Here is a 106,100-nt window from a genome sequence, read left to right on the forward strand (position 1 = left end):
CTCAACAAACGCTACAAGGTCCCGGGCGCAGGCATCAGGGTTACGGGCATCCCGCGCGACTGAATAGGCGTCAGTCGGCGCGGGTCATTTCATAATCGCCCGCGACGTCGACCATTGCCTGCCAGCCCGGATTGACGACGATCGTCGTGAAAGTTTCCTCCACGATGGCAGGCCCGGTCACGACATGCCCCGGCTGCAGATCGGTTCCCAGGAAGACCGGTGTGTCGGCAAATCCCTGACCGAGATTGGCGCGGCGGGATTTGGCCGGGGCAGGATTACTGATGCTCGCCGCAAGGCCCTGCGATACAGCGGGTGATGGCGTTCCGACATGCGTTGCGAGCCGCACGCCCGTCACTTCGGGCACCTCGTATTCGCGGATATGGTTGTATTCCGCCATGTGCCGCGCGTTGAACAGCGCGATCGCGCGCGCCCCCAGTTCGTCGTCGACAAAGGACAGATCGTGCAGCTTGCGGCCGGGCGCGATGTCGAAGGTGAGCGAGAAATTCTGCCCGGCATAGCGCATGTTGAGCTGATAGCTGGCGACAACTTCATCCGGACTGAAGCTGGAATCCGCGAAGAATTTTTCCGCTCGCGCAGCAAGCTCGGACCATAAGGACCTGAGCTTGTCCAGATCGAGAGCGTCCGCCCTGGCCAGGCATGACCGTTCCTCATCGACGCTCGGGTTTGCGACGAGCGTGCCGAGCGCGGAGAAGGTGGGTGACGCCTTGGGGATCAGCACTTTCGCGATGCTGAGCTCTTCCGCTTGCGTTGCGGCGAAGGCGGGGCCGTTGCCGCCATAGGCCAGCATCACCAGATCCTTGGGATCGATGCCTTTGCCCGCCGTGGTTCGCCGGACGCCTTGCGACATATTGGCATTGACGACGCGCCAGCAATCGAACGCTGCCTGCTCCGCACTTGTCCCCATGGCCGCGCCAAGCTGCGCAAAGGCCGGTTCGACGCCATCGCGCTTCAGCGTGAAGCTGCCCCCGGCAAAGCCCTCATCGGTCGACAGGATGCCGAGCATGACAAGCGCGTCGGTCACCGTCGGCTCGGTGCCACCACGGCCATAGGCAATCGGTCCCGGTTCCGATCCCGCCGAACGCGGGCCGACCTGGAGCGCGCCGCCATTAACTTGGCAGATCGACCCACCGCCCGCGCCCAGTGTCTCCACCTTCACCATCGGCACACCGATCAGGTAGCGGTGATGCATGTTCCATCCCGCCTCCGCCGGCGCGGCGCCGTTCAGGACCAGCGACATGTCGTAGGAAGTACCACCCATATCGACGCAGAGCAGGTTCGGATGGCCCTTGGCCGCGCCGACATGCGCCGAACCCACCACCCCGCCAGCGGGGCCGGACGCGAGGATGCGGATCGGCGAACCCTGGATATAGTCCACCGTCATCACGCCGCCCGAGGCCTGCATGACCATCAGCTGGTTTCTGTATCCGCCCCGGCTGAGCCGCATGACCAGTTGTTCGAGATAGGAGGTCACCCGCGGCGCGACATAGGCGTTGACCACGGTCGTGCTCGTCCGGTCATATTCAGGGGCGCGGGGCAGCACCTCATGGCTCAGAGAGACCTGAACGCCCGGAAGTTCCTCCCCGATGATCTCGCGTACGCGGCGCTCATGCGCCGAGTTGACGAAGGAGAACAGGAACGAGACCGCGACGGATTCAACATCCTGTTTCGCGAGTTTTCGGCACGCTTCGCGCACGGCGGCTTCGTCGAGCGGCTTGTGAACCGAAGCGTCATGCAGGACGCGTTCGGGTACGGTCAGACGGCGGCGACGCGGGGTGATTTGCTTGGGCGGGGCCAGTCGGACATCCCAGATGTCCTCCTTGAAGCCGCGCCGATATTCAATCTCGTCGCGAAACCCCTCGGTCGTGATGAGGCCGGTGACCGCGCCGTCCATCTCGATGAGGGTATTGTCCGCCACCGTCGTGCCATGAACGATGGCATCGCAGCGTGCGAGGAAATCGGTCAGCGACAGGCCTTCCTTTTGCGCAAGACTGCCAAGCCCTTCCATCACGCCGAGCGATCGGTCCTGCGGGGTCGAGAGGTTCTTGTGGACGATGACGTCCGCGCCTTTCAGCAGCGCGAAGTCGGTAAAGGTGCCACCAATGTCGATGCCGACGCGGTAATTCACTCTGCAGCCTCCAATGCGGGCTGGCTTTTGCCCATTTCCTTGCGCAACGCCTCGGTCGCCGCGTGATCGACCGCGAGATCGTACTCCTCGAGGCTACCCGTGAGCACGACGCCGTATTTCTCGCGCGCGGCCTTCAGGCTTACATATTCGTCGAGCACATCTCCCTTCACCGCCTCCGGATCGCGCAGCAGCGGCGAACCGAAGCCCGCGCCGCCGCCATGCTGGTAGGCGATGACCGCATCAGCGGGGAGTTGCGCCTGTGCGGTACGTTCGATCTTGTATTCGCCCGGCGTTCCGACCTCGAACCGGTTTGAATAGGGAATGGCATCCTCTCCGCCGCACATGCCGCGCAACGGGTGATCCGCCGATACCATCCACGCCATCGCCATGGTGGGCTCCAGAACCTGCTTCACGTTGAGGCTGCCGGGCGCACCGCGCCATTGGCCCGCGCCTCCTGCATCGGTCGTCATCTCGCGGCTGATGTTGAGGATGGGGAAGCGGCATTCGGCGTCCTCGGCCTCGGAAAGGATCAGGTTGCCGAGGCTGACGGGGCAGGAACCCCAGCCGTCGATGCCCTGCACGGCCGATACGTCCATCGAACGACAGTCGACGCCCTGATCCATCCACATCTGGCCATTGGCATCGAAGCCGATGACCGCATTGGGCATGCCGATCTTGTAGAGCTGCGGCGCGGACCTTTCGGGCACGACCTGCGACAGCGCCAGGCACACCGCCTCGGTGATTTCACATGCGGGGTGGAAGGAGCCGAGCGCCGCGGGTTTGTTGGGCGGAGGCTGCGCGATGCAACCCTCGGGAATGACGATCTCGACCGCGTTGAACATGCCCTCGTTCTTGACGATCGTGGGATCGACCGCCGCGCAGAGCTGCGTCATCACATAGGACCGGCTGTTGGCGAACGTGTTCCAGACGCCGACGAGGTTGGGTCGGTCATCGGTGCCGGTCAGGTCGACTGTCAGCTGATCGCCCTTCACCGTGCACGCGATATGGACCTTCACGTCCCTGGTTCCGACCGTGTCATGGTCGATCAGCACCGTTGCCTCATAGGTGCCATCGGGCCACCGCGCGACTTGTTCGCGCACAAGGCGTTCGGTGTGGTCGATCGAGCGGTTGATCGCTGCCTTCACCGTGTCGGCGCCCCATTTGCCGATCATGCCGTCCAGCATTTTCACCCCGCGCTGGACCGCGCCGATCATGGCGGCCAGATCGCCCGCAAAGGTCGCGAAGCGGTTGTTGCGCTCGATCATGTGGATCACGTCGCCGCGCTTCTCCCCGCGATGCACGAGCTTCACGCAGGGGAAGGACACGCCTTCGGTGAAGATGTCGGTGGCCTCGAGCGTGAAGCCGCCCGGGTCCTTGCCGCCGGTGTCCCCCTGGTGGGCCTGAAGCGTGAGGATGACGATCAGCTCGCCGGCCTCGTCAAACACGGGTGCATAGACGCAATAATCGGGAAGGTGGCCGCCGCCATGATCGGGATCATTGGAGAGAAACACGTCGCCCCGGCCCCAGTCATAGGCTTCGACATTCATCAGCCCCCAGCGCACCATCATCTGGTTGACGAAGGTCAGGTGCGGCGTGCCGATCGCGCCCATTGCCAGCCGGCCATTGGCGTCGACGATGGCGGCATTGCGTTCATTCGACTGGTTGATGATCGGCGAGGAGGCGGCGCGGCCCAGATGCGTCGCGGCCTCGAAGCAGACGGTTTCGAACGCGCCGCGGATGATGTCTGCGGTGACCGCGTCGATTGAGGCCGAAGTCGGCAGCGGATCGCGCCGCGCGGCAAGCTTGCGGTTCAGTTCGAACGACACGGGGGCCGGCTCCTATCCTGGCAGCCTCGCTTCACCCGGTTGATGGGGGCAAGGTCATGCCAGTCTGGATAGGGCCAGGTTCGGCCTCAATCTGAACATCTGACGCGCGGCGATGTGCGATTGGCGCAGGAGTGTCGGTCGGCGACCAGGTCCTCCCCAAGGCAAGCTTGGGGAGGATCCTTGATTACCACACCAGCGGCAGAGCCTTCGGGCCGACCACGCCGCCCGGATAATATTCGACCGTCGCGCCCGTTTTGACGCTGAAATCGGGGATGCGGCGCAGCCACTCCTGAAGTCCGACCTTGATCTCGAGCCGCGCCAGATGCGCCCCGATGCAGCTGTGGACGCCGCCCGCAAAGGCGAGGATGGGCTTGCGCTGGCGACCGAAGTCGATCGTCTTCGGATCCGGAAACACGTCGGGATCATAGTTGCACGCGGGCAGGATGCTCATGAACTTGTCGCCGGCCTTCATCTTCACGCCGCGCATCTCGAGGTCCTGCGTCAGCGTCCGTCCCGAAAAGGTGACCGAGAAGACGCGCAGCAGCTCTTCGACCTGCGCGTTGATATTGTCCGGATTGGCGATGATTTCCCGGCGCCGGTCGGGATTGTTCGCGAGCCACAGCCAGATGTTGTTGAGCGTGGCGAACACCGTGTCGAGCCCGGCGATGAACAGGAAGAACGTGAAGCCGAAGATCTCGCGCTCTGTCAGCGGTTCGCCATTCGGCCGCGCCTGAATGATGGTGCCGATCACGCCGTCATCGGGATTCTCGGTCTTTTCCGCGATGACCTTGGCCAGATAGGCCTCGATCCCGCGCATAGCCATGCCCGCGGTCATGCGGTCCTGCGAATGGAGCAGGTCCACCGCCCAGCCGACAAAGGTGTCGCGCATGTTCTGCGGCAGGCCCATCAGGTCGAGGAAGATGGAGACGGGAAGCGGGCGACCGAAATCGGTCGTGAACTCGCACGCGCCCTTGTCGATGAACTGATCGATCAGATCGTTCGTCAGCTTGCGCATATAGCCTTCCAGCTTCAGCACGCCCTGCGGAGAGAAAGTGGAATCGAGGATCGCGCGGTACTTGCGGTGGTGCGGCGGATCGATTTCCAGCGGGATGAAATAGAAGAAATTGTTGGGATCGCGCGGGAAGGGCGTGGCGTCCGCGGTCGAGAAATATTCGGGATGACGCAGCGCGAAAAAGGCATCCTCGTGCTTGATCGTGGCCCACGCATTACCCGTCATCGGATTGACGCTGTAGAAAAGCGGCGGATGCGTGTCGTGCAGCTTCGCCATGAAGTCGTGCGGCGCGGCGAGAAATTCGGGCCCGGTGGTGAGCCCGATTTCGCGGATCAGTTCGCGCGGGACGTGCGCGGGAATTTCGGCGGCGGGGGCAGTGGCCATGATCGCTCTCCTGGGACGCTTGTTTTTAGTATTGGGCTTCGGGCAGATGGATGACGATGCCGTCGAGCGCCGGCGCCATGATGATCTGGCAGCTCAGGCGGCTGGTCGGCCTGCGTTCCGAGGAAGCGCTTTCGAGCATGTCGAGCTCATCCTGTACGGCTCCGGGAAGCCTGTCGGCCCACGCATCGTCGACATAGCAATGGCAGGTCGCGCAGGCGAGGCCGCCACCGCATTCACCGACAATGCCTTCAATGCCATTGTCGAGCGCACCGCGCATCACATTCTCGCCCTCAGGCAGATCAACCACGTGCTGCGCGCCGTTCGCTTCGACATAGGTGACGGATGCCATCAACCTCTCCTTGTTCGATTTTCATGGATGAGAACGATGTTCTCTTGACTGGTACTATAGCGCGGAACTGCTAAAAGGGAAGAACATTGTTCTCATCGGGAAGGACCCGAATGCAAAGCGCAGCCAGGCAGGCGGTTGAAGTCGACGTCGATGCGGACACGAGCGATCGCACGCACCAGATCGTTGCTGCCGCCTATGAGCTTCTCGATGAAGCGGGGCTCGAGGGCATGACGATCCGGGCGGTGCTCAATCGCACCGGCCTTGCCCGTCGCGCGTTTTACGATCGGTTCGCAGGCAAGGACGACCTTGTACTCGCGGTCTTCGCCAATACGCTGCGCCTCGCAGCGACCTATTTCGGAGAGCAGGTCCGCGCGCTTCCAGATCCCATGGCGCGCCTCAAACATATCGTGACGGGCATCGTGCTCGGCCGGGTCTCGATCGATGACGCAACCGGGGCGTCCGGCGATCGCCGTGCCGCCGCACTCAGCCGGGAGCATCTCCGGCTTGCCGAGGCCCGCCCGGCCGAATTGCAAAAGGCGGTGAGCCCGCTGATTGATCTGATCGCCGGGCAGCTCTCGGACGGCATCGCGGCGGCGCAAGTGCGCGAGGCACCGGTGCAGTGGATGGCGATGCTCGTCTACAATCTCGTATCGACGACTGTGCACACCGAATTGCTGTCGGAAGAAGCGGGGCATTCCGATCCGCAGCGCCGGCAAAAGCTTGCCGACGAAATCTGGGAATTCTGCCGCCGGGCTATTGCCGCGTGAGTTAGAGCCCGAAGCGCTGGTGCTGGATACCGCGAAAGCGCTCGATCAATTGTGACATCCGTTCCTCGGGGGGCGTCCGCGCGCTGTTGGCGGGCAGAACATCCGAAAGTTCGGCGCTCTTGACGCATTGCGTGAAGACCGTTGGCCCGGAGGCGCTCATCAACGTCCGGATGGCGAGATTACCCTGCTCGAAACCGCAGGTGTCGAGCCAGTTGTGGAAGCCAGGATCCTTGCTGCAAAGGATCAGGCGGACGTTGCCGTCGTCGTCCATGCGCGTACGGGACGGCGTATAGCTCACGGGGCGATAGAGATAGTCGAGGCTGTTCATGAAGACCCCGCCGAGCGACGCCATCCAGAAGCTGTCGTCCGGTTGGAAGGTGACGATCAGCGCCTCGTCGGGCTGGAGCGCCCAGACCATGTTAGCGACCGCGCGGCCGCGCTTGCCGTCTCCGGAATCGTTCGAAGGCAGAGGCGGAAAACGGTTGATCATTTCCGGATCCACCGCGCCGCCGCTGTAGCGATACGGATGGTCGGGCCAGTCACGCATGAGGCCGGTGACGAACTCTCCGGCCCAGTCGAAAGCGCCAATCATCTCGTCCGGTGTCGCCACGGGGCGCGGGGCATCCATGCCGATCCGTTCTATGCGCAGCATCCACGGTGTTTCATTCCAGTCATCGAAGCCCTGACGGATGAAAAGCTTACGTGACCCGGGCGTGGTCGGGAGCCAGTTGGATGAACGTTCGACCCCGCCGACAAAGAGTTCGAAGCTGCCATCGGGCGCGCCTTCGATCTGGTGTCCGAAGAGATTGGCCTCGGGAATGTCGCCAAAGGGTTCGTGCAGGCTGGGCCAGCCCGTGCCTGATTGCGTTTCGGGGCGCGGTCCCTGCACGGTGATATTGAAGAAGCGCGCGGTGCCCTTCGTGCCCGAGATGCGATAGGCGCTCGTTCCGTCGATCCAGGCCTGCTGATAGCTGAAGTCTGCAGCGTCCGCGCCGAGCTTGCGAAAGGGCGTGCAGAAGGCATGGATGTGTGGATAGCGCGGATCTTTGGTTTCGAGCGCGAGGTCGAAGGCCTGTCCCAGGTTTTGCGTGAGGAAGCGGAAGGCGTCGGCGCGGTGGAGGCCAGACGAGGGATTGTGATCCTTGAACACCTGATCGCCGGCGGCGCGGAGACGATCACAGAATTGCGCCCATGCTGAGTGCAAGGCTTCGTCATCGGGGCCGTCGCCAAAGGCCATGATCAGGCTCCCAGTTTCGTGAGCATTCCGGACACGCGTTCCGCAGCGCGCGTCGCTGCTGCCACATTGCCCTCAGCTTCGATGCGCGGACCGATCAGCTCGATGTCGAACACGCCTTCATAGCCCGTGTGCAATATGTCGCCGAGTATCCGTTCCAGCGGAACCACGCCATCACCGGGAACTGCACGAGCAGGAAGCGCGCGGTCGCCCAGCACATAGTCGCTTACCTGCACCAGTTCCAAACGCGGCACCACGCGACGAAAATGCTCCTTGAGGCTCGCTTCCGCCCAGCACGCGAACAGGTCGATGCAGACGCCGGTGTCTGCGCGCTCGGCCAGCGCGATCGTGTCGGCAAGGCTATGGGCAATATGGATATCGGCATAGAGCGCCGAGGCGTTTTCGATCAGTACTGCAATGCCGCGCTGCCGAGCCGCCGCAACGCCCGGCGCAACAAGCGCCGCGAAGCGATCCGCGGCTTCCTCCCATGCCAGCGGCCCGCGCCCGCCCGTAAGCAAATAGATCGACCGCGCCCCCAGCGACTCGGCTGCGTCGATTACGTCCAGAAAAGTGGATGACGCCTGACCGGAATCGCTCGAAAGGTCCGGAAAGGTTGCAAAAACGTGATTCAGCGCTTCGATGCGCGGTTCGCCATGGGCCAGGATACTGCGAACACCTCCGAGCGCATCGGGCGCAAGCAGTTTGGGGCTGACCATCACCGCATTGCGGACCCCGATTTTCCGACAGATATCGATGAACGCCGTGTTGCTCTCACCGATGAAGCACACCTGATGCAGCGAAACGCGCGGGTGCATCCTTACCCCCGCTGCTCGATGTCGAGGCCGAAGCGTTCGCGATAGGGCGCGAATTCGGCGTGGAGCGCGTCAACATCGCCGTCGACCAGGTCGGTCGAATAGCGGAATTTGCCGTAGCGATCGCCGCGGTTGGTCGCGAGATAGTTGCGCATCGCAGCTTCCGCCTCCGCGGTCAGCTCATGGCCCGCAAAGTCGTAGAACTTGCGGATCACGCCCACCTGATCCGCCACGAAGTCCTGGTAGCGGACATGGTGGATGCGCGGATCGTCGATCATCGGGTTATCGAGGGTCGCCTTGAAACCAGCACGGCCGAGCCGGGTGTGAAGCTCGGCGATCGCTTTGATATCGACCGATCCGGTCAACCCTTCGGTCAAATCCGCCGCCATCTGGATGCGCGAGGCGATCGACTGCACGGGATCGCGGTGAATGTAGAGGATCCGCGCGTCCGGATACGCCTCGAAAAAGGCCGGAAAACGCGTCGCGTGGAATCCCTTCAGCACCCATTTCTTCCTGGGTCGTCCGTGTTGAATCGCCTGCAGCATCATCTTGTGGATGCGGTACTGCGCGGGCGGGTCCGAAGGGATACCACCCACGACCATCCCCATGGGGACGCGCCACCAGGCGGTGGGGGTGAGCACGCGGAAATCAAACGCCCATGTCCGCTCACATTCGGGTAGGCCATCGCCGAGCATGTCGTTATAGGGGTGGCTCTTGAGCCAATTGGGCAGGCGCGCGTTGATCTCGCGCCACTCGACATCGGATTGGGCGCGGCGGGGATCGTCGGACCCGGCAAGTCCCGGCGGTGGCGAGGGGTGCATGACTTCCCAGAAACGCAGCGCCCGCGCATCGGGATCGACCGAAAGCAGTGCGTGGAGCAGCGTCGTGCCCGATCGCGGCTCGCCGGTCACGAACATCGGCTGCTCGATCACTTCCCTGTCGAGCTCATGGCGCTTGTGATCGTCGAAGAAGCGGAGCCGGTCGGTTAGCAGCCACGTGCAATTGGCAGCCGCAATCGCCTCGCCTGCGTCGTCCATATTGGCGGATCGGATCAGGTCGACCGCCTGCGCGAACCGTTCGCGAAAGCTCGGATCGCCCCAGTCCGACAGACCGGTTTCCGCCTGAGCGACGGCGAGCAGCGCTTCGGCGTCCAGCGGTACTGCCATCGTCACACGCCCTCGCAAAGGCGCAGCAGTTCGTCCTCGGCTTCGCGAACCTTGGCCGGAGATTTTGCGCCATAGGCGAGCCCCGCCATGCCGCCATAGTCGAGGATCTTGGGCACGCGCAGCCCTGCGTCGCAGAAGCCTTTGACAACCCCGGCGACTTGCCTGGGTGTTCCATGGGGAATGAGATCGAGGATCATCTCTGGATAGACCTGCTCGCAAAAGGCCAGGAAGCGCTCGCGCGTCAGCACGGCGGGATCGATGTCCACAAAGCCGCGCCAGCTTTCGCCCAGCGGGTGCTCATGGCCTTTCTTGCGCAGTTCCGCCGCCGAGATCTGGAGGATGATCGCCTTCACGAGCGGCGCGGCCAGTATCTCGGCAAGTTCGGCATCATCCCCGATCAGGCAGGTCTGAATGAAGGCGGGGGTGATCGCCATGGGATCGCGACCCGCCTTTTCTGCGGACGCACGTATGACACCCAGTTTTTCGGCATAATCCTCCGGGCTCCACGCGCCCGCGGGCCACCAGCCATCCGCAAATCGTCCCGTGATTTCGAGCATGCGTGGACCGCCCGCGCCGATCCAGATTGGCGGGCAGCGGCCGTCGAAGAGTTCGGTGTCCATTCGGGCGTGACGGAGGTGGAAGAACTGGCCCTCGAAATCGACGGGTCCTTCGCTCTCCCACAACAGCTTGATGACCTTGAGCGCCTCCTCGAAACGGCCGACCGGCTTCGCAAAGTCGAAGCCATAGGGGACGGTATTCTCCATCTCGCCGCTGCCGAGGCCGAGTATGAACCGGCCCCTGGACAGGTGATCGAGCGTCAGCGCGGTTTGTGCGAGCATGGACGGATGGCGGCGGACCGTATCGACCACGCTCGTCGCGATCGGCACATTCTTCGTCAGCACGGCAGCGGCGCCCGCGACCGCCATCGCATCCAGATGGCGGTGGGGCGAGGGAGATACCGTAGCGAGATCGGTAAATTCGGGTGTCCAGATCGAGTCTGGCCAGAAACTCACCATATGATCGGGCAGCCAGATCGAATGATAGCGCCCGGTGTCGAGATCGCCGATCTGGTCGATGCCCAGCGGCAAGGTTGTCCTGAGGAACGCCGCTGGCTGAACCTTCATGCTGTCTCTCCGCTGCGCCGGCGCGGCCGTGCCGGTCTTTGGGGTGGATGCTATCGTCATTGGTCGGAAGGGGGCAATGTGTGGCGATAACATCGGCGGGCCGATGCATGGCCCGCCGATGTCCTCGCCCCGGATCTATTGTCCCAGCTTCAGATGTTTGCGGAAGAATCCGGTCATCACGTCAAAGGCCTCGCGCGATTCGGGCAATGCGGGATCGTAGAAGAAGGCGTGGCCCAGCCCGTCCCAGACATGCAGGTCGGCGGTTGCGCCGGCCTTCACCAGCTCGCGGTGCGTGTTGACCGCGGCGCTCATCTCGAATGCGCGCGTTGCCGTAATGATCAGGGTGGGCGGGAAGCGCTTGAGCGTCTCAGGCGACCGGATGGGGGACACCATCGCGTCCGAAAGGTCGGCCTTCTCGAAATAGGATCGCGGCCCCTCGCGCGGCGGCAGCGCCTGGAACGGCCGGCCAAAGGCGCTGCTGTCACCACCCCAGCGGGCGTCGGCCGAGGCGCAGAAGATGCCGGTTGCTGCGGGCAGCGGCAGCTTCTCCTTGATCAGTGCGGCCATTGTTTCAGCTGTCAACAGCCCGCCCGCAGAACAGCCGAAGATAGCGACATCCTGCGGCTTGTGGGTTTTGAGCAGCTCGCGATAGACCTTGACGACATCTTCGGTGGCGGCCGGATAGGTATGTTCCGGCCCCTGGCGATAAGTGATGCTGACGATCTCGACGCCGGCAAGTCCGGCCAATGGAATCGATTCAATCATCCCAGTGCCGCTGGCCACGCCCATCACGAAGCCTCCGCCGGGCAGATTGAGCAGGATCTTCCTGGCATTGGCCTTGGGCACGCCCGCGGCCGGGGTGGCATAGACCGCGGGAACGCCAGCGATCTCGGCGTCGCGCGTCGTGACCTTGTACATCTCCTTCAGCGTGGCGAGCCGGGGCGCCAAGATCTGCGGCATCTTCTGCCGCAAAGCGCCTGCCTGGCCCGCGGCCACCGCTCGCATCATCGGTTCTTCCTGGTCGAACGGCGCGCGTGGCAGCGCTTTCTTGGCCTCTTCACTCAGATAGGCGGAGGGCGGTAGCCGAAAGGAAGGGACGACGACCGTGCCGTCCGGTTCAATGGAGCCGCTGGTCGGCTTGTCCTGGGCAATGGCGATCTGACCCGGCAGGCCCGCGAGCGCAGAAGCTGCCATTGTGAGCGCAAGGCGGCGGATAAGTCGATTCCGGCTCTTCATGACATTCTCCCCAGTGCTGCGCGGCTACCCGTTCAATTATATATTATGGAACATAACATATCGGCTTGAGCTTGCCGTGCAAGGGGGGTAGGCGGCTGAAGGTGGACAAGCCTCGAGATATCAAGCCGTCGATGATCGACCCCCTGCACGCGATGCTGGGCTATCAGTTGCGCCGCACGTCGGTTGCGGTCATGTCGGCGCTGGCCGATGAGCTTGCCCCGCTTGAGATCAATCCCGGCGAGGCCTCGCTGCTGATGGTAATCGGCGCGAACCACGGCTGCACACAGAGCGATATCAGCCGCGCGCTCCGGGCGCGGCCGGCCAATCTCGTCCCGCTGATCAACAAGCTCGTCATGTCGGGGGCCCTTGAGCGCGCGCCGGGCAAGGGGCGCGCGATCGCGCTGTCGCTGTCGAAGGCCGGCGAAATTCTCTACGCAAAAGTGGAGCGGATTTTCGACGACCACGAGGCGCGCATCGGCCGTAGTGTCCCGGCGGACCGCCGCGCGGAGCTTGTCGAACTCCTGCGCCGCATCGGCGACGATGCCTGCATCGCCATGCACTGCGCCGCCCGGGACGCGTAGCGCCTGCGGTTATTCCGCGTCGGGCTCCACCCATTTCGTTGTCAGCGCGCGTGGCGACAGATATTTGGTCGACGTCCAGCCGCCGTCTACCACGATCGTCTGGCCGTTGATGAAGCCGGCGCCGGGCGAACAGAGAAAGGCGATGGTGCTCGCTATGTCGTCAACCTCGCCGAGGCGCGGGAAGGGCGTCGTCTCGACATTGACGCGCTTGAACATTTCGTCCTCGAAACGGTGGCGCACCATGTCGGTCATCGTCACTCCCGGTGCGACGCAGTTCGCGCGGATGCCCTTTGGCCCATAGTCGCAGGCGATATGTTGGGTAAGCGAGGTGAGCCCACCCTTTGCAGCCGAATAGGCGCCGCCGCGCCGGCCGCCGATGACGGCATAGGTCGAGGTGACGTTCACGATGCCGCAGCCTTCGCCCATATGGCCGATTGCCTCACGACACAGACGGAACGGCGCGCGCAGCATCAGGTCGAGGAACTGGTCGAGCGTCGCGTCATCGGTTTCGTGCAGCGGCTTCGGGCTGCCTGCGCCGGCGTTGTTGATGAGGAAGTCGATCCGGCCGAAGCGATCGAGCGCGAGCTGGACGATCTTCTTCGGCGCCTCATCCTCGGTCACGTCGATCGACAGCGTCGCGATACGACCGGGATCGTTGATCGCTGCTTCGAGCGCCACGAGCTTTGCCGGGTCGCGTCCGACGCCGACGACGGCCATGCCCATATCGTACAGCATCCTGGCCGTGCCGAAGCCGATGCCGCTTCCCGCACCCGTGATGATCGCAACCTGCATGGCCTGCCTTTCCGTAGCTGTTGTCTGTCGTCATATCCAAACATCGCCGAGCCGCGAACCTCGACCTGAAGAACGTCGCCGGTGCGATGCTTGGCCGCGCGCCCTTTGAACGGCTGTCGCGGACGGCTAAGTCGTCGGAAACGTGCTGAACGGATAGTCAGCGGCAAAGTGTGGAGAGGCGTGATGGGTGCGCTTTCGGGCAAGGTCGCGGTGGTGACGGGCGCCAGCCGCGGCATCGGCAAGGGCATCGCGCTTGCGCTCGCGGATGAGGGCGCAACGGTCTATGTCACCGGCCGCACGGTTACGCCCGGCAGCAACCCGCTCCCGGGAACGGTGGGCGAAACCGCGGCGGAGGTGAACAAGCGTGGCGGCAAGGGGATTGCCGTCGCCGTCGATCACGCCAATGACGAACAGGTCTCCGCATTGTTCGATCAGGTCCGCCGCGAACAGGGCCGGCTCGATATTCTCGTCAATAACGCCTTCGCGCTGCCGGAAGATCTGACGGAGCCGGGCAGCTTCTGGGAGAAGCCGCTCTCCAACTGGGAAATGGTCGATGTTGGCGTCCGCTCCAACTTCGTCGCGGCACGGCATGCGGCGCAGATCATGGTTCCGCAGAAGTCGGGACTGATCGTTGCGATCTCAGGCTATGTCGGGGTCACCTACACCTATGGCGTCGTGTTCGGCACCTGCAAGTCGGCGGTCGACCGGATGGCGCGGGACATGGCGATCGAGCTCAAGCCGCACAACGTCGCCTCGCTTTCACTGTGGCAGGGGCTTACCTTCACCGAGCGCGCCGAGCGCAATATCGCCCGTAATCCGGCGATGAAGGAACAGGTCGTCACCAATCCGCTGGTGGGCTGCTCGCCCGAATTTCCCGGCCGGGTGATCGCGGCGCTGGCTGCCGATCCCGAAGTCATGAAGCGCAGCGGCGGCACCTTCATCACCGCCGAGGTCGCGCAGGACTATGGCGTCACCGATGTTGACGGCAAGGTGATCCCGTCGCTTCGTGAGCAGCGCGGTTCCCCGATCTGGTCACCGGTTTGAGTATAAGGAAGTTTGCATGTCTGAATTGAGATTCGACGGCCGCGTTGCCGTGATCACCGGCGGCGGCCGCGGATTGGGGCGCGCCTATGCCGAGTTGCTCGGCCGCCAGGGCGCCAGGGTCGTGGTCAACGATCTCGGTGTCAGCATGGCCGGCGACGGCACCAGCGAAGACCCGGCGGGCGACGTCGTCGCGGCGATCAAGGCGACGGGCGGCGAGGCGATCGCGAACCGCGATACCGTTGCCACTGCCGAGGGCGGCAGGGCGATCATCGAGAGCGCGCTCGACACCTGGGGGCGCGTCGACATCCTGATCCACAATGCCGGAAACGTGCGCCGCGCGCCGCTGGCCGAGATGACCGCGGAGACCTTCCGCGCGGTGCTCGACGTCCATCTGGTGGGGGGCTTCAATGTCGCACAGCCGGCTTTCGCCGCGATGTGCAAGGCTGGCTATGGCCGGATAGTGATGACCACGTCGATCGGCGGACTTTATGGCAATTACGACGTGGCCGGCTACACCTCGGCCAAGGCCGGGCTGATCGGGCTTTCCTATTCGGCAGCGCTGGAAGGCGCTCCGCATGGGGTCAAGTCCAATTGCATCGTGCCGAGCGCGGTGACGCGGATGTCGGAAGGCGTCGACACCAGCCAGTTTCCCCCGCTCGGGCCCGAATTCGTCGCACCCGCAGTGGGCTGGCTCGCGCACGAGAATTGCAATCTTTCGGGCGAGTTGATGATCGCGCTCGGCGGCCGCATCGCCCGGGCCTATCTCAGCGAGACGAAGGGCGTGTGGCAGCCCGAATGGACTATGGCGGACGTGGACGCGCGGATGGCCGAGATTTCCGATCGTTCGGAGCCTTACTCTTTCCCGGTCGTGCCCACCGAAGCGGGCGGACCCCACGGCTTCATGAAGCATCTCGGCACGAGCTTCGAAATGGCACGGAAGGGAGGCTGACGATGGAGCCGGCAAAGCTCGCGCGCCTCGAGGAACTGCTTGATCGGCAAGACATTCTCGATTGTCTGACGCGTTTCAGCCGGGGGATGGATCGTTTCGACAGGGAGTTGTTCCTGTCGGCCTTCCATGCGGACGCGACGATCGCAGCGGGTGATTTCGTCGGCCAGCCCGACGCGCTCTACGATTGGGCGCAGGGCCTCCATGAACAAGGCCAGGTGGCGACCCACCACAATCTGCTCAACCATAGCTGCGAGATCGACGGGGATACGGCACACGCCGAAACCTATTATCTCTTCGTCGGCCGCAACCGCGACGATACCAACTGGGTAGCGGGCGGTCGCTATGTCGATCGGCTCGAGCGGCGCGACGGTACATGGCGGATCGCGCTGCGCTGCAATGCCATCGAATGGTCGGGCATGGTTCCGACCATGACGATCCCCTTCGCCGACGTGCCCGACATTCACGGCAACGGCGCGCCGACGCGCGACCGTAACGACATCTCCTATCGTCGTCCCCTCACCAACTTGCGGGAAACGCGCAGCTAATCACGTTGCGACCAGTTTCGCGCGGATCACCTGCTTGAGCACCTTGCCCGCATCATTCTTGGGCAGCGCCTCCCAAAGCGCCACCGCCTCCGGATATTTGAAGCGCGCGACGCCATAGTCCGCCAGGAACGCGCTGATCGAGGGCACGTCGGGCGCGGCGCCATCGCGCGGCACGATCACCGCGACCGCGCGCTCGCCCGTGCGTGGGTCGGGGATGCCTACGATCGCAACCTCGGCAATCCCCGGATGCGCGACCAGCAGGTCCTCGATCTCCTTGGGTGCGATGTTTTCGCCGTTGCGGATGATGATATCCTTGATCCGCCCCGTCACGACCAGATGGTCGCCGTCGACCCAGCGCCCCTGATCTCCCGTCCGGTAATAGCCTTCCTCGTCGAACGCGCTGGCCTCGTCCTCGACATGCACATAGCCCACCATCATCTGCGGGCCGCGCGCGCGGATCTCGCCATCGGACGCGATTTTCACGGTCGCGATGCCGGGGCGACCATCGGTCTCTGCGGCATGCTCGACATCGCCGCAACTGATGACGCCAACGGTGCTTACGGGCACTTCGGTAGATCCGTAGACGCGCGAGACGATCGCGTTATCGAAATAGTCCGATGCCTCGCGAATGAGCGCGGGCGGGACCGATGCGCCGCCGCAGATGAACAGCTTGAGCGCGGGCAGACGCGTTTCAGCCGCGCGCGCAGCCGCCAGCAACTGCTGGAGGAAGGGCGTGGCGCCTGCCATGTGCGTGCAACCTTCGTCGTCCATGATCCGGACGGCTTCGCCCGCGTCCCATTGATCCATCAGGATGGCGGTCGCGCCGAGCAGCAGCGGGGTTTCGAAGGCGTAGATAGAACCGCCGATATGGCTGATCGGCGAGGGCACAAGAAAGCGGTCGCCGGGCGCCACGAGCCAGTGCTTGCCGATCTGGCGGATCAGCGCATTGATCGAATTGTGCGTGTGGAGGACGCCCTTGGGCCTGCCGGTGGTCCCGCTGGTGTACATGACCATGCGTACTTCGTCGGCATCGAGCGACGGCAGTTCGGCCGCAGCGTCGCCACCCTCCAGCAACCGCAGATAGGGCGTGTGGACGCCGGCATCGCCGCGCACGACGACGGTCTCGGGCGGGTTGTCGATCTGCTCCGCGACGCGCGACAGCATCGCAGCATAGTCGTGCCCGCGGAACTCGGCGGGAACAAAGATCATGCGGCTGCCGACATCGGCGAGCATGAAGCGCAGGTCATGATCCCTGAGCGAAGGCAGGATGGGGTGCGCGACCATTCCGGCCAGCGTCGCCGCCATGTAGATCACCGCGGCCTCGTGCCAGTTGGGCAGCATGAACGAAACGACGCTGCCGGGCGCAAAGCGCAATAGCATCGTCTGCGCCATGCGCGCGGCATTGTCGTGGATCACGCCCGCGGACAGGCGCGCATCGCCCTCGATCACGAGGATGCGATCGGGGTCCTCCAGCGCGATACGGCGCAGCGCGTCGGCGCAGGTGTCCTGTCGCCACCAGCCCTCGGCATATGCCCGCTGTGACAGTTCCTCGTTCCAGCGTATCTGCCATCCGGCGGCTGTTTGTCGCCTTGCCTCGCCTGTGCCCATCATGATCGGGCCAATCCGGTTTCTTGCCACGCGGCGACCGCCGTAGCTCCATCGCGCGATGGCTGAATTGCACCCGGCGTGCGCGAGAAACGGGGGACGGGCGCAACCTGTACAAGTCCGTCATGCGTCACAAAGACGCCACGCTCGGCCATGTGCGGGTGCTCGGAGGCTTCATGAAGCGGAACAACCGGCGCGAAACATGCGTCGGTACCGTCGAACAGCGCGGTCCATTCGGCGGCGGTGCGGCTCTTGAATATCTCCGCAAGAACCACGCAATGCTCAGGCCAGCGCGCCGGATCAAGGCGTTCTTCGTGAAGTGCCGGCGGCGCGCCGATCAGCTTCAGGAGTTCGGCATAGAAATGCGGCTCCAGCGGCCCGATCGAGATTTCCCGGCCATCGGCGCAGATATAGCAACGATAATAGGGTGCTGAGCCCGCCAGCAGGTTGGATTCGCGTTCCATGGAAATCGCGCCCCTTGGCAGCAGGCCAGCGAACATGCTCATCAGCGACGAGGTGCCATCCACGATCGCCGCGTCTATGACCTGCCCCTTGCCCGAGCGTTCGCGCTCCCACAGCGCCGACATGATGCCAAAGGCCAGCAGCATCGATCCGCCGCCGAAATCGCCGACAAGATTAAGCGGGGGCTGCGCAGGTTCACCGGGACGTCCCATCGCAGCGAGCGCGCCGGTCAGCGCGATATAGTTGATATCGTGACCTGCCGATTTCGCCAGCGGACCGGTCTGTCCCCATCCCGTGATGCGGCCAAAGACGAGCCTCGGATTGCGTTCGAGCAGCACTTGGGGGCCAAGGCCGAGCCGCTCCATCACGCCCGGACGGAACCCCTCGATGACCACGTCGGCGCAATCGGTGACGCCCAGGCAATAGTCGCGCCCTGCTTCGGAACGGAGATCGACCGTGACAGTTGCGCGCCCGCGATCCACGATCGGGTTTTCCCAGCCATTGCCACCTTCGCGGTCGATGCGGACGACATCGGCACCCAGATCGGCCAGCAGCATGGCGCAATGGGGGCCGGGGCCGATGCCGACAAACTCCACGACGCGCAATCCGGCGAGCGGGCCACCCCCGCGCACGGATTGGTCATCATGCTGGTCCGTCGTCATAGCGCTGTCCTCCCGTCGCCTTCTGACCCGTTCACGCCATCTCGGGTTCGACGACGAGGTTGGAAAGACGGCCACGGATAATGGCCTCGGCATCGCGCACGATGCGTGCCACCAGTTCCTCACAGGTCGGAATATCGTGGATCAGACCCTGGATCTGGCCGGCCCAGATAAGCCCGGAATCGATGTCGCCCGTTTCGAGCGCGGTCCTGCCCTTGGCACCCGACACCAACGGTCGGACATCCTCGAATACTGCGCCCGGACGGCTTCCCAATTCCACCACCTGATCGGAAATCGAGTTCTTGGCAACGCGACCGGTATTGCGGAACGCGCGAAAGATCAGGTTGGTCGCGCGTTCGTCATTTTCGACGAGCAACTGCTTGATACGCTCGTGGATCGGCGCTTCAACGGTGGCGCAGAAGCGCGTGCCCATGTTGATGCCCTCGGCACCCAGCGCCAGCGCCGCCGCGAGACCGCGTCCATCGCCGAACCCGCCGCTCGCGATCATGGGGATCTTCACCTGATCGGCGGCCGCCGGAATCAGGATCAGCCCCGGAATGTCGTCCTCGCCCGGATGGCCCGCGCATTCGAAACCGTCGATCGAGATCGCGTCGACACCCATGCGCTCGGCGGAAAGTGCATGGCGGACGGCGGTGCATTTGTGAATGACCTTGATGCCATGTGCCTTGAAGTCGTCGACATGTTCCTGCGGCTTGTAGCCCGCGGTTTCGACGATCTTCACGCCGCTGTCGATGATCGCGCGGCGATACTCGGCATAGGGCGGGGGCGAGACCGAGGGCAGGATCGTCAGGTTTACGCCAAACGGCTTGTCGGTCATCGCCCGGCAGCGATCGATCTCGCGGCGCAGGTCGTCGGGCGTTGGCTGCGTGAGCGCGGTGACGATACCGAGACCGCCGGCGTTCGAGACTGCCGCGGCCAGCTCGGCGCGGCCGACCCACATCATGCCGCCCTGGACGATCGGATGTTCGATACCCGCCAATTCGGTGAAGCGCGTGCGGATCCCCATGTCAGCTGTCCTCAATCATGAATGTCGCCGCGAAAGCTCGCGCGGGCGGCGTTTCTTGAAGAGGCAGTGGGCGGAGCGGGCGCACCTTGTCAATGCGCCGGGACGCGGCAAGACGCCGTACAAGGCCATACATCGCCGCGTCGATGCCTGAGGGTATTGGAGCGCCATGCCCCAATGCTCATGAGCAAATGCCGGTCGCGTCACAGCATCGCAGAGTGGATGCTTTGCCCCCGATTGGGCCGTCACGATTGACGGTCCGAAATGAGCGGCGCAATACGCCGGCAGGTTAAACTTCGGCCAGTGGGTTTCATGCTTCTTTCCGACACGCAAATTGCCATCAGGGATGCCGTTCGCGACTTTGCGCAGGAGCGTATCCGTCCGCATGCCGCCGCGTTCGAGTCCCAAGGCGGCTATCCCCAGGCGCTATTCGAGGAGATTGCCGGGCTTGGCCTCATGGGCATGACCGCGCCCGAGGAGTTCGGTGGCGCGGGAGCCGATTACATCTCCTATGCGCTCGCGCTGATGGAAGTGGCGGCCGGTGACGGCGCGCTGTCGACGATCCTGTCGATCCAGAACAGCCTCATCGTGTCGGCGCTGCTGCGGCTGGGCACCGATGACCAGAAGAAGCGCTTCCTTTCCGATCTGATTTCCGGGCGGATGATCGGCGCCTTTGCGCTGACGGAGACCGATGCGGGATCCGACGCGGCAGCGATCCGCACGCGTGCGACGCGTGTCGAGGGCGGCTGGCAGCTCGACGGCGCCAAGCAATTCATCACCTCGGGGCGTATCGCGGGCCTTGCGATCGTGTTCGCGGTCACCGATCCCGCTGCAGGCAAGAAGGGAATATCGGCCTTTCTCGTACCCACCGACCGGCCCGGCTATTCGGTGGACAAGGTCGAGCACAAGCTCGGACAGGCGGCGTCGGACACCTGCGCTATCCGCTTCGACGAACTCTTCGTGGAGGACGCATTGATGCTGGGCGGCGAGGGTGAGGGCTATCGCATCGCGCTCTCGAACCTCGAGGCGGGCCGGATCGGTATCGCCGCGCAGTGCGTCGGCATGGCGCAAGCCGGCCTCGAGATCGCGGTCGCCTATGCCAAGGAACGCAAGAGCTTCGGCAAACCGATCATGGAGCATCAGGCCGTCGGATTTCGACTTGCCGATCTTGCGACGCGATTGGAAGCCGCGCGCCAGATGGTGCTCGCCGCCGCCGCGCTGAAGGATGCCGGCGAGCCCTGTCTGACCCAGGCGTCCATGGCCAAGCTCTTCGCTTCCGAAACCGCCGAGGCAGTGGTCTCGGGAGCGATCCAGACGCTGGGCGGCTATGGCTATCTGGAGGAGTTCGGCCTCGCCAAGATCTACCGCGATGTCCGCGTCTGCCAGATCTATGAGGGCACCTCGGACATTCAGCGCATGGTGATCGCAAGAGCGCTTTGATCGCGCGACCGAGGTCACTCGTCGGTGGCAGCAAGCCGCGGCAATGCAAAAAAACCATTCTCAAGGACCGCCCACGGATGAGCTCCATGACCATTTCCCTCTCCGATCCTGCGTTGCTCCGCGAACAGTGCCTTGTCGGCGGCCGCTGGACAGGCACTGCGACGATCGAAGTGACCGACCCGGCGACGGGACAGGTCCTTGCCTCGGTCCCGGAGCTTGGTGCGGACGAGACGCGCGCGGCGATCAAGGCAGCCGAAGCGGCGCTGCCCACATGGCGGGACCGCATAGCCGCTGATCGCGCGCGCATTCTGCGCCGCTGGTTCGATCTGGTGATGGCGAACCAGGAGGATCTGGCGATGATCCTGACGCGCGAGCAGGGCAAGCCACTGGCCGAAGCGCGCGGTGAGATCGCCTATGCTGCGTCCTTCATCGAGTGGTTCGCAGAGGAAGCGAAGCGCGTCTACGGTGAGGTCATACCAAGCCACCGCGCCGACAGCCGCATTGTCGTGATCCGCCAGCCCATCGGCGTCGTCGCCGCGATCACGCCGTGGAATTTTCCGGCTGCCATGATCACGCGCAAGGCCGCGCCCGCGCTCGCTGCGGGATGCACGATGGTGCTCAAGCCCGCGACACAGACGCCGCTGACAGCATTGGCACTTGCGGCCCTGGCCGAACGCGCCGGCGTGCCAGCGGGTGTCTTCAACGTCGTCACCGGATCGTCGCGCGTGATCGGGGCGGAACTCACCGGCAACCCGATTGTGCGCAAGCTCAGCTTCACCGGTTCGACCGAGGTGGGTAAGACGCTGATGGCGCAGTGCGCGCCGACGATGAAGAAGATTTCGATGGAGCTCGGCGGGAACGCGCCCTTCATCGTCTTTGCCGATGCGGACCTCGATGCAGCTGTCGAAGGGGCGATGGCCTCCAAATACCGCAACAGCGGCCAGACCTGCGTCTGCGTCAACCGCATCTTCATCCAGCGTGACGTCGCAGCCGCGTTCGAAGCAAAACTTGCCGCCGCTGTGCGCGCACTGAACGTTGGGCCGGGTGCTGAGCAGGGAAGCACGCAGGGCCCCCTGATCGACCAGGCAGCCGTAGCCAAGGTCGAGGAACACGTTGCCGATGCGCTTGCCAAGGGCGGCCGTGTCGTCGCGGGTGGCCAGCGTCATTCGCTTGGTCAAAGCTTCTTCGAGCCCACTGTGATCGCCGATTGCAACCCCGCGATGCTGCTGGCGCGCGAGGAAACCTTTGGGCCGCTGGCCGCGCTGTTCGTGTTCGACACCGAGGAAGATGCGATCGCGCTGGCCAACGACACCGAAGTCGGTCTGGCGGGCTATTTCTATACCCGCGATCTCGCGCGCGCCTGGCGCGTCGGCGAGGCGCTCGAGGTCGGCATGGTCGGGATCAACACGGGCCTGATCTCGACCGAAGTCGCGCCCTTTGGCGGGATCAAGGAATCGGGGGTCGGTCGCGAAGGGTCGCGCCACGGCATCGAGGACTATGTCGAGATGAAGTATCTTTGCATGTCGGGCATTTAAGCACCACATCGACGCGCGAATCGTAGAAAAAAGGGAGTAGCCATGACGGGAATAGTCGCAGTCACCGGCGCCGCGGGCGCTCTGGGTCGCAAGACCGTGGAAGTGCTCGGCCAGGCCGGCTGGAAGATCGTCGGCATCGATCTGGCCGACGTACCCGCAGATGCAGTCGCGCTCGCGCTTGGCGGGGTGGATCTCGGCGACGAACAGGCGATGCTTGACGCGGCCACGCGGATCGAGGCTGAGTTGGGCGGGCTCGACGGGCTGGTTAACATCGCCGGCGGCTTTCGCTGGGAAACCGTTGCCGATGGCGATGTCGCGACCTGGGACAAGCTCTATGCGATGAATGTCAGGACCGCGCTCATCGCCACGCGCGCGTTGATGCCGATGCTGCGCAAATCGGGGGGCGCTATCGTCAATATCGGCGCCGCGGCGTCCAGCAAGGCGGGGGCTGGGATGGGCGCCTATGCCGCATCGAAGGCAGGGGTCGCGCGGCTTACCGAAGCCCTCGCCGAAGAGCTGAAGGACGAGGGCGTCCGCGTCAACGCGCTGCTTCCCAGCATCATCGACACGCCCGCGAACCGTGCCGACATGCCCGACGCGGATTTTGATCGCTGGGTCACGCCCGAGCAGCTGGCAAATGTCGTCGGATTTCTGCTGTCGCCGGGTGCCTCGGCGGTCACTGGCGCACTTGTGCCCGTGACCGGCCGGGTCTGAGGCGAGAGGCAAGGGCGGCCGTATTGGCCGCCCCCTCGAACATCAGCTCATCGTTGGAATGACGAAGCTCTGGTCGAGCACGGCGCCGCCGCTCGGCCAGCGCTGCGTGACGGTCTTGGTCCGCGTGTAGAAGCGGATGCCGTCCATGCCATACTGGTTCAGGTCGCCGAAGCCCGAACGCTTCCAGCCGCCAAAGCTGTGATAGGCGACAGGCACCGGGATCGGCACATTGATGCCAACCATGCCCACCTCCACGCTGCTCGCGAATTTCCGCGCGAAATCGCCATTGCGCGTGAACAGGGCGACGCCATTTCCGTACTGGTGCTGCGTCGGATAAGCGACAGCTTCCTCGAAGGTCTTCGCACGCAGGATCTGAAGCACCGGGCCGAAGATCTCTTCCTGATAGCTCCGCATCTCGGGCGTCACGCGATCTAGCAGCGTGGGGCCCATGAAATAGCCGCCTTCATAGCCCTGGAGCGAAAGGCCGCGTCCGTCGACCACGAGCTCGGCGCCCTCATCCACCGCCATCTGGATATAGTTCTCGACCCGCGCCTTGTGCGTCGCGCTCACGACGGGGCCGTAATGCGCGTCGGGATCGGTCGGCACGCCAACGCGCAGATCGGCGATCGCCGAGATCAGCTTTTCGCGCAGCCGGTTCGCGGTCTCTTCGCCCACCGGCGTCACCACGGGCAACGCCATGCAGCGTTCGCCCGCCGAGCCATAGGCTGCGCCGACAATATCAGCCACCGCCTGGTCGAGGTCGGCGTCGGGCATCACGATCCCGTGATTCTTCGCCCCGCCCATGCACTGCATGCGCTTGCCCGCGGCGGCGCCGCGACCATAGACATATTGCGCAATGTCGGAGGAACCGACGAAGCTCACGGCCTTGATGTCCGGATGGTCGAGGATCGCGTCGACGACGACCTTGTCGCCGTGCACGACGTTGAGGATACCCTTGGGCATCCCTGCCTCGAGCGCCATTTCGGCCAGTCGCACGGGCACCGACGGGTCGCGCTCTGACGGCTTGAGGACGAAGGCATTGCCGCAGGCAATTGCCGGCGCGCACATCCAAAGCGGGATCATTGCCGGGAAGTTGAAGGGCGTGATGCCTGCCGCGATGCCGATCGGCTGCCGCATCGAATAGACGTCGATGCCCGGCCCCGCGCCCTCGGTATATTCGCCCTTGAGCAGATGCGGCACGCCACACACGAACTCGACCACCTCGAGCCCGCGCTGGATATCGCCCTTCGAGTCCGCGATCACCTTGCCATGCTCGCGCGAAAGCAGTTCGGCGAGTTCGTCCATGTGCTGCTCGATCAGTTCCTTGAAGCGGAACATCACACGCGCACGACGCTGCGGATTGAGCGCCGCCCAGCCTGGCTGCGCCGCCTTGGCATTCGCGACCGCGCGCTCCAGAAGCGCGGCGTCGCCGAGCGCCACTTGCGCTTGGACCTTGCCAAGCGCCGGATCGAACACGTCTCCGAGCCGCTGGGGGGCGTCGTTCAACGAAACGCCGTCTATGAAATGCTGGATCAATCGCATGGGCAGATTCCTTTTCCGTGTCCTGCGCGTCGATAGCCTTTGCAATTCAGGTCATATATGGGGGTAAAATGCGAAACAGCTGTGCGAATATGTAGATGCTCGATTGGGACGACCTCCGGCTCTTCCTGGCCGTCGCGCGGAGCGGGAGCTTTGTTGCGGGCGGTCAGCGGCTGGGATTGAACCACGCCACGCTCGCGCGGCGATTGTCGGCGCTGGAACAGTCGCTGGGCACGCGCCTGTTCGACCGTTCGCCTCGCGGTGTGCAACTGACACGGGCCGGGCTTGAACTTCTCGACCATGCGGAGCGTATTGAAGCCGAAGTGCTTGCCGTCGGCCGCACGCTTGCCGGCCAGGAGCAGCAGCTCTCGGGAACGGTCCGGCTGGCCACACCCGAGGCCTTCGGCACATTCTTTGTCGCGCCGCGCGTGCACCTGTTTGCGGCGCAACACCCCGGTATTGAACTCGAACTGGTCCCGGAATCGCGGACCGTGAACCTGTCGAAGCGGGAGGCCGACATTGCGATCGGCCTGCACCGTCCGGACCGTGGCCGGCTGCGTGCGATGCGGCTGGTCGACTATCGCATCGGGCTCTACGCCTCGCAGGACTTTCTCGCGCGCGCAGGCCCTGTCGAACGCATGACGGACCTGCGCGACAGGCCTTTCGTCTCGTACATCGAGGAAATGATCGACCTGCCCGAGTTGCGCTATCTCGACGAGTCACTGGGTGGCCAGTGCGTCTTTCGCTCAAGTTCGGTCGCGGCGCAGATGGGAGCTGTGGTTTCCGGGCTGGGTTTTGGCTTGCTTCACTGCTTCGCCGTCACGCCCGAGATGAGGCTCGTCCGCGTGCTGCCTTCCGAGATCGAAGTCATCCGCAGCTATTGGCTCATCTATCATGCGGACCTGGCGCGCTCGCCGCGGCTTCGCGCGGTCACCGATTTCCTGACAAGGGAAGTGAGGTCGCACGCAGCACAATTCTGACGGCCTCGGGATGACCCGAACGGCAGCCATGAAAATATCACGAGGACAGCGGTTTATAAGACAAAGCTCCGCCTTCGTGGGAAATGAGTATATTTCTACGAATTTGGAGTGGCTCCCCGGGCCTGATTCGAACAGGCGGCCGTCCGATTAACAGTCGGATGCTCTACCGCTGAGCTACCGGGGAATGTTCTCGCGCAATTCGGGATGGCTCCCCGGGCCTGATTCGAACAGGCGGCCGTCCGATTAACAGTCGGATGCTCTACCGCTGAGCTACCGGGGAATATCGCCAAAGCGAGGCGCGCCTATAGCAGCGGCTTTCGCGGCTTGGCAAGCACTCCGCTGTACATTTTTCGCCTCAGATGACGAACTGCTCCATCGCGATCCGGTCATCCAGCGCATGCTCGGGATCGAACATCAGGGTGAGCGTGCCCGAAGGATCGATTCCGATCTCGACGCGCGACACATCGCGGATTTCGCGCTGGTCCGCCACCGCGCTGACGGGGCGCTTTGCGGCGTCGAGCACCTTCAATGTAAAACGGGATTTTTCGGGCAGGATCGCACCACGCCAGCGGCGCGGACGAAACGGGCTGATCGGTGTCAGCGCGAGCATTGCCGAACCCAGCGGCAGAATCGGCCCCTGTGCAGAGAAATTATACGCGGTCGAGCCAGCAGGCGTCGAGACGAGCACGCCATCGCACACCAGTTCGGGTATCACGACATGCTTGTTGACCATCACCTCGATCTTGGCGGTCTGACGCGTTTCGCGCAGCAGGGAGACTTCGTTGATCGCGGGCAGCGAGAACCGCTCGCCTTCGATGGTCTCGGCATCCATGCGCAAGGGGGTGACCGCGAACGCCTTGGTGCGCGATATCCGGTCCTCGAGCAGGTCGGGGCGCCACTCATTCATCAGGAAGCCCACGGTGCCGAGATTCATCCCGAACACGGGCACGATCCGCCGACGCTCTAGCATCGCGTGAAGCGTCTGGAGCATGAAGCCATCCCCCCCAAGCACGACGATCATGTCCGCGCGCTCGGGCTCGACCCAATGGTACATCTCGCGCAGTTGCGCTGCGGCTTCCTGGGCGGCGGGCGTGGGGGAAGCTATCAGTCCCCGCGTCGGTTCCAGGCTCATCCGCCGGTCACGCTCATATGCCGTTCGACCGCTGGCGCGGCATCGCGCCTGTCGATGTGGAAGTCGTGACGCGCAGGCTTGAGGCGCAACGCCTCGTCGATCAGCGGATCAACGGCGTCGATCCCGCGCTCGCGCAGGGCCGTCTTGAGGTCGACGCGGTCATCATGACCAAGGCACATATAAAGCCGCCCCGATACGGTGAGCCGGATACGGTTGCATCCGTCGCAGAAATTGCGCGTCAGCGGCGATATCAGACCCATGCGAACGCCCAGTTCCTCGACCTGCCAGTAACGCGCGGGGCCGCCCGTGGTGAAGTCGAGCGGACGCAACGTGAAGCGCTCGCGCAAATCTTCCTGCACGCGCGTCAGGGGCAGGAAGCGATCCACCCGGTCCTCATCGATCGCGCCAAGCGGCATCGTTTCGATCAGGCTGAGGTCGAATCCCTCGTCGCTGCACCAGCGCAGCATGGGCTCGATCTCGTCGTCATTGAAATCCTTGAGCGCGACCATGTTGATCTTGATAGCGAATCCCGCCGCCCTCGCTGCCTTCAGTCCGGCAAACACCTTTTGGATATCACCGAAGCGCGTGATGTAGCGGAAGCGCTCGGGATCGCGGCTGTCGAGGCTGACATTGATCCGGCGCACGCCTGCATCGAACAGCGGGGCAGCCATCTCGTCGAGCCGTGTGCCGTTGGTGGTGAGCGTCAACTCATCAAGCGCGCCGGTTTCGATATGACGCCCGATCGATTTCGCCAGCCCTTCCAGGCCGCGACGCACCAGCGGCTCGCCGCCCGTCAGCCGAATCTTGCGGATGCCCCGTGCCACGAACCTGTCCGCCAGCAGCGCCATTTCCTCCAGCGACAGGATCGCCGCGCGGGGCATGAAGCTCATATGTTCAGCCATGCAATAGCGACACCTGAGATCGCAGCGGTCCGTGACCGACAGGCGCAAATAGGTGATACGACGGCCGAGGCCGTCGGTCAGTGCCGGCTGGGCGGGGTCGCGCACGCTCTCCATAGGCTTTAGCTAGGCGCAGCACGGGCGTGGAGCAAGACAAACCCGTTTGCGTGGGAGGTGCTTGGCGCTAGCATGCGCGCAAACGGGGGACTGTGTGGGCAAAGAAGGCGACGAGGCACTGGGCACACGTCAGGGGGCGCCGCTGTTCATGCTTTCGTTTCGACAACGTGACGAATTGGCCGCGGCGGCGGAGGCTGCGGGCTGGCGCACGATCGCCGCGCGCCGCGCCGAGGGTGTCGAGCGCCGCTTCATCGTCAGCGGTGCGGCGGTTGCGGTGGTCGACGCGCGCGGTGCTCTTGCCGAAGGGCTGGCGGCGATCAAGGCGCTGGCCGACCCGGTAGAGGCCAATGCGGGAGCGCTGCTGGTGCTGCTCTCACGTAACGACGTCTCGGCGCTCGACGCCATATTCGCGGCGGGCGCGACGCACTATCTCGCCAGTCCCTTTGGCGATGCGGAGTTCGCCCAGACGCTGCGGTTCGCCGAGCGGCTCGCGGACAGGCTGGCGGGTGGCGGGCAGGCCGGCGACGGCACGCGGCTTGGCCTCGATGACATGCTGGGCTGGCACTATCACCCCGTGGGTGGCCTCAGGATCGGAGCGCCTCTGCGCGAGCGCCTGGCGCTTCCACCCGAGCGCCCCATATCGCTGACTTACTTTTACCGCCTGCTCGGCGTGGAAGGCCGCGAGGCAGCGCGCGGCGCGGCCCGTCGATTGCGCGCCGGTTCGCGGGCCACCGCCTTCGCGCACGACATGCCCGAGCCGAGTGGTGAACGCGTTGCGCATCACCTGCACCTAGATCTGTCCGGCATCGGTGTAGCGGGCAGCATCGAAACGCTCGATACGCTGGGCGAACTCGACGAACGCCCCGAGAGGGGGCACCGCGATTCGCTGACCGGCCTGCGCGACGGCGTCGCGACACGCCGCTGGATCGAGGCACGCCTCAAGGCCGCCGGCCCGGTAACGCTGCTGCTGCTTTCGATCAGTCGCTTCGACATGATCAACGCTGCTTTCGGGCGGGCGACGGGCGACGCTTTGCTGCGCTCGGTCGCGCGCAGGATCGAGGCGCTGGCGAGTGCCTCGGCGGGACGTCGTGCGCTGGTAGCGCGAATCGCGGGCGCCGAGTTCGCAGTCGGCCTCGATCACGACGTGACGGAGGACAAGGCACGCTTCCTCGCCGAAGAACTGTCGCGATCGATCGCGCGCCCGTTCATATCGGGCGCACAAATGGTGCCGCTGGCCTGTCGCATCGGCATGGCGATCTCGGGTGCCGGAGAGGATGACGCCACCATCTTGTTGCGGCGTGCCAGCGCGGCGCTGGCTGAGGCACAGGCAACCGAATCGGGCGCGGTGCATGTGATCAGCGGCGCCAACCCCGGCGACGTCGCGTTGCACGGGCGGCTTCAGATCGACCTTCGCCGCGCGCTGAACCAGGGCGAGGTCGATATTGTCTTCCAGCCGCAGGTATCGGTGACCACGGGCGCGATCGTGGGCGTCGAAGCGCTCGCGCGCTGGAACCATCCCGATCTTGGCGAACTGGGCGCGGTGACGCTGTTCGCGGCGGCGGAACGGTCGGATTATGTCGCCCAGCTTTCGGAGCATGTGCAGCGCCGCGCAGTCGCGATCGCCGCATCATGGCCCGCCGCATTGTCCGAGTTGCGACTTTCGATCAACGTCACCGCCGCAGACATTGCAGTGCCCGGCTTTGTCGAGCGGCTGCTGACCATGGTCGACGATAGCGGTTTCCCGCGCGGTCGCCTGACCGTGGAGATTACCGAATCGGGATTGATCCGCGATCTTGGCGATGCCGCTGCGCTGCTTGCCGAACTCCGCGAGGCGGGGTGCCGCGTTGCGATCGACGATTTCGGCACGGGTTATTCGAGCCTAGCCTATCTGAAGGCGCTGCCGCTCGACTATCTGAAGATCGACAAGAAGCTTGCGGAGGACATCACAGGCTCGACGCGCGATCGTATCGTCGTGCGCGGCGTCATCGAAATGGCGCGTTCGCTGGGCCTGGCGGTGATCGCCGAGGGCGTGGAGAGCGAGGAGCAACTCGCCCTGCTCGCCCGCGAAGGCTGCAACTACTACCAGGGCTATCTGTGCTCGGAGCCGGTCGACAGCGAACGGCTGAGCAATCTCGTGATGCGGGCATAGCTCGCTTTACACAGCCGCCTTTGCCAGCCCCTTGGACAATTGCAGCACACCGTTGAGCCGCGACCTGGGATCTCCCCAGGCGCGGTTGATGACGAGCTTGCTGTCGGGCCTGAGTTTCGCCACGCCGTCAAGGCGCTGGACATAGGCCAACAGTCCAGGAAGATTGGGGAAATCGTCGTTGAAGAAGCTGACGAGCGCACCGCGCGGGCCGACGTCGATCTTGGCGATCGACGCCATTTTCGCATTCAACTTGATCTCGATGATCCGGAGAAGATTCTCGGTCGCGTCGGGCAGCTTGCCAAAGCGGTCGATTAGCTCGGCGGCGAACGCCTCGATCTGCTCGCGGTTCTCGAGTTCGTTCATGCGGCGATAGAGCCCCATGCGCAGGTCGAGATCGGGGACGTAATCGTCGGGGATCATGATCGGCGCGTCGACGGTGATCTGCGGCGAGAAGTCCTCGCGGCGTGGTTCAAGGCCGGCGCCGCCCGCGCGCGCCTCGATGATCGCATCCTCGAGCATCGACTGGTAGAGTTCGAAGCCAACCTCCTTGATGTGCCCCGACTGCTCATCGCCAAGCAGGTTGCCCGCGCCGCGAATGTCGAGGTCGTGGCTGGCGAGTTGGAAGCCCGCGCCGAGGCTGTCGAGGTCGGACAGCACCTTGAGCCGCTTTTCCGCCGCCTCGGTCATCAGCCGCTCGGACGCGGTGGTCATATAGGCATAGGCGCGCGTCTTGGAGCGTCCGACGCGGCCCCGCAGCTGATAGAGCTGCGCGAGCCCGAAACGATCGGCGCGATTGATGATGAGCGTGTTGGCACTCGGAATGTCGAGCCCGCTTTCGATGATGGTGGTCGAAACCAGCACTTCATAACGCTTGTCGTAAAAGGCCGACATGCGTTCCTCGACGAGCCCGGGCGCCATCTGGCCGTGCGCAACGACATAGCGGACTTCGGGGACTTCCTCGCTCAGGAACTTCTCGATCTCGGGCAGGTCGGAGATGCGGGGGGTGACGAGGAAGCTCTGCCCGCCGCGATAATGCTCGCGCAGCAGCGCCTCGCGCAGCACGACGGGGTCCCAGGGCATCACATAGGTGCGCACCGCAAGCCGGTCGACGGGCGGAGTCTGGATCACCGAAAGCTCGCGCAATCCCGACATCGCCATTTGCAGCGTGCGCGGGATGGGGGTGGCGGTCAGCGTGAGGACATGGACGTCGGTCCTGAGTGCCTTCAGCCGTTCCTTGTGCGTCACGCCGAAACGCTGTTCCTCGTCGACGATGACGAGGCCAAGTCGCTTGAAGTCAATCCCCTTGGCGAGGATCGCGTGCGTGCCGACGACGATGTCGATCGTGCCGTCAGCCAGCCCTTCCTTGACCGCCCTGGCCTCGCCCGCGGGAACGAGGCGCGAAAGGCGCCCGACGTTGAGCGGGAAGCCTTGAAAACGGTCGCGGAAATTCATGTGATGCTGGCGCGCGAGTAATGTGGTCGGGCACACCACCGCGACCTGCATTCCCGCCATCGCGGCGACGAAGGCGGCGCGCAGCGCGACCTCGGTCTTCCCGAAGCCGACATCGCCCACGACGAGCCTGTCCATCGGCTTGCCCGCGCCGAGATCGTCGATGACATCGGCGATCGCGCGGTCCTGATCGTCGGTTTCCTGATAGGGGAAGCGATCGACGAATGCAGGATAGCCGCCGCTGTCGGGCTCGGCGACCTGTGCACTACGCAGCGCCCGTTTGGCGGCGGTGGCGATGAGTTCGCCCGCGATTTCGCGGATGCGTTCCTTCATCCGCGCCTTGCGACGCTGCCAGGCTTCTCCGCCCAGCCTGTCGAGCGTGGCATTCTCGCCATCGGAGCCGTAGCGCGAGAGCACGTCGATATTCTCGACGGGCACGAACAGCTTGTCGCCGCCCGCGTAGGTCAGCCAGACGCAGTCATGCGGGCTCTGCCCAACCGGGATCGAGGTCAACCCTTCATAGCGGCCGATGCCATGATCGACATGGACGACGAGATCGCCCGGGCTGAGTGTCGCCAGTTCGGCGAGAAACGCGTCCGCACTCTTCTTGCGCTTCTGCCGCCGGACCAGACGATCGCCGAGCATGTCCTGCTCGGTCAGCAGTGCGACATCGGGTGCTGTAAAGCCGTGATCGAGGGGGAGCACGATCAGCGCGATTGCCGAGGCGGCGGTGCCGAGCGCTTCCTGCCAGGTGTCGGCGGCGCGGCCACCCTTCAACCCGTGATCGGCGAGGAGGCCTCCCAGGCGCTCGCGCGCACCCTCCGAATAGCTGGCAAGGACGAGTTTCTTGCCCTGCTTCCTGAGCGAAGCGGCGTGCGCGGCGACGGCTTCGTAGACATTGGCGTTCTGCGCACGCTCGGGCGCGAAATCGCGCGGCCCTTCGACCTCAAAGTCGAGAACGTTCGCGCTCTCGGGTTCGTGAAAAGGTGAGGTTAGGTGGATTGCGTGTTCTGCGATCGCCTTGGACCACTCGGCCGCATCAAGGTACAGCATCCCGGGGTCGATCGGGCGATAGCTGCCCGGATCGCTCGTCCGCGCGCGCTCGCGATTGGCGTGATAGTCGGCGATCGCCTCGAAGCGCCCCTCTGCCGCGCCCGTCGAGCCGCTGTCGCGCACGATCACGGCATCGTCACCAATATGATCGAACAGCGTCGTCATGCGCTCTTCGAGCAGCGGCAGCCAATGCTCCATGCCCGCGAGTCGACGCCCTTCAGAAATCGCCTGATAGAGCGGATCACCCGTCGCGGTAGCGCCGAAGATTTCCCTGTAGCGACTCCGGAAGCGTTTGATGCTCTCCTCATCGAGCAGCGCCTCGGACGCGGGGAGGAGCGTGAAGCCGTCGATGCGCCCGGTCGTGCGCTGATCGGCGGGATCGAAACGGCGAACGCTCTCGATCTCGTCGCCGAAGAAATCGAGGCGGAGCGCCTGTTCCTCGCCCGAGGGGAAGAGGTCGACGAGTCCGCCACGCACCGCGAACTCGCCCGCATCGGCGACCGTCTCGACGCGGACATAACCATTGGCCTGGAGCAGCGCCGCAAGTGCATCGCGCTCGATCCGTTCGCCCGGCGCGAGCCTGGCCACGAGCTGCCGGATGCGAAAGGGGGTAAGTGTGCGCTGGGTGATCGCATTGAGCGTCGTCACCAGCAATTGGGGCCGTGTCGCGTTGCGCTGCAGCGCGTGCAGCGTCGCCAGCCGTTCGGCGGTTACGCGCAACGAGGGTGAGGCGCGATCATAGGGAAGGCAGTCCCACGCCGGGTAGGACAGGATCTCTAGTTCGGGCGCGAAATAATGCGCGGTATCGACGAGCGAGCGCATCGCGACATCGTCGGAAGCGACGAACACCGCACGCCCCTTGGCGGCGCGGGCGAGATCGGCCATCAGCCAGGGCAGAAAGCCCGTTGGTGCGCCCGAGAGCGTGAGCGGGCCCGCGGCCTTCAGAATGCGCGTGAGATCGGTCAACGCGCCACCGGAATATAGTCGAGCTTCTTCATCGCGGTCATCATCGGGCCCTGATAGCGCTCGGGCACGTCGGCCATGTCCATCGCCCAGGCGAGGATGTCGACATCGGCTTCCTCGATAAGCACCTCGAACAGATCGACGTCTTCTTTCGTCCAGCTTTCCGAATATGTGTCGAAGAATCCTCCAACGAGCATGTCGGCTTCGCGCGTGCCGCGGTGCCAGGCGCGGAAGCGGAGACGTTTGAGACGGGTTTCGGCGTCCATGATTTTCCCAATAGAAATAAGCCGGCGGACGCTGGCGGCGACTGTCGGCTGAGCTATAAGCAGGGCCCAGATAGTCATGCGACCCGATATTCTCAATCCGCTCTTTGCCGAAATAACGGCGCTCAAAGGCATCGGGCCACAGCTCGCCAAGCCATTGGAACGGCTTGGCCTTGCGCGCGCCATCGACGTCGCGTTCCATTTGCCGACGGGATGGATAGACCGGATGCGCGTCGACGAACTGCGCATGGCCGATACCGGGCGCGTCATCACCATCGAGTTGACGCCCACCGACTATCGCAGCGGCGGTCCGCGCAGCCCGTTCCGCGTGGCTGCTGCCGACAAGCACGGCAACGTGGTCACGCTCGTCTATTTTGGCGGCAATCCGGGGTGGGCCAGGAAATTATTGCCGCTGGGCGAGCCGCGCGTGGTTTCGGGCAAGCTCGAAAATTACGGGCAGGAACTCCAGATCGTCCATCCCGACTATGTGCTGGCGCCCGGCGAAAGCGCGAGCCTGCCCGAGCGCGAGGCGGTCTATCCGCTTTCGGAAGGATTGACGGGCAAGCGCGTCGCCCAACTCGCCGAACAGGCGCTGGAGCGCGCGCCCGATCTGGCCGAATGGATCGAGCCGAGCCTGAAGGCGCAGCATGGCTGGCCCGACTGGCGTGATTCGCTTGTGCGCATCCACGCCAATCCCGCCGACAAGATGGCGCGCGACCGTCTCGCCTATGACGAGATCTTCGCTAACCAGCTCGCGCTGATGCTCGTGCGCGCCTCGACGCGAAAACGGCGGGGCAGGGCGCTCAAGGGCGATGGCCGGCTGCGCGATGCGTTGAAACTGCCCTATGCGCCTACCGGCGCGCAGCGACGCACGATCGCCGAGATCGAGGGCGACATGCAGCAGGAACAGCCGATGCTGCGGCTGCTCCAGGGCGATGTCGGATCGGGCAAGACACTGGTCGCGCTGATGGCGCTGCTGAGCGCGGTCGAGGCGGGCGCGCAGGGGGCATTGCTGGCGCCGACCGAAATCCTTGCACGCCAGCATTACGAGACGATCACGCGCGACCTTGCCGGCATGCCCGTAAACGTCGCGATCCTGACCGGGCGTGACAAGGGGCGCGTGCGCGAGGCGACGCTGATGGGGCTCGCCGATGGCTCGATCGACATATTGATTGGCACGCATGCGATCTTCCAGGATGCGGTGGCGTACAAGAATCTCGGGCTCGCGGTGGTCGATGAGCAACATCGCTTCGGCGTCGCGCAGCGCTTGATGCTGGCGCAGAAGGCCGAGCATCCGCCGCACCTTCTCGTGATGACCGCGACGCCTATCCCGCGCACGCTCACGCTCACCCATTATGGCGAGATGGACGTGAGCCGCCTCGACGAGATGCCGCCGGGACGCCAACCGGTGGAAACGCGCGTGATTTCCGACGAGCGCCTGCCCGAAGTGGTGGACGGGCTGGCACGACATTTGTCGGGCGGAGGGCAGGCTTATTGGGTGTGTCCGCTGGTCGAGGAAAGCGAGACGAGCGATCAGGCAGCCGCGGAGGAGCGCGCGGCCGCTCTCAAACGGCGCTTCGGAGATGACAGGGTAGGGCTGGTCCATGGCCGGATGAAGGGTGCCGAGAAGGACGCAGTCATGGACGCGTTCCAGCGCGGCGCCACGCAACTCCTTGTCGCGACCACCGTAATCGAGGTGGGCGTCAATGTCCCCAATGCAACGCTGATGATCGTCGAGGGCGCTGATCGTTTCGGGCTCGCGCAGCTCCACCAGCTACGCGGGCGCGTCGGGCGAGGCGAGGGGCGTTCGGTCTGCCTGCTCTTGCGCGGCAATGCGCTCAGCGAAACTTCACGCGCACGGCTGGCGCTGATGCGCGAAACCAATGACGGATTCCGCATTGCAGAAGAGGATCTGCGACTGCGCGGGGCGGGCGAAATCCTTGGCACGAAGCAATCGGGCGAAGCGCGCTTCCGGTTGGCCAGCCCGGAACATCTGCAACATTTTCTGCCCGTCGCCACCGATGACGCGCGCCTGCTGGTCGACCGCGACGGTGGACTGCAGGGCGTGCGCGGGCAGGCCGCGCGAACCGCGCTCTATCTGTTCGAAAGGGATTCGGGTGTGGAACTGCTGCGCTCGGGCTGAGCGGCTTCCTGGTGTCGCTCGATCGCGGCGATCACATTCTCGAATTGCATCTGCGGGATTGGTGCGAGGAACTCGGCTCCCACTTCCTCGCCCATTGACCAGACAGTGCGCGCCCTGACTTCGCCCAGCATCGGCAGTTCGACCGAAACCAGCGCGCCGTCGATGATCACCATGTCCGTCCGGACGAGGAAACCCAGGCGCGAGAGGTTTACGAGGGTCGCGGGTTCGGGACGCGTGATCGGCGGTGAGCGGCGACGGAACAGCGTCGGCACGCCGATCTCTTTCCGGTCGGCGCGGCGCTGGTCGATATCATTAATCTGCCGGGCGATCGGCCACGCCATTGCTGAACTCTTCCCCACACGTGTTCGCAAGCGCCGAATGGTGACGCTCCCGGTACAAGATGTGGCTAAAAGACAGGGTTAAGTCGGCGTTTACCGTCGTTTGAGCTTTACGACCGCGGTATCGAGCGCCGAGAGGAAGCGCGAGCGATCTGCCTTGCTGAAGGGCGGGGGACCGCCGCGCACCTCATCCATCGCACGCAGATCAGCCATCAGCGCTCGGGTCGCGACGGCTGAGCCGATCGAATGCGCGTCGAAGGGTCTGCCATTAGGGCCGAGAACTGCTGCGCCCGCCTTGATGCAGCGATCGGCGAGCAAGATGTCAGCGGTGATCACGATCGTATCGGCCGAGGCATGCTCTGCGATCCAGTCATCCGCGGCGTCGAAGCCCGATCCCACCAGAACCCGCTCGATCAGCGGTTCGGGCGGCACGCGGATAAAGCTGTTGGTGACGAGCTTGACCGGAACGTCGTAGCGGCGCGCAACCCGGTAGATTTCCTCCTTTACCGGGCAAGCGTCGCCATCGATCAGGATCACCCGCGACGGCCTGGGCCCGACCCCGCTCCGGGGCCGGACTTCTTGCCGCGATAAGGCTTCGGCGAATAACGCTTGGCTGCGGGCGGACCGTTGGGGCGACGACCACCACCGCCGCGCATCGGGGGCGGACCTTCGGCCGAATGTTCGATCCGGACGTCTTCGTCCTCGGTCGCGGTCTTCCGGACGGCCTGGGCGAAGCGATCGGCCATCGCGCGCGGAATCTGGAACATGGTCTCGCGATCGCCGATGCGGATCGCGCCGACCTCGTTCTTAGTGATGTGACCGCGGCGGCAGATCAGCGGCAGGATCCAGCGCGCATCGGCACGATCGTTGCGGCCAACGCTCATGCGGAACCAGACCACATCCTCGAAGCCGTCGCGCTTGCCGTCGGTGCGCTGCCCGCGATCGTCGGGACCGCTACCGAGCAGTTCCTCGGGCTCGGGCAGTTCGCGGCGATGCGCGCGGACGAGTGCTGCCGCGATTTCCTCGGCGCTGTGGCGCTCAAGCAGCGTGCGGCCGATCGCCAGATCATCCTCGGCGACCTCGCCCGGGACGATGGTTTCGAGAAGTCGCTCCTGATCGCGCGCACGGATATCCTCGGCGCTGGGTGCGTCGACCCACTGCGCCTTCACATTGGCGGCGCGCAGCAGCCCTTCGGCGCGGCGACGCCGCTGATAGGGGACGACCATGATGCAGGTGCCCTTGCGCCCCGCACGGCCCGTGCGCCCCGAACGGTGCTGGAGCGTCTCGGCGTCGATCGGCAGTTCGGCATGAACGACGAGACCGAGATTGGGCAGATCAATGCCGCGCGCGGCGACGTCGGTCGCCACGCAGACGCGCGCGCGGCGATCGCGCAGCGCCTGTAGTGCGTGATTGCGCTCGTTCTGGCTCAGTTCGCCCGACAGCGCGACCGCGGAAAAGCCACGCTCGGTGAGGCTGGCTGCGAGCCGGCGGACATTCTCGCGCGTCGCGCAGAACACCATCGCGCCATCGGCTTCATAGAAGCGCAGCACGTTGACCACCGCATTCTCGATCGCCGAGGGCGGCACGGCGATCGCGCGATAGTCGATATCGGCATGCGCCTGGCCCGAAGCCACGGTCTGGATGCGCAGTGCATCGCGCTGATAGGTCTTGGCGAGGTTGGCGATGGGGCGGGGGAGCGTTGCCGAGAAAAGCAGCGTGCGGCGTTCCGGGGGCGTGACGTCGAGGATTTCCTCGATCTCCTCGCGGAAACCCATGTCGAGCATCTCGTCGGCCTCGTCGAGCACGACAACCTTGATGCTGCCGGCGGCGAGGCTGCCGCGCTCGATATGGTCGCGCAGGCGGCCAGGCGTCCCCACGACGATATGCGCGCCGCTCTGGAGCGCGCGCTGTTCCTGACGGATATTCATGCCGCCGACGCAGGATGCGACGCGCGCCCCTGCCTTGGCATAAAGCCAGCTCAGTTCGCGCTGAACCTGCATTGCGAGCTCGCGCGTGGGCGCGACGATCAGCGCCAGCGGTTCGACCGCGTAGCCGAGTTTTTCCTGCCCGCCGAGCAGATCGGACGCCATGGCAAGCCCGAAGGCGACGGTCTTGCCCGAGCCGGTCTGCGCGGAGACGAGCAGATCGCGGCCCTCGGTTTCCTGAGTGATGATGGCGGCCTGAACATCGGTAGGCGCGGCATAACCGCGCTCGGCCAGCGCCTCGCCAATCGTGGCGGGCAGCGAAGAGAAGGGCATCTGAATTCCAAGTTCTGGGGCACGGGGTCGAAGCGACACCCGGCGAAGGCGCGGCCCTTAGCACGACTTAAGCACGAATACCACCGCAACGGTGGCGCTCGGTGCGCGCTAGCGCTTGCCCTTTTGCAGCTCGGACTTCGCGGCCGCGCGCCGCGCCTGCTCTTCGGTGATGAGCCGGTATGCGATATAATATTTGTAGATGTTGCCGACATAGGTGACGGTTTCGCGGCCGATCCGTTCGGATGCGATCCGCTCGACATTGCCGAACCACACATTGGGGTCCAGCCCGCGCTGCGCCGTCTCGCGACGAAGCTGGCGGATTCGACCGGGCCCGGCATTGTACGACGCAAAGGTGAACAGCCCCTTGTTGAGCGCGGTCATCGGCTCGCCTTCGAAATACTGGTTGCGCATGAAACGCATATATTTCACCCCGGCGTGGATATTGGGCTCCAGCTGCCGCACATCGCCGACTTTCTGCTCCTCGCCCGTTGCCGGCATCAATTGCATCACGCCGATCGCGCCGACATGGCTCTTTGCATCCTGGTCGAGCTTCGACTCCTGATAGGCCTGCGCCGCCATCAAAAGATAATCGAACTCATACTGCTGCCCATAGCGCTGGAAGAGGTCCCGCATCGCGAGAAATTTCTTCCTCTCGGCTTCCGACGTGGCATTCTGCACATATTTGGTACCCTGCAGATACCGTTTGGAAAGGACCCTGCCGATCACGCTGGTCAATCCATGGTCAGCGATGAACGCATTGAGCTCGGCCGCAAATTGCGGGCTGTTCTTGCGAAGTGCGACGGCAAGATTGCCACCGGTCCGCACCGCGAGATTGTTGTGTATAGTCAGGTCGGGGAATATCTGCTTCCAATAGTCGGCGAGAAAATTGTCGACGACGGTCGCGGGGATCAGCCCGGCGTTGACCATTTCGAGCAGGTCGTCATCCTCGAGGCTCTCGGAGGCTTCCTCTATGTCGATCGGGGCCTTGCCCTGTGTTTTCAGCTTCGCATTCTGCCCCACCAGGCTCGCATAATAGCTGGAACTCCTGCGAACAAAGACCTTCTTGCCTGACAGATCATCCAGGCTGTCGAGCGGCGGCGCGTCGGGGCCCGTCACGACAACTTCATTCACGCCCGTGCGCGTCGGATTGGTGAAGTCGACAAGCTTCTGCCGCTCCGGCGTGACGGTCAGCTGCGCGACGACCATGTCGAGCTTACCCGACTGAAGCGACGGCAACAGCATGTCGCGTGGCATGGGTAGCAGGACGACGTGGATCTTGAGGTTTCCGCTATTCAGCTTTTTGTTCAGCTGCTCCTCGAACAGCATCAGATACTCGTACGAAAGACCGCGCTGGACGCCCTGGTCGACGAAATAGAAGGTACGGTTGAACGGCACGCCGGCGCGGATGATCCTGCGCTGGACCATGGCGTCCAGATCCCCTGTGAAGCTCTTGTCGACGGCGGCGCGGAGATCTTCAGGGAGCGCCAGCTGGTATGCAAGCGGCGGCGGTGCGGCTTCGCTCGATTGGTTTTCGGCAGCCTGCTCATCTTTCTGGGCAGAACAGCTGACGGCGAAAATCGCCAGCAGCAGCACGAAGGGCTTTCCCGTCATCTTCATCGGATGCCACGCTCCGCATGAGAATACACGAACGCGACCGTTGGATGATTCTCGACGAAGTAATGGCGCGTTGTCAATGACAAGTCCCGGGCGGAATACGCGCGGTATGCCGCGATGCGCGTCGATCTGTGAAGCGACTAGATGAACGATTTGGCCTGTTTCAACACCATATCGCAGACCTGCGACTTCAGCTGCTTCGGCGCACTGTCGAGCGAGAAGCTCTGCCCCTTGCCCGTCAATACCTTGCCGGCCGATCCGACGCCATAGTCCTTGGACTTGGTCACATCAGGTTTTTTGGTCAGACTGCCGAGCACGGAACTGGCGTCGCTTCCGCCGAGAACCTTGTTTTTCACGCAATAGCTGAGCACGCCCGCCGCATTGCCCATGCCCATCGAGGACACGTCGGGCACGCCCATAGCCCCCGCACCACCGGGTATGCCGGGAATCTGGGCCTGTACCGAGCCGATTGCTCCGATCAGCGACAGCGATATGACGCCGAGAAATCCCCGCTTCATGGTCTGCTCTCCTTTGCGCGCGTGTAAGAATCTGCTGGAAAAACACGCAGCTTTCGCCGGCGTTCCCCCTGCGTAGTTTCCGCGACGCCCGGCGCTTGTCTCAGGCCTCAGATCGCTTGCCCCGCCGCGACCCCGCTCGCCCAGGCCCACTGGAAATTATATCCGCCGAGCCAGCCGGTGACGTCGACCGCTTCGCCAATAAAATAGAGGCCGGGCACCTTGCGCGCCTCCATCGTCTGCGAGGAGAGGCCGGCGGTGTCGACGCCACCCACCGTCACCTCGGCCTTGGCGAAGCCTTCGGAGCCGTTGGGGACGAAGCGCCAGCCATTGAGGCGTTCGCCCGCTGCGCGCAGGGCCTTGTCGGGGATGTTTGCGAGCTCGCCCTTGAGGCCGAGTGGCGCGCGGATCAGATCTGCGAGGCGGTCGGGGAGCAGTTCGCCCAGAACGGTGTGGATCTGGACTCTCGGCCGGGCGCGCTTGATGTCGAGGAGCAGCGCCGCAGCGTCGCGGTCGGGGAGGATGTCCATCACGATCGCGTCGCCATGGCGCCAGTAGGACGAGATCTGGAGAATGGCGGGGCCCGAGAGACCGCGATGCGTGAAGAGCGAGGCTTCGCGAAAACTCGCGCCGTTGCAGCGGGTGATCGAATCCACCGCGATTCCGGATAGCCCGCGAAAGACCATGTCGTCGCCGGCGAGCGTCAGCGGGACCAGCGCAGGGCGAGGCTCCACCACCTTCAGCCCGAACTGACGTGCGACATCATAGCCGAAGCCCGTAGCGCCCATCTTGGGAATCGACGGTCCCCCAGTCGCGATCACCAGCGACGGCGCGACAAAGATGCCTCGCTGGGTCGTGATTTGGAAATCGTCAATTTTTTCGATGGTTGCGACGCGATGTTCGCAGCGAATATCGACATCGCCCCGCGCACATTCGTCGACCAGCATGTCGACGATCTGGCGCGACGAGCCGTCACAGAAGAGCTGGCCCAGCGTCTTTTCGTGCCAGGCGATGCGGTGGCGCTCGACGAGATCGAGGAAATCCTGCGCGGTGTAGCGGCCTAGCGCCGATTTGGCGAAATGCCTGTTCGAAGAGAGGAAGCGGTCAGGCGCGCAGTGAATGTTGGTGAAGTTGCAGCGCCCCCCGCCCGAGATCAGGATCTTCTTGCCTGGCCGATCGGCATGATCGAGCAGGAGTACCCGCCGCCCGCGCTGGCCTGCGGTGAGTGCAGCCATGAGTCCCGCGGCGCCCGCGCCGAGGACGATGACGTCAAACCGCTCCATGCGCGCGCGCCGGGTGCGCGGTGGCGAGCGCGGCGAGTTCCTTGACCATCTTGGCGGCGACCACGGCGGTCATGCCGTTGATGTCGCGTGTGGGGTTGAGTTCGACGACATCGGCGCCGGCGATGGGGACTTCCAGGTTCAGAAGAATATCAGTCACATCGCGGACGCTGAGCCCGCCGGGCTCATGATGTGACACGCCCGGCGCAAAAGCGGGGTCAAAGCCGTCCAGATCAATGCTGATATAGAGCGGGCCCTGAAGCGCTGGCAGGCAGCCGGGTCTGAAGTGTCGCGCCTCGATCACCTCTATGCCGAAACGTTCGGCCTGTTCACGGCAATGGCGGTTCATCGTGCGGATGCCGACCTGGACAAGGCGTTTCGCGAGCCCATCCTCCATGATGCGTGCAAAGGGTGAAGCATGCGAGCGGCGATCGCCGCCAAGCTCGTCATAGGTGTCGGGGTGCGCGTCGAAGTGCAGGATCGTCACCGGGCCGTGCGCTGCCGCAATCGCCTTGAGGATCGGATAGCTGACCGCGTGATCGCCGCCGATAATGATCGGGATCGCGCCAGCGTCGAGCGAAGCGGCGACCGCACCGGTGATACGCTCGTCATCCTCGGGACCCTCGTCGAGCATGACATCGCCGCGGTCGACAAGATCGATTTCGACGCCAAGTTCGGTTCCGCGCTCGCTCGCGGGATTGCCATGATCGCTGGTGAGCGCCGCGCGGATCTGCGCAGGCGCCTTTGCGGGGCCGCGAAGGAACGAGGAATGGCAATCGGTCGGCAGGCCGATCAGATGGATGGGGACGGGCGTGGTCACACGTTTGCCCGTTTGAGGACGCCGTGATTCTTCTTGCCCGACGACACGCGCACGGGATCGGCGCCGACGGCCACCATCAACGCCTCATCGTCGACCTTCTCGCCGTCGACGCGTGCCCCGCCGCCCTTGATGAGGCGGCGCGCCTCACCCTTCGACGTCGCGAGGCCGAGCCCGATGAGCGCATCGACAATGGCGATCTCGTCGCCCAGCACTTCGAGCGTGGGCAAATCGTCACCCGCAGCGCCCTCCGCGAACGTCTTGCGCGCGGTCTCAGCGGCTGCAGCTGCGGCTTCGCCGCCGTGACACATCGCGGTCGCCTCGTTCGCCAGCCGCACCTTGACCTCGTTGATCGCAGCACCCTCGGCCTTTTCGAGCTCAGCGATCTCGTCAAGCGGTACGTCGGTGAAGAGGCGCAGGAAGCGCCCGACATCGGCATCCTGTGTGTTGCGCCAGAACTGCCAGTAATCATAGGGGCTCAGCATGTCGGCATTGAGCCAGACCGCGCCCGCCATCGTCTTGCCCATCTTGCCGCCATCGGCGGTGGTGATGAGCGGGGTGGTGACACCGTAGACCTGCGTACCATCCTTGCGGCGCGTCAGTTCGATGCCGTTGACGATATTGCCCCACTGGTCCGATCCGCCCATCTGCAGGCGGCAGGCGTAGCGCTCCGCCAACTCGCGGAAGTCATAGGCCTGCAGGATCATGTAATTGAATTCGAGGAAGGAGAGCGACTGTTCGCGATCGAGGCGCATCTTCACCGAGTCGAAGCTCAACATCCGGTTGACCGAGAAATGCTGGCCAATCTCCCGAAGGAATGGGATGTATTCGAGCTTGTCGAGCCACTCGGCATTGTCGAGCATGATCGCGTCGGTGGGACCGTCGCCAAAGGTCAGGAAATTCTCGAAGACGCGCTTGATCGACGCGACATTGCTGGCGATGACCTCGTCGGTCATCAGCTTGCGCGCCTCATCCTTGAAGCTCGGATCGCCGATCTTGCCGGTGCCGCCGCCCATCAGCACGATCGGCTTGTGGCCGGCCTGCTGGAGACGCCTGAGCATCATGATCTGCACCAGCGAGCCGACATGGAGCGAAGGCGCGGTCGGATCGAAGCCGATATAGCCGGGCACGATCTCCTTCACCGCAAGGGCATCAAGCCCCTCGGCATCGGTGGTCTGATGGATATAGCCACGCTCTTCGAGCAGCTTCAGTAGATCGGACTGGAATTGGGTCATAGCGCGCGGGCGCTTAGCATGGGGCGCGGCGGGTTTCCAGAAATCCGTTACCCGCCACGCCAAAGCGCCACTTATAGCGTGTCCATCGCACCGCCGTCGACGCGGAGCGCCGCGCCCGTCGTCGCCGAGGCGAGCGGGGAGGCGACATAGACGACGAGGTTGGCAACTTCCTCGACCGTCGCGGCGCGCTGGATGATCGAAGTCGAACGGTGTTGCCTCACGAAATCGTCGGCAACCTCCTGCGCAGGCCTTCCGGTCCGCGCAATCTCGTCCTTGAGCATGTCGGCAACGCCTTCGGAGAAGGTGGGGCCGGGGAGCACCGAGTTCACCGTGACGCCGGTGCCCGCCATCCGCTTGGCGAGGCCGCGCGCTACCGCGACGTCTGCGGTCTTGCTGACGCCATAGTGGATCATCTCGACCGGGATGTTGAACGCCGATTCCGAGGCAAGGAAGATGACGCGGCCCCAGCCTCGCTTTTCCATGCCCGGCAGATAGGCTCGTGAAACGCGCACGGCCGACATGACGTTCATCTGCCAGTGCGCCTCCCAGACATCGTCGCCGGCTTCGAAAAAGTCGACAGGGCGAAAGATGCCCGCATTGTTGATGAGGATATCGATGTCGGGCGCCGCTGCGACAAGCGCCGCACAACCTTCCGCGTTCGAGAGGTCGGCCGTGACGCCGCGCACGTCCACACCGGGATACTCCTCGCGAAGTCGCGCGGCGGCGGCCTCGATCTTCGTGGTCGTGCGGCCGTTGATGATGACCGCCGCGCCCGCGCCCGCGAGCCCTTGTGCGATCGCATAGCCGATGCCTTCGGTCGAGCCCGTGATGAGGGCGGTTTTTCCTGTAAGGTCTATGTTCACGTCGGTCTCCTGCTGGGGGTGTCGCAGAATTGGGCTGTGCGCGGGGACCATACTAGATAAGGGCGGGGCACAGCACCCTTTCCGTGCCGGAACAGATGGCTTCGCCTTGACGAAGGTGGTTGCAGCAATCAGGACGGGCGCATGCGTCTGGCGTTGCAGCTTCATCCCGAATCCCGTTGCCGGGCGATCACGCGGATCGAGGTAGATCTGGCGTGCGACGCGGACATGCTGACACTCGAATTCCAGGCAATCGGACGCATCGCCGATCTGCGCATCCCCAACTCCGCCACGCCTGTGCGTCGCGACGGGCTGTGGCAGCACAGCTGTTTCGAGGCCTTTGTTGCCGCGGGCGGCGTATATCACGAATTCAACTTCGCGCCGTCGGCCGAATGGGCGGCCTATGGCTTCAGCGGTTATCGCACCGGCATGCGCGACCTCGACATCGCCGCGCCCGCGATCCAGCTGCGCGCGGGCGACGAACTGCTCGCCCTGACCGTATCGTTGGCGCTCGCCGACCTGCCCGAGCGAAACAGTGCCCAATGGCAGCTAGGCCTGTCGGCAATCATCGAGGAATCCGACGGCAACAAATCATACTGGGCGCTGGCGCACGCGCCGGGCAAACCCGACTTCCATCACCCCGATTGCTTTGCACACCCACTCGCTGGACAGTGACCACCATGAAATTTGGCATTGATCGACTTCTCGCCGACCCGGCACTTCGCGCTCCTCTCAAGGGCAAGCGTGTGGCGCTCGTCGCGCACCCGGCTTCCGTCACGGCGGATCTGACGCATTCGCTCGATGCGCTCGCGTCGTGCGAGGACATCACGCTGTCGGCGGCCTTCGGGCCGCAGCACGGCCTGCGCGGCGACAAGCAGGACAATATGGTCGAGTCGCCCGATTTCAACGACCCGGTGCATGGCATCCCGGTTTTCAGCCTCTACGGTGAGGTCCGGCGCCCGACCGGGCAGTCGATGGGCACCTTTGACGTCGTGCTGATCGATCTTCAGGATCTGGGCTGCCGCATTTACACCTTCATCACGACCTTGCTCTACATGCTCGAGGCGGCCGCCGAGCATGGCAAGAGCGTGTGGATACTCGATCGCCCCAATCCCGCGGGCCGACCGATCGAAGGGCTGACCCTGCGCCCCGGCTGGGAGAGCTTCGTCGGTGCCGGGCCGATCCCGATGCGCCACGGACTGACGCTGGGCGAACTGGGGCGGTGGTTCGTCGATCACTTCAAGCTCGACGTCGACTACCGCGTGATCGAGATGGAGGGCTATGCGCCCGATGCCACGCCGGGCTTTGGCTGGCCGCTTGGCGAGCGCATCTGGATCAATCCGAGCCCCAATGCGCCCAATCTCAACATGGCACGCGCCTATGGCGGGACAGTGATGCTCGAGGGCACGACGCTGTCGGAGGGGCGGGGCACGACGCGGCCGCTCGAGCTGTTCGGCGCGCCCGATATCGATGCGCGCGCGGTGATCGCCGAGATGCGCACACTCGCACCACACTGGCTCGAGGGCTGCATCCTGCGCGATTGCTGGTTCGAGCCCACCTTCCACAAGCATGTCGGGCAACTCTGCAGCGGTGTGCAGATCCACGCCGAAGGGCCGGGCTATGATCACGCCGCCTTCCGGCCCTGGCGGCTCCAGGCGCTTGGCTTCAAGGCGATCCGTCGGCTCTACCCCGATTACCCGCTCTGGCGCGATTTTCCGTATGAATACGAACTCGGCAAGCTCGCCATCGACGTCATCAACGGCGGACCGGCGCTTCGCGAATGGGTGGACAATGTCGACGCGACGCCCGCCGATCTCGATGCGCTGACCGAGCCCGACGAGCGCGCGTGGGCGGTCGAACGGCAACCCTGTCTGCTTTACTGATCACCGGAAGGAAGAACATGCTCACCATCGGCCGCCGTGGTTTTCTTGGCATGACAGGTGCGGCTGCGATCGCAGCAAGCATGCAGGGACGCGCACTTGCAGCGCCGGCCCCGGTCGAAGGCCTGACCTCGCTAGCCGGCAAGGCCGTTCCGATCGGTGCCGAAGAACGCAAGGCGCGGATCGCAAAGGCGCAACAGCTGATGCGCGCGCAGGGTCTTTCGGCATTGCTGATCGAGCCCGGATCGAGCCTGATCTATTTCACCGGGGTCCACTGGCACCGCAGCGAGCGCCTGACGGCTGCCGTTTTGCCTGTTGAGGGCGATGTCCTGATCGTCACGCCCTTTTTCGAGGAGCCCTCAGTGCGTGAGACGCTCGCCGTGCCCGGGGATTTCAGGACGTGGAACGAGCATGAGGACCCGCTCAGACTGGTGGCGGACTGGCTGAAAGCGCGCAAGCTGGCCTCAGGCAAGATCGGCATGGAGGAGACAGTCCGCTATTTCGCCGTCGACGGACTGAAGCGTGAACTGCCCGACGCCCAGATCGTCTCGGGAGCTTCGGTTGTCCGTGGATGCCGCATGCACAAATCGGCCGCCGAGATCGCGCTGATGCAGGTTGCCGCGGACATCACGATCGCGGCCTATCGCTACACCGCGCCCCGGATCGAGCGCGGCATGACCCCGTCCGACATCGGCGCGATCATGAACGGCGCGACCCGCGCCTTGGGCGGCGAACCCGAGTTCTCGCTGATCCTGCTTGGCGAGGCGAGCGCCTATCCCCACGGATCGGGCAAGCCGCAGGCGGTGCGCGACGGCGAGGTCGTGCTGATGGACTGCGGCTGCAACGTGCAGGGGTACCAGTCGGACATTTCGCGCAGCTTCGTCTTCGGCGAAGCGACCAAGGCTCAGCGCGACGCCTGGCAGATCATGCGCAAGGGGCAGGATATCGCGTTCGAGGCAGCGAAACCTGGCGTGGCAGCGGGCAGCGTCGACGATGCGGTGCGCGCCTATTACACCAGACTGGGGTACGGTCCCGAGTACAAGCTGCCAGGACTTTCACACCGCACCGGGCACGGCATCGGACTTGACGGGCACGAGCCCGTCAATCTCGTGCATGGCGAGACGACGCGGCTTGCACCGGGAATGTGCTTCTCGAACGAGCCCGGAATCTACATCCCCGGCGATTTCGGTATCCGCCTGGAGGATTGCTTCCACATGACAGCGCAGGGGCCGCGCTGGTTCTCCAATCCCCCACCGTCCATCGACCATCCGTTCGACTAAAAAGGGCGCGCCGTCCGAAGACGACGCGCGCCATGGCGGTCGGGGGGACCGCGCTTATTGCGGCTTTGCCTTGGCTTCGAGTTCGGCCTTGGTGATTCCGATCGTCAGGCCTTTTTCGCCTGCCGCAAGCGCCGAAACAGGCACGCGAACCTTGGCGGCACCCGTCGAGATCACGGCCATGTCGTCCGCAACCGATTCCACGGTGCCGACTGGCGCGCCGCTGGTGTCGACGACGGTCGCGCCGACGCTGACGGCAGCGGCTTTTTCGCTGTCGGCGGCGGGCTGGTCCTGCGCAATTGCAGGCATCGCACCGCCCGTGAGCAGCATGCCGGCCAGGGCACCGGCAAATATTGTCTTACGCATAGCAACGTCCTCCTTCGCTAAACTCAGGAGGGTCAACACGGCGATCAGGATATGGATGCGCGCATTCAGCTGAAACGACGGATTTGCAGGACGTTACGCCCCCGTCGAAACGAGCCTAATGCTTGCGCGTCAGCTCGCGCATGGCCTCGTCGAGTCCTTCGAGCGTCAGCGGGTACATGCGATCGTTCATCAATTCGCGCAGGAGCTTGGTCGATTGCGAATAGCCCCAATGCTGCTCGGGCGTGGGGTTGAGCCAGACGGCAGCCGGATAGACATGCGTCATGCGCTGCATCCAGGCAGCGCCCGATTCCTCGTTGAAATGCTCGACCGACCCGCCGGGATGGCTGATCTCATAGGGGCTCATCGCGGCATCACCGACAAAGACCAGCTTGTAGTCGTGGCCATATTTGTGGAGCACATCCCAGGTCGGGGTACGCTCGGTGAAACGCCGGCGATTGTCCTTCCACACGCCCTCATAGACGCAGTTGTGGAAATAGAAGAATTCGAGGTTCTTGAACTCGGACGTGGCCGCGCTGAACAGTTCCTCGCACAGCTTGATATGCGGGTCCATCGACCCACCGACATCGAGAAAAAGCAACAGTTTGACGGCGTTGTGACGCTCGGGGCGCATGTGGATATCGAGCCAGCCCTGGCGCGCGGTGCCGTCGATCGTCGCATCGATGTCAAGTTCGTCGGCCGCGCCTTCGCGCGCGAAACGGCGCAGGCGGCGCAGCGCGATCTTGATGTTGCGCGTGCCCAGTTCCTTGGTGCTGTCGAGATTCCTGAACTCGCGCTTGTCCCACACCTTGATCGCGCGGCCGTGCCGACCTTCATTCTGGCCGATCCGGACGCCCTCGGGGTTATAGCCATGGGCGCCGAAGGGTGAGGTGCCCCCGGTCCCGATCCACTTGTTGCCCCCCTGATGGCGTTCCTTCTGCTCCTCGAGCCGCTTCTTGAGCGTCTCCATGATTTCTTCCCACGAACCGAGCTTCTCGATCTCGGCCATCTGTTCGGGCGTGAGATAGAGTTCGGCAACCTTGCGCAGCCATTCCTCGGGAATCTCCGCGGCACCGGTGTCGAAGCTCGTCTCGATGCCCTTGAAGACCTTGGCGAAGACCTGATCGAAACGGTCGAGCAGCCCCTCATCCTTCACGAAGGTGGCGCGCGCCAGATAATAGAATTCCTCGGGGCTCCGCTCGATCACCTCGCGGTCCAGCGCCTCGAGCAGGGTCAGATGCTCCTTGATCGAGGCCGGAATGCCCGCCGCGCGAAGCTCGTCGAGAAAGGAAAAGAACATGGTCGTGAGCCTAGCAGCTTGGACGTGGCCCGCAATCCTGTGCGTGGTTAACCGCACTTCAACCAATTGCCTCTAGCAGCGATCCTGGGTCGAAAGGGGGATTGCTCATGGCAACGCAAGCAATTGCGGCGGGACTGGGTGATAGCGGCGCGATTGATGACGTCGCGCGCAATTGCGGACAGGTTGCGGTCGGCTGCAGTGATGCGGCGGGCTATGTCGAAGGCGTTGCGACGCGAATCAAGCGCCAGCTCGAAATGCTGTCGGCGCTTGAAGAGGTCACGGCCGCGCTCGAGGCCGATCAGCGTCGCGTCGCGGACTCAACCGACGAAGCGCGGCTGCTCTCCGAACAGGCGCACGACAAGCTCGAGCGCGGCGCGCAGCTGATCGGCAGCGCCATCGCCGAGTTTGGCGGGCTGACCGACCTTGTAACGCGGCTGGGCGCACACATGACCAATTTTGCGGCGGCGATGGAACAGGTCCAGCGTGTCTCGGCGGGCATCGACGTGATCGCGCGCAAGACCAATATGCTCGCATTGAACGCAACGATCGAGGCCGAGCGTGCCGGCGATGCAGGCCGAACCTTCGCGGTCGTCGCCGACGAAGTGAAGAAGCTGGCGCAGGAAACGCGCGCCGCGACCGACGAAATCACGACGACGATGGCATCGTTGACCCGAGAAGCGGGCACGGTGATCTCGGAAATAAACCAGGGCGTGGAAAAGAGCCGCACCGCTCAGCGCGGCTTCTCGACGATCAATCAAACTGTCCGTGACGTGACGGAGATCGTCGAGCAGGTCGATCAGCAGAGCGAAGGTATCGCCAAATCGACCGCGCTGATCCACGACAGCGTCGCGCGTGTGCAGGAAGGGCTTACGCTGTTTGCCATCGACGCACGCGAAAATGGCGGACAGCTCATCACTGCACAGGAACGGCTGACCAGGCTCGAGATTCTGTCCAATGAAATGCTCGATCAGCTCGCGCACAGCGGCATCCGCATTGCCGACAGCCATTTCATCGATCTCTCGATCGACGCGATGAAGGAAGTGCGCGCGATCGTCGAGAATGCCCTCAACGAACATCTCGTGTCACCGCTCGACGTGTTCGACACCGATTATGTTCCCGTGCCGGGTTCGGATCCGGAACAATGGGACAATCGCTTCAACGCCTTTGCCGACGCGCACGTTCAGCCCGTGCTCGATCGTATCGCACGGCTCGACGAGGCACGTATCCTTGGCGTCGCCATCACCGACGTGAACGGCTATCTCCCCACGCACATGTCGTGGAAGTCGCATCCGCAGCGCCCGGGTGATCCCGGCTGGAATGCGCTCAACTGCCGCAACAAGCGCGTTTTCTTCGACGATTCGACCAAGCGCGCGGTGTCGTTCCAGGGCGACTTCATCCTGAACACTTATTGCCAGGATCTGGGGCAGGGGCGCTTCCGTGCGGTCAAGAGCGTTTTCGTGCCGCTGAGTTTCAACGGCCGCCGCTGGGGCAATTTCGAGATGGCCTTCATCGACTGAAGAACGCAACTGCGGGGCGGGGTTGCGCCTGCTCGCCGGCGCGGTTAATAGTTAACTCAATGGTTAGCTATTCGGAGTCGATGCCATGCTTACCTGCTACACCTTCGGTGCCGTTCCAGCTTTCGCGCAGGGTCTTGTCCGCGACCTCCGCGTGCGGTGGGCGATGGAGGAAGCCGGGCTTCCCTATGACGTGCGCCTTGTGGGCGAGGACATCGAGCGCGAAGACTATCGCCGCACACACCAGCCCTTCGGACAGGTTCCCGCGATCGAGGAGGATGGCTTTCAGCTCTTCGAGTCGGGCGCGATCGTGCTCTATATTGCCGAAAAGTCGGAAAAACTGGCGCCGCGCACGCCCGAAGCGCGTGCCAAGGTACAGCAATGGGCTTTCGTAGCGCTCAATTCGGTCGAGCCACATCTGGGTGAACTGGTCGATATCGACATTTTCTCAGCCGAAGAAGACTGGGCGAAGCAACGCCGTCCGGCTGCGGTCAAGCGCACAGAAGCACGCCTCGATCTTCTCGCGGCAAAGCTCGATGGCCGCGACTATGCGACGGGCGCCGAGTTCTCGGTGGCCGATATATTGCTGGCGACCGCGCTCAAGGAGCTAAGGCACACCGACCTGATCGATCGGCGCCCGGTGCTCATGGCGTACATGGAACGCTGCTTTGCGCGGCCCGCCTATCGCAAGGCGCTGGCCGATCACATGGCAGTCTTCGAGCGACAGCCTGAGCCGGCCTGAGAGATCACTTCAACTGGTCGCTGCTGACGTTTATCCGTGTCGAGCCATCCGGATCGAATTCGGTCCGCGAGCGTACCGCGCCGCCCTTGGAATCCGTGCCCGAGAGGATGTCGCGAAGCTGCTCGCCGCTGGGGATGCGGTCATAGCTGCCAAGCGTTTCGGTCTGGCCGATCTGATGGATCAACAACGTATGGCCTGTACCCAGAAGCCGGGGTGATGCGCGCAGGATCATGCCCGAATCGTTGATCACGGTGAACACCGATGTCGGGGCGACGCCTTCGTCGGTGGCCTGCATGACCTCAAAGGCGCTCGGGCCGATCGAGAAGCGCTCGCGAACGCAGACCTTGGTCAAGGGCTGGATCGGGGGCGCTTCGCCGCCTTCGATACCGGCCACCACCGCGGGCCCGGCCAAGGCACCAAAGAGCGCTGCATCGGCGCTGTCCTTGTCCTTGAGCGGTTTTGCCTTGCGCGGGTTCTGGATAGGGCATTCGCTGACCTCGAGCAGATGTGCCGGGGTCGGCTTCGCCCTGTCTTCGAAGCGCAAGGACGCGATCAGCGCGTCGAGCGTCGCGACGATATCCGTGTTGCGGCTCATCGGCCCGGAGACGCGGAGCTTGACGATCCATCCGCCCGCACGGAGAAAGGCCGCGGCCGTGGCGCGCGTGCCGCCATCGGCATTCTCATAGAGCTGGCGGATCGCCGCGGCCTTTTCACCGCCCGCGTCGATCAGGCTGGCTGAGAACAACCGTGTCTCGGGGCCGAAGCGCTGCATGATGATCTGGCTCGTGCGATAGGCAGTCAGCCCCGCATCGGGGAAGCTTGGAAAATAGACATAGACCGTGGCCGCAATCGCCTGATCAGGCGAAGCATATTGCGCGACATTATCGATCCCGCGCCCCTTGTTGCTGAACTCCTCGGTCTTGACGAGGCTGACCATACCCGCCTTGGCGGGCATCGAAATTCCCGAATTGACCAGCACATGCCGATCGTCGCGTACTGCCCAATTGTCAGAGGTCGAGATTTCCTCCGCGGTGGCGGGCGCCGCGGACAGCATGACGGCGAGCGCCAGCCAGGCGTTGCGCAAGCTCAGCGCCCCTGCTGCCGCTTCGCCATGAAGGCGAGACGCTCGAACAGCATGACGTCCTGTTCGTTCTTGAGCAGCGCGCCGTGGAGCGGCGGGATCGCCTTGGTCGGGTCGCGTGACTGGAGCACGTCCAAGGGCATGTCCTCGGCGAGGAGCAGCTTGAGCCAGTCGAGCAGCTCGCTGGTCGAGGGCTTCTTCTTGAGCCCGGGGACCTCGCGGACATCGTAGAAGATGTCCATCGCCTTCTGGACGAGGATCTTCTGGATCCCGGGGAAGTGGACGTCGATGATCGCCTGCATCGTGTCGCGCTCGGGGAATTTGATATAGTGGAAAAAGCAGCGGCGCAGGAATGCGTCGGGCAGCTCCTTCTCGTTATTCGAAGTGATGATCACGATCGGACGCTCGGCCGCCTTCACGGTCTCCTTGGTCTCGTAGACATGGAATTCCATGCGATCGAGCTCCTGAAGGAGATCGTTGGGGAATTCGATATCGGCCTTGTCGATCTCGTCGATCAGCAGAACGGGCAGGGTGGGCGAGGTGAACGCCTCCCAGAGCTTGCCCTTGCGGATATAGTTGGCGATGTCGTGGACGCGCTCGTCGCCGAGCTGACCGTCGCGCAAACGCGCCACCGCGTCATATTCGTAAAGGCCCTGCTGCGCCTTGGTGGTGGACTTGATGTTCCATTCGATCAGCGGCGCACCGAGCGAATCGGCGACTTCCTGCGCGAGCACGGTCTTGCCGGTGCCGGGCTCGCCCTTGACGAGAAGCGGGCGGCGGAGCGTGACCGCTGCATTGACCGCGACCTTCAGGTCGTCGGTTGCGACATAGCTGTCGGTTCCGCTGAAACGCATGCGCTGATCCTCTTCGCTTCCACCTTACGTTAAGGGAAGCGATAGGGGTGCACGCGAGGCGGCGCAAGGCCGGATTCGGTCGCCTGTCGTTCGGCAGGAACGTTGTCAGTAGTCGCCGCGCGCCGCGTTACGGGCTTCAAGCACGTCCCAAAGTCCGCGATGCTGCGCCAGAATCTGTTGCGCGCCAAAGCCGAGCGCGCGTTCGATGCTGGGCGTCTCAGCGATCGTCATCGCGACGGTGCGGGTCTCGCGCTCGTCGGGCAACCGGGCGGGCTGAACGGGAATCCCCAGTCGCTCGGCGGCGGTGTCGAGCACGCGGCGGATTGCCTTCCAGTCCATGATGAGAGCGATCGCGGCACCAAGTGCGCAGCCGACGCGATCGGACTGGGCGAGCATTTCAAGCGCGTGCCGCTGCCCCATCACCGCCGCTTCGCACTCGGCCTGGCCGGGCGTGCTCGGGATCGGGCCAGCCGCGACCGTGATTCGCGTGAGATATCCACGCTCACGCGAAAATCCGTCGGCAGCGTCGATGAGCCAGCCACGGGCTGCTGCGTGTACGGTCTTGGTCGCCGCCAGATCGATCACGCCAGGGTGGCGACCATGAAGCACGCACAGATAATGCGCGGCATCGGCAAGATTGCGCGTCGCATGGCGCCCTGACAGCAGATCGCCGGAGTGCGCATAGCCTTGCGCGCCCGATCCGTCCGCCTCGACCAGCGCGGCCAGCATGTCGGAAACGCCGCCGCTGCGCGCGGTCTGAATAGCTTGTATCGCCATCCGAAATCCCCAAAAATCGTGGTGCGCCCATAAGGGCGTTCAATCATCTGGGCGACCTTCTATATCAGTCGCGTAAAGAGGCGGTTTATTTCGCATTAGGGCGCTGGTCAGAATTGACCACATCCAAGCGGCCCTGCGCATCGTATCGCTTCAGAAACTGAAGCCGAGCGTCGCATTGACGGTCCGTCGAATACCGACAAAGCAATCGCCGCGACCGAGGCAGGTTGAGTAATATTTCTTGTCGAACAGGTTTGTCGCGCTGACCGTCAGGCTCCAGGGGCCCCGGTCAATGGCAATCAGTGCGTCGGCCAGCACATAATCGGGACTGATCACCTTCCCGCTGCCGCTCAGCGTTTCGGACACGCTTTCATCGACATAGCGCACGCCCGCGCCCAGCTGGAGCCCGACCTCCTCATTGAGACTGAGATATTTCGTACCCCAGAGTGACGCGAGATGCCGGGGGACGCTCTCCACCTGCAGGTTCCCGCGGGCGCGATCCTTCGCGCGTGTGTAGCTATATGTGGCAACGATATCGAAATTCCCGGGGAGCGATTTGGACGCCTCCAGCTCGATGCCCTGCGTGCTGATTTTGCCAGCCTGTACCGCATTGAGCGGATTGCCGGGATCGGCCAGCAAGCGGTTCTCGTCGTCGAGATCGAAGGCCGCGACCGTAAGCATCGCCGAGGAGTCGGGGCGCCATTTAAGACCAAGCTCATATTGCCGGCCGTGCTGTGGCAGATAGCGATTGCCGGATGCGTCGCGCCCATTGATCGGCAGGAAGGATTCCGAATAGTTCACATAGGGGAGAACGCCGCCTCCCAGATCCACCATCAGCCCTGCGCGCCCGGTGGTCGCCTTGTGGACGATCTCGCCCAGACTTGCGACATTGTCTTCGAACCGGTCACGACGAATGCCCAGTACCAGCAACACCTTGTCGAACGCGCGCGTCTGGCTCTGGAGATAGGCACCAAGCTGGGTCTGGACCTGGCGACCATCATCGATCAGCGGGTTGGCGATGATATTCCCGAATTCGGGGGCATAGGCGTCGATCGGCGTCGCCGAAGGCGCCAGCGAAAGCACGGGCAAGCCGTTGGTATCGAGCGCAGCAGCGCCCGAATAGCCCCCGGTCGAGCGCATCGTGCTGCTGTGGTGCACATAATCGATACCCGCCAGCAACTCGTGCGTCAGCGCGCCCGTCGAAAAATCGAACTGCAACTGGCTGTCGCTCGTGAAGACGCTGGATCGGAATAGCTCACCAAAGGCGAAGCGGTTGAGGATTCGATCCTGGCCGCGCGCTGCATAGTCGGGGAACCATACGTTCAGATACGCATCGGCGGGATCGAGAAAGGGATCGTCCGGATTGGTATAGACATCGGCGTAATGCAGGTACTGGTTCGACCTGAACCATTCCTGTCGCAGATTCTGGCGGAATTCGACCACATGCGAGAACTGATGCGAAAAGTTCGCGGCTATCCACTGGCTGTCGAGATCGACGCGGTCGGTCGAAGGCTCGCCGAGCTGGGTGCTCCATGAAAGTCGCCCGTTGGGGGCATCGCGTAACGTCCCCGCCAGCGGCAGAATCTGTCCGACCCAGCCGCTCTCGTCATTCTGCGCCTGGCCGAGAAGCGTCAGGCTGGTATCCTCGCCAATCTGCCAGGTCAGCGACGCGTTGAGCAGCCAGCGGCGATCGGTGGCGAAGTCGGTCTGCGACTCGCTGTCCCGCCACACACCGATCACGCGGCCCGCGAGTTGATCGGTCACAAGTGGCCCGGTGAGGTCGAAGCCAAGCTCCTTGCGGTCGAAGCTGCCATAGGACGCGAAAAGCGTACCCTGCGTCTCGAACTCGGGTCGTTTGGTGACGATGTTGAGCAGTCCGCCGACCGAGCCCTGACCATGAAGCATCGCGGACGCGCCGCGCAGTATCTCTATGCGCGAGAGCGTGAACAATTCGGGACGCGGGCCCTCGCGATAGCCGAAGGTACGACGCAAGCCGTCCTGATAGATCGGCGCTTCGATTCCCCGGATGAAGCCATAATCGCCACGCGCGTCGAGCCCGTAGGCGTCGGTGCGGACGCCGGTGGCATAGCGCAGGCTGTCGTGCAGGTTGAGCGCGCCCATCTCGTCAAACCTGTCGACCAAGATCACGCTGGCCGACTGGGGCGTCTGGATGAGCGGGATTTCGTCATCCGGCTGGCCGGTGTCTTGCGCCCGGTCGTCAGTGGTGGCCGCCGTCGGTTCGTCGGCGGGGAAGGGGTCGCCTTTCGCATCCTGCGCTTGCGCCGTCGCCGCGAAAATCACGGTCGAAGCAAGGAGCAGCGCCTTCAGCGTGCGGCTCTTGAGCATGGCGGTGATCATTCCCCCTGTGGCAACCGACCCCGGTCGCACGGCGGTGTTCGAAAATGCAGATGAACCTGCGATGTATGCGGGGCTCATGCGAGGAGATTGGGGCAGCTGTCGATTCAAAAAGGGCGGCACCGCATCGGCACCGCCCTTGATCCAGATTCGGAAAACTTACTGGTCGAGGAAGCTGCGCATCTTGCGGCTGCGCGAGGGGTGCTTCAGCTTCCGGAGCGCCTTTGCCTCGATCTGGCGAATGCGTTCGCGCGTCACCGAGAACTGCTGGCCGACTTCTTCCAGCGTGTGATCGGTGTTCATGCCGATCCCGAAGCGCATGCGCAGCACACGCTCCTCGCGCGGGGTGAGGCTGGCAAGGACGCGGGTGACTGTTTCCTTGAGGTTTGCCTGAATCGCCGCATCCACGGGGATGATCGCGTTCTTGTCCTCGATGAAATCGCCCAAGTGCGAATCTTCCTCGTCGCCGATTGGCGTTTCAAGGCTGATCGGCTCCTTGGCGATCTTCATCACCTTGCGGACCTTTTCGAGCGGCATCGACAGCCGTTCGGCCATTTCCTCGGGCGTAGGCTCGCGGCCCTGCTCGTGGAGGAACTGGCGGCTGGTACGCACGAGCTTGTTGATCGTCTCGATCATGTGCACCGGGATGCGGATCGTGCGCGCCTGATCGGCGATCGAGCGTGTGATCGCCTGGCGGATCCACCAGGTCGCATAGGTCGAGAACTTGTAGCCGCGGCGATATTCGAACTTATCGACGGCCTTCATCAGGCCGATATTGCCTTCCTGGATGAGGTCGAGGAACTGCAGGCCGCGATTGGTATATTTCTTTGCGATCGAGATCACGAGGCGGAGATTGGCCTCGACCATCTCCTTCTTCGCGATCCGCGCCTCGCGCTCGCCCTTCTGCACCATGTTGACGATACGGCGGAATTCATTGAGCGACATGCCCGTCGCCTGGGCGATTTCGCCGATCTCGGCGCGGATGCGATCGACGGCATCGGCCTCGATGTCTGCGAACGCGGCCCATTTCTTGTCGATCTTCGCGACGCGATCCATCCAGCCGTCTTCGAGCTCATGGTCGACATATTCGTCGAGAAATGCCTTGCGCGGCACCTTGTGGCGCTCGGCGAGGCGAAGCATCTGGCCGCCCAGCGCGGTCAGGCGCCGGTTGAACGAGTAAAGCTGGTCGACGAGATATTCGATCTTGGCGCCGTGAAACTGGACGCTCTCGACCTCGGCGGTCAGTTCCTCGCGGAGCTTCTGATATTTGGATTCGTCGCTTCCGGTGAACTCGTTACCGACCGCGAGAACATCGAGGCGCGCGGCCTGGATCTTCGAGAATTTCTTGTAGAGCGACGTGATGTTCGCGAACTTCTCGAGCGCCGCGGGTTTCAGCGTCTCTTCCATCTGCGCGAGGCTGAGCGTGTTGTCCTCTTCCTCGTCGTCCGACGGGCGCTTCGCGCGCCGTTCGGTCATCGAATCCTCGTCGTCGCCGTCGGCGGACTCTTCCTCGACCTCTTCCTCTTCCTTGAAGGAGGGGCCAGCGGTCTTCTCGGAAATCTCGCCGTCGCCTTCCTCTTCCTCGTCGGTGAGGCTTTCCGGCGCGGGATCCTTGGAGAGCATCGCATCGAGATCGAGGATCTCGCGCAGCTGCATCGTTCCTTCGTTGAGCGCGGTCGACCAGTCGATGATCGCGTTGAAGGTGATCGGGCTTTCACAAAGCCCGAGGATCATCGTGTCGCGGCCCGCCTCGATGCGCTTGGCGATCGCGATTTCGCCCTCGCGCGAAAGCAGTTCCACGGCGCCCATTTCGCGCAGGTACATGCGCACGGGATCGTCGGTACGATCGACCGTCTCGCGCTTCTTCTCGGCAACATTGCCCGACGAGCCATCGCCGGTGTCGACCGACTCGACCTCGTCGTCCTGATCCGGCTGCTCTTCGCCGTCCTCGCCAGCATCCTCGTTCTCGACGATGTTGACGCCCATTTCGTTGAGCGCGGCCATCACGTCCTCGAGCTGGTCCGAGGACATCTGGTCCTGCGGCAGCGCCTCGTTCAACTGGTCATAGGTGATGTAGCCGCGCTTTTTGGCGCGAGCGATCAGCTTTTTGAGCGAAGCCTCGTTGAGGTCGATGAGCGGCGCATCCCCGCCCTCATTGGCCTCGCTGTTCTCCGCCGCGTTCGTCTTTGCCATTTACTCGCCTTGTCCCAAGTCACCCACCGGCATCATCGTCGCCCTGCGTCAGCGCCGCGAGCCGCATTTCTGCCTCTTTGCGCGCCGCTTGCAAGCGGCGTTGTTCCTCATATGCCTCATCGTCCCACTCGCGCTCCAATCGCGCCGTTGCGGCAGCGATGGCTGCGTCGAGTTCCGGACGTGCAACAAGCGCATCTATAGCCATTATAAGATTGCGCTGCGCGGCCTCCGGTTCCGCATTGCTGCGCTTCGAGGAAAAGGCAAGCCTGTTTGTAGCCAGAAGGTCCGCAACCAGCCCGCCAAGGCCGGCCTCGGCCAATATGGTATGCAGCGAAGCGAGATCAAGGTGCGCGACAGTAAAGCTGGCTTCCAGCAAGGCCTTGCGCAATTCCTCGAGCGCGCCGTCGGTCAATTCGAGCGCCGAAATTGCTTCCGCGCAGGGCGCAATAACGCTCGGATTGTTCAGCAATCCCGCGAAAAGTGCGCGCGCCAGCATCGGTTCTATTCCGCTGCGACTGATGGAACGGGTCTTGTCGGATACCGGCCGTTCGGGCGGCTGCCAGCGTCCTCCCGAACGCGGCTGATATTGCGGTCGCGACTGGTATGGCTGTTGTGGTCGAAATTCGCGGCGCTGATTGTAGAGAGCATCGAAACGCTCGCGAAACTCCGCAAAATACTGCTCGCGAACGTCGCCATCGCCGATCGCCTTGGCGTGAATGTTGAGCCGACGACGCAGCCCGGCGCGCGCCTCGGGTGTGTCGAGAGGCTCGGCCGCCTGCTCGTGGCGCCAGAGTCGGTCGGCGAGTCCTTCGGGGCTCGCGGCCAGCGCTTCGAAGGCTTGCCGCCCGCCCGCCTTGACGAGATCGTCGGGATCCTGCCCCGCGGGAAGCGTGAGAAAGCGGAGCGAACGTCCGGGTTCGAGGTGCGGCAGCGCTCGCTCGGCGGCGCGGATCGAGGCCTTTTGCCCGGCATTGTCGCCGTCGAAGCACAGAATCGGCGTCTCCGTCATGCGCCACAATCGTTCGATCTGCATCTCGGTTAGTGCGGTGCCGAGTGGCGCGACCGCCTCCTCGATTCCCGCCTGGGCGAGCGCGATCACGTCCATATAGCCCTCGACCACGATCACACGCCCCGATTTACGCGCCGCGGGCGCGGCCCGATCGAGATTGTAGAGCGTGCGTCCCTTGTCGAAGAGCGGGGTATCTGGCGAATTGAGATATTTGGGCTCACCGGCCCCCAGAATCCGTCCACCGAAAGCGATCACGCGGCCTCGCTGGTCGCGGATCGGGATCATCAGGCGGCCGCGAAAGCGGTCATAGGGTTCGCGTTCACCCTCAGGCTCGATCAGAAGACCTGCCTCGATCAGTGTCGCCTCACCGAAATCCCTGAGCGCGGCTTTGAGGCGCCCACGCGAATCGGGAGCGAAGCCGAAGCCGAAGGTCTTGCGCGTCTTTTCGCTTATCCCGCGTTTCTTGAGGTAGGCGCGCGCCTCGGCGCCGTCGATTCCCGCCAGCTGTTCCTCGAACCAGATCTGCGCGCGCTCCATCGCAGCGTGCAAGCCCGTTGCGCGCTCAGCGCGTTCCTGCGCCTGCGGATCGGGGGCGGGGACGTCCATCCCCGCGGACTGCGCCAGTTCCTTCACCGCATCCATGAAGGGCAGCCCGCGCTGGTCGGTCATCCAGCGGATCGCGTCGCCATGCGCCGAACAGCCGAAGCAGTGGTAAAAGCCCTTCTCGTCGTTGATGTAGAAGCTGGGCGTCTTCTCGTTGTGGAACGGGCAGCACGCCTTGAACTCGCGTCCCGCGCGCTGGAGCTTCACGGTCTTGCCGATCAGCGCGGACAACAGCGTCCGCGCGCGAAGTTCGTCGAGGAATTGGGGGGAGAGGCTCATTCTCTCCCGATCAGGCGAGAGCCGCCTTCACCAGCCCGCTGGCCTTGCTCATGTCGAGCTGCGGGCCGTGCCGCTCTTTGAGCACCGCCATCACGCGGCCCATGTCCTTGACCGACGCGGCGCCGATCTCGGTCTTGATCGCCTCGATCGCCGCGCGTGTGTCGTCCTCGCTCATTTGTGCGGGAAGGAAGCGCTCGATCACGGACAGCTCGGCTTTCTCTGCCGCGGCCAGCTCGTCACGACCGCCCTTTTCGTAAAGCTCGATCGATTCGCGGCGCTGCTTCACCATCTTCTGGAGCACTTCTACGACCAGCGCATCGTCGTCGTCGGGTGCCTTGCCCGTACGTGCTTCGATATCGCGGTTCTTGAGTGCGGCCTGGATCAGGCGCACCGCGGCGGTGCTTTCCTTGTCGCCGGCCTTCATGGCGGCGATCTGCGCGGCTTTGATGTCGTCGCGAATCATGGGGTGCTTTCGGCTGAACTTTCGGAAACGATGAGCTTAGCCAAGGCTTGCGGATTTTAATAGATTGACCCGGCCGGGCGTGGCACCTAGTGACGCGGCCGTTTAACCGACAGCCCAGGAGCACATGTCATGGCCGACGCCAAATCCCTACGCGCGCCCGATGGAGCGACGGGGGTATTGGTTCTGGCTGATGGCGCCGTCCTGTGGGGACGCGGATTCGGCGCCAGCGGCGAGGCGGTGGGCGAAGTCTGCTTCAACACCGCGATGACGGGCTATCAGGAAGTGATGACCGATCCGTCCTATGCGGGGCAGATCATCAACTTCACCTTTCCGCACATTGGAAACGTCGGCACCAACCGCGACGATGTCGAGGCGACCAATCCGCACGCGCTTGGCCTGATCGTTCGCGAGGACGTGACCAACCCCAGCAATTTCCGCAACATCCAGCATTTCGACGAATGGCTGAAGGCCAATGGCCGGATCGGCCTCGCCGGAATCGACACGCGCGCACTCACCCGCCGCATCCGGCAGAAGGGCGCGCCCAACGGTGTGATTGCGCACAATGCATGGGGCGAATTCGATATCGACGCGCTGCTCAAGAAAGCGCGCGAATGGCCGGGTCTCGAGGGCATGGATCTCGCAAAGGAGGTCTCGACGCTGCAGAGCTATCAGTGGCGCGACGGGCTCTGGACGCTCAGGGACGGTTACCATCTCAACGAGGCGGGCGATGACCGCCCGCACGTCGTCGCGATCGATTATGGCCTCAAGCGCAATATCCTGCGGAACCTCGTCGCTGCTGGTGCGCGCGTGACGGTGGTGAAGGCGACCGCGACCGCCGAGGAGGTGCTGGCGCTCAACCCCGATGGCATATTCCTATCGAACGGCCCCGGAGACCCCGCCGCGACCGGGGAATATGCGGTGCCCGTGATCCGCGAACTGCTCGAAACGGCCAAGCCGATCTTCGGCATCTGCCTCGGCCACCAGCTTCTCGCGATCGCAGTGGGCGGCAAGACGATCAAGATGCATCAGGGGCATCGCGGCGCCAATCACCCGGTCAAGCGCCTCGACGACGGCCAGGTCGAGATCACCAGCATGAACCACGGCTTCGCGGTCGAGGTGGCGACGCTCCCCGCCAATGCGCGCGAAACGCATGTCTCGCTGTTCGATGGTTCGAATTGCGGCTTCGAACTGACCGACAAGCCCGTCTTCTCGGTGCAGTACCACCCCGAGGCGAGCCCCGGTCCGCAGGACAGCCATTATCTGTTCGAGAAGTTTGTCGGACGACTGGAGAAGGGCGCGTGAGGTTAGTCGCCGTCGCCGGTGTTTCTGCCGCGACCGTTTTGATTGGCTGTTACAGTGCCCCGAGCCTGCCTGCGTCGGCTTTGGATATTCTCCGCTCATGCGATGTACCGCAGAGATATGCGGGTTGGTGCGAGGAGTGCGGATATTTCAAGGTGGTCCTCCCGAGCGAGGATTCCTTCCGGTCGAAACGGACCTGCCTCGAAAACACGATTACTGAACGCAATGAACGCAATTTGGTCTTGTCCCAGGAAACGCTTCGCTGATGCCCAAACGCACTGACATTTCCTCCATCCTCATCATTGGCGCCGGCCCGATCGTCATCGGCCAGGCGTGCGAGTTCGACTATTCGGGGACGCAGGCGTGCAAGGCGCTGCGCGAGGAAGGCTATCGCATCATCCTCGTCAACTCGAACCCCGCGACGATCATGACCGATCCGGATCTGGCAGACGCGACCTATGTCGAACCGATCACGCCCGAGATCGTCGCCAAGATCATCGAGAAGGAGCGCCCCGACGCTCTGTTGCCGACGATGGGCGGGCAGACCGCGCTCAACACCGCGCTCGCGCTCTTCAATGACGGCACGCTCGAAAAATATGGCTGCCAGATGATCGGCGCCGATGCAGAGGCGATCGACAAGGCCGAGGACCGGCTGAAATTTCGCGACGCGATGAGCAAGATCGGGCTCGAAAGCGCGCGCTCGCGCATCGCGCACTCGATGGCCGACGCGATGGCCGCGCTCGAGTTCGTGGGCTTGCCCGCGATCATCCGCCCGAGCTTCACGCTCGGCGGAACGGGTGGCGGCGTCGCCTATAACAAGGACGAGTTCGTCCATATCGTGACAACGGGGCTCGAAGCCTCGCCTACCACCGAGGTTCTGATCGAGGAATCGCTCCTCGGCTGGAAAGAATATGAGATGGAGGTGGTGCGCGACCGCAAGGACAATTGCATCATCATCTGCTCGATCGAGAATGTCGATCCGATGGGCGTCCATACGGGCGACTCGATCACCGTCGCGCCCGCGCTGACGCTGACCGACAAGGAATATCAGATCATGCGCAATGCGAGCATCGCTTGCCTGCGTGAAATCGGCGTCGAAACAGGTGGTTCCAACGTTCAGTTCGCGGTCAATCCGAAGGATGGCCGCCTGATCGTGATCGAGATGAACCCGCGCGTCTCGCGCTCCTCGGCGCTGGCGTCCAAGGCCACGGGCTTCCCGATCGCCAAGGTCGCGGCCAAGCTGGCTGTCGGCTACACGCTCGACGAGATCGACAACGACATCACCGGCGCGACCCCCGCGAGCTTCGAGCCGACGATCGACTATGTCGTCACCAAGATCCCGCGCTTCGCCTTCGAGAAGTTCAAGGGCTCCGAGCCGCTGCTCTCCACCGCGATGAAGTCGGTGGGCGAGGTGATGGCGATCGGCCGCAATATCCATGAGTCGATGCAGAAAGCGCTGCGCGGCCTCGAAACCGGCCTTTCGGGCTTCAATACGGTGGATCACCTGATCGGCGCGTCGAAGGACGATATCGTGGCGGCACTGTCGCGCGCGACGCCCGATCGGCTGCTCATTGCCGCGCAGGCATTGCGCGAGGGGCTGAGCGTCGAGGAGGTCCACCAGATCGCGAAATATGATCCCTGGTTCCTCGAGCGCATTGCCGAGATCATCGCCGCCGAGCGCGAGGTGATCGAGAATGGTCTGCCACGTGACACCAGGGGCATGCGCCGGCTCAAGGCGATGGGCTTTTCGGACAAGCGCCTCGCCTGGCTCGCGCTGCAATCGGCGCATCTGGCGAAGGGCATGGACCGCGCCGTCGCGCGCGGCTCGGGCCTGATCCGCGAGGCGGTCGTCGCGATGACGGGCGGGGTGACCGAGCAGGAGGTGCGCAAGCTGCGCCACAAGCTCGGCGTGCGTCCGGTCTTCAAGCGCATCGACACCTGTGCCGCCGAGTTCGAGGCGAAGACGCCCTATATGTATTCGACCTATGAGGCGCCCGCCTTTGGCGAGCCCGAATGCGAATCGCAGCCGACTGATCGTAAAAAGGTTGTCATCCTTGGCGGTGGTCCCAACCGGATCGGGCAGGGGATCGAGTTCGACTATTGCTGCTGCCACGCGTGCTTCGCGCTCGATGAGGCTGGCTATGAGACGATCATGGTCAACTGCAACCCCGAGACGGTCTCGACCGACTATGACACGTCGGACCGGCTCTATTTCGAGCCGCTGACCGCCGAAGACGTGCTCGAGATCCTTCATGTCGAGCAGGAGAACGGTACGCTTGCGGGCGTGATCGTGCAGTTCGGCGGGCAGACGCCGCTCAAGCTGGCGCAGGCGCTCGAGGATGCAGGCATTCCGATCCTTGGAACATCGCCCGACGCGATCGACCTCGCCGAGGACCGCGAGCGCTTCGCGGCGCTCATCAACAAGCTCAAGCTGCTCCAGCCCGCAAACGGCATCGCGCGCAGCCGCGAGGAGGCGATCGCGGTCGCCGAGCGCATCGGCTATCCCGTGCTGATCCGCCCGAGCTACGTGCTCGGCGGCCGCGCGATGGAGATCGTCGACGGCCAGCAGCAGCTCGAAGACTATATCCAGACAGCGGTGCAAGTGTCTGGCGATTCACCCGTTCTGATCGACCAGTATCTGCGCGACGCGATCGAGGTGGATGTCGACGCGATCTGCGACGGCGAAGATGTCGTGGTCGCGGGCGTCCTCCAGCACATCGAGGAAGCGGGCGTCCATTCGGGCGACAGCGCATGCACCATCCCACCCTACAGCCTGCCGCAGGACATCATCACCGAGATCGAGCGCCAGACCGATCTGCTCGCGCGTGCGCTCGAGGTGAAGGGCCTGATGAACATCCAGTTCGCGGTGAAGGACGGCAAGGTCTATCTGATCGAGGTCAATCCGCGCGCAAGCCGGACCGTGCCCTTCGTTGCCAAGGCGATCGGCCAGCCCATCGCCAAGATCGCCGCGCGCGTGATGGCGGGCGAGAAGCTGAAGGATCTGCCGACGATCGACCGCCATGCGATCAACCATGTCGCAGTGAAGGAGGCGGTGTTCCCGTTCGCGCGCTTCCCCGGCGTAGATCCTGTGCTGTCACCCGAAATGAAATCCACAGGTGAAGTGATGGGAATCGACAAGGATTTCGCGATCGCATTCGCCAAGTCGCAGCTCGGACTGGGCGACGATCTGCCGCTCGAAGGCACTGTGTTTGTTTCGGTCAAGGATACCGACAAGCCTGTCGTGCTTCCCGGCGTCCGCCTGCTCTCCGAAATGGGCTTCACCATCATCGCGACGGGCGGCACCGCCGACTATATCGAGGAAGCGGGAATCGCGGTCCAGCGTGTCAACAAGGTGGCGCAGGGACGGCCCAATATCGTCGACCGGATCAAGGACGGCGGAGTGGACCTGATCTTCAACACGACCGAAGGCTGGCAGAGCCACAAGGACTCGCAGTCGATCCGCGTCTCCGCACTATTGGGCAAGGTTCCGTACTATACGACGGCGACCGCGAGTGTCGCTTCGGCGCGCGCCATTGAGGCGCTTCGGAACCAGTCCCTTGAAGTGCGGTCGTTGCAATCCTATTATTCAGCATCACACGCCTGATCCCGACAATTTAAGCGTGGCGGGCGGCTTTTCACTTCAGGGGTGAGGCCGCTTGGGGGAAGCTTTGACAAAGGACCGTTGGATGGCGACCGTCGAGAAATTGCCGATGCTGGCAGAAGGCTATGACAAGCTGACGGAGTCCCTCCGTCGCCTCAAGGCCGAGCGCCCGGAGATCGTCGACGCGATCGAGGAAGCGCGTGCGCATGGCGACCTTTCGGAAAATGCCGAATATCATGCCGCCAAGGAGCGGCAGGGCCAGATCGAGGCGTCGATCGCCGATATCGAGGATCGCCTCAGCCGTGCGCAGATCATCGACCCCACCTCGCTTTCGGGCGACAAGGTGATCTTCGGCGCGACCGTGACGTTGCTCGACGAGGATGAAAAGCCCGTGAAGTACCAGATCGTCGGCCAGACCGAGGCCGATGCCAAGGTCGGCCGCATCTCGTACAACTCGCCGCTGGGCCGCGCGCTGATCGGGCGCCAGGTCGAGGACGAGGTCGAGGTGTCGGTGCCCTCGGGCGACCGCTACTATCTGGTTTCCAAGATCGAATTCATCTGATCGCGGGATGCGTATCCCGCAGGGCAAGGTAACCAACGCGCTGGTGATCGCCACCAGCGCGATCTGGCTCGCACTGACGCTCGGCGGCTATGAAGATCTCGCCGCGGGCGCGGGCGGCTTCTTTTCCGCGCGCCTTTCTGGCGCACTCGTGCTTGAAGGCGCTTTGCCCGCATGGTTGACGCCGCTCTCGGCGGCGTTCCTCCACGCCGACATCTTTCACCTCGCCTTCAACATGCTGATGCTGTTCTATTGCGGGCGTTTTGTGGAAGCGGCGATCGGCCCCACCGGGCTGGGCGTGCTCTATGTCATCGGGGCCTATGCTTCAGCGGCTGCCGAGTATCTCTGGGATCCCGTCAATGTCGTGCCGATGATCGGCGCCAGTGGCGCGATCTCGGCGATTGTCGGCTGCTATGCGATGCTGTTCGGCCAGAACCGTATCCGACCGCTGGGACCGATCCCCGCGCGCATCATCCAGATCGTCTGGCTTGCTGCCGCATGGATCGTGATCCAGGGCCTGATCGGCATTGCGACCTGGGGTTCGATGACGCGCATCGCCATCGTCGCGCATATCGGCGGTTTCATTCCCGGCCTGCTGCTGGCGCGCCCGCTGCTACTCTGGCGCTACCGCAAGGCCTGAGCCTCAACGCGGCGTCATCGTCGCTGCAGCGGAAATGACGCCACGATCGATCGGTTCAGTCGCCCTTGTCCGCCGGCGCCACTATGTCGGGCTGAAGCAGCCGATGAAGGTGGACGACGACATATTTCATCTCGGCATCGTCGACCGTGCGCTGCGCCGCCGCGCGCCACGCCTTTTCAGCGCTGGCATAATCGGGAAAGACGCCGACGATGTCGATTGACTTGAGATCGTCGAAGTCGAGCGTCTGCGGGTCGCTTACGCGGCCGCCGAAGACGAGGTGCAATTTGCTCATGGGGTCACCAGATCTGTTGGGATTTGGCGGGCTCACTAGGCAGCATGCCGGGCGCCGTCAATGCGAACGCTCGGAAAATCAGCGCTTCTTCCCGGCACCACCGACGCTCTTGCCCGCCGCAGACCCGGCTTCCTCGACGGCGGTCACCACCGCGCTGACGAGCTGATTGAGTTGCGACTTTGCAGAATCGGCATTGATGCCAAGCGCGTCGAGCTTCTTCTGTCCCGCATTCTTGGCTGCCTTGGCTGCGGCCGATGCACCCTTGTTGAGCTTCTTGCCGGTGGCGCCCAGCGTCTTGGTCTCGCGCTCGGTGCGGGGCAGCAAAGAACCCACAAGCGCGCCAAGGGCAATGCCGCCGACCAGAAAGGCGAGGGGATTGTCCTGGACCTGCTCAGCGGTCTTGGCCTTTGCGGTCTTTGCGCCCTTCTGCGCGCCCGCATAGGCCTTGCGGGCCTTGACCTTGCTCGTCTCGAGCGCTTCAGCCGCCCTGGCCCTTCCGGTGGCATAAGCGGCCTCGGCGCGTTCGCGCGCGGCATGGGCTCCCTCCTTCACCTGCTCGCTCGCCGCGCCGATCTTTTCGCTCGCCATCGCCGAAACCTTGCGGGCATTATCGGTGATCGGATTGGTCATTTTTTATCCTCCATTTCGGCGGGCGCGGGGGCGCCTTTTGCCTGGCTGAAACTCCTGGGGCGCAGGATCGGTTGCCTTGCGCCGGGCGAGCGACTTCATCTTACCTAGCAAGCGATCGCGGAACAGATAGCCGATGCCGGCGACGACGATCGCCACGGCTGCAATCGGTCGATGCCGGACCAGTTCAGCGCCGTCGCGTGCCGCCTTGGTCGCCTTGTCGCGCACGATCGTCCGCGCCTCATTGGCAAGCGACGCCGGCGTCAGTCGGCTGCGCACGGCGCTGACCGTGCTTATGAATTGCTCGTGCGCCTCCTCCGCTTCCTGGCGCGCCTCAGCCACCCTTTGCGTGCTTCGGCTCATGATCGCCTCCCGTCACCTCTGGAAACCACGAGAAACAATATCACCGCCAGCGCGAGGAGCGCGGCCGCCACGATGAGTGCCGCGAGCGCCAATCCCGTGATGGGCGCCAACGCCGCGACTGCCGCAACGATCAGGAGGATGATTGCGAACAGCGCCAGCAGCGCGCCGGCAGCAGCCAGCGCGAGGTTCTTGCCATAGAAGGTGATGCGATCGAGCGCCTGCGCACGATAGAAGCTGATCTCGGCGCGTGCGAAGGACTTTGTGTCGTCGATCAACTGGCCGAACAGCTGCCCGATCGCCGGATCGCTTTCGCCAGGCGGCACCTCGTCGCTCACGCTCTTCTCCCCTTGCGTTTCGACAGGGCTCAGGCCTTGTCGTCGGATCCTGCCTTGATCAGACGGGCGAGCACGAAGCCGATCGCGGCGGCTGCGCCGATGGCGACTGCGGGGCTTTTCTTGACGAAATCGCCTGCGTCCTTGACCAGATCGTCGACATCCTTGCCCTTGAGCGTGCTGGCGAAGCTCGACACCGCCTCGGCGGCCTTGCGCGTGTAATCGCCATATTGCGCGCCGACGCGCTCATCGACGGTGCCGGCGGCGTCTCCGATCAACCTGGCGACGTTGTCGAGCGCGCCCGTCGCACGATCCTTGCCCTGTGCTGCAAGTTCATGCGCGCGTTCGCTCGCCTGCTTCGTCAGCACCTTGGCTTCCTTTTTCACCGCGGCGGTTGCCTCGGTCGCCTTGGCCTTGAGCGGCGAGGGCTTGGCTTTGACCTTGGGGCCAGCACGTGTCGCCGCCTTCTTCACCGGTTCCGCTTTCTTGGCGACGGGCTTGGGCGCCGCGCTCGCGGCAGCCCTGGCCGTCGCGGGTTTCCTCGCGGCGGGCTTCTTCGCCGGGGTCTTCTTCGGGGTCGTGCCTTCAGCCATGAACGTGTCTCCCATCTGCGGAATTCGATTCACTGCTACAACAATCGCGATTGCAAACCGGTTCCGCAAGGGCCGCCCCGACAATTGCCTTTCCGGGCCTTCCCCGATAACAGGCCGCCATCCTTCCAAACCGCGCAAGAAAGCGAGACACATGACCGCGATCATCGACGTTCACGCACGCCAGATCCTGGACAGCCGGGGCAACCCGACAGTGGAGGTGGATATCCATCTGGAAGACGGCAGCTTTGGCCGCGCCGCGGTGCCATCGGGCGCTTCGACGGGGGCGCATGAGGCGGTCGAAAAGCGCGACGGCGACAAGGACTATTATCTCGGCAAGGGCGTGACCCAGGCGATCGAGGCGGTCAACGGCGAGATCGCCGAGGCTATCCTGGGCCTCGATGCCGAGGACCAGAGCGAAGTCGATGCGGTGATGATCGATCTCGATGGCACGGAGAACAAGGGGCGCCTCGGCGCGAACGCGATCCTGGGCGTCAGCCTCGCGACCGCCAAGGCCGCAGCGGACTCGCGCGGGCTGCCGCTCTATCGCTATGTCGGTGGCGTTCAGGCGCACCTCCTGCCCGTACCGATGATGAACATCATCAACGGCGGCGAGCATGCCGATAATCCGATCGACTTCCAGGAGTTCATGGTGATGCCCGTGGGCGCTGACAGCCTTGCCGAGGCTGTGCGCTACGGCACCGAGATCTTCCACACGCTCAAGAAGGGCCTGTCGGAAAAGGGCCTGTCGACCGCGGTTGGCGACGAAGGCGGCTTCGCGCCCAATCTCGCTTCGACCACCGACGCGCTCGACTTCATCATGTCAAGCATCGAGAAGGCGGGCTACACGCCCGGCGACGACGTCGTCCTCGCGCTCGACTGCGCGTCCACCGAGTTCTTCAGGAAGGGCGCCTATCACATGGTGGGCGAGGGCAAGACATTCTCGCCCGCGGAGATGGCCGACTATCTCGCGGATCTCTGCGCGCGCTATCCGATCCTGTCGATCGAGGACGGCATGGCCGAGGACGATCTCGAGGGCTGGAAGATTCTGACCGAGAAGATCGGCGGCAAGGTCCAACTCGTCGGCGACGACCTGTTCGTGACCAATCCCGCGCGCCTCGCCATGGGCATCGATCAGGATCTCGCCAACTCGCTGCTCGTCAAGGTCAACCAGATCGGCACGCTTACCGAGACGCTGGAGGCGGTCAACATGGCGCACCGCGCGGGCTATACTGCAGTCATGTCGCATCGTTCGGGCGAGACCGAGGACTCGACGATCGCCGATCTCGCGGTCGCCACCAATTGCGGTCAGATCAAGACGGGCAGCCTCGCGCGCTCGGACCGGCTCGCAAAGTACAACCAGCTGATCCGCATCGAGGAAGAGCTTGGTTCGGTGGCGCGCTATGCGGGGCGGGCGATTTTCAGCTGAACGCGGCCGGAATCGAAGAAAACAGGCTTCCCAGGCGACCTTTTTGCCGCCGCGCGTCGCAAATGACGCGCGGCGAGGCAGAAACGGCTTGATTCCGCGAATCGCCTGTGATTCAAGGGATGACAATGACACGCGCTATTCCTTTCCTCGGTTTGCTTCGCTCGGCCGCACCGACCGCGATCATCATGCTCGTGATCGCGATCTTTGGCGGCTATGCGGTGGTGGGCAAGAATGGCGTGCTCGCCTGGGGCGATTACAGCCGCCAGCTCGATCAGCAGCGGGTCGAGCTCTCCAGGCTCGAGAAGCAGAAGGCGCTGCTCCAGAATCGCGTGGCGCTGCTCGATCCGAGGAAAGCAAACCCCGACATGGCGGATGAGCTGATCCGCCGCGAACTCGGTCTTGCGCACCCCGACGAAGTGATCGTTCCACTCAACTGAACGTGTCTGTGAAAGAAAATTTCTCCATGCCGTTGCGGAATCCGTAAGGGCGCGCTTATAGACCGCTCGTTCCTCTCCTCCCTACCAAGGTGAACGACTTGGCAAGAGCATCGACAGCGAAACCGTCCAAGAGCGCGCCGGCCCCGACATCCAATCGCGAGCGCCCCGGCGAGCCAGAACGCTACAAGGCGAGCAAGGAAGAACTGCTCCAGTTCTATCGCGAGATGCTGCTCATTCGTCGCTTCGAGGAAAAGGCCGGACAGCTTTACGGCCTCGGTCTCATCGGCGGTTTCTGCCATCTCTATATCGGCCAGGAAGCCGTCGCGGTCGGCCTTCAGTCGGCACTTAACGGGGATACAGACAGCGTTATCACAGGCTATCGCGACCATGGCCACATGCTCGCTTACGGCATCGATCCCAAGGTGATCATGGCCGAGCTGACGGGCCGCGAAGCTGGCATCAGCCGCGGCAAGGGCGGCTCGATGCACATGTTCTCGGTCGAGCACAAATTCTATGGTGGCCACGGCATCGTCGGCGCGCAGGTGTCACTGGGCACAGGTCTTGCCTTCAAGCACAAATATTCGAAGGACGGCGGCGTCGCGATGGCCTATTTCGGCGATGGCGCGGCCAACCAGGGCCAGGTCTATGAGAGCTTCAACATGGCCGAGCTCTGGAAGCTCCCGATCATCTTCGTGATCGAGAACAACCAGTACGCCATGGGAACCTCGGTCAATCGCGCCTCGGCCGAGGATCAACTCTACCGCCGCGGCGAGAGCTTCCGCATCCCCGGCCTTCAGGTCGACGGCATGGATGTGCTGGCGGTCCGCGGTGCCGCCGAAGAGGCGGTCGCCTGGGTCCGTTCGGGCAAGGGGCCGATCCTGCTCGAGCTCAAGACCTACCGTTATCGCGGCCACTCGATGTCCGACCCCGCCAAATATCGCTCGCGTGACGAGGTGCAGGCGGTGCGCGACAAGTCCGATCCGATCGAGCATGCCAAGCGCGAGCTCGAGGCGCTGGGCGTCAGCGAGGATGCGCTGAAGGACATCGACAAGGAAACCCGCAAGGTAGTGAGCGAGGCGGCCGATTTCGCCGAAACCTCGCCCGAGCCGGATGTTTCCGAACTCTATACCGACGTGCTGGTGGACGAATATTGATGGCTGTAGAACTCAAGATGCCCGCGCTTTCTCCCACGATGGAGGAGGGCACGCTCGCCAAATGGCTCGTCAAGGAAGGCGATGAGGTCAGATCCGGCGATATCCTCGCCGAGATCGAAACTGACAAGGCGACGATGGAGTTCGAGGCGGTCGATGAAGGCACCGTCTCCAAAATCCTCGTTCCCGCGGGCGCCGAAGGCGTCAAGGTCGGAACCGTGATCGCGCTGATCGATGGTGAGGGCGAAGCCGCCGCACCGAAGGCCGAACCCGAGGTGCAGAAGGCCGCCGCCGCGCCGGCAGCGCCGACGCTCCCCGAAGGCGAGGCGGGCAGCGCTAAAAAGGCGGAATCTGGCACGCAAAAGCTCGTGTCGGAGGCCAGGGCGCTGGTCGCGGACCCTGCGATCCCTGCGGGCACCGAGATGGTGAAGACCACCGTCCGCGAGGCTCTGCGCGACGCGATGGCCGAGGAAATGCGCGCCGACGACCGCGTCTTCGTGATGGGCGAGGAAGTCGCCGAATATCAGGGCGCGTACAAGGTGACGCAGGGGCTGCTCGAGGAGTTCGGAGCCGAGCGCGTCATCGACACCCCGATCACCGAATATGGCTTTGCGGGCGTCGGCACGGGCGCGGCGATGGCGGGCCTTCGCCCCGTCGTTGAGTTCATGACCTTCAACTTCGCGATGCAAGCGATCGACCACATCATCAATTCGGCCGCCAAGACCAACTATATGTCGGGCGGGCAGATGCGTTGCCCGATCGTGTTCCGCGGTCCCAACGGCGCGGCGAGCCGCGTCGGCGCACAGCACAGCCAGAACTATGGCCCCTGGTACGCCAGTGTTCCCGGCCTGATCGTGATGGCGCCCTATGATGCGGCCGATGCCAAGGGTCTCTTGAAGGCCGCGATCCGCTCGAACGACCCTGTCGTTTTCCTCGAAAACGAACTGCTCTACGGGCGCAGCTTCGAAGTGCCGAAACTGGACGACTATGTCCTGCCGATCGGCAAGGCCCGCATCATGCGCGAGGGCGGGGACGTTACGCTGGTCAGCTATTCGATCGGCGTCGGCATCGCGCTCGATGCCGCCGAGAAGCTTGCGGCCGAGGGCATCGAAGCCGAGGTGATCGACCTGCGCACGCTGCGCCCTCTCGACACCGCAACGGTGCTCAAGAGCCTCAAGAAGACCAACCGCATGGTCGTGGTCGAGGAAGGCTGGCCGACCTGCTCGATCTCAAGCGAGATCGTTGCGGTGGCGATGGAGCAGGGCTTCGACGATCTCGACGCGCCGGTGCTGCGCGTCACCAACGAGGACGTGCCGCTGCCCTATGCCGCGAACCTGGAGAAACTGGCGCTCATCGACGCCGACCGCGTGGTAGCGGCGGTGAAGAAAGTCACCTATCGCTGATCGGCAGCTTGCCGATCAGCTCGAATAGGTACTGCACGACGCCACGGGGGCCTCGTTGTTCGGATTGAAGATGCCATTGAGATCGCGTTCGTCGCGGACGAGGAACGTGGCCGTATAGCGAATCAGCGGCTCGCCAAACAGGTCTGCGCTCACGATCGGCTCATATTGATAGGTGACTTCGGCGAACATGGCGGCGTTGCCTTCAGGCGCTTTCACTTGCTTGCCAGTCGGGCCCATGCCCGGAAAGGACGTGCCGGTCGCGCCGTCGCCTTGCTTGCCATAGCTTGAATCATATTTGCGCTGGCCGAGGCAGCGTTGCCACTGGATCCATTGTCCTCCATCGGCATTGACGTTGAGGCTGGACAGGATGATCCGGCCGCGCTCGGTGAGCTTCATCGTACCTGCCTGAAGCTTGGCGCCCATGAATGTGTCGTTGACGTCGGATTCGCGAAACTGTGTGAGCGCCATGGCATTGTCCAGGCCGACCCGCGAACTGTTGTCGGCAATGGCGAGCGCAATCTGGCTGACCCGCATATGCGTCATCGCCAGGTTGGTCGCTTCAACGCCGTAAAGCCCCATCGCCAGCACCGGCGGGAGTGTATAGGCGAATTCGATATAGGCCACCGCCGAGCGGCAGCGCCAGAGCCGGGCGGTGAAGGCGCGCGCACGCGACCAGCCATGCTTCACGCTGGCGTTGGGCATATCTCTACTCCCGCTTCTTCGGCCTGCTCGCTATAGGGCTGGTTCCTGAGCGTGGTCCGGGCAACGACCGTGCCGGTGTTGGACCACCCCAGCATTCCCATCACGGGAAAAAGACGAGGATAGGTGGCAGTGGCGGTGAATACGACGATGTCGTCGGCGCCGCCCAGCCCAGACTTGCCGCGCTTGTTCCATGTCTTCGAATTGTTCACATCGAAAAAGCACTCGGTGCCGGCATCGAACTGCTTGTCACCGTCGAGATCTTTGAAATCCTCATAGGTGTTCACCTTGGTGAACGACGAAAAGGACTCGCTTGTGGTCGTGACCACTGCTTTTTTGGAGATTGTCTGCAGCATCGATCCGATCTTGCCCTCGATCAGCGCCTTGTTCGTCGGCGCATCCTCGAGCGTGAGATCGCGGGCGGCCTTGTTGGTGGCGCCGAGCAGCACGGACTGCGCATAGGCCTGGTAGCCGAGCTCCATCATGCCGAGCATCAGCGTCAGCATGATCGGCGCGATGATCGCGAACTCGACAGCTGTCGCGCCATGCGTGTCGTTCGCGATCATCGTCGCTGAGTGGCGCGCCGCTATCATTTCGCGATCCTGAGCTCGGCGATCTTCGACGCGATGAGCTGGAACTTCTTCTTCAGCTCGGCGTCGTTGGCGGCCGTGAACGACTTGCCCGGATCAGCGCAAGCCTGCAGCTGCGGTGTTACCGTCAGACCATAGGCGACCGCCCAGACCGTGATCCCCTTCGCCTTTGCAGCCGCGCAGATCGCGAGGAAGCGCGAATGGTGGCGGTTGGCGAGGTCGCTGTTGCTCGGCGTCCCGCCGCTGACTCGCTGGTCCAGGTACTCATAGCCGTACATCGAATAGGTGCTGTAGCTCGGCTCCATGATACCGTCGGTCATGAACACGATGTGCCGGTTGGTGTCGCGGCCATTCGGCGCCACCGTATGGTCGGGGCCGAAAACGCCCTCCAGCGACATCATCCGCGTGCCCCACAACATCCCGAGATCGTGATAAGTGCTGCCTGTCGGGCTCAGGCTGTCGACATAGGTCTGCACCTCGCTTTGCGTCATTGTCGCAAGCCGCCTTGCGGCGCGCGGGCAGGCCGTGCCTGGCTGGTTGTGGTCGTCGTCGTCGAACTCCTCGGTCGTCCCGGCGGCGCGCGTGAAAACCATTTCGCGCCATGCGGGGCCCCATTTCGTGTCGTTCGCGGAACCCGGCTTGGCATCGATCTCGAGATCGAGCAGGTCATCAGGTTTTGAGCCTGCCCCCTTTGGCTTGATGACGCCATTCCCGAACTCGAACTCGGGCTCGGGCAGGGTGCGCCGCTCTTCGACACAACCCGACCACTGAGCCGATGCCTTGTTGGAATAGTTGTTGCCAATGCGATATGTGACACCAGAAACAAACTGTTTGTACTGGTCAGTTTCTCTCTCGATTCTCGCGTATTTCCACGTATAGTCTGGCGTAAGTACGACGGTGACTGTACGCTCCTGCTCGGAACGCGTCGTCTGGACCTTGACGGTGCATTTTCCGCCGCTCCAGTTCGTGTCGTACTCCTTGCGGACGCGGGTCCGCGTTTCCTTGTATATGCTTGTCTTCACGTCATCGACGACGGTTTCGCCCGTCTTCGTAGAGGTCTGATTCTCGTAATTGGTCTCAATGTCGCCATCCATGTTCTGGCATGTCGACTTGCTGTTGATCTGATTGACCACATCTTCCCATCCCGAAGTGGTGGACGACGTGGTTTGCCAGCTTGTCGTTGTCGTATTTGGTTCGTTGTAGCTGCTGCCGTCCCACCAGCGATCACGGGTCTGATACGACCATTTGTCGGCCAGATAGGCAGGATTGAGGTCCAGCAGCAGCTTCCCGACGTTGACGCCCGACGAATAGGGGGTGAAACCGAAGCGCAGCCGCGAACTCTTGCTCGCAGCGCCGTCGAGTATCTTGTAGAAATCGATCACTGCGGCGCGCAGTCCGACGATCTTCTTGGCCGTTCCGCCCGGAAGAGTCTGATCCATCGAGCCTGTCACGTCGAGCACGAACATCACATCGGTGTTCGCCAGCTCAAGACGCGCATCACAGGCGGCGGCCATCGTCAGCGTGGGAACGTTGAAGACCTTCATCAGCGTCATCGGAACCGTGGCGCTTGCGCGCGCGGTCACCTGACCATCGTTCAGGCTGTTCGAATCCACGCTGCCCTTCGGCGTGAAGCTTATGTTGCCAACGCCGAAGGAGCCTTCGGGAAAATTGGCATGAAAAAATTTGTTTGCCTCTTGCTTGGCAACGGTATCGTCGTCGAAATCGGCGGCGGTCATCGCACGGCGGCCGGCCAGGGCGCCGGCGTCGCAGGCCTGCTGAAGACGCGACTTGACCATATAGGCGCGGCCCATATCGAAGGCCGATCCGGCCATGCCGATGATCGGAAGCATTGCGGCCGCCATCATCAGCATGGCGTTGCCGGTGGTGTCACAGGCGAGTCTCGCGAGTTGCCCGCGGCTCCAACCCTTTGCTTTCGGTCCCGTTTTCATGCTCTGGCCTTACCCCCAAGCGCTGCATAGATTGCGCGACAGCCTGCACCCTGCCACTGAGCGGCTAATGAGTGCTGACGGGCTTTGGTTAACCGCCCGTTTTCCATGAACGGGTTTGGTTTACGAGGAGCCGGCGTGACGCCTTCGATCGATCCGGAAATCGCGCTTTCAATTGCTTACGCGCGCGCTGACCGACGCGCCGCGCTGGAAACCATATGGGCGCTCGACGCTCAGCTGGGCGGCATAGTTCGTTCCACGAGCGAACCGATGATCGGCGCAATGCGGCTGACCTGGTGGCGTGATGCGATCGACGCACTCGGACACGGGCCGGTGCCCGCCGAGCCGCTTCTGCAGCGCCTCGCAACCGTGCCTGGCGCGCAGGAAGGCGCGGCCGGCAGGCTATCCGAAATGGCCGAGGGCTGGATATCCCTGCTCGATCCCTTTCCACTGGCCCGCGAAGGGCTTGAGGCATATGCGCGCCAGCGTGGCGGCGTGCTGTTCTCCGAACTCGCAAGGCAGCTGGGTGCTGCGGTCACGCCCGCGATACCCGGCGCTGGTGCCGGTTGGGTATTGGTGGACTTCGCCTTTCGGTGCAGCGATCGCGCCACCGCGGAGGCGGCGCTCGATCTGGCGGGTCCGATGTTGCTGAGCGCCATGGCCACGCGCTGGCCGCGTGAGGCGAGGCCGCTTGGCATGCTTGCATCGCTCGCTCTTCGCGACGCCCGGGCGGGACTTGGCGTTGCGCGCCAATCGGGTGCACCGCTCAGGCTGCTGCACATGCTCCGCCATCGCCTCACGGGGCGCTGACACTTGATATCGGACCCGAAACGAGCATAGCCTCGCCGTGACATTGGGCAGGAGGTCGCAATGGGACGTTTTCTGGCGGGCGTGGCATCGGCACTGTTGTTGGCCGGCGCAGGGATTTTCTGGTGGCAAAGCCGCGCCGAGAGCGAGCCCCGGCTGCCGCTGGCGCCTGCGGTGCAATCCGCTGGGCTGCCGCTGTCGGATGATCCCGTGCCCGACCCGCCCGAGGCGAGCGCGAAGACGCGCGAGGAAAAGCGCTTCGGGCGCTACGACAAGGACAGGAATGGCGGGATCAGCACCGAGGAATATTTCGCCAGCCGCCGCAAGGCCTTCGCGAAGCTCGACGCCAATCGTGATGGACGGCTGAGCTTCGACGAATGGGGAGCGAAGACGCGTGAGAAGTTCGCCAAGGCAGATACCGATCGCTCGCAGGTGCTCAACCGCGCCGAGTTTGCGACCACCGCACCGGTGCGCAAGTCCAGGCCCAAGCCCGATTGCCCGCCCGCCATTGCCGCCAGAGGCGAGGAGGACGACGGCTGATCAGGATCCCGGTGCGTACAGGCGCACGGGCGCTCCGATCTCTATCACAGGCACCTCCCATGGATGGCGCTCTGCGATCGTCTCGATAAGCTGTTCGAGGCGATCGTCGGGGAGGTCGGCATCGACCCAGGTCAGCAGGACGATGGTTGGCGATAGCGCGGGAATTCCGGCTTCGCCGAGCACCGGATTCGCGGCTTCGGTCGGCACGAAGCTTTCGGCGCCGAAGCCGATTTCGCAGACACCCTGATAGGCACCAAAGCCGCCAAGCGCATTGTCGCCGCGGATCAGGTCCAGAATGGACGCGATTTGCGGATCGCGCTCGATCGCGGCCAGATCGCCCCCAACCGCGGCAGCCAGCGCTTCCGCGGCCACCGGGCAATGGATCCTGATCGGCCGCGCGGCGCGCAGCGCCATCAGGCGGGCATCCACTCGGCGAACGCCTCACGCGCGCGGGCGGTGTAGAGCAGCTTGCGGTCGGCCTTTTTGGTGCGTCCCTCGATCGGCGGGAAGAGGCCGAAATTGACGTTCATCGGCTGATAGCTCTCGACCTCGGCGCCGCCGGTGATGTGGCCGAGCAGCGCGCCGAGCGCGGTTTCGACGGGTGGCGACGCGATCGGCTGGCCCAGCAGTTCGGCTGCGGCGAAGCGGCCTGCGAGCAGGCCGACTGCGGCGGACTCGACATAACCCTCGCACCCCGTGATCTGGCCCGCGAAACGAATATTGGGGCGCGACTTCAGGCGAAGCTCGCCGTCCAGGAGTTTGGGCGACTGGATGAAGGTGTTGCGGTGCAGCCCGCCCAGCCGTGCGAACTCGGCATTTTCGAGCCCGGGGATCATGCGGAAGACGCGGATCTGCTCGGCATATTTGAGCTTGGTCTGGAAGCCGACGATATTCCAGAGCGTGCCGAGCGCGTTGTCCTGGCGGAGCTGGACGACGGCATAAGGCCAGCGCCCGGTGCGCGGATCATCGAGCCCCACGGGCTTCATGGGACCATAGCGAAGCGTGTCGACGCCGCGCTCGGCCATAACCTCGACCGGCATGCAGCCCTCGAAATAGGGCGTGTCCTTCTCCCACTCCTTGAACTCGCCCTTTTCGCCGTCGAGCAGCGCCTGATGGAAGGCGAGATACTGATCCTTGTCCATCGGGCAGTTGATGTAGTCGTGGCCTTCGCCCTTGTTCCAGCGCGACTGGAACCAGCAAATGTCCATGTCGATGCTGTCGCGGTGGACGATCGGCGCGATCGCGTCGAAAAACGCGAGCGAGTCCTCGCCGGTCTGCGCACCAATCGCGTTGGCGAGGCTTTCGGCGGTGAGTGGCCCGGTTGCGATGATCGCGGGCCCATCGGGCAAGGCATCGACGCGTTCGCGCACGATCTCGATATTGGGGTGGGCGGCGAGCGCGGCGGTCACACCTTCGCTGAACCCGTCACGATCGACCGCAAGCGCCGAACCCGCAGGCACCTTGTGTTCATCGCCCTTGGCCATGATCAGCGAACCGAGCGCGCGCATCTCGGCATGGAGCAGCCCGACCGCGTTGCGCTCGGCATCGTCCGAGCGGAAGCTGTTCGAGCAGACGAGCTCGGCGAGGTGATCGGTCTGATGCGCGGGCGTCATCACGCCCGAGCCGCGCATCTCGGACAGGCGGACCTTCACGCCCGCATTGGCAAGCTGCCATGCCGCTTCCGAGCCGGCCAGACCGCCGCCGATGATGTGGATCTGATGTGTCACGACCTGCCTTAGCTTCCCTTGGATTCACAAACTTCTCACAAACGCGCATGCGGATCAGCCTCGCCCGAAGCCAGCGCATACGCCTTCGCGGCCAGAATAGCCGAAGGCGGCGCATGTAGGACAGCACGACCTTCTGCGCTAGGCTGGAGCGATGAGGATCTTCACCATCGGCTATCAGGGCGCGACGCAGGCCGAACTGATCACGGCGCTGAAGCGGGCCGGTGTCGAGCGGCTGATCGACGTTCGCGCGGTGCCGTTGTCGCGCAAGCCCGGCTTTTCGAAGAATGCGCTGGCCGCGGGGCTGAGAGAGGCGGGGATCGACTATGTCCACCTCCGCGCGCTCGGCACCCCGCCCGAAGGCCGCTATGCGGCGCGCAAGGGCGATCGTGCGACGATGGAGGCGGTCTATTCCGGGCAGCTCGAACTGCCCGAGGCGATCGCCGAGGCCGCGATGATGCGTGACCTTGCCGCCGAAAAGCCGAGCGCGCTGCTCTGCTTCGAGCGCGATCCCGCGATCTGCCATCGCACCGTGCTGCTGGAAAGGGTTGCGGCGGACGCGGAAGTCGTTGATCTCTACGCCTGAAACGGGAGATGCATATGCTCGATCATATCGGCTGTGCGGTATCGGATGAGGGGGAAGGATGGCTTTGGGGGGCGTTTCGCGCGGGCTGCTGATCGCAAGCCTGTTTTTCGGATTGAGTTATCCGCTGATCTGGAACCTCGGCTGGCCCGAGGCGGCGAGCACCGCGGGGAAGGGCGCGGGCGTGGCGCTGCTCGCGCTGGCCGCAGCCATCGAGGCGCGCGACGGCGACGGCTGGCGGCTCACCGCGGTCATGGGCTTTGGCGCGTTGGGAGACATATTGCTGGTGAGCAGCATGACGACGGGCGCGATCGCGTTCGTGATCGGCCATATCATCGCGATCTGGCTCTATCTGCGCAACCGCAGAGCGCGGCTCTCGCCGAGCCAGCGGGCGCTGGCGCTTGTCGTCATACCCGGCTCAGTGCTGATCGCCTGGCTTCTGCCGGCCGACAGGGCGCAGGCTCCCGGGGTCGCGATCTATGCGCTGTTCGTGGCCGCCATGGCGGCGGCGGCATGGATAAGCCGTTTCCCACGCTATCGTACGGGTATCGGTGCGATGATGTTCCTGGCGTCGGACCTGTTCATCTTCGCGCGCATGGGACCGCTGGAAGGCGCGGCATGGGCCGGGCTGGTGATCTGGCTGCTCTATTATGTCGGGCAGATGCTGATTGCGCTCGGCGTACTCGGCGAAAAATCGGGGTGGCGCGTGGACCAATCGGTGCCGGCGGAGTGAGTCAGGGTTTGCCCTGATGGTGACGTAACGCCTCCAGATATAGCCTTCCGTCGAGAATCAGGGAGGCTTACATGCCGCGTCAATTCCGTGGAAAGGTCGCGCTCGATGTCCGCAACTCGCAAGCCGACTGGCCGGCCTTCCTGGCCGACAAGGCGCCCGAGGGCGCGCCGAACGTGCTGGTCATCCTCTACGACGACACTGGCCAGGCGGCCTGGTCCCCCTATGGCGGGCGGATCGCGATGCCAACGATGGACCGGCTGGCGAGGAACGGCCTGACCTACAGCCAGTGGCACACGACGGCGGTGTGCTCGCCGACGCGATCGTGTTTCCTGACCGGGCGCAACCACCACGCCAACGGGTTCGGGACGATCTCCGAGGCCGCGACGGGCTTTCCGGGCTACAACGGGCACATCCCGCTCGAGAACGGCACGATCGCGCATATCCTGCGCAACGCCGGGTGGAGTACCTTCTGGATTGGCAAGAACCACAACGTGCCGGTCGACGCGTTCAGCATCGGCGCGAGCAAGAAGGCCTGGCCGCTCGGGCTCGGCTACGACCGGTTCTACGGTTTCATCGGCGGTGAGACCAACCAGTGGTATCCCGAACTCATCGAGGACAACCATTTCGTCGACCAGCCGTACCAGCCCGAGGAAGGCTACCACTTCTCGAAGGACATTGCCGACAAGGCGATCACCTTCATCCGCGACACGAAGCAGTCCGATCCGGAAAAGCCGTGGTACATGTGGTACTGCCCGGGTGCGAACCACGCGCCGCATCATGCGCCGCAGGATTATATCGACAAGTACAAGGGCAAGTTCGACGACGGCTACGAGGCCTATCGGACATGGGTGCTTGAGCGGATGATCGAGCGCGGGATCCTGCCGCAAGGGACCGCGCTGACCCCGATCAACCCGCTGCCCGAGGGCGTACTGCCCCAGGCGGACAGCGTCCGGCCGTGGGATACGCTCAACGATGACGAGAAGCGGCTGTTCAGCCGGATGGCCGAGGTCTACGCGGCGTTCTCCGAATACACCGACGTGCAGATCGGGCGGGTGATCGACTACCTGGAGGAGTCGGGCCAGCTCAACAACACGCTGATCTTCTACTGCGCCGACAACGGAGCCTCGGGCGAGGGAAGCCCCAACGGATCGGTCAACGAGAACCGCTTCTTCAACGGCTACCCCGACGACATGGAAAGCAATCTGGCGATGATCGACAAGCTCGGCTCGCCCGACACCTACAACCATTACCCGACCGGCTGGGCGGTCGCCTTCTCGAGCCCCTACAAGATGTTCAAGCGCTATGCCTCGTACAGCGGGGGGACCTGCGATCCGCTGGTGATCCACTGGCCAGCCGGGATCAAGGCGCGCGGCGAGGTGCGCCACCAGTACCACCACTGCAACGACATCGTGCCGACGATCCTGGAATGCTGCGGCGTGCCGATGCCCGAGGAGATCGATCGGGTGAAGCAGGCGCCGCTGGCGGGCGTGTCGATGAAGTACAGCTTCGACCAGGCCGACGCGCCAACCACCAAGCAGGTCCAGTATTACGAGATGGCCGGCACGCGCGGCATCTGGGCCGGGGGCTGGAAGGCCGCTGCCCAGCACGGCCCGCTCCCGTCGGACCAGGGCAATTTCGGCAAGGACGTGTGGGAGCTGTTCAACACCGAGGAGGATCGCGCCGAGGCGCACGATTTGGCCGCCGAGTATCCGGAGAAGCTGAAGGAGCTGCAGGAGCTGTGGCTTGACGAGGCCAGGAAGAACAACGTCCTGCCGCTGGTCGACCTGGGCCTCGCAGCGTACCACGCGGCCGAATTCCACGCCGAGCCGCTCAAGAGCGGGCGCTACACCTACTATCCCGGAACCACCGAGGTGCCCGAGGCCTCGGCCGCGCGCACGCTGGGCGCTTCGTTCAAGGCGCTCGCCGAGGTCGAGTTCAACGGTGAGACCGAGGGGGTGATCTTCGCGCAGGGCTCGCGCTTCGGCGGCTATTCGCTGTTCGTGAAGGATGGCAAGCTGGTGTTCGCCTACAACTTCCTCGGCATCCCGCCCGAGCAGCGGCTGACCTGCGACGCGCCGAAGGACGGGCGGCACATCGTCGGGGTCGAGTTCGCCAAGGAGCGGATCAGCGACAGGCTCGAGACCTTTGGGACGATGACGCTTTATGTCGACGACAAGGCGGTGGCCGAGGGCGAGTTCCGCACCCAGTCGGGCCACTACGCGCTGTGCGGCGAGGGATTGGCGATCGGCCGCGACGCGGGCGACGCCGTGAGCAGCGAGTACGGCTCGGCGTTCGACTTCAGGGGCGGGACGATCGAGAAGGTCGTCTTCGACGTGGCCGACGACCACTATTTCGACGCCGAGCGGCAGCTGAAGGCGGCGATGGCGCGGGATTGAGGCCGTACAGCAGATCGCTGCGCACGGCCGATCCCGAGGCGGATCCCGCTCGCCGGCTTCCGCTCGGGAATGCCGGCGACAAGGTCTGCGGCCGTCGCGCTGAGTCAGGCTGGATCTGCGGCAACGCTCGATAAACGATCGACAAACCATCAGCCGCTCGGCCGGTCGGCATCGGGCGCGCAGCGGCCTTCTTGGCTCAGGCGGCGGTGTCAGCCAGCACCGTAATGAATTTTCCTGAACGCTTTTTCGTGTCCTTGACGGACCTGACATGCGCCCCTTAAAGGCTAGTGCGACTCACTCGCATTATCATTTATGGGGCATTTATGGATCGCTATCGTCTTACCGCAATCATCGCGTGCGCACTGGCTGCACCTGCATGGGCGAGTGCGCCCGAAGCTGCGGACGCGGTCGATGCAGCAGGCGCGACGCGGGGGCGCGACATCACGGTGACCGCCACGCGGACGCCGCAGGAGGTGAAGGACGTTCCCGCGACCGTGACCGTGAAGGGCGAGGAAGAAATTGCTGACGAAATGATCTCGGACATCAAGGATCTCGTGCGCTTCGAGCCGGGCGTGAGCGTGCGGCAGCAGCCGAGCCGCTTCGGCGCGGCGCTGGGCGTGACAGGTCGCGACGGCGCGTCGAGCTTCAACATTCGCGGGCTCGACGGCAATCGCGTGCTCGTCCAGGTCGACGGCGTGCGCGTACCCGACGGCTTCACCTTCGGCGCGCAGGCCGCGGGGCGCGGCGACTATGTCGATCTCGGCCTCGTGAAGTCGGTCGAGATCCTGCGCGGTGCGGCATCCGCGCTTTATGGCAGCGACGGCCTGGCCGGAGCGGTGAGCTTCGCGACGAGCGATCCCGCGGACATGCTCGCCGAGGGCAAGGATTATGCGGCGCGCGTGCGCGCGGCCTATGATTCCGCGGATGAAGAGTTCACCGAGACCGCGATCCTCGCGGGTCGTACCGGTCGCTGGTCGGCGCTGATCGCCTACACGCGCCGCGATGGGCATGAACTCGACAACAAGGGCACCAATGACGCGCCCAATTCGACGCGCACCGCGCCCAATCCGCAGGACACCGAGTCCAACGCGCTGCTCGGCAAGCTGGTGTACGAGACCGGGGCCAACAGCCGGATCCGCCTGACCGGCGAATATCAGGATGCGACGGTCGACACGAATGTGCTGAGCGGCATCACGCCCGTGCCGCCTTCGGGCGTGCTGCCCGGAACCGCGGTGCTCGGCCTTCAGGCGCACGACAGCACCGAACGGACGCGCGTCGCGCTCGACTGGCGCCATGAGGGCGAGGGCGCGATCGATTTCGCGCAGGTTACCGCATACTGGCAGGATGGCGAGAGCCGCCAGTTCACCGCCGAGGATCGCAACACCGCGGCAGACCGGACACGCCTCAATACCTTTGAGAACCGCGTCTATGGCGCGGCGGCCGATTTCCGCAGCGATTTCGTGACCGGCACGCTGGGGCACCATGTCGCCTGGGGCGCGGACATCTCGGTCACGCGGCAGGAGGGGCTGCGCGACGGCACCGTGCCGCCCGCGGGCGAGACCTATCCGACGCGCGCCTTTCCGGTGACCGACTTCACGCGCGGCGGGGTCTATGTGTCCGACACGATCGAGATCGCCGACGGCGCTTTCACGCTCTATCCCGCGCTGCGCTTCGATTATTACGACCTGTCGCCCAAGGACGATCCGCTGCTCCCGACCTTCGCCTCGGCGAAGCAGGACGGATCGCGACTGTCGCCCAAGATCGGCGCGGTCGCCTGGCTCGCCGGAGACGTCAGCCTGTTCGCCAATTACGCGCAGGGCTTCAAGGCGCCCGAGCCGAGCCAGGTGAACCAGTTCTTCGAGAACCCGGCGTTCGGCTATCGCTCCGAACCCAATCCCGACCTCAAGCCCGAGACGAGCAAGACGATCGAGGGGGGCGTGCGCTTCTCGACCGATCATCTGTTCGCAAGCATCACCGGCTTCAGCGGCAAATATCGCAACTTCATCAGCCAGGAGGTCGTGGGCGGTGCAGGCACTGTCGCCGATCCGCTGATCTACCAGTTCATCAACCTAGCACGCGCGAAGATCGAGGGCATCGAGGGCAAGCTCGAGGCGAATACCGACTGGGGACTGACCGGACAGCTCGCCATTTCCTACGCAAAGGGTGATGTGACCGAAGGCAGCGAGCGCGCGCCGCTGGCGAGCGTGGATCCGCTCAAGCTCGTCGCGGGGCTAGGCTGGCGCGATCCGGGCGACCGCTATGGCGGGCAGATCATCATGACGCATTCGGCGCGCAAGGAACTTGGCCGCACGACTTACGTGAACGCGGCCGGCGCGCCTGCGAGCATCTGCACAACCGCGTGCTTCCGCCCCGATGCCTTCACGATCCTCGACGCCACGGCGTTCGTGCGGATCGCCGACGCGTTCACGCTGCGCGCGGGGCTCTTCAACATTCTCGACAAGAAATATGCCTGGTGGAGCGACGTGCGCGGGCTGAGCGCCAGCAGCACGATCACCGATGCGTTCACCCAGCCTGGACGCAATATCAGCCTTTCGCTGACCGCGCGCTTTTGATAATCATTTGCATCTACGAAAAGGGGTATTTGATGAAGAGGTTCACACAGGGCGTGATGCTCGCGACACTCGTCGCGCTGGGGAGCATGACCGCCATCCCCGCCGCCGTCGCGCGCACCGAGGCGACGCAGGACAAGTTCGAGGCCGACCGCAAGGCGATCCTCGGCATGGCGGGCACGTTCCACGTCAATTTCGACTTCCGCGAGACCGTGCCCTGGCGCGCCGAATATACGCCGATCGACCCCAAGGTCTCGGGCGGGTTCGAGGTCGTGCGCGTGATCGAGGATACCGGCCGCGTGATCAGGCTGCAGCACATCCTCGTCATCAGCCATGACGGCGAGGTGTTTCTCGTCAAGCACTGGCGCCAGGACTGGACCTATGAGCCTGAGACGGTACTCGAATATCGCGGCAAGGGGCATTGGGCACTCAAGCCCGTGCCCGAGGCGGAGCGCCGGGGCCTGTGGTCGCAAACGGTGTGGCAGACCGACGATTCACCGCGCTATGGCGGGGTGGGGCGCTGGACGCTCGACTATGGCGCGCCGCGCTGGACCAGTGCGGAGAGCTGGCGACCACTCGCGCGCCGCGACGCCGTCCGCAAGCCCGTCTATGACCGCTATCTGGGCGTCAATCGCCACGCACTGACGCCCGAGGGCTGGGTGCACACGCAGGACAACATGAAGTTGGCCTCTGCCGACGGCAAATTGTCCGCGGTGGTGCAGGAGACGGTGATCAACAGTTACGACACCGATACCGGCTTCCAGATCGCCAAAGCCGACGAATATTGGGCGAAGACCAAAGGCTATTGGGCCGCGGTCCGCAGCGCCTGGGATGAAGCGATTGCCAGGGGCAATGGCGTCACCGTCACAGAGGAGCCCGAAAACGGCTCGGTGACCGGCCCGAAGCTGATGGGGCTGGCCGACGATCTGGCCAAGGGCAAGAAGCGCGAGGCCGCCGCGATCGCCGAGGCACGCGCGGTCATCGCCGCCAATACGAAGTAGAAGGCTCAGCCCGCACCGTCATGCCCGTTTTACCGCGGGCATGGCGATGTTCTGGGAAGCACAAACCAGCCATCCGGCTCGCTGGCCTGCCAGGAATTGGGCTTATTCGGGCTTCGCCACGCACGTCTTGTCGCGAAACAGCGCCCATTCCTCGCACTGCCGCCCGTCAGGCAGATGGCAGATGCCCGTTTGACCGCCATCCGGCCCCGTGACGATCTCGACTTTGCCCCCGAGATCCGTGCAATGGACCGCCGCGGGATTGGGCATGCCAACCGATCCGGGTTCGGGTGCGGACGGCTGGGCCGCGCAGGCCGCGAGCAGGCTGGTGAGGGCCAGTATCCTGATCGCATCGCGCATGGTCATCCCCTCGATCGCGGCCACCACCGCAAGAGCACTGCCGCAAGCTATGCGTGAAAGGGGCGAATGTCGACTTCAGGGTGAAGCAGAAGATCTGCTTTGGCGTGGATTCCGGACCAGCGGCTCTTATCCGCGACAAGCGAAAAGCTCATATCCGTTCATTACTTTCACGCCGTGTCGTGAAGCGACGACTTTCCTGCCATCCAACTGGCAACCGCGATGAGAGGGAAGCGGACGGTTACGACCTGCCCAATATTGCGGACTTATGCCTTTGCCGCCATACCATCCTGATGGTTGGACCGGTTCGCGCTTTTGTCAGGTTACTTGATCGTTGGTCGAAGCAGCAGGAAACCGCGCTGCTTCAGATGATGAAGCGGAAAACAGCCGGGCAGCGAATTGCCGGCTTCTCAAAGTCGGAGCGCGCAGACGCGAAGTTCTTGCTTTTGGCTCTTGCCCCGTTCTCGGTTGTTGCAATTTCCGATCAACTCGGCTTGTCGCGTAGCACCCTATGGCATGCGTGGTTTTGGCTCAGTGCGATTTGGGCTGTATGCATCGTAACTGTTTGCTTCGCCGCTTATTGGCGAGCAATGCGCCGAGCATCGCGCAAGGATGAGGCGTAGGTGGCGGCTTCGAAAGGCAGCCTGCACACCTTCACGCCCTAATACCGGACTGTCCGGACACCACGACTTTTCGGTCATCGGCGGCGGCGATGACGAACACCAAGCCGGACTGGCCGGAAACGCCGGCTTCTCTGCCCCTCCCTTGCAGAGAGGGGAGCACGCTGTGCTTGATGACTGCTTCCCCCGACATCTCGGACGCTATCGCCCTCGAAACCGGATGATTGCGGCCTTTCCCAAAAGCTGCCGCCCCTTGCCTCTTCATCCGGGCGACCGTCAGCGACCAGCGTGGATCGTTGGGGCGATGAGCATTTGTATCCGGGGCGGACTCGTGGCCGATGCGCGGCGATATTGTTATACGCCGGGTCGGCTTTCAGCCGATTGTGAACCGTGAATATGCCGGCGGCGCGCCAAAGGAGAGAACATGAACGACACGCCCAACGAGTTTGAAGCGCATGATTTCTTCCGCAGCGACCGGTTCATCAACGATCCGTACGCCTATTTCGATTACCTGAGAGACCAGTCTCCGGTCGTTCGTGAGCCGCATCAGGGCATCGTCATGGTAACGGGCTACAACGAAGCGCTCGAGGTTTATAACGATCCCGCGCGCTTTTCCTCCTGCATGTCGACGACGGGACCGTTCGCGGGCTGCCCCATTCCGCTGGCGGGACGCGAAAACGACGATATTTCCGAGCTGATTGAAGAATATCGCGACCAGACGCCGTTCAGCGATCAGCTCCCGACCATGGATCCGCCGGAGCACACCGCCCACCGGGCGTTGCTGATGTCGCTCATCACCCCGAAGCGCCTCAAGGAAAATGAGGACTTCATGTGGAAGCTGGCCGACGAACAGATCGACACCTTCCTTTCGCGTGGCGCGTGCGAGTTCATGGACGCCTTCGCCCAGCCCTTCGCCGTACTCGTCGTATCCGACCTGCTGGGCGTGCCGCCCGAGGATCGGGTAGAGTTCCGCAAGCACCTCATACGCGTGGAGCAGGAGAGTGGCGGAGCCGTGGTCGGCGGCACGGACGGCGAAGTCACGCACGGGCCGCTGGTCTTTCTCTACGATAAATTCTCGGCCTATATCGAAGACCGCAGGCGCAATCCGAGAGAGGACGTCCTTACCGGACTCGCCAAAGCCACCTTCCCCGGCGGCGGGGTGCCGGAGCCGATCGAGGTCGCCCGGGTTGCCGCCAACCTGTTCTCCGCCGGACAGGAAACCACGGTGCGACTGCTGAGCTACGCCTTCAAGGTGATCGGCGAGCGCCCCGACATTCAGCAACGCCTTCGCGCGGATCGCAGCCTCATCCCCAATTTCGTCGAGGAATGCCTGCGGATCGAGGGACCGGTGAAGGGCGACTTCCGACTGGCGAAAAAGCCGACGAGCCTGGGTGGCGTCGATATTCCGGCGGGCACGTTCCTCTATATCTCCAACAGCGCCGCCAACCGGGATTCGCGCAAGTTCGAAAACCCCGGCGAGTTCGAGCTGGACCGGAAGAACGCGCGGCTGCATGTCGCATTCGGCGCGGGCCGCCATGCCTGTCCCGGCGCGCCGCTTGCGCGCGCCGAGACGGTCGTCGCGCTCAACCGCATGTTCGACCGGACCAGCGACATTCGCATCGACGAGAAGGTCCACGGGCCGGCTGGCGCGCGACGCTACAGCTATCTGCCGACCTTCATCCTGCGCGGATTGACGCACATCGCCATCGAGTTCGACCCGGTGGAGGCTGTCGCAAGATGAAAGTCCGCGTCGACACGGACCTGTGCGCCGGTTTCGGGATCTGCGTGGGGATCTGCCCCGAGGTGTTCGAACTGCACGACGACGGCTACGCCACCGTGCTGGTCAGCGAGGTGCCGCCGGAACTCGAGGAGCTGGTGCGCCGGGCGGCCGACCAGTGCCCGACGCAAGCGATTTCCCTCATTGACGACTCGTCCGCCTGACAGAAATCGGCGAGGACGGGCCTTTGTTTCTGAAACCTGCCGGTCGGCAAACGCCGGCTTCTTTGCCCCTCCCTGCAAGGGAGGGGTTAGGGGTGGGTATCGCCGTTAGGCGATCAAAACACGGGCTTTAGAGGGGCTCGCTCCGCTCGCTACCCACCCCCAGCCCCTCCCTTGCAGGGAGGGGAGCACGTTGCGCTCGACCTCCGCTCGCCAAGACTTTCCGGACATCACGGAGCAATATTCCGCCGATAGAAGCGGTGGATCCGGCGTCGCGATCAGGCAGGAACGTAGGTCAACCTGATCACGTCCTCGTCCATTCGATCGCTGGCCACGAGGCGGAGCCGCGGCCGCGGGGCGGCGAAGAATGGCTTGCCGTGGCCCAGCACGACCGGGTGGAGGTAAATTCGATACGCATCGATAAGGCCAAGGTCGGTCAGGCTTCGTGCCAGGTCCGGTCCGCCGACTTCAAACTCCCCGTCGAGTTCAGCCTTCAGCCCGCGTATCACCGCCTCGAAGTCATCTCCGACGAGGGTGGCGTTGGGACCGACTGACTTCAGCGAGCGCGACACGACCCATTTCGGCTGGTTCCGCCACGCCTCCGCGAAGTCGCGTTCGTCGGCACCCCACTCGGGATGATCATCGTCCCAATAGCGCATGACCTCGTACAAGCTGCGACCGTACACGCTGCCCGCCTGCTCGCGCGCCTGCTCGATGAAATGACGGAAGAGCGCGGGGCCTGGCGCAAACGCCATGTGATCGACATAGCCGTCCAGCGACTGGTTCATTCCAAAGACGAGCTTCGCCATGCTGCAAGGCCTCCACCCCGGGGGGGCTTCAGCATAGCTTGAGCCGATGTGGCACGCCACTTTGTCGGAGTGGTCCCTGCTCCGTCGCTTGCAGGGAGCGTCCCGGATCAGAGCGTCGGCATCTCCGCCGCCTCGACGATCGCGCTCATCGGCAGGTCGCCGTAGAGATGCGGAAACAATTGTCCGCCGCGCGAGAGTTCCCATTTCACGGCATCGCCAAGCCGGGTCAGGTCGACTTTCGCAAGGACCAGGCCGGACTGTCCTGCGAAATGCCTTGCCGCCGTCTCGGCGACCTGTTCGGCCGTCGACATGTGGATATAGCCGTCCGCCAGATCCACGGGCGCGCCCCTGAACACGTCTGCGGCCTGGAACTCGGTCCATTGATCCTCGGTCAGGATCTTGTAGGCGAAGTCGCTCATCATAATTCGCCGCTCAGCCTGAGGAGAGGCTGAGCCCGGCGAAGCCTCGTCTCGAAGGCACGTCGCGTTGTCCTTCGAGACACCGCTTCGGCTTCGCTCAGCGGTTCCTCAGGATGAGCGGATCCAGTGAGTTCATGCTTCACTGGCAGGTGCTTCGCCGAGCTCTGCGTCGACACCGTCCTCCGCCACGTCCTCCTCACCGCTGTCAGCGATCTTCGCGGCCGAGACGACATGCTCGTTGTCGGCGACGTTGAACAGGCGCACGCCCGCGCTGTTGCGCCCGATGACCCTGAGCGAATCCAGACCCATGCGGATCAGCTTGGCCTGATCGGTGACGAGCATCAGCTGGTCGCTGCGCTCGGCGGGGAAGCTCGCGACGACGAGGCCGTTGCGTGCGATATTGTCGATATTGGTGATGCCCTGACCACCGCGGCCCGTGCGGCGATACTCATAGGCCGACGACAGCTTGCCATAGCCGTTGGTGCAGACCGTGAGGATGAACTGCTCGCGCTCTGCCAGCTCGGCGAAGCGTTCGGCCGCCATCTGGGGAGCACCTTCCTTTTCGGCCTTCCAGGGTGCGAAGCGCAGATAATCCTCGCGCTCCTCCTGATCCTTCACGCCCGCGCGGTGCAGGATCGAGAGCGAGATCACCTCATCGCCCGCACCAAGCCTGATGCCGCGCACACCCGTCGAGTTGCGGCTCTGGAATTCGCGCACATCGTCGCCGGGGAAGCGGATCGCCTTGCCCTGTCGCGTCGCGAGGAGGACGTCGTCATTCTCCTCGAGCAGCGCGACGCCTATCAGGCGGTCATCCTCGTCTTCGCCCTCGAACTTCATGGCGATCTTGCCGTTCGAGGGGATGTTGGTGAACGCGTCCATCGAGTTGCGGCGCACCGAACCCTTGGCGGTCGCGAACATGACGTGGAGCTTGCCCCATTCGTCCTCGTCCTCGGGCAGCGGGAGCACGGTCGAGATCGTCTCACCCTCGGCGAGCGGCAACAGGTTGATGAGCGGACGCCCGCGCGTCGCGGGCCCGCCTTCGGGCAGGCGCCACACCTTCATGCGGTAGACCTTGCCGTGCGTCGAGAAGAACAGCACCGGCGTGTGCGTGCTGGTGACGAACAGGTTGGTGACGACGTCCTCTTCCTTGGTCGCCATGCCTGCGCGGCCCTTGCCGCCACGCGCCTGAGCGCGGAACGTATCGAGCGTGGTGCGCTTGATATAGCCCTGCATGGTCACGGTGACGACCATCTCCTCGCGCTCGATCAGGTCCTCGTCGTCGATGCCGTCGGCAGCGGGGGCGATGATGGTCTTGCGCGGGGTCGCGAATTCGTCGCGCACCGCCTCGAGCTCCTCGCGCATCACCGCATAGAGCTTCACGCGGTCGGCGAGGATCGCGAGCAGTTCGGCGATGCTCGAGGCGAGCGTCTGGAGTTCGCCGCCGATCTCGTCGCGGCCGAGTGCGGTCAGGCGGTGGAGGCGCAGGTCGAGAATCGCGCGGACCTGCAGGTCGGAGAGCTGATAGGTATCGCCCTCGACCTCATGCTCGACGGCCTCGACGAGCTTGATATAGGGCGCGATCTCGGCGACGGGCCACTCGCGCGCGAGCAGCGCGGCGCGCGCCTCGGCAGGGCTCGACGATCCGCGGATGATGCGGACGACTTCATCGAGATTGGTGACCGCGATGACGAGGCCGAGCAAGATATGCGCGCGCTCGCGTGCCTTTTTCAGCTCGAACTTCGAACGGCGAGTGATCACCTCCTCGCGGAACTTCACGAAGGATTCGATGATGTCCCTCAGCGCCAGCGTCTCGGGGCGGCCGCCGCGGATCGCGAGCATGTTCGCGGGAAAGCTCGACTGCGCAGGCGTGTGGCGCCAGAGCTGGTTGAGCACGACCTCGGGGGTCGCGTCGCGCTTCAGGTCGATGACGATGCGCACGCCCAGACGGTTCGATTCGTCGCGGATGTCGCTGATGCCCTCGATCCGCTTGTCCTTGGCGGCCTCGGCGATCTTTTCGACGAGCCCGGACTTGCCGGTCTGATAGGGGATCTCGGTCAGCACGATCGAGCGACGATCGCCGCGGCCTTCCTCGACATCATATTTGGAGCGCACGATGATCGAGCCACGGCCGGTATGATAGGCGCTGCGCGCACCCGCCTGGCCGAGGATCGTGGCGCCCGTCGGGAAGTCGGGGCCGGGGATGATCCCGATCAGTTCCTCGGTCGTGATCGCCGGATTTTCCATCATCGCAAGGCAGCCCGCGATGACTTCGCCGAGATTGTGCGGCGGAATGTTGGTCGCCATGCCGACCGCGATGCCGCCCGCGCCATTGACGAGCAGGTTGGGGAAGCGCGCGGGGAGCACCTGCGGCTCGCTTTCCGACGCGTCATAGTTGGGCGTGAAGTCGACGGTGTCCTTGTCGAGATCGTCGAGCAGGCTGTTGGCGACCTTGGCGAGACGCGCCTCGGTGTAACGCATCGCGGCGGGCTCGTCGGGGTCCATCGAGCCGAAATTGCCTTGGCCGTCCATGAGCATGACGCGCATCGACCAGTCCTGCGCGAGACGCGCCAGAGCCATGTAGATCGCGCTGTCGCCGTGCGGGTGATATTTACCCATGACGTCGCCGACGATGCGGCTGCACTTGCGATAGGGCCGCCCCGCGACATAGCCCGCCTCGTGGCACGCATAGAGGATGCGGCGATGCACGGGCTTGAGGCCATCGCGCACGTCGGGAAGCGCGCGGCTGACGATCACCGACATGGCGTAGTCGAGATAGCTCGACTTCATCTCATCGACGATGTTGATGGGCGTAATGTCCGAAGGATCGGCGAGCAGTGTCTCGTCGGTGCTCAAAGTGCTGCTTTCAGAAAGTGAATCCGTTGATCGACCATCTCTAGAGCATGGGCGAAATCATTTCCAGCCCTCGCGCACGCGCATGCGCGCGTACGCGTGCGCGAGAACGCTGCTGTCAGGGCGCGATCTCGGTGCCGTCCCAGGAAAGGAACTTGCCGCTGTCGCGGATGCCCAAACCCTCGATCGCATCGAGGAGCTGCAACGCAGTACGCTCGGGGTCGGGCCCCGTTCCCGGATCGATCGCGACGATCGCCGCGCGCTGGCCGCTGCGCGTGCTCTCGATCGCCAGCGTCTTCGCCAGCATGTTGAGCGCCGCCTTGGATGCGCGATAGCCATAAGCGCCGCCGAGGCGGTTGTCGGTCAGGCTCGCGTCGCGCGCGGACAGCATCGCGAATACCGGCGTGCCGCTCTTTTCCAGCAGCGGCAGGAAATGCTTTGCAACAAGTGCGGGGCCGATCGCGTTGACGGCGAAGCCCTCCGCCATCCGGTCACGATCGAGATCGGCAACCGAGGCCTCGGCAGAAGCACGATATCCCGTGGCGACGATCACGAGCGAAGGCGCGGGCCCCGCGGCGACACGTAAGGCTGCGGCCGCGATGCTGTGTTCGTCGAGAATATCGAGATGATCCACGCCGCTCCGGCTGCGCGCAAAACCATAGACGCGGCCATACGCGCCTTCGTCAATCAGGGCCGCCTCGGTCGCCGCGCCGATCCTGCCCGATGCGCCGATAACGACGGCCGACGCGTTCATCGGCGGATGAAACGCCAGACGTCGCCTTCGGTGCCTTCGGGATCAAAGGCATAGCCGTCGCTGTCGAAGCCCTTCAGCGCTTCCGGATCGGTCAGTCGATGTTCGCACAGGTAGCGCGCCATCATGCCGCGCGCGCGCTTGGCGGCGAAACTGTTGAAACGCAGGTCGCCATTGGGCCCGATTTCGCGAAAATCGACGGTGATGACGCGAACATGTTCGGGCAGCCGATTCTTGACCGCGCCCCAATATTCCTGGCTGGCCAGATTGATGATCGTGTCGTGGCCTTCGGTGGCAAGGTCAGCGACCGCGAGGTCCGCGATGCGATTGCCCCAGAAACCGTAGAGATCGCCGGTCGCGGGCGCCCAGCGCGTCCCCATTTCGAGGCGATAGGGGCGGATGCCGTCGAGCGGGCGCAGCAGGCCGTAGAGCCCCGAGAGGATGCGGATGCGATCCTGCGCGAAGGTGATGGCCTCTGCGGGCAGGCTCTTCGCTTCGAAACCGGTATATACGTCGCCCGCGAACGCAAAGAGCGCGGGGCGGGTGGGCAGATTTTCGAAATTCGCGTAGCGCTCGGCGTTGAGCACCGCGAGATTCTCCGAGATGTCCATGATTGCCTGCAACCGTGCCGCCGAAAGTTCCGACGCGGCGCCTGCGAGAATCATCGATTCGGTCTCGAAACGGGGCAAAGTTTCGGCGAAGGGCGGGATTGCCGACTTGTAATCAAGCGTCTTGGCGGGGGACAGAAAGGCAAGCATCGGGGCCCGCTAGCGCAAAGCCCCCGAAGAGGTCAAAGCTATACCGCGCCAAAATCGTTAAAGCGCGGTTCAGCGCGGGAACCACAAAGCAGGCGGGTGGTTGTGAGGCTTGTGTGTCGGGTCGCGCGCGACTAGGCACGCGTTAACGCGCGTGCAGAACGCGAAGCCTCGGTTGCAGCAGGAGAATTGATCGATGAAGGTGGTTTCGAAGGCGACGCTCGGTCTCGCGCTCGCGCTTGGTTCGGTCTCGATGATGGCCGCGGTTCCCGCGCAGGCGCAGAAGGACAAGAAAGAAAAGGAAGCTGCCAGCAAGGGCCCCCAGCTTAAGCTGAGCAAGGAATTCCGCGCCGCGATGGCTCCTGTCGACGCCGCCTCCAAGGCGGGCGACTATGCCGGCGCGCTCACCGCAATTGCGGGCATCGAGGCGTCGGCCACCACGCCCGATGAAAAATATGTGTTGAACCAGTACCGGCTCGACGCGGCGGTCAAGACGCAGAACGCCAAGGAACAGTCGAAGGCGATCGACAACATGCTCGCCACCGGGCTCGTGCCCGCCTCCGAATCCGCCAAGTTCCAGTTCTATCTGGGCAAATTCGCATATCAGGCCAATGACCTGGCCAAGGCGGAAACCGCACTCGGCGCGGCCGCCGCGGCTGGATATGACACGACCGAACTGCACCTGACGCAGGCCCAGCTCTATTCGAAGCAGAACAAGGCGCCCCAGGCGCTTGCCGCGCTGGAAAAGGCAATTGCCGGGCAAAAGGCTTCGGGCCAGGCGGTTCCCGCCGACTGGTACGCATTCGGCATCAGCCAGGCGTACAAGAGCAAGGACATCCCGGCGACGGCGCGGTGGTCGTCCATGCAGCTCGCCGCCTATCCGACGCCGGAAAACTGGCGCCAGGCGCTCGTGCTCTACCGCGACAGCGGCAATCTGGGCCGCAAGGTCGAGCTCGACGTGTTCCGCCTGATGCGCGCGACCAACTCGCTCGCCGGCGAGCGCGACTATTATGACTATGCCTATGTCGCCAATCAGGATGGTCTGCCGGGCGAAGCCAAGACCGCGATCGATCTGCTGAAGTCGAAGGGCGCGACCTCGAACCGGAGCATCAACGAGCTCTATACCGAGGTTTCGGGCAAGGTCAGCGCCGACAAGGCGAGCCTCGCCACTGAAGAGAAGCGCGCCGGATCCGCGCCCAATGGCGTGCTCGCCGCAGGAACGGGCAACGCGTATCTTGGCTATGGCGAATATGCCAAGGCGGTTCCGCTGCTCCAGACCGCGCTCACCAAGGGCGGCGTCGACGCCGATGAGGTCAACACGCGCCTTGGCATCGCACTTGCGCTGTCGGGCCAGAAGGAAGAAGCCAAGAAGGTTTTCACCACCGTCAAGGGCGCGCGCACGGGTATCGCGCAGTTCTGGCTGACCTGGCTCAATCAGGGCGCCGCACCGGCGGCCTGATCGGATATCGCATCAACAGAAAAGGGCGGCGGGGCACAAGCTCCGCCGCCCTTTTCGTTGGAATGACGTGCGTCCTAGACTTCGCCCTCGAGCGGAACGCCGGGCTGGAATTTGGAGCGGCGGATCGTCAGCGACGTCTTGACGCTCGACACATTGGGTGCGGGCGTCAGCTTGGACGTCAGGAAATCCTGAAAGCTCTGCAGGTCCCTGGCGACGATCTTGAGCAGAAAATCGATCTCGCCATTGAGCATGTGGCACTCGCGCACCTCGGCCAGATCGGCGATGTGCTTTTCGAACGCCTGGAGATCGGCCTCGGCCTGGCTCTTGAGGCTGACCATCGCGAAGATCGTGATGCCATAGCCGAGCGCGGCTTGATCGAGCCGGGCATTATAGCCCTGAATCACACCCGCATCCTCGAGACTGCGTACGCGACGAAGGCAGGGCGGGGCGGTCAGCCCGATTTTCGAGGCAAGTTCGACATTGGTCATGCGCCCATCCGACTGGAGGTGCGCGAGGATCTGTCGGTCAATATCGTCGATGGTCAATTGGGCCATGTTAGCGAACATCCATACTCAAAACTGCATCGGCTTATAATTTAATTACGATGGAATGCAATTGTCCCACATTGCGACGTGTCAGATTCAATGCTTCCTATCCCGGCCCGGCTTGGCTATCGAGTGCGATCAAGCCACCCACAGGAGACAGCTTTGCGCTTCGACGACATGGCCGCCACGGTGATTGCGCGGGTCGGCGCAAGCCCCGAGGCGCGCGCGGTCGCCTGGAACCAGCTGGTCGATCTCGCCGCCCAGCGGCGCGGTGATTCCGAAGATCCCAACGCTCTCTATGTCGTGCTCCGCAAGTGGCGGGCCGTCGTGCCCGTCGAGCGGCGGCGTCTTGCCGCTGAATCGCTGGTGGGCAGACCCATCCCCGCAGCGCTGTTCGCTTATTTCGCCAGCGATGCGCTGGCAGTCTGTGCGCCGCTAGCGCGTAGTGTCCAGCTGAGCCCCGTGGAATGGCGCGCGTTGCTGCCGCGCCTGCCCGTGCCCGTCCGCGCGCTGCTGCGGCACCGTAACGATCTCGACCCCGAGACGGTGCGCGCGCTCGAAAGTTTCGGCCCCGCGGATCGCGTCATCGCGGCTCCCGAACCCGTTTCCGCGAGCAAGCCCAAGCGCGGGGAGATCATGCCGCCGGTCGAAACGCCGGCCGAGATGGAAGCGCCAATGGGTGGCGGCGTGCAGATTCGCGAACTGGTGAACCGGATCGAGGCGTATCGTCGTCATCGCCCTGCCCAAAAAACCCTGGAGCCACGCGCGGCTCCGGCAACCGAGACGCGTGCCGAAAATTTCCGTTTCGAAACCGGCGCCGACGGCGTGCTGATCTGGATCGACGGGGCGCCGCGCGGACCTTTGGTGGGGGTGTCGATCGCAACGCCCGCGGACCGGCCCGATCACGGCGTTGATGGATATGCCGCGGGTGCGTTTCGCCGGCGCGCCCCCTTTCGCGATGCGCGCCTGACGATCCCCGGCACAGGTGAAGTGGCCGGCGAATGGCGCATCTCGGCAGTGCCTTTCTTCAACGCGCATGACGGGCGGTTCACGGGCTATCGCGGCACAGCGCGACGCCCACGCGTCGACGAGGTTGCACGCAGCGCCGCTTCGCAGGGGCTTTATGGCTCCGCACTGCGTCCCGAATCGCTCCGCCAGCTCGTCCATGAACTGCGCACCCCGCTCAATGCGATCATGGGCTTTGCGGAGATGATCGACGGCCAGATGCTCGGCCCCGCCGCGCAGGATTACCGCGCGCGGGCGATCGATATCGTGAGCGAGGCGCGCAAGCTGCTCGGCGCGGTCGACGACCTCGATACCGCGGCACGCGTCGACAGCAACGCGCTCAGGCTGCGCAGCAGCCATGTCGATGGCGCCGGCCTGCTCTCGCGCATCTGCGTCGAACTCGCTCCGCTGACGGGAGAGCGTCACGTCTCGCTCGATCTGGCGGTGGCGGCCGACCTCCCCGAGATGACGGTCGATCCGATCGCGCTCGAACGCATGTTCTCGCGCCTGCTATCGGCGGTGATCGCGGTCTCGGGCCGTGGCGAGGCATTGACGATCCGACTGGCGACTGAGGCACGTGGCCAGGTCACACTGAGCGTCGCACGGCCGAAAGCGCTGGTCGATCAGGAGGAGCGCGCGCTGCTCGATCCGGGTTACAGTCCCGACGGCGACTGGCCCGACGCGCCACTGCTCGGGCTCGGCTTTGCGCTGCGCCTCGTCCGCAATCTCGCCGAGGCTGCGGGCGGGCGCTTCGCCATTCGCAGCGACAGCTTTGCGCTGATCCTGCCGGGCGCGGCGCGCAGTGTGGGGACGGGTGAAGGCAATGGCTGAGCGTCTTGCCGCCAGGTGACGCAGGCCGCGCCGCGACGGGCGCGGGCCGGATCGACATTCCGCCGCCAGAGGCCATGATCGCGCGCTACCCCGACGGCGATGCGCCGCGATTCATGGTGTTCGTCGACACCGAAGAGGAATTCGACTGGCGCGCACCGCTCAGCCGTGACGGTCATGGCACGCGACACGTCCATGCCATCCCCGCGATGCAGAAGGTCTTCGAGGATGCCGGCATCGCCCCGACCTATCTCGTCGACCACCCGATCGCGGACAGCGACGCCGCGGTGGAGGTCCTCCGCCCGGTTCTTGAGCGCGGCGCATGCGCGATCGGCGCGCAGCTCCATCCCTGGGTCGGTCCGCCCTTCGACGAAGCGCTGACGCCCGCCAACAGTTTTGCGGGAAACCTTCCCGCGTCGCTGGAGCGCGCCAAGATCACGCGACTCACCCAGCGTATCGTCGAACGATTCGGCCAGGCCCCGTCGACCTACCGCGCGGGCCGTTACGGGATCGGTGCGAACAGCGCCGCAATCCTTGAAGAGCTTGGCTATCGGCTCGACGTCTCGGTGCGCGCGGGCTTCGACTATAGCGGCGAGGGCGGGCCCGATTTCACCGGATACGGGTCAGCGCCTTTCTGGGCCGGCCCGAGCGGAGATCTTCTCGCGCTCCCGCTGACGACCGCCTATGTCGGCGCGATGCGCGGCTTCGGCCGCAGGCTGAACCGGCTTGCCGGGATCCAGGCGCATCTGCGCGGATTTCTCGCACATACCGGCATCTTCGCGCGCATTCCGCTGACGCCGGAAGGCGTTTCGGCGGCGGAAGCGCAGGAAGCGATCCGTGTGCTGGCGGGGGAGGGGTGCAAGGTCTTCAGCCTCTCCTTCCATTCGCCCTCACTCGAGCCGGGTCATACGGATTATGTGCGCAATGCCGCTGATCTGGACGCGTTCTACCGCTGGTGGGATGCGGTGATCGGATTGTTCGATACGCTCGGCGTCCCTCCGTCGCGCGCGGCAGATTTCGTCGAGGCGATGGCTGCCAATCGCCAGCGCACGCCGTAATGGCCTTGCAATGCGCGACATCCCTCCGCTATCGCGGGCGCGCGCATGGCGGGGCCTGTAGCTCAATGGTTAGAGCTGGCCGCTCATAACGGCTAGGTTGCGGGTTCGAGTCCTGCCGGGCCCACCAGCGCAACGGCACAGAGCAACGCCGCTCATGTCGCGATCAGCGCACATTTTAGCGGCCCAGACAGCTTCACCGCCGCCCTGTTCGCGTCAAATCGTTCTGGCCTGCGCATTCTGCTTGGCAAGCCGCCCCTTTAAGGGATAGAGGGCCTCGGCGTCGGGGAGTGGCGCAGTCTGGTAGCGCACCTGGTTTGGGACCAGGGGGCCGTAGGTTCGAATCCTATCTCCCCGACCATCTTCAAAATCATGCTGAAATCATGGCCAGTTCCGGCGTACCCGGCGTCAGCGTCGGTGCGCCGTGGGTCTTCTGGGTTATGACCAGCAGTCCGCGCGCGCAGGCGCGTGCGATCATGTGCGTGCGGTTGCGTGCGCCGACCTTCAGACGAAGATTGTCGATGTGCCGTTCCACCGTGCGCGGCGCGATCGCCATGAGCCGCGCGATCGCCTTTGCCGATAGCCCGTGCGACACCAGCTGCAACACCTCGCACTCGCGCGCTGTCAGTCTTTCACAGCTTGCGTGTTCCATCTTCAAGCCCCTCCCGAAACGGATGAGGCGACCCTGTACGGCGGCCAGGATATTGACGCCGTGGAAACAGAATTAGAGCAACGTGAAAGATTTGGATTGGAGGAAAACGACGTCGGATTTTTCCCAGTTTTTCGGGCTGATCCGCGACTCACCGACCAATTCGGTAGACAAAAGAAAACGGACGATCCGTGAGGATCGCCCGTTTTGCTTTTTGCGCCCTGGCCGCACGAGGCGACGCAGGGGGAGCAAATTACTGTGCGTTGGTCGTCGCGTTCTCGACGGCGTTCGCAGCGTTGTCCACCGCGTTCGCAGCGTTCTCGGTCGCGTTGACGGCCGCATTCGCGGTGTCAGCGGTCACGTTCTCAGCAGCGGCTTCGACGTTCTCAGCAGCGGCTTCGACGTTCTCGACAGCGTTTTCGACAGCGTTTTCAGCAGGCTTTTCACCGCAGGCGGCCAGGGTCATCAGGCCGGCGGCAGCGAGAACGAAAGTGACTTTTTTCATTCGATTTGCTCCCAAGCAAAAAAATTTCGCGTACCGGCCCGTGTGCCGTTCGCGAGCCCTTCAGATAGCGGCGAATCCTGTACCGTCAACGATAAATTGAAGTTTACGGTCGACGGGTCGAAATATTCTCGGGCGCATCGGCGACCACCGAGAGCATCGCCGTCCATGCCGCGACGTTCTGCCGAAGCGCTTTCGGGTCGACCTTGTCGAGCGTGTCGTCGGGGGTGTGATGCAGGTCGAAATAGCGCGTGCCATCCTGATTGAGATCGATGGCCGACACGCCTGCACGGATGACGGGACCCACGTCGGCGCCACCGCCGGCAGCCCCGGAACCACGAACAATACCGAGTGGAAACAGTGCGTTAGCCAGTCTGTCCGCAACAGCCTTTGCGCTATCGGGCAGCTTCGTTTCGAAGCGCCAGATCCGGTCTGCGCCGAAGTCGGACTCGGCGGCAATGGCGTGATTGTCGTCCTTGTGGCGTTCGAAATAGGCCTTGCCGCCAAGCACGCCGATCTCCTCGGCACCGAACCACACAAGGCGAATGGTCCGCCGGGGGCGCCCTGAATCCATGATGCGCTTGGCCGCTGCGGCCGTGATCGCGACACCCGCGGCATCGTCGATGGCTCCGGTGCCCAGATCCCAGCTGTCGAGATGGCCGCCGATCAGCACGATTCCGGCATCGGGATCGCTGCCCGGCACTTCGGCGATGACATTGCCCGACGGACGCACGCCGATGTTGCGCGGGGTGAGCGTGAGTTTCATCCGCACCGCCTTCTTGCGCGCGAAGATGCGTTCGAGATTGTCGGCGTCGGGGTTGGAGAGCGCCGCCGCCGGAATCGGCGCGACGCCCGCCTCGAAACTGGTGTTGCCGGTATGCGGGTTGCGATGACTGTCCGTGCCGATCGAGCGGATGACGATTGCCGCGGCGCCTTTCTTGGCCGCGACATTGGGGCCGGTAAAACGCGCCTGGCCGTAATGGCCATAGCCCGAACCGTCCTGCGTGGGCTTCATCGCATGGCTGACGAAGACGATCTTGTCCTTCACGGCGCTGTCAGGTGCGGCTTTCAGCGCGTCGAAGCTGGGAAAGTAGACGACATCAGCTTCGAGACCCGTCTCGGGCGTCGCGCCGCTGTTGCCCAGGGCGGCGAGGACGAGCGGCTGAGGGTAGGGCAGCGTGATTTCCGCTTTCTCTTCACCGCGTACCCAGACCGGCATGTCGAAAGGCTCGACCCGGACGTTGCTGAACCCGAGCGCCTTCAGCTTCATCACCGCCCAGTCACGCGCGCGCGCCTCGGCCTCGGTGCCGGCCATGCGCTGGCCGATCTCGGTGGTCAGGCCTTCGGTGATATCCCATGCAATGTCGTCCTTGAGCGCCGCGTCGCGCAGATCGGCGGTGCGATCGGGGGCGGCGAATGCGAGCGAAGGAATTGCGGACGCCAGAAGTACAAACTTTTTCATGGGATTGCTTTCCGAATGACGACTATGGGGCGGTGACGCTCTAACATTCCGCGCGCGACAGGGAACACGCTTTTTCCTTATCGATCACGGCCTTGCATTTATCGACTGCGCAGCGCTCTGGACTCGCGCGTCCACATCCCCATATTTGCCAAGCAGCGGGCGCTCGGCTAGGGCGTCGCGCGAATTTCAGCCGCATTCGATTTAAAGACGGAGTCACGTGCCGATGGCCGCGCAGTACAGTTTTGTGATGAAGGGCCTGACCAAGACCTTCCCCGGTCAGCCCAAGCCCGTGCTCGATAACATCAACCTGCAATTCTATCCGGGCACCAAGATCGCGATCATCGGCGTGAACGGCGCCGGTAAGTCGACGCTGATGAAGATCATGGCGGGTTACGACAAGGAGTTCTCGGGCGAGGCGTGGCCCGGCGAGAATATCCGTGTCGGCTATCTGGCGCAGGAACCGCAGCTCGATCCGAAGAAGACCGTCAAGGAGAACGTGATGGACGGCGTCCGCCCCGTCGCGGACCTCGTCGATCGCTTCAACGAAATCTCCAACCTGATGGCCGATCCGCCGGAGGACGTCGATTTCGACAAGCTCATGGAGGAAATGGGCGAGTTGCAGGAAAAGATCGACGCGGTCGATGGCTGGACGCTCGACAACCAGCTCGAGATCGCGATGGAAGCGCTGCGTTGCCCGCCGGGCGACTGGAGCGTCGAGAGCCTTTCGGGCGGTGAGAAGCGCCGCATCGCGCTGTGCCGCCTGCTGCTCGAGAAGCCCGACATTCTGCTGCTCGACGAACCGACCAACCACCTCGACGCCGAAAGCGTCCAGTGGCTCGAGAAGCACCTTGTCGACTATGCCGGCAACGTCATCCTCGTCACCCACGATCGCTACTTCCTCGACAATGTCGTGGGCTGGGTGCTCGAAATCGACCGCGGCAAGGGCCTTCCCTTCGAGGGTAACTATTCGGCATGGCTCGAAGCCAAGGCGAAGCGCATGGAGCAGGAGGGCCGCGAGGAGGCCGGTCGCCAGAAGGCGATCAGGGACGAGCTGGAGTGGATCCGCCAGTCGCCCAAGGCCCGCCAGACCAAGTCCAAGGCGCGTATCAAGGCGTTCGACGAACTCGTCGAAAAACAGGCCAATCGCGCACCCGGCAAGGCGCAGATCCTTATCCAGACGCCCGAGCGTCTGGGTAGCAGCGTGATCGAAGCCAAGGGGCTGACCAAGGCTTATGGCGACAAACTGCTCTTCGAGAATCTCGACTTCAACCTGCCCCCGGGCGGCATCGTCGGCGTCATCGGCCCCAACGGCGCGGGCAAGACCACGCTGTTCAAGCTGATCACCGGTCAGGAACAGCCCGACGGCGGCGAACTCAAGATCGGCCCCACGGTGAAGCTCGGCTATGTCGACCAGAGCCGCGATGCGCTCAACCCCAAGAACAATGTCTGGCAGGAAGTGTCCGACGGCGTCGACATCTTCACCTTCGGCAAGCACGACGTGGCGAGCCGCGCCTATGTCGGTGCGTTCAACTTCAAGGGTTCGGACCAGCAGAAGAATGTCGGCCAGCTCTCGGGCGGTGAACGCAACCGCGTCCACATGGCCAAGATGCTGCGTCAGGGCGGCAACGTGCTGCTGCTCGACGAACCGACCAACGACCTCGACGTCGAGACGCTGCGCGCGCTCGAAGAGGCGCTGGAGAGCTTTGCGGGCTGCGCGGTGGTCATCAGCCACGATCGCTTCTTCCTCGACCGGCTCGCCACGCACATCCTCGCCTTTGAAGGCGACAGCCATGTCGAATGGTTCGAGGGCAATTTCGAGGCCTATGAGGAAGACAAGCGCCGTCGCCTGGGCGACGAGGCCGATCGTCCGCACCGCATGACCTACAAGAAGCTCACGCGCTGAGCTTCAGCCACGGGCAAAGAAAAAGGGCCGACACCGCAAGGCGCCGGCCCTTTTTCGTGGGCGTGCCCGATCTTACTTGATCTTGCGCACCGTGGCGTAGTCGAGGCTCGTCACCAGCTTGCCTTCGGATTCGCTGACCGAGCTCGTGGGCACGCGGACGAAGCGCGCGTCGAAGATGATCGTGACG

The 106,100-nt window shown here is 63.9% G+C and carries 95 protein-coding genes and 4 tRNA genes (1 of these 99 cut by a window edge); 41 read left to right on the plus strand and 58 right to left on the minus strand.

Translation table 11 applies throughout. From position 1 onward, the window contains the following. Positions 1-63, plus strand: partial view of an NADPH-dependent F420 reductase gene (gene npdG, locus MKI88_RS01710; protein ID WP_241628882.1) — the end only. Its footprint begins 615 nt before the window's first position; only the last 63 of its 678 coding nucleotides appear in the window; its start codon lies beyond the left edge, outside the window; the stop codon is at positions 61-63. A gap of 7 nt (positions 64-70) precedes the next feature. Here the strand turns inward: npdG and MKI88_RS01715 are convergent, their stop codons facing one another. The 4 genes from MKI88_RS01715 to MKI88_RS01730 form a co-directional block, all read right to left on the minus strand. Continuing rightward, positions 71-2,146: a hydantoinase/oxoprolinase family protein gene (locus MKI88_RS01715; protein WP_241628884.1), complete on the minus strand. Its 2,076-nt coding sequence runs from the start codon at positions 2,144-2,146 to the stop codon at positions 71-73. Then, positions 2,143-3,972 carry a hydantoinase B/oxoprolinase family protein gene (locus MKI88_RS01720; protein ID WP_241628886.1) on the minus strand — a complete coding sequence of 610 codons (1,830 nt, stop codon included), beginning with the start codon at positions 3,970-3,972 and terminating at the stop codon, positions 2,143-2,145. The genes MKI88_RS01715 and MKI88_RS01720 overlap by 4 nt, the downstream gene beginning before the upstream one ends. 184 nt (positions 3,973-4,156) lie before the next feature. Beyond that, positions 4,157-5,368 (minus strand): cytochrome P450, encoded by a 1,212-nt coding sequence (locus MKI88_RS01725; RefSeq protein WP_241628888.1) that lies wholly within the window; start codon positions 5,366-5,368, stop codon positions 4,157-4,159. A 25-nt stretch (positions 5,369-5,393) separates the two neighbouring features. Then, positions 5,394-5,717, minus strand: a complete 324-nt coding sequence (locus MKI88_RS01730) for a 2Fe-2S iron-sulfur cluster-binding protein (RefSeq protein ID WP_241628890.1) — start codon at positions 5,715-5,717, stop codon at positions 5,394-5,396. Between the two features lie 110 nt (positions 5,718-5,827). Here MKI88_RS01730 and MKI88_RS01735 point away from each other — a divergent pair, with 110 nt between their 5' ends. Then, positions 5,828-6,484: a TetR/AcrR family transcriptional regulator gene (locus tag MKI88_RS01735; protein ID WP_241628892.1), complete on the plus strand. Its 657-nt coding sequence runs from the start codon at positions 5,828-5,830 to the stop codon at positions 6,482-6,484. Position 6,485: 1 nt separating this feature from the next. Here the strand turns inward: MKI88_RS01735 and MKI88_RS01740 are convergent, their stop codons facing one another. From MKI88_RS01740 to MKI88_RS01760, 5 genes are all read right to left on the minus strand, one after another. Next, positions 6,486-7,721 carry a DUF1214 domain-containing protein gene (locus MKI88_RS01740; RefSeq protein ID WP_241628894.1) on the minus strand — a complete coding sequence of 412 codons (1,236 nt, stop codon included), beginning with the start codon at positions 7,719-7,721 and terminating at the stop codon, positions 6,486-6,488. Positions 7,722-7,723: 2 nt separating this feature from the next. After that, the gene (locus MKI88_RS01745; RefSeq protein WP_241628895.1) at positions 7,724-8,533 is read right to left on the minus strand and encodes a sugar phosphate isomerase/epimerase; all 810 of its coding nucleotides are present in this window, start codon (positions 8,531-8,533) and stop codon (positions 7,724-7,726) included. Positions 8,534-8,535: 2 nt separating this feature from the next. Continuing rightward, positions 8,536-9,696, minus strand: coding sequence for a sulfotransferase (locus MKI88_RS01750; RefSeq protein WP_241628897.1), 1,161 nt, complete (start codon positions 9,694-9,696; stop codon positions 8,536-8,538). Between the two features lie 2 nt (positions 9,697-9,698). Further along, a complete protein-coding gene (locus MKI88_RS01755; protein WP_241628900.1) occupies positions 9,699-10,820 on the minus strand; it encodes an LLM class flavin-dependent oxidoreductase in 1,122 nt (373 codons plus the stop codon). A gap of 135 nt (positions 10,821-10,955) precedes the next feature. After that, positions 10,956-12,056 carry an alpha/beta hydrolase fold domain-containing protein gene (locus MKI88_RS01760; protein ID WP_241628901.1) on the minus strand — a complete coding sequence of 367 codons (1,101 nt, stop codon included), beginning with the start codon at positions 12,054-12,056 and terminating at the stop codon, positions 10,956-10,958. 131 nt (positions 12,057-12,187) lie between these two features. On the opposite strand from MKI88_RS01760, the gene MKI88_RS01765 reads away from it, so the two are divergent. Beyond that, on the plus strand, positions 12,188-12,637 hold the full coding sequence (locus MKI88_RS01765; protein WP_241628907.1) for a MarR family winged helix-turn-helix transcriptional regulator: 450 nt from the start codon (positions 12,188-12,190) through the stop codon (positions 12,635-12,637). A gap of 9 nt (positions 12,638-12,646) precedes the next feature. Here the strand turns inward: MKI88_RS01765 and MKI88_RS01770 are convergent, their stop codons facing one another. Next, positions 12,647-13,429, minus strand: a complete 783-nt coding sequence (locus MKI88_RS01770) for an SDR family NAD(P)-dependent oxidoreductase (RefSeq protein ID WP_241628909.1) — start codon at positions 13,427-13,429, stop codon at positions 12,647-12,649. Positions 13,430-13,612: 183 nt separating this feature from the next. Between MKI88_RS01770 and MKI88_RS01775 the strand changes: the two genes are divergently transcribed. From MKI88_RS01775 to MKI88_RS01785, 3 genes are read left to right on the plus strand one after another with little or no spacing between them, the layout of a single operon-like run. After that, positions 13,613-14,473 carry an SDR family NAD(P)-dependent oxidoreductase gene (locus MKI88_RS01775; protein WP_241628912.1) on the plus strand — a complete coding sequence of 287 codons (861 nt, stop codon included), beginning with the start codon at positions 13,613-13,615 and terminating at the stop codon, positions 14,471-14,473. A 16-nt stretch (positions 14,474-14,489) separates the two neighbouring features. Further along, positions 14,490-15,422 (plus strand): SDR family NAD(P)-dependent oxidoreductase, encoded by a 933-nt coding sequence (locus tag MKI88_RS01780; RefSeq protein ID WP_241628914.1) that lies wholly within the window; start codon positions 14,490-14,492, stop codon positions 15,420-15,422. A 2-nt stretch (positions 15,423-15,424) separates the two neighbouring features. Beyond that, positions 15,425-15,967, plus strand: a complete 543-nt coding sequence (locus tag MKI88_RS01785; RefSeq protein WP_241628916.1) for a nuclear transport factor 2 family protein — start codon at positions 15,425-15,427, stop codon at positions 15,965-15,967. On the opposite strand, the gene MKI88_RS01790 is transcribed toward MKI88_RS01785, so the two are convergent. Genes MKI88_RS01790 through MKI88_RS01800 form a run of 3 tightly spaced genes read right to left on the minus strand, consistent with a single transcriptional unit; the run spans position 15,968 to position 19,720 of the window. Beyond that, on the minus strand, positions 15,968-17,578 hold the full coding sequence (locus tag MKI88_RS01790; RefSeq protein ID WP_241628918.1) for an AMP-binding protein: 1,611 nt from the start codon (positions 17,576-17,578) through the stop codon (positions 15,968-15,970). It abuts the gene before it with no gap. Then, positions 17,575-18,696, minus strand: coding sequence for a CaiB/BaiF CoA-transferase family protein (locus tag MKI88_RS01795; RefSeq protein ID WP_241628920.1), 1,122 nt, complete (start codon positions 18,694-18,696; stop codon positions 17,575-17,577). Before MKI88_RS01795 ends, MKI88_RS01790 begins: the two co-directional genes overlap by 4 nt. A gap of 31 nt (positions 18,697-18,727) precedes the next feature. After that, a complete protein-coding gene (locus tag MKI88_RS01800; protein WP_241628923.1) occupies positions 18,728-19,720 on the minus strand; it encodes a nitronate monooxygenase family protein in 993 nt (330 codons plus the stop codon). A 309-nt stretch (positions 19,721-20,029) separates the two neighbouring features. Here MKI88_RS01800 and MKI88_RS01805 point away from each other — a divergent pair, with 309 nt between their 5' ends. The 3 genes from MKI88_RS01805 to MKI88_RS01815 all read left to right on the plus strand — a co-directional run bounded on the left by MKI88_RS01805 (position 20,030) and on the right by MKI88_RS01815 (position 23,406). Beyond that, positions 20,030-21,157: an acyl-CoA dehydrogenase family protein gene (locus MKI88_RS01805; protein ID WP_241628926.1), complete on the plus strand. Its 1,128-nt coding sequence runs from the start codon at positions 20,030-20,032 to the stop codon at positions 21,155-21,157. Positions 21,158-21,243: 86 nt separating this feature from the next. Next, a complete protein-coding gene (locus MKI88_RS01810) occupies positions 21,244-22,692 on the plus strand; it encodes an NAD-dependent succinate-semialdehyde dehydrogenase (protein ID WP_241628929.1) in 1,449 nt (482 codons plus the stop codon). A 42-nt stretch (positions 22,693-22,734) separates the two neighbouring features. Beyond that, on the plus strand, positions 22,735-23,406 hold the full coding sequence (locus tag MKI88_RS01815; RefSeq protein ID WP_241628932.1) for an SDR family NAD(P)-dependent oxidoreductase: 672 nt from the start codon (positions 22,735-22,737) through the stop codon (positions 23,404-23,406). A 42-nt stretch (positions 23,407-23,448) separates the two neighbouring features. Here MKI88_RS01815 and MKI88_RS01820 read toward each other — a convergent pair whose 3' ends face one another. Next, positions 23,449-24,948 carry a CoA-acylating methylmalonate-semialdehyde dehydrogenase gene (locus MKI88_RS01820; protein ID WP_241628935.1) on the minus strand — a complete coding sequence of 500 codons (1,500 nt, stop codon included), beginning with the start codon at positions 24,946-24,948 and terminating at the stop codon, positions 23,449-23,451. A 95-nt stretch (positions 24,949-25,043) separates the two neighbouring features. Here MKI88_RS01820 and MKI88_RS01825 point away from each other — a divergent pair, with 95 nt between their 5' ends. Next, on the plus strand, positions 25,044-25,925 hold the full coding sequence (locus MKI88_RS01825; protein ID WP_241628937.1) for a LysR family transcriptional regulator: 882 nt from the start codon (positions 25,044-25,046) through the stop codon (positions 25,923-25,925). A 109-nt stretch (positions 25,926-26,034) separates the two neighbouring features. On the opposite strand, the gene MKI88_RS01830 is transcribed toward MKI88_RS01825, so the two are convergent. From MKI88_RS01830 to moaA, 4 genes are all read right to left on the minus strand, one after another. Beyond that, positions 26,035-26,109: transfer RNA gene (locus tag MKI88_RS01830), tRNA-Asn, on the minus strand. Between the two features lie 21 nt (positions 26,110-26,130). Further along, positions 26,131-26,205, minus strand: a tRNA-Asn gene (locus tag MKI88_RS01835). Between the two features lie 75 nt (positions 26,206-26,280). After that, positions 26,281-27,057, minus strand: a complete 777-nt coding sequence (locus tag MKI88_RS01840) for an NAD kinase (protein ID WP_241628938.1) — start codon at positions 27,055-27,057, stop codon at positions 26,281-26,283. After that, positions 27,054-28,073, minus strand: a complete 1,020-nt coding sequence (gene moaA, locus MKI88_RS01845; protein WP_241628939.1) for a GTP 3',8-cyclase MoaA — start codon at positions 28,071-28,073, stop codon at positions 27,054-27,056. Before moaA ends, MKI88_RS01840 begins: the two co-directional genes overlap by 4 nt. Positions 28,074-28,221: 148 nt before the next feature. Here moaA and MKI88_RS01850 point away from each other — a divergent pair, with 148 nt between their 5' ends. Continuing rightward, positions 28,222-30,222 carry a bifunctional diguanylate cyclase/phosphodiesterase gene (locus tag MKI88_RS01850; protein WP_241629128.1) on the plus strand — a complete coding sequence of 667 codons (2,001 nt, stop codon included), beginning with the start codon at positions 28,222-28,224 and terminating at the stop codon, positions 30,220-30,222. A 6-nt stretch (positions 30,223-30,228) separates the two neighbouring features. On the opposite strand, the gene mfd is transcribed toward MKI88_RS01850, so the two are convergent. Together mfd and MKI88_RS01860 are read right to left on the minus strand one after the other, a co-directional pair. Further along, positions 30,229-33,690, minus strand: coding sequence for a transcription-repair coupling factor (gene mfd / locus MKI88_RS01855; protein WP_241628942.1), 3,462 nt, complete (start codon positions 33,688-33,690; stop codon positions 30,229-30,231). Further along, positions 33,687-33,953 carry a succinate dehydrogenase assembly factor 2 gene (locus tag MKI88_RS01860; protein ID WP_241628945.1) on the minus strand — a complete coding sequence of 89 codons (267 nt, stop codon included), beginning with the start codon at positions 33,951-33,953 and terminating at the stop codon, positions 33,687-33,689. The genes mfd and MKI88_RS01860 overlap by 4 nt, the downstream gene beginning before the upstream one ends. A 76-nt stretch (positions 33,954-34,029) precedes the next feature. Here MKI88_RS01860 and recG point away from each other — a divergent pair, with 76 nt between their 5' ends. Then, entirely contained in the window at positions 34,030-36,093 is a 2,064-nt protein-coding gene (recG, locus tag MKI88_RS01865; RefSeq protein ID WP_241628947.1) for an ATP-dependent DNA helicase RecG, read from the plus strand. Here the strand turns inward: recG and MKI88_RS01870 are convergent. From MKI88_RS01870 to MKI88_RS01910, 9 genes are all read right to left on the minus strand, one after another. Next, positions 36,045-36,434: a hypothetical protein gene (locus tag MKI88_RS01870; RefSeq protein WP_241628949.1), complete on the minus strand. Its 390-nt coding sequence runs from the start codon at positions 36,432-36,434 to the stop codon at positions 36,045-36,047. The genes recG and MKI88_RS01870 overlap by 49 nt on opposite strands. Before the next feature lie 90 nt (positions 36,435-36,524). After that, positions 36,525-36,968: a YaiI/YqxD family protein gene (locus MKI88_RS01875; protein ID WP_241628951.1), complete on the minus strand. Its 444-nt coding sequence runs from the start codon at positions 36,966-36,968 to the stop codon at positions 36,525-36,527. After that, positions 36,965-38,689 (minus strand): DEAD/DEAH box helicase, encoded by a 1,725-nt coding sequence (locus tag MKI88_RS01880; RefSeq protein ID WP_241628953.1) that lies wholly within the window; start codon positions 38,687-38,689, stop codon positions 36,965-36,967. Before MKI88_RS01880 ends, MKI88_RS01875 begins: the two co-directional genes overlap by 4 nt. A 108-nt stretch (positions 38,690-38,797) precedes the next feature. Further along, on the minus strand, positions 38,798-40,306 hold the full coding sequence (locus tag MKI88_RS01885) for a transglycosylase SLT domain-containing protein (RefSeq protein ID WP_241628955.1): 1,509 nt from the start codon (positions 40,304-40,306) through the stop codon (positions 38,798-38,800). A 137-nt stretch (positions 40,307-40,443) separates the two neighbouring features. Beyond that, positions 40,444-40,821, minus strand: coding sequence for a DUF2501 domain-containing protein (locus tag MKI88_RS01890; RefSeq protein WP_241628957.1), 378 nt, complete (start codon positions 40,819-40,821; stop codon positions 40,444-40,446). A 107-nt stretch (positions 40,822-40,928) separates the two neighbouring features. Then, entirely contained in the window at positions 40,929-42,101 is a 1,173-nt protein-coding gene (locus MKI88_RS01895; protein WP_241628960.1) for an NAD(P)/FAD-dependent oxidoreductase, read from the minus strand. After that, positions 42,088-42,918: an agmatinase family protein gene (locus tag MKI88_RS01900; protein ID WP_241628962.1), complete on the minus strand. Its 831-nt coding sequence runs from the start codon at positions 42,916-42,918 to the stop codon at positions 42,088-42,090. Before MKI88_RS01900 ends, MKI88_RS01895 begins: the two co-directional genes overlap by 14 nt. Next, positions 42,915-44,150: a tyrosine--tRNA ligase gene (gene tyrS / locus MKI88_RS01905; protein WP_241628967.1), complete on the minus strand. Its 1,236-nt coding sequence runs from the start codon at positions 44,148-44,150 to the stop codon at positions 42,915-42,917. The genes MKI88_RS01900 and tyrS overlap by 4 nt, the downstream gene beginning before the upstream one ends. A gap of 71 nt (positions 44,151-44,221) precedes the next feature. Beyond that, positions 44,222-45,013 (minus strand): SDR family NAD(P)-dependent oxidoreductase, encoded by a 792-nt coding sequence (locus tag MKI88_RS01910; protein WP_241628969.1) that lies wholly within the window; start codon positions 45,011-45,013, stop codon positions 44,222-44,224. A 141-nt stretch (positions 45,014-45,154) separates the two neighbouring features. Between MKI88_RS01910 and MKI88_RS01915 the strand changes: the two genes are divergently transcribed. From MKI88_RS01915 to MKI88_RS01925, 3 genes are read left to right on the plus strand one after another with little or no spacing between them, the layout of a single operon-like run. Continuing rightward, positions 45,155-45,685, plus strand: a complete 531-nt coding sequence (locus tag MKI88_RS01915) for a DOMON-like domain-containing protein (protein ID WP_241628971.1) — start codon at positions 45,155-45,157, stop codon at positions 45,683-45,685. Between the two features lie 5 nt (positions 45,686-45,690). Beyond that, entirely contained in the window at positions 45,691-46,893 is a 1,203-nt protein-coding gene (locus MKI88_RS01920) for an exo-beta-N-acetylmuramidase NamZ domain-containing protein (RefSeq protein ID WP_241628973.1), read from the plus strand. A gap of 17 nt (positions 46,894-46,910) precedes the next feature. Further along, positions 46,911-48,170, plus strand: a complete 1,260-nt coding sequence (locus MKI88_RS01925) for a M24 family metallopeptidase (protein WP_407073287.1) — start codon at positions 46,911-46,913, stop codon at positions 48,168-48,170. Positions 48,171-48,224: 54 nt separating this feature from the next. Here MKI88_RS01925 and MKI88_RS01930 read toward each other — a convergent pair whose 3' ends face one another. Then, on the minus strand, positions 48,225-48,533 hold the full coding sequence (locus MKI88_RS01930; protein WP_241628975.1) for a hypothetical protein: 309 nt from the start codon (positions 48,531-48,533) through the stop codon (positions 48,225-48,227). 115 nt (positions 48,534-48,648) lie between these two features. After that, a complete protein-coding gene (locus tag MKI88_RS01935) occupies positions 48,649-49,830 on the minus strand; it encodes a VWA domain-containing protein (protein ID WP_241628977.1) in 1,182 nt (393 codons plus the stop codon). A gap of 107 nt (positions 49,831-49,937) precedes the next feature. Here MKI88_RS01935 and MKI88_RS01940 point away from each other — a divergent pair, with 107 nt between their 5' ends. Further along, positions 49,938-51,347, plus strand: a complete 1,410-nt coding sequence (locus tag MKI88_RS01940; RefSeq protein ID WP_241628979.1) for a methyl-accepting chemotaxis protein — start codon at positions 49,938-49,940, stop codon at positions 51,345-51,347. 85 nt (positions 51,348-51,432) lie between these two features. Then, the gene (locus MKI88_RS01945; RefSeq protein ID WP_241628982.1) at positions 51,433-52,086 is read left to right on the plus strand and encodes a glutathione S-transferase family protein; all 654 of its coding nucleotides are present in this window, start codon (positions 51,433-51,435) and stop codon (positions 52,084-52,086) included. 4 nt (positions 52,087-52,090) lie between these two features. Here the strand turns inward: MKI88_RS01945 and MKI88_RS01950 are convergent, their stop codons facing one another. The 7 genes from MKI88_RS01950 to MKI88_RS01980 form a co-directional block, all read right to left on the minus strand. Beyond that, positions 52,091-53,170 (minus strand): hypothetical protein, encoded by a 1,080-nt coding sequence (locus tag MKI88_RS01950; RefSeq protein WP_241628985.1) that lies wholly within the window; start codon positions 53,168-53,170, stop codon positions 52,091-52,093. A 2-nt stretch (positions 53,171-53,172) separates the two neighbouring features. After that, on the minus strand, positions 53,173-54,021 hold the full coding sequence (locus MKI88_RS01955) for a MoxR family ATPase (protein ID WP_241628987.1): 849 nt from the start codon (positions 54,019-54,021) through the stop codon (positions 53,173-53,175). A 105-nt stretch (positions 54,022-54,126) separates the two neighbouring features. Next, complete coding sequence (locus MKI88_RS01960) at positions 54,127-54,798, minus strand: DUF6975 family protein (protein WP_241628990.1); 672 nt, start codon at positions 54,796-54,798, stop codon at positions 54,127-54,129. A gap of 150 nt (positions 54,799-54,948) precedes the next feature. Then, entirely contained in the window at positions 54,949-57,153 is a 2,205-nt protein-coding gene (locus MKI88_RS01965; protein ID WP_241628995.1) for a TonB-dependent siderophore receptor, read from the minus strand. 156 nt (positions 57,154-57,309) lie between these two features. Beyond that, positions 57,310-59,343 carry an RNA polymerase sigma factor RpoD gene (gene rpoD, locus MKI88_RS01970; protein ID WP_241628997.1) on the minus strand — a complete coding sequence of 678 codons (2,034 nt, stop codon included), beginning with the start codon at positions 59,341-59,343 and terminating at the stop codon, positions 57,310-57,312. A 19-nt stretch (positions 59,344-59,362) separates the two neighbouring features. Next, the gene (gene dnaG, locus MKI88_RS01975; RefSeq protein ID WP_241628999.1) at positions 59,363-61,234 is read right to left on the minus strand and encodes a DNA primase; all 1,872 of its coding nucleotides are present in this window, start codon (positions 61,232-61,234) and stop codon (positions 59,363-59,365) included. 10 nt (positions 61,235-61,244) lie between these two features. Next, a complete protein-coding gene (locus MKI88_RS01980; RefSeq protein ID WP_241629002.1) occupies positions 61,245-61,697 on the minus strand; it encodes a GatB/YqeY domain-containing protein in 453 nt (150 codons plus the stop codon). A gap of 129 nt (positions 61,698-61,826) precedes the next feature. Here MKI88_RS01980 and carA point away from each other — a divergent pair, with 129 nt between their 5' ends. The 4 genes from carA (at position 61,827) to MKI88_RS02000 (ending at position 67,796) form a co-directional block, all read left to right on the plus strand. Further along, on the plus strand, positions 61,827-62,999 hold the full coding sequence (gene carA / locus MKI88_RS01985; RefSeq protein WP_241629004.1) for a glutamine-hydrolyzing carbamoyl-phosphate synthase small subunit: 1,173 nt from the start codon (positions 61,827-61,829) through the stop codon (positions 62,997-62,999). Positions 63,000-63,261: 262 nt separating this feature from the next. Then, positions 63,262-66,600: a carbamoyl-phosphate synthase large subunit gene (carB, locus tag MKI88_RS01990; protein ID WP_241629007.1), complete on the plus strand. Its 3,339-nt coding sequence runs from the start codon at positions 63,262-63,264 to the stop codon at positions 66,598-66,600. An 82-nt stretch (positions 66,601-66,682) separates the two neighbouring features. Next, positions 66,683-67,159 (plus strand): transcription elongation factor GreA, encoded by a 477-nt coding sequence (greA, locus tag MKI88_RS01995; RefSeq protein WP_241629010.1) that lies wholly within the window; start codon positions 66,683-66,685, stop codon positions 67,157-67,159. Positions 67,160-67,166: 7 nt separating this feature from the next. Further along, the gene (locus MKI88_RS02000; RefSeq protein ID WP_241629013.1) at positions 67,167-67,796 is read left to right on the plus strand and encodes a rhomboid family intramembrane serine protease; all 630 of its coding nucleotides are present in this window, start codon (positions 67,167-67,169) and stop codon (positions 67,794-67,796) included. Between the two features lie 55 nt (positions 67,797-67,851). On the opposite strand, the gene MKI88_RS02005 is transcribed toward MKI88_RS02000, so the two are convergent. The 5 genes from MKI88_RS02005 to MKI88_RS02025 form a co-directional block, all read right to left on the minus strand. Further along, positions 67,852-68,088, minus strand: coding sequence for a DUF4170 domain-containing protein (locus MKI88_RS02005; RefSeq protein WP_241629015.1), 237 nt, complete (start codon positions 68,086-68,088; stop codon positions 67,852-67,854). Between the two features lie 78 nt (positions 68,089-68,166). Then, entirely contained in the window at positions 68,167-68,718 is a 552-nt protein-coding gene (locus MKI88_RS02010; RefSeq protein WP_241629017.1) for a hypothetical protein, read from the minus strand. Between the two features lie 3 nt (positions 68,719-68,721). Beyond that, complete coding sequence (locus tag MKI88_RS02015; RefSeq protein WP_241629019.1) at positions 68,722-69,078, minus strand: hypothetical protein; 357 nt, start codon at positions 69,076-69,078, stop codon at positions 68,722-68,724. Continuing rightward, positions 69,075-69,413: a phage holin family protein gene (locus tag MKI88_RS02020; protein WP_241629022.1), complete on the minus strand. Its 339-nt coding sequence runs from the start codon at positions 69,411-69,413 to the stop codon at positions 69,075-69,077. Before MKI88_RS02020 ends, MKI88_RS02015 begins: the two co-directional genes overlap by 4 nt. A 29-nt stretch (positions 69,414-69,442) precedes the next feature. After that, positions 69,443-70,003 carry a hypothetical protein gene (locus MKI88_RS02025; protein WP_241629024.1) on the minus strand — a complete coding sequence of 187 codons (561 nt, stop codon included), beginning with the start codon at positions 70,001-70,003 and terminating at the stop codon, positions 69,443-69,445. 151 nt (positions 70,004-70,154) lie between these two features. On the opposite strand from MKI88_RS02025, the gene eno reads away from it, so the two are divergent. The 4 genes from eno (at position 70,155) to MKI88_RS02045 (ending at position 74,420) form a co-directional block, all read left to right on the plus strand. Next, on the plus strand, positions 70,155-71,429 hold the full coding sequence (eno, locus tag MKI88_RS02030) for a phosphopyruvate hydratase (protein ID WP_241629025.1): 1,275 nt from the start codon (positions 70,155-70,157) through the stop codon (positions 71,427-71,429). A gap of 125 nt (positions 71,430-71,554) precedes the next feature. After that, positions 71,555-71,866 carry a septum formation initiator family protein gene (locus tag MKI88_RS02035; protein ID WP_241629028.1) on the plus strand — a complete coding sequence of 104 codons (312 nt, stop codon included), beginning with the start codon at positions 71,555-71,557 and terminating at the stop codon, positions 71,864-71,866. Positions 71,867-71,964: 98 nt separating this feature from the next. Then, positions 71,965-73,020 (plus strand): pyruvate dehydrogenase (acetyl-transferring) E1 component subunit alpha, encoded by a 1,056-nt coding sequence (pdhA, locus tag MKI88_RS02040; RefSeq protein WP_241629031.1) that lies wholly within the window; start codon positions 71,965-71,967, stop codon positions 73,018-73,020. Beyond that, on the plus strand, positions 73,020-74,420 hold the full coding sequence (locus tag MKI88_RS02045) for a pyruvate dehydrogenase complex E1 component subunit beta (protein ID WP_241629034.1): 1,401 nt from the start codon (positions 73,020-73,022) through the stop codon (positions 74,418-74,420). The genes pdhA and MKI88_RS02045 overlap by 1 nt, the downstream gene beginning before the upstream one ends. Positions 74,421-74,435: 15 nt before the next feature. On the opposite strand, the gene MKI88_RS02050 is transcribed toward MKI88_RS02045, so the two are convergent. From MKI88_RS02050 to MKI88_RS02060, 3 genes are read right to left on the minus strand one after another with little or no spacing between them, the layout of a single operon-like run. Beyond that, positions 74,436-75,122, minus strand: a complete 687-nt coding sequence (locus tag MKI88_RS02050; protein WP_241629037.1) for a TadE/TadG family type IV pilus assembly protein — start codon at positions 75,120-75,122, stop codon at positions 74,436-74,438. Continuing rightward, the gene (locus MKI88_RS02055) at positions 75,104-75,712 is read right to left on the minus strand and encodes a TadE family protein (RefSeq protein WP_241629040.1); all 609 of its coding nucleotides are present in this window, start codon (positions 75,710-75,712) and stop codon (positions 75,104-75,106) included. The genes MKI88_RS02050 and MKI88_RS02055 overlap by 19 nt, the downstream gene beginning before the upstream one ends. Next, positions 75,709-77,658, minus strand: a complete 1,950-nt coding sequence (locus MKI88_RS02060; RefSeq protein ID WP_241629042.1) for a pilus assembly protein TadG-related protein — start codon at positions 77,656-77,658, stop codon at positions 75,709-75,711. Before MKI88_RS02060 ends, MKI88_RS02055 begins: the two co-directional genes overlap by 4 nt. A 135-nt stretch (positions 77,659-77,793) precedes the next feature. Between MKI88_RS02060 and MKI88_RS02065 the strand changes: the two genes are divergently transcribed. Together MKI88_RS02065 and MKI88_RS02070 are read left to right on the plus strand one after the other, a co-directional pair. After that, entirely contained in the window at positions 77,794-78,465 is a 672-nt protein-coding gene (locus MKI88_RS02065) for a squalene/phytoene synthase family protein (protein ID WP_241629044.1), read from the plus strand. A gap of 60 nt (positions 78,466-78,525) precedes the next feature. Next, positions 78,526-79,002, plus strand: a complete 477-nt coding sequence (locus tag MKI88_RS02070) for a histidine kinase (RefSeq protein WP_241629049.1) — start codon at positions 78,526-78,528, stop codon at positions 79,000-79,002. Here MKI88_RS02070 and MKI88_RS02075 read toward each other — a convergent pair whose 3' ends face one another. Beyond that, positions 79,003-79,431, minus strand: coding sequence for a hypothetical protein (locus MKI88_RS02075; RefSeq protein ID WP_241629051.1), 429 nt, complete (start codon positions 79,429-79,431; stop codon positions 79,003-79,005). After that, positions 79,416-80,729, minus strand: a complete 1,314-nt coding sequence (gene trmFO / locus MKI88_RS02080; RefSeq protein WP_241629055.1) for a methylenetetrahydrofolate--tRNA-(uracil(54)-C(5))-methyltransferase (FADH(2)-oxidizing) TrmFO — start codon at positions 80,727-80,729, stop codon at positions 79,416-79,418. Before trmFO ends, MKI88_RS02075 begins: the two co-directional genes overlap by 16 nt. 151 nt (positions 80,730-80,880) lie before the next feature. Between trmFO and MKI88_RS02085 the strand changes: the two genes are divergently transcribed. The 5 genes from MKI88_RS02085 (at position 80,881) to MKI88_RS02105 (ending at position 88,009) form a co-directional block, all read left to right on the plus strand. Further along, a complete protein-coding gene (locus tag MKI88_RS02085) occupies positions 80,881-81,312 on the plus strand; it encodes a DUF488 family protein (protein WP_241629058.1) in 432 nt (143 codons plus the stop codon). 58 nt (positions 81,313-81,370) lie between these two features. After that, complete coding sequence (locus MKI88_RS02090) at positions 81,371-82,042, plus strand: lysoplasmalogenase (RefSeq protein WP_241629059.1); 672 nt, start codon at positions 81,371-81,373, stop codon at positions 82,040-82,042. A gap of 71 nt (positions 82,043-82,113) precedes the next feature. Further along, positions 82,114-84,438: an arylsulfatase gene (locus MKI88_RS02095; RefSeq protein ID WP_241629061.1), complete on the plus strand. Its 2,325-nt coding sequence runs from the start codon at positions 82,114-82,116 to the stop codon at positions 84,436-84,438. Between the two features lie 323 nt (positions 84,439-84,761). Next, positions 84,762-87,011 (plus strand): TonB-dependent hemoglobin/transferrin/lactoferrin family receptor, encoded by a 2,250-nt coding sequence (locus tag MKI88_RS02100; protein ID WP_241629063.1) that lies wholly within the window; start codon positions 84,762-84,764, stop codon positions 87,009-87,011. 32 nt (positions 87,012-87,043) lie between these two features. Continuing rightward, complete coding sequence (locus MKI88_RS02105; protein WP_241629066.1) at positions 87,044-88,009, plus strand: DUF6607 family protein; 966 nt, start codon at positions 87,044-87,046, stop codon at positions 88,007-88,009. 102 nt (positions 88,010-88,111) lie between these two features. On the opposite strand, the gene MKI88_RS02110 is transcribed toward MKI88_RS02105, so the two are convergent. Then, positions 88,112-88,366 carry a DUF333 domain-containing protein gene (locus MKI88_RS02110; protein WP_241629069.1) on the minus strand — a complete coding sequence of 85 codons (255 nt, stop codon included), beginning with the start codon at positions 88,364-88,366 and terminating at the stop codon, positions 88,112-88,114. A gap of 80 nt (positions 88,367-88,446) precedes the next feature. On the opposite strand from MKI88_RS02110, the gene MKI88_RS02115 reads away from it, so the two are divergent. The 3 genes from MKI88_RS02115 (at position 88,447) to MKI88_RS02125 (ending at position 90,924) form a co-directional block, all read left to right on the plus strand. Beyond that, positions 88,447-88,986 carry a hypothetical protein gene (locus tag MKI88_RS02115; RefSeq protein WP_241629072.1) on the plus strand — a complete coding sequence of 180 codons (540 nt, stop codon included), beginning with the start codon at positions 88,447-88,449 and terminating at the stop codon, positions 88,984-88,986. Positions 88,987-89,407: 421 nt separating this feature from the next. Continuing rightward, positions 89,408-90,724 (plus strand): cytochrome P450, encoded by a 1,317-nt coding sequence (locus MKI88_RS02120; RefSeq protein ID WP_241629076.1) that lies wholly within the window; start codon positions 89,408-89,410, stop codon positions 90,722-90,724. Then, positions 90,721-90,924 (plus strand): ferredoxin, encoded by a 204-nt coding sequence (locus MKI88_RS02125; RefSeq protein WP_241629078.1) that lies wholly within the window; start codon positions 90,721-90,723, stop codon positions 90,922-90,924. Before MKI88_RS02120 ends, MKI88_RS02125 begins: the two co-directional genes overlap by 4 nt. A gap of 275 nt (positions 90,925-91,199) precedes the next feature. Here the strand turns inward: MKI88_RS02125 and MKI88_RS02130 are convergent, their stop codons facing one another. The 5 genes from MKI88_RS02130 to MKI88_RS02150 form a co-directional block, all read right to left on the minus strand. Further along, positions 91,200-91,730, minus strand: coding sequence for a dihydrofolate reductase family protein (locus MKI88_RS02130; protein WP_241629080.1), 531 nt, complete (start codon positions 91,728-91,730; stop codon positions 91,200-91,202). 107 nt (positions 91,731-91,837) lie between these two features. Continuing rightward, positions 91,838-92,149, minus strand: coding sequence for a DUF952 domain-containing protein (locus MKI88_RS02135; protein WP_241629135.1), 312 nt, complete (start codon positions 92,147-92,149; stop codon positions 91,838-91,840). A gap of 132 nt (positions 92,150-92,281) precedes the next feature. Next, a complete protein-coding gene (gene gyrA / locus MKI88_RS02140) occupies positions 92,282-94,936 on the minus strand; it encodes a DNA gyrase subunit A (RefSeq protein ID WP_241629138.1) in 2,655 nt (884 codons plus the stop codon). 181 nt (positions 94,937-95,117) lie between these two features. Continuing rightward, positions 95,118-95,753 carry an SDR family oxidoreductase gene (locus MKI88_RS02145; protein WP_241629083.1) on the minus strand — a complete coding sequence of 212 codons (636 nt, stop codon included), beginning with the start codon at positions 95,751-95,753 and terminating at the stop codon, positions 95,118-95,120. Then, positions 95,750-96,508 carry a YaaA family protein gene (locus tag MKI88_RS02150; RefSeq protein ID WP_241629086.1) on the minus strand — a complete coding sequence of 253 codons (759 nt, stop codon included), beginning with the start codon at positions 96,506-96,508 and terminating at the stop codon, positions 95,750-95,752. Before MKI88_RS02150 ends, MKI88_RS02145 begins: the two co-directional genes overlap by 4 nt. Positions 96,509-96,701: 193 nt before the next feature. Here MKI88_RS02150 and MKI88_RS02155 point away from each other — a divergent pair, with 193 nt between their 5' ends. Then, entirely contained in the window at positions 96,702-97,964 is a 1,263-nt protein-coding gene (locus MKI88_RS02155) for a hypothetical protein (RefSeq protein ID WP_241629089.1), read from the plus strand. A gap of 74 nt (positions 97,965-98,038) precedes the next feature. On the opposite strand, the gene MKI88_RS02160 is transcribed toward MKI88_RS02155, so the two are convergent. Continuing rightward, the gene (locus tag MKI88_RS02160; RefSeq protein WP_241629093.1) at positions 98,039-98,518 is read right to left on the minus strand and encodes an Lrp/AsnC family transcriptional regulator; all 480 of its coding nucleotides are present in this window, start codon (positions 98,516-98,518) and stop codon (positions 98,039-98,041) included. 153 nt (positions 98,519-98,671) lie between these two features. Between MKI88_RS02160 and MKI88_RS02165 the strand changes: the two genes are divergently transcribed. The 4 genes from MKI88_RS02165 to MKI88_RS02180 all read left to right on the plus strand — a co-directional run bounded on the left by MKI88_RS02165 (position 98,672) and on the right by MKI88_RS02180 (position 101,758). Continuing rightward, positions 98,672-100,345 (plus strand): HAMP domain-containing sensor histidine kinase, encoded by a 1,674-nt coding sequence (locus tag MKI88_RS02165; protein WP_241629097.1) that lies wholly within the window; start codon positions 98,672-98,674, stop codon positions 100,343-100,345. A 5-nt stretch (positions 100,346-100,350) separates the two neighbouring features. Further along, the gene (locus MKI88_RS02170; RefSeq protein ID WP_241629099.1) at positions 100,351-101,400 is read left to right on the plus strand and encodes a polysaccharide deacetylase family protein; all 1,050 of its coding nucleotides are present in this window, start codon (positions 100,351-100,353) and stop codon (positions 101,398-101,400) included. Positions 101,401-101,451: 51 nt separating this feature from the next. Continuing rightward, positions 101,452-101,527, plus strand: a tRNA-Ile gene (locus MKI88_RS02175). A gap of 154 nt (positions 101,528-101,681) precedes the next feature. Further along, positions 101,682-101,758: transfer RNA gene (locus MKI88_RS02180), tRNA-Pro, on the plus strand. Positions 101,759-101,767: 9 nt separating this feature from the next. Here MKI88_RS02180 and MKI88_RS02185 read toward each other — a convergent pair. The 3 genes from MKI88_RS02185 to MKI88_RS02195 all read right to left on the minus strand — a co-directional run bounded on the left by MKI88_RS02185 (position 101,768) and on the right by MKI88_RS02195 (position 104,010). Beyond that, positions 101,768-102,049, minus strand: coding sequence for a response regulator transcription factor (locus MKI88_RS02185; RefSeq protein ID WP_241629102.1), 282 nt, complete (start codon positions 102,047-102,049; stop codon positions 101,768-101,770). 250 nt (positions 102,050-102,299) lie between these two features. Beyond that, on the minus strand, positions 102,300-102,551 hold the full coding sequence (locus MKI88_RS02190) for a hypothetical protein (RefSeq protein WP_241629106.1): 252 nt from the start codon (positions 102,549-102,551) through the stop codon (positions 102,300-102,302). Positions 102,552-102,654: 103 nt separating this feature from the next. Further along, positions 102,655-104,010, minus strand: coding sequence for a M20/M25/M40 family metallo-hydrolase (locus MKI88_RS02195; protein ID WP_241629108.1), 1,356 nt, complete (start codon positions 104,008-104,010; stop codon positions 102,655-102,657). 223 nt (positions 104,011-104,233) lie between these two features. Between MKI88_RS02195 and ettA the strand changes: the two genes are divergently transcribed. Then, a complete protein-coding gene (gene ettA, locus MKI88_RS02200; protein ID WP_241629112.1) occupies positions 104,234-105,913 on the plus strand; it encodes an energy-dependent translational throttle protein EttA in 1,680 nt (559 codons plus the stop codon). The last annotated feature ends 187 nt before the right edge of the window (positions 105,914-106,100 follow it).

The sequence above is a fragment of the Sphingomonas sp. LaA6.9 genome (assembly GCF_022601895.1).
In the GTDB taxonomy this organism is placed as follows: domain Bacteria; phylum Pseudomonadota; class Alphaproteobacteria; order Sphingomonadales; family Sphingomonadaceae; genus Sphingobium_A.

Coding starts and splice junctions, on each gene's coding strand:
- eno (WP_241629025.1), top strand. CDS start 70,155: ATGACCGCGATCATCGACGTTCACGCACGCCAGATCCTGGACAGCCGG.
- MKI88_RS02050 (WP_241629037.1), bottom strand. CDS start 75,122: ATGCCCAACGCCAGCGTGAAGCATGGCTGGTCGCGTGCGCGCGCCTTC.
- MKI88_RS01820 (WP_241628935.1), bottom strand. CDS start 24,948: ATGCGATTGATCCAGCATTTCATAGACGGCGTTTCGTTGAACGACGCC.
- MKI88_RS02130 (WP_241629080.1), bottom strand. CDS start 91,730: ATGGCGAAGCTCGTCTTTGGAATGAACCAGTCGCTGGACGGCTATGTC.
- MKI88_RS01880 (WP_241628953.1), bottom strand. CDS start 38,689: ATGCCCTTCTCTTCGCTGCCCGCCACGATTGGCGAGGCGCTGGCCGAG.
- MKI88_RS01740 (WP_241628894.1), bottom strand. CDS start 7,721: ATGGCCTTTGGCGACGGCCCCGATGACGAAGCCTTGCACTCAGCATGG.
- MKI88_RS01725 (WP_241628888.1), bottom strand. CDS start 5,368: ATGGCCACTGCCCCCGCCGCCGAAATTCCCGCGCACGTCCCGCGCGAA.
- MKI88_RS02010 (WP_241629017.1), bottom strand. CDS start 68,718: ATGACCAATCCGATCACCGATAATGCCCGCAAGGTTTCGGCGATGGCG.
- MKI88_RS02160 (WP_241629093.1), bottom strand. CDS start 98,518: ATGGCCCAATTGACCATCGACGATATTGACCGACAGATCCTCGCGCAC.
- carB (WP_241629007.1), top strand. CDS start 63,262: ATGCCCAAACGCACTGACATTTCCTCCATCCTCATCATTGGCGCCGGC.
- MKI88_RS02035 (WP_241629028.1), top strand. CDS start 71,555: ATGACACGCGCTATTCCTTTCCTCGGTTTGCTTCGCTCGGCCGCACCG.
- MKI88_RS01785 (WP_241628916.1), top strand. CDS start 15,425: ATGGAGCCGGCAAAGCTCGCGCGCCTCGAGGAACTGCTTGATCGGCAA.
- MKI88_RS01885 (WP_241628955.1), bottom strand. CDS start 40,306: ATGAAGATGACGGGAAAGCCCTTCGTGCTGCTGCTGGCGATTTTCGCC.
- MKI88_RS01730 (WP_241628890.1), bottom strand. CDS start 5,717: ATGGCATCCGTCACCTATGTCGAAGCGAACGGCGCGCAGCACGTGGTT.
- MKI88_RS01960 (WP_241628990.1), bottom strand. CDS start 54,798: ATGGCGATACAAGCTATTCAGACCGCGCGCAGCGGCGGCGTTTCCGAC.
- MKI88_RS01940 (WP_241628979.1), top strand. CDS start 49,938: ATGGCAACGCAAGCAATTGCGGCGGGACTGGGTGATAGCGGCGCGATT.
- MKI88_RS01870 (WP_241628949.1), bottom strand. CDS start 36,434: ATGGCGTGGCCGATCGCCCGGCAGATTAATGATATCGACCAGCGCCGC.
- MKI88_RS01915 (WP_241628971.1), top strand. CDS start 45,155: ATGCGTCTGGCGTTGCAGCTTCATCCCGAATCCCGTTGCCGGGCGATC.
- MKI88_RS02135 (WP_241629135.1), bottom strand. CDS start 92,149: ATGAGCGACTTCGCCTACAAGATCCTGACCGAGGATCAATGGACCGAG.
- MKI88_RS01745 (WP_241628895.1), bottom strand. CDS start 8,533: ATGCACCCGCGCGTTTCGCTGCATCAGGTGTGCTTCATCGGTGAGAGC.
- MKI88_RS01935 (WP_241628977.1), bottom strand. CDS start 49,830: ATGTTCTTTTCCTTTCTCGACGAGCTTCGCGCGGCGGGCATTCCGGCC.
- MKI88_RS01930 (WP_241628975.1), bottom strand. CDS start 48,533: ATGCGTAAGACAATATTTGCCGGTGCCCTGGCCGGCATGCTGCTCACG.
- MKI88_RS01955 (WP_241628987.1), bottom strand. CDS start 54,021: ATGCGTTTCAGCGGAACCGACAGCTATGTCGCAACCGACGACCTGAAG.
- moaA (WP_241628939.1), bottom strand. CDS start 28,073: ATGGAGAGCGTGCGCGACCCCGCCCAGCCGGCACTGACCGACGGCCTC.
- MKI88_RS01760 (WP_241628901.1), bottom strand. CDS start 12,056: ATGAAGAGCCGGAATCGACTTATCCGCCGCCTTGCGCTCACAATGGCA.
- MKI88_RS01860 (WP_241628945.1), bottom strand. CDS start 33,953: ATGGACGCCGAAACCCGTCTCAAACGTCTCCGCTTCCGCGCCTGGCAC.
- MKI88_RS01925 (WP_407073287.1), top strand. CDS start 46,911: ATGCTCACCATCGGCCGCCGTGGTTTTCTTGGCATGACAGGTGCGGCT.
- MKI88_RS02015 (WP_241629019.1), bottom strand. CDS start 69,078: ATGAGCCGAAGCACGCAAAGGGTGGCTGAGGCGCGCCAGGAAGCGGAG.
- MKI88_RS01770 (WP_241628909.1), bottom strand. CDS start 13,429: ATGCAGGTTGCGATCATCACGGGTGCGGGAAGCGGCATCGGCTTCGGC.
- MKI88_RS01795 (WP_241628920.1), bottom strand. CDS start 18,696: ATGACGACGGACCAGCATGATGACCAATCCGTGCGCGGGGGTGGCCCG.
- MKI88_RS02095 (WP_241629061.1), top strand. CDS start 82,114: ATGCCGCGTCAATTCCGTGGAAAGGTCGCGCTCGATGTCCGCAACTCG.
- tyrS (WP_241628967.1), bottom strand. CDS start 44,150: ATGACCCAATTCCAGTCCGATCTACTGAAGCTGCTCGAAGAGCGTGGC.
- MKI88_RS02105 (WP_241629066.1), top strand. CDS start 87,044: ATGAAGAGGTTCACACAGGGCGTGATGCTCGCGACACTCGTCGCGCTG.
- recG (WP_241628947.1), top strand. CDS start 34,030: ATGCGACCCGATATTCTCAATCCGCTCTTTGCCGAAATAACGGCGCTC.
- MKI88_RS01840 (WP_241628938.1), bottom strand. CDS start 27,057: ATGAGCCTGGAACCGACGCGGGGACTGATAGCTTCCCCCACGCCCGCC.
- MKI88_RS02150 (WP_241629086.1), bottom strand. CDS start 96,508: ATGCTTGCCTTTCTGTCCCCCGCCAAGACGCTTGATTACAAGTCGGCA.
- MKI88_RS01800 (WP_241628923.1), bottom strand. CDS start 19,720: ATGGGGATCCGCACGCGCTTCACCGAATTGGCGGGTATCGAACATCCG.
- MKI88_RS01980 (WP_241629002.1), bottom strand. CDS start 61,697: ATGATTCGCGACGACATCAAAGCCGCGCAGATCGCCGCCATGAAGGCC.
- MKI88_RS01895 (WP_241628960.1), bottom strand. CDS start 42,101: ATGGAGCGGTTTGACGTCATCGTCCTCGGCGCGGGCGCCGCGGGACTC.
- MKI88_RS01815 (WP_241628932.1), top strand. CDS start 22,735: ATGACGGGAATAGTCGCAGTCACCGGCGCCGCGGGCGCTCTGGGTCGC.
- MKI88_RS02100 (WP_241629063.1), top strand. CDS start 84,762: ATGGATCGCTATCGTCTTACCGCAATCATCGCGTGCGCACTGGCTGCA.
- MKI88_RS02120 (WP_241629076.1), top strand. CDS start 89,408: ATGAACGACACGCCCAACGAGTTTGAAGCGCATGATTTCTTCCGCAGC.
- MKI88_RS02185 (WP_241629102.1), bottom strand. CDS start 102,049: ATGGAACACGCAAGCTGTGAAAGACTGACAGCGCGCGAGTGCGAGGTG.
- MKI88_RS01805 (WP_241628926.1), top strand. CDS start 20,030: ATGCTTCTTTCCGACACGCAAATTGCCATCAGGGATGCCGTTCGCGAC.
- MKI88_RS01735 (WP_241628892.1), top strand. CDS start 5,828: ATGCAAAGCGCAGCCAGGCAGGCGGTTGAAGTCGACGTCGATGCGGAC.
- MKI88_RS01825 (WP_241628937.1), top strand. CDS start 25,044: ATGCTCGATTGGGACGACCTCCGGCTCTTCCTGGCCGTCGCGCGGAGC.
- carA (WP_241629004.1), top strand. CDS start 61,827: ATGGCCGACGCCAAATCCCTACGCGCGCCCGATGGAGCGACGGGGGTA.
- ettA (WP_241629112.1), top strand. CDS start 104,234: ATGGCCGCGCAGTACAGTTTTGTGATGAAGGGCCTGACCAAGACCTTC.
- MKI88_RS02145 (WP_241629083.1), bottom strand. CDS start 95,753: ATGAACGCGTCGGCCGTCGTTATCGGCGCATCGGGCAGGATCGGCGCG.
- MKI88_RS02110 (WP_241629069.1), bottom strand. CDS start 88,366: ATGCGCGATGCGATCAGGATACTGGCCCTCACCAGCCTGCTCGCGGCC.
- MKI88_RS02005 (WP_241629015.1), bottom strand. CDS start 68,088: ATGAGCAAATTGCACCTCGTCTTCGGCGGCCGCGTAAGCGACCCGCAG.
- MKI88_RS02155 (WP_241629089.1), top strand. CDS start 96,702: ATGAAGGTGGTTTCGAAGGCGACGCTCGGTCTCGCGCTCGCGCTTGGT.
- MKI88_RS01965 (WP_241628995.1), bottom strand. CDS start 57,153: ATGATCACCGCCATGCTCAAGAGCCGCACGCTGAAGGCGCTGCTCCTT.
- MKI88_RS01945 (WP_241628982.1), top strand. CDS start 51,433: ATGCTTACCTGCTACACCTTCGGTGCCGTTCCAGCTTTCGCGCAGGGT.
- gyrA (WP_241629138.1), bottom strand. CDS start 94,936: ATGAAGTCGAGCTATCTCGACTACGCCATGTCGGTGATCGTCAGCCGC.
- MKI88_RS02085 (WP_241629058.1), top strand. CDS start 80,881: ATGAGGATCTTCACCATCGGCTATCAGGGCGCGACGCAGGCCGAACTG.
- MKI88_RS01920 (WP_241628973.1), top strand. CDS start 45,691: ATGAAATTTGGCATTGATCGACTTCTCGCCGACCCGGCACTTCGCGCT.
- MKI88_RS02195 (WP_241629108.1), bottom strand. CDS start 104,010: ATGAAAAAGTTTGTACTTCTGGCGTCCGCAATTCCTTCGCTCGCATTC.
- MKI88_RS01750 (WP_241628897.1), bottom strand. CDS start 9,696: ATGGCAGTACCGCTGGACGCCGAAGCGCTGCTCGCCGTCGCTCAGGCG.
- MKI88_RS01890 (WP_241628957.1), bottom strand. CDS start 40,821: ATGAAGCGGGGATTTCTCGGCGTCATATCGCTGTCGCTGATCGGAGCA.
- MKI88_RS02090 (WP_241629059.1), top strand. CDS start 81,371: ATGGCTTTGGGGGGCGTTTCGCGCGGGCTGCTGATCGCAAGCCTGTTT.
- MKI88_RS02060 (WP_241629042.1), bottom strand. CDS start 77,658: ATGAAAACGGGACCGAAAGCAAAGGGTTGGAGCCGCGGGCAACTCGCG.
- MKI88_RS02070 (WP_241629049.1), top strand. CDS start 78,526: ATGGGACGTTTTCTGGCGGGCGTGGCATCGGCACTGTTGTTGGCCGGC.
- MKI88_RS02190 (WP_241629106.1), bottom strand. CDS start 102,551: ATGAAAAAAGTCACTTTCGTTCTCGCTGCCGCCGGCCTGATGACCCTG.
- MKI88_RS01755 (WP_241628900.1), bottom strand. CDS start 10,820: ATGAAGGTTCAGCCAGCGGCGTTCCTCAGGACAACCTTGCCGCTGGGC.
- rpoD (WP_241628997.1), bottom strand. CDS start 59,343: ATGGCAAAGACGAACGCGGCGGAGAACAGCGAGGCCAATGAGGGCGGG.
- MKI88_RS02045 (WP_241629034.1), top strand. CDS start 73,020: ATGGCTGTAGAACTCAAGATGCCCGCGCTTTCTCCCACGATGGAGGAG.
- dnaG (WP_241628999.1), bottom strand. CDS start 61,234: ATGAGCCTCTCCCCCCAATTCCTCGACGAACTTCGCGCGCGGACGCTG.
- MKI88_RS01780 (WP_241628914.1), top strand. CDS start 14,490: ATGTCTGAATTGAGATTCGACGGCCGCGTTGCCGTGATCACCGGCGGC.
- MKI88_RS02025 (WP_241629024.1), bottom strand. CDS start 70,003: ATGGCTGAAGGCACGACCCCGAAGAAGACCCCGGCGAAGAAGCCCGCC.
- MKI88_RS01850 (WP_241629128.1), top strand. CDS start 28,222: ATGCTTTCGTTTCGACAACGTGACGAATTGGCCGCGGCGGCGGAGGCT.
- MKI88_RS02125 (WP_241629078.1), top strand. CDS start 90,721: ATGAAAGTCCGCGTCGACACGGACCTGTGCGCCGGTTTCGGGATCTGC.
- MKI88_RS02055 (WP_241629040.1), bottom strand. CDS start 75,712: ATGATAGCGGCGCGCCACTCAGCGACGATGATCGCGAACGACACGCAT.
- MKI88_RS02000 (WP_241629013.1), top strand. CDS start 67,167: ATGCGTATCCCGCAGGGCAAGGTAACCAACGCGCTGGTGATCGCCACC.
- MKI88_RS01775 (WP_241628912.1), top strand. CDS start 13,613: ATGGGTGCGCTTTCGGGCAAGGTCGCGGTGGTGACGGGCGCCAGCCGC.
- MKI88_RS01790 (WP_241628918.1), bottom strand. CDS start 17,578: ATGATGGGCACAGGCGAGGCAAGGCGACAAACAGCCGCCGGATGGCAG.
- MKI88_RS01810 (WP_241628929.1), top strand. CDS start 21,244: ATGACCATTTCCCTCTCCGATCCTGCGTTGCTCCGCGAACAGTGCCTT.
- greA (WP_241629010.1), top strand. CDS start 66,683: ATGGCGACCGTCGAGAAATTGCCGATGCTGGCAGAAGGCTATGACAAG.
- MKI88_RS01765 (WP_241628907.1), top strand. CDS start 12,188: ATGATCGACCCCCTGCACGCGATGCTGGGCTATCAGTTGCGCCGCACG.